The organism is Leptospira sp. GIMC2001 (assembly GCF_028462125.1).
Taxonomy (GTDB): Bacteria; Spirochaetota; Leptospiria; order Leptospirales; family Leptospiraceae.
On sequence record NZ_CP115467.1, the window covers coordinates 115343 to 230685 of the forward strand.

A 115343-nucleotide genomic window follows, 5' to 3' on the forward strand; every position below is an offset into this window, starting at 1 on the left:
AATATTCCCACCTTGGACTTGCAATATAGATGCCTGCTTTACGAAGGCAAGGGATTCTTTAGTATTTAAACTTTGTACTTCTATATATGGCAGAATATTTTCTTGGATCATGGTAAAAATAAGAGTTGGCTCAACCTTGGAAGGAACCGGAATGCGAGTCATGACCGAATAGTATTCAACAATTGCATGCTGGGAAGTGATCATATTCAGATTTTTAGATTGGGACAAAAGTTGAAAACTTTCTTCGAAATGCGGATGCTTTTTCCAAAAGGCTGCAACAAAAATGGAAGTATCCAAAAAGACAGTCTTCATAAAAAAGTTTCGATCCGATCACTGCGAACTTCTTTTAAAACCGATTGTATATCCAGTTCTCCGTCAAAATTAAGAATCATAAATCCGTTTTTATTTTCAACTTGGAGAGAAGGCAATATCCTCTTGCGAATTCGAATATCCATTCCGTCACGAATGATTTCAAGCTCAGTGTCTGGTATCAATTCGAGTTCATCTCTCAATTCTTTCGGGATCACCATTCTTCCAGATTTATCAATTGACGCAATCATTCTACCATTTTAGAATGGAAATTACCATTCGTCAATGGAGAATCAAAAATTTTTCTTAAAAATTCATCGGAAAAATCAAAAACAATCGATAAAACTCTAGTTTTAAAAACCCCCTGTTTTGGGGGTTGAATGCATGAATATTCATTTGACTCGACAATCTCAAAACATATAAATTTCAGACATGATTAGTCAAGAAATTGTAGAATTGATGAAAGCAAATACAATATTTGCTCTAGGCACCGCTAACGGAAAAAACGAACCGTTTTATACAAGATGCTTCCTTGCAAACCCAGAAATCGGCGATTCAAAAATTCAAATCCATATTCCTGAGGTTATGTCCAAGCGTCCCATGCAAGATTTGAAAGAGAATCCTATGGTTGCACTGACACTTGCCGATATGACGAATTTTTTTGCCAGACAAGTAAAGGGAAGATTTCTGGAAGCTCGTCCTTCCAGTTCAGCTGAGATAGCTCAGATCAATCATTTTCAAGATAAAATAAAGGAACTTATGGGGAATTTTTTCGGCCCAGATTTAGCAGATGGTTGGAAGCGCTATATTGTTGATCCATCGGTTTGTATAACAATGGAAGTTCAAGATGTATTCGAACAGACTCCAAAAAAAGGAACAGGAGAAAAGCTAATATGAAATTACCAAAAGAAATTCAATCCGCTCTCAATGGAGTGATTCCCTCAACAATGGCAACATGTAGTAAAGATGGAATTCCCAATGTGGGATTTATATCGCAAGTATTCTATGTTAACGAAGAACAAGTTGCAATTTCTCATCAATTTTTTTCCAAGACGAGTCAGAATCTACAAGAGAATCCTAAAGCTCATATACAAGTAGTGGAACCAGGAGACGGTACTCCATGGTTTTTAGATGTTAGCTTTTCACATAAGGAAACAAGCGGAGACCTCTTCGATCAGATGGATATGCAATTGGAAGCGATTGCTTCAATGTGCGGAATGGAAGATATTTTCCATTTGGAAGCCGCATATGTGTTCGATGTGATTTCCGTTCGTAAAGGGGAAGAGGCCCAGATTCACTGAAAATGAACAATCTCGAATCTCTGGGAAGTGCTAAGGAAAATAAAGAAGAGATTATTGCTGTTCAAGAAAAAATCGATGTACTGAACGGAGAGTTGAAAAGAAAGAATTTGGAATTCTCTGTGATTCAAATTCTTTCTAATGAGATCATTACAAGCTTGGACTTAGATCGTATCTTCCAAGTTGCGATGCAGAGCTTGGATGAATACTTTGGGTTCTCACATTCCTTGATTCTATTGAATGATTCAGAAAAGAGTATTTTAACTGTATCAGCGAGTCACGGTTATTGTGGACAAGGAATTGGAGCAACCGTCCCGATTGGGCAGGGTGTGATTGGTGTTGTTGCAAAACGAAGAAAGTTGATGCGTTCCAGTGGCATGGGGTATCGCAAGGTTTATGTTCAATCTGTCCAAAAGAATATGAATTTGGATCAAGTATCCATTCCACTTCCTGGTTTACAGAATGTTGGGAGTCAACTTGCGATTCCACTCGTAGTGAAGGATAACTTGATCGGTGTTTACGCAATTGAAAGTGAAGAGTTTAACGCTTTTGATTCTATCGACGAACAGATATTAATGATAGTTGGTAACCAAATTGGTTCAGCTATTAGCAATGCAAGAGCTTACCGAGAGATTGAAGATCTAAAAAATAATTTAGAAGAAAAAGTTCATGATCGAACCAAAAAATTAGAAGAACAAACTAAAGAAACCGAAAAGCAAAAACAAGAAATTCAAGCACTCAATCGATTGGTTAAGAGTTTGAATGAAGATATAAACTTGGATTCAATTATGGAAAAGGTTTTTCGATTTTTGAACCAGAGATACAAAATCCAATACTTTTCCATATTGGGAATCTCTGAAGATGGAAAATCTTTGGATACTTTAGCTTCAAAGCTTCCTGAATTTATCTCTCCTTACACGTCTAACAAAATCGCCAGCATGAAATACCCAATCACGCTTGAACATGGAGCACAACGTCATGTACTGCATCTTCGCAAACCCTTCTTAATTAAAAATGCAGAAAATAAAAAATGGAGGAAATTTCTTACAAAAGAAGAAATTTATATAATTGAAAATTCTCAAATATTTAACGTTCTTTTTGTACCATTGATTGTTAATAATACCAATGTTGGAGTTCTAAATCTTAGCAATTCGGAAGATAAAATGAATTTATCTCAATCTGACATTGACCAAATATCTATATTAGGTGAGAATCTTGCTGGGATTGTAATGAATTCTAAATTATTCTCTGAAGTAGAACAAGAAAAAGCAAAAGCAGACCATCTATTATTGAATATTCTTCCGCATTCGATTGCCACTGAACTAAAAGAAACCAATCAAGTAAAACCGCAATATATAACATCATCTTCTGTAATATTTACTGATTTTGTAGGATTTACAGAGATATCTGAGAAGCTTTCGCCTGAAGATCTCATCAAGGAATTGGATGGATGCTTTTCGCAATTCGACGAGATCTCCAAACGTAACAATCTAGAAAAATTGAAAACGATCGGAGATGCTTATATGTGTGCTGGCGGACTCCCAATCTCGAATCAAACTCATCCGATAGATGCTTGTTTGGCGGCACTTGAGTTCAGATCATTTATGAATCAAATGGGTGATATCAAAAAAGCCCTCGGTCTTCCATTTTGGGAGCTTCGAATTGGAATTCACACTGGACCCGTAACTGCCGGTGTAATTGGAACCAATAAATTCACTTATGATATCTGGGGAGACACTGTGAACACTGCAAGCCGAATGGAATCTTCTGGGGAACCAGGCAAGGTGAATATTTCTGGAACAACTTTTAATTTAGTCAAAAACTTATTTCTCTGTGATCATAGAGGAAAGATTCAAGCTAAAGGTAAGGGTGAAGTAGATATGTATTTTTTGGAAAGAATTAAGTCAGAATTCTCAGCAGACAAGGATGGACTAGTTCCGAATGAAGAATTCTTTCAAGCGATAAAACAATTGTGATCAATATACATATTTATTCTCCTACAACTTCTGCAAAATAGAAAGATCATTCAAAATGCAACCTAACCGTAAATTATTCAAGCATATCTTATCTTCTATCATTCTTTCTGTGATCATATTTGCTTGCCTTGCAATCCTATCCTGCTCCCAAGCCAAAGAAAAAGAATCAATCGTTGTAGATGGATACTTAGATTTACGGAATCACGATTTCGCACATAGCAAACCAATATCTTTACGAGGAGATTGGAGTTTTTATCCGGGTGAGTTCTTAGGCCCCGATTCTGCAAAGGACACACGCCAATCCATGGATAAAGTTAATTGGGAATACATGGGTGTACCTGGAACGTGGACGATACCTAAAGAGAAATACTCTAAATTCCCAAGCAATTACAAGGCAACTTATCGATTGCTGATAGATTTTCCCGAGGAAGAGAAACTCAATTCTAAAATCGCAATTCAAATGCCAACAGTTCTTTCTGCATACCGACTTTATTGGAATGGGAAATTTCTTGCAGAAGAAGGAAGTGTCGATGAGCCGGGTAGCCCATACATAAATTCTCCTGTAACTCGTATTCTCGAGTTACCGATTGTTGAAAGTAATAAAAACGAACTTCTTATTCATGTTTCTAATGAACTCATTTCCAATGCTGGAATTCGTTTTCCTATTCTTTTGGCTAATAAAGAGCGCATCGAGCAAGACGGATTTTTTTCTTATGTTTTAGTAACATTTTTATTTGGCGCCCTCACAATTATCGGATTATATCATATCGGATATTATTTTGCGAGAAGATCGGATTTAGCCCCTTTTTATTTTGGAACATTTGCAATCTCCATCGGTATATGGTTAGCACAAGCTACTGAAAGATTGATTCCGAAATTAATTCCTAGTTTATCATGGGGAGTTTCGACTCGATTGGAATATGGATCTTTTTATGCAGGAATATTTCTATTCCCTTTATTTATTTCATCTGTTTTTCCCAAGAAAAATTTCCCTCTTTTTAGAAAAGTAATTGTTCTTCCATCCATTGCCTTATTTGTTTCTGTATTTTTTCTACCTTTCCCCATATTCTTGGATACTCTTCCTTATGCTCAAGGCTTTGCTGGACTATCGGTTATTTATTGTTTTATGGTAATAGTCCAAGCGTTTTGGAAAAAGGAACTTGGCGGCAGTTCCATGTTTTTGTCTTTCTTGATTCTTGCTTTTACTGTGATTCATGATCTTTTTGTTTCTGCGTTTGCATTGGATTCAAGTTATGTTGCTCCTTTTGGTTTCTTGGCATTCATTTTGGCTCAGTCGTTTATTCTTGCCTTGTTCCACTCTCAGACTTACAATCGCTTGGAAGAACTGAGAGATCATTTAGAGCAAACAGTCGCAGACAGAACGGCGACTCTTCATGCACTCAATGATCTAACAAGAAAAATCAATACTACAAAAGAAATTGATTCCATCGTTCATCTTACTTCGGCTTATATGATGAGTGAACTTGGTATGAATCGAATGTTTCTTGCTCTAGTAGATGCTGAAAAAAATGAAGTTATAACACATGGCGGTATAATCGGTGAGGCTAAAGAGGAAGACCAAAAGTTTTTTAAAGAACTCAGTGCAAAAATCAATCCAGAACTCGGAACAATCTATAGAACGATTCAGAAGAAGAAAACTGTACAAATTGTTCTAGCCAGAACAAAAGATGCTTTCTATGGAATGGATCAAAAGGTAATCGAATACTTTAAACCAAAAGTGATAATAGAAATTCCGGTTGTTCTTGACAACGAAGTTCTCGGTGTGATGGTCATTGATCCGGGAGAAAGGGTTAACAAGAATAAATTGAGCGAACTAGAAAGCGTGGTCTCGCAGATTGCAGGATCCATCCAAAGTGCAAGATTGATTCAGACAATCCACAAACAAAAAGATGATAGTGAAACCTTGGCGATTCTTGCCCGCGAAACCAACCGAGGAGCATCCATTGAAGAGCTTCTTGAACCAGTAGCTTTTACTTTAAATGCACGACTTGGAAAAATAAATTTAGCACTCTATACAGCCAATGATGATGCAAGCTTACTTGAGTTAAAGGGAGGATTCAATAATGGAGAATTGGATTCAATTCAGAATTATTCCGATTTTATTCAAAAAATATCTTCCGATCCACTCAAAGGAGGAATTCATGCTCAGATCTTTCAGCGTGGGAAAACTTTTCATTCCCCTCGTGTTAACCAAAAGGCATTAGAACATTCAGAAATAGATAGAAAATTGTACGAAATCTGGAAATATGATTGGTTTATGATCGTCCCTCTCATGCTGAAAGGAAGATGTACGGGACTGCTCTCGGTTTCAGGTAATAAAACTGATTCGATTCCCAGAAACAATCTGCCCTTTATAGAAAAATGTGCTGACCTTATCGCGGGAGCTGTACAGAACTTGCAATTGGTTGAGCAAGTAAGACTCGAACAAAGACAATCGGAAAAAGAACGAGATAATAATGAAATACTGGCAAAGCTTTCCAAAGAAGTGGTAGAAGGCGTTGGTTTCAATCAAATTCTATCGACCATATCTTCCTATTTAGAAGATCTTATTGGCAAACACAATATTGGATTTTATCTCTGCGATGAGGACGCTAAGAATTTGATATTTACGGCATCAACAAGAGATGGTCGGATAGTAAGCTTTGAAGAAATTCCTGAAAGCGTGCGCATCGTTCCCCTCATTAAAGAAAGCGGTAGTATGTATAGATGTCATTCGAAGAATAGACAGGTCTATTTTCCCAAAATACCTAAAGAATTAATTGAAACGTCCACAGTTGATAGAGTGATCCAGCAATATTTCAATTTAGATTGGGTTCTTGTAGTTCCGATTTCAAAAGGTAACACAGTGATAGGTGTTATTGCACTTTCAGCTTTTGGAGATTTGAATTTGTCGAAATCCGATAGAAATAGAATTCAACAAATTGTTGGCCAAATTGGTGGAGCCATTCAAAGTAAAATGTTATTGTCTGCTGTGGAAAAAGAAAGAAATACAGCAAAAAGGCTTCAAGAAGAAGCAGAATCCGCTCAACAAGAAACGGAAATTCTAGCTGAACTTGCAAGACAAGCAAATGAAACAATCAATCTTAAGAATCTCTGCTCAACTTTTTTTGATCATCTAGAGAGACATTATGCAATAAAAAAACAGGCTCTTTTCATTGTAGATACTAACAATTACACACTTGAACCTGTAGATGGACGTGGAACGGAAGATCCAGAGGTATTGCAAAAATGGCTGAATACCTTTCGCATCAACTTGAAGCAAGACTCTGGAACTCTCGCGTCCACTTACAAAAGACAAAAATCTTTTTATCTCAAAAAAATTCCCAAATATTTAGAAAGTAAAGATCTCGAAATTGTAAATACATTGAAACCGAGTTCCATCCTCCAGGTGCCGCTCGTTGTTCAAGACCAAACTGTTGCGATTATGATTGCAGACTCCGAAAAAAAGCTCACAAATAAAGATCTCACATCGATTGAACGTTTATGCAGCCAGATCGCTGGAGCTGTAAAAGTGGTAACTCTTCTCCAGTCCACACAAATTGCCAGAGAAGAAGCCGTTGTTGCCAAGGAAGAAGCGGAGGTCGCTCGAGAAGAGTCGGATCATTTGTTGGAGAATGTTCTACCGAAATCCATTGCCAAAGAGTTAAAAGAAAATGGAAGCGTTGAACCAGTATTATACGAATCTGTATCTGTTCTATTTACGGATTTTGTAGGATTCACAACTGCCGCATCAACAATGAGTCCAGCTGAACTCATCCAAGAATTGGATGGATGCTTTTCACAATTTGATGAAGTTGTAAGTCGAAACAATCTAGAAAAATTGAAAACCATAGGCGATGCTTATATGTGTGCTGGAGGTTTGCCCATTCCCAGCGAACACCATGCAATTGATACTGTTCTTGCGGCTTTGGAATTTAGAGCATTTATGCAGCAGATGGCTGAAGTAAAAGAGCATTTGGGATTTCCCTTTTGGCAGATCCGCATCGGAATTCACACGGGGCCGGTAACTGCTGGAGTAATTGGAAATAATAAATTTGCCTATGACATCTGGGGAGACACGGTAAATATAGCTAGTCGTATGGAATCTTCCGGCGAACCCGGCAAGGTGAACATTTCAAGTGATACTTATGAGATCATTAAAGATATGTTTGATTGTGAATATCGTGGTAAGGTAAAGGCCAAGGGTAAGGGTGAGCTTGATATGTATTTTGTCCATAGAATCAAAGAAGAATTCTCAGCTGATGTGGATGGGCTTTTACCCAATGCAATGTTTGAAATGGCACGGACAGCCGCCGCATAAACCACCTGTTTAGGGGGTGGTCTCCGTCAAAAACAAATATGCAACTCAATCCAAGAGCCGTAGATTTGGACTCTAATAGACATTTTGTAAATTGTTAGAGCAAATGCGAGTTATCCTGTGCATCGCGGAACAGGAAACCTTCCGTGATTAAGGTTGTGAATTACGCTATTCGATAATTATCTAATGAGTAATAGGGTTTTAATTAAATGAAAAATAAATTAACATATTTTCCTTTATTTTATATAGTAATTTATATATCTTTATTTTTTTTTGATGGCTCAGTAATCCATTCTGAAGATAATCAACTAAAAACTTATAACACTGTTAAAGTTATTCCTTTTGCTGAAAAGGGAGTTCTAGATCTTAGAGATTGGGATTTTGAGCGAGATGGAAATATTGAACTCAAGGGTGAATGGAATTTTTATTGGAATGAATTTCGAAATCCAATCAGTGATCTAAATGATAATGGATCAAAACGATATATAAATGTTCCAGGAAAATGGAACGATTACAAAATTTCTGATGATGAAATACTCTCAGGAGAAGGGCATGCGACTTATACTTTAAAAGTCTTGATGCCTGAGAATTCTCCAGAACTTGGATTCAAAATTACAGATGGCCAAGGATCTGCTTATGAATTGTTCATGAACGATTCATTGGTTGCAAAAAATGGAATCATCGGAGATTCATATACAGAGGAAAAAGCTGAGTATCTCCCTCAGTATGGAAAAATATCACCTAACGCAGAATTATTTATTTCAATGCTGATCTCCAATCATATTCATCGCAACGGAGGATTTCAGACAGCTTTAGAAATCGATACTCTTGGGAGAATTCTTTCCAAGCGAGAATATAATAGACTGATCGAAATATTTTTACTTGGTGTGCTTCTAATAATTTCGTTGTACCATTTTTCCTTATTCTTTTATAGACGAAAAGATAAATCTGCTTTGTGGTTTGGGCTTTTGTGTATGGTTATGGCACTTCGGCTGATGATGACTGGAGAACGTCTGTTTATCGAGGCTTTTCCTTGGATGCCTTTTGTTATAAATTTAAAACTAGAATATATTGGGTACTACGCACTTGTTACTCCATTTGTAATGTTTTTATATGGATTATTCCCTCAAGAACTCACAACGATCGCACGCAGATTTTTCGTTTATATTCCTATCGCATTCATTGGTTTGGTGATATTGTCGCCAGTTTCCATTTTTACAGAATCATTGTTCTATTTTCAAATTCTTACAATTCTGGGAATGTTGTACATAATGAATATTCTCATCAGGGCTGTAATCAAAAAAAGAAAAGGATCAAGATTGATCATGCTCGGATTTATTATTTACTTTTGCACAGCGATCAATGATTTATTATTCTATAATTTTTATATTGGAATTGGGAATTTAATTCCTATCGGATTATTCTTTTTTATCTTTGCCCAAGCCGCAGCGCTTGCGCATAGAATAGCGGATGCTTTCAATAGCAGCGAAGAACTCTCGGATAATTTGGAACTCAAAGTTGAGAAAAGAACTATAGATTTAGAGAACGCAAAATCTGAAATTTTCAAAATGAGTGAATTTACGAATCGAATCAATTCACTTAACAATCTTGATGATATTCTATCTGAATTGACAAACTATATGTATTCAAATTATGAAATTGCTGGCTCATGGCTTGCTTTGACCAATGAGAGTAAAGAATATCTCAGAACGATAAACTTTTTCTCATTTCATACACTTGATCCAAAAGTCAGTGAATTTTTGAAAGATCGTATCATTCCCTTAAACGAAGAAAGTGGATTCATCTATCAGGTATATAAGTCACAGAAGCCTTTTTTCTTAAAAAAAATTCCGAATTTTGATCATAAATTTAATAGGGAAATTTTGGATTCTGTAGGAATGAATTCTTTTATAATTATTCCTTTGATTAGGAATAATGAGTGTATTGGGATATTGAATTTTACTAATTTTACTCAGGAAATGCGAATACGAAAATCTGATGTTAGAAAAATTTCATATATTTGCTCACAGGTTGCTGGATCAATAGATAATAATAATTTAATTGAGCAAGTTAAAAGGGAAAGGGAATCCGCATTAAAGTCCAAGCAGATATCGGAAAAGCAAAAAAGATTTACAGAAAGTTTGAATCAGTTGATCAAGAGTTTAAATGAAGATCTAGACCTGAATACTATAATGATTAAGGTCTCAGAATATATTAAGAAAAATTATAATTTTCACTATTACGGATTGTCTATTATAGGTGCTTCCGGAGATAACTTGCTTCACGCACATTCTGAAATACCTGAATTTGTAACACATCAAGAAAAAGAAATTATAAAAAATACAATAATCAAACTCAATCAAGATCAAGGTACTCATGCTCTGGCATTCAATTATAAGAAACCAATTTTTGCCCAAAGGATTAGAGCATCGGCACTGTCCCAAGAAGAGCAAATACTCTATCAACTACTGAAATTTGAATCATTGGTTGTAATTCCTTTGACTTTGCAGAATCATCCAATAGGATTTCTTGATTTGTACAACGTTGGTAAAATCAGTTTAACGAAAGAAGAGATTACATACTTATCTATCTTAGGTGAGCAATTAGCTGGAATAATTTATAGTTCAAAACTTTATAAACAAGTTGAACAAGAAAAGGAACGATCTGATAATTTACTTGAAAACATTCTTCCAAAGTCTATAGCTGAAGAATTAAAATCGGAACTTTCTGTCAAACCCCAACTCATTGAATCGGCTACTGTGCTTTTTACAGATTTTGTTGGTTTTACTAAAATTGCAGAAAGCCTTTCACCTGAAGATTTAGTGAGAGAGCTAGATGGCTGCTTCAGTCAATTTGATGAAATCTGTAAGCACAACAATCTTGAAAAATTGAAAACCATCGGTGATGCATATATGTGTGCCGGTGGATTGCCCGTTCCTAATCATTCTCATCCGATAGAAGTTTGTCTCGCTGCATTAGAATTTCGTTCTTTTATGCTACAGATGGGGGAGATAAAGAAAGCATTGAATCTACCTTTTTGGGAACTACGTATTGGAATTCATACTGGCTCTGTTACAGCAGGTGTTATAGGAACAAATAAGTTTGCCTATGATATCTGGGGAGATACTGTGAATACAGCGAGTCGCATGGAGTCTTCGGGAGATCCAGGAAGAATCAATATTTCCGGTGCGACTTATGAACTAGTAAAAGATTTTTTTGAATGTGAGTATAGAGGTAAGATTCAAGCCAAAGGCAAGGGCGAAGTAGATATGTATTTTCTTCTTCGCATAAAACCTGAGTATTCAGTTGATTCAGATGGACTTGTTCCCAATGGTAAGCTACGTTCCAATTCTGAAAATTCCAATGGGCATATTGCAATTCATTCACATTGAGAAAACCCCCTATTTAGGGGGATAGAAATGAATTATTAATTTTGACAATTTGCTCGCTGGATCATGAAATTAAGTTATGGCAATAAATTATTCTCCGGCTCAAGCTCGGAAATTATTAAAAGAACAGACATATTATTCAATTATTTTCATAATATTATTTTTCTTTAATTCAAATCTGTTTTCTCATACTTTATTCATGAAAGATTTAAACATAATCTATGGAATTGTCTATAAGCAAGATAGTGATCATGTTTATCTGAATTCTAGCAATGGTTCCAAAAAAATCCCAAAAGACAATATAGCTAAAATATTAGTCCAAGATATCAAAGACGAAGATAAATTAAAAAAAATTCTCATAAAAGTTCGCAAAGAATTTCCTCAGTCATCAAAATCTGAAAAAACAGTTCAAAAAATTCCTGAGCCTTCGACGACATACAAAGATATAGAAATTGAAAGTGCAAAGAATATACTCGCAGAAATTGAGGTCGAAGAAAAGCAAATAATTCATGAAAATTCAATATTTAGATCTTTGGTTCTACCAGGGTGGGGGCATTTTTACAATAAAAATGATAACTGGGGTTATTTTTTTAGTAGCGCATTTATGCTTTCACTCGGTGCAACAGTTCACGGTTCGATGGAAGTTAACAGAGCTGAATCCAATTATCAATCGACCGTCAATGAAGTTTCAACAACAGCGATCTTAATAAATCCTAATTTTAGAAGGGATACTAGTCTTGTTCACTATATTTATGCTATTCAAAGAGTGGAAAGTAGCTCACAAGGAATCAGTAGAGCACAAATAAATCAGAGAAATACGATGATATCCGTTTTAGGAATTTATATGATTCAAGTTGCACATAATTATTTTACATCTAAACCCAACTATGCTGATGAGTTAGATGGTCAAGATTTGTCTGGTTTCTTTTTTGATTATTCCCAAATTAGAGAACCATTCAGTCAGTCAATAGTGAGAGAATCCAAGGTTGAGTATAGATGGACATTTTAAAAATACGAGAATATACTATATTGCAATTTAGAAATCTATTTATTATAAAAATATTAATAGTATCTATCTTTTTTACCAATTGCCAAAATACCATTGGAAAAGAAGATCTTGATCCGGATAATCCATTAGGACTTTTATTGCAACTCTATCCATTTATAGTTACAATTCCAAACACCAAGGAAATAAAGTTTCTGTTTATCCCGGAAACTAAATCCTATGGAATAATTAACGGTACAAAAATCAACATCACTGTCCCGTTTCAAACAGGATTAACAAATTTAAAGACGAATTTATTTCATGACGGTCGTTCGATTCAGTATGAAGGAATTGATTTCAATCCCGAACTTACTTCATTGGATTTTACAACAAAGATATATCTAAATGTCATCGCACGAGATGAATCAAATAAGAATTATGAAATTCAAGTTAGTGAAGGACTTGCTGATTCAAAGGAATTGTTAAACTTTCAATTTGACGAACTCGATGTTCGGGGAATTATTTCCACGAATACTGTTTTTTTAAATGTACCGTTTGGAACTGATTTATCCAATTTAGCTCCGACTTTCTCTCATTCTGGCGCAAAGGTTTATGCCGTTAGTGGAGGAATTCAAGGAGAAGAACAAATCCCTCGTGAAACAAGAAAAAATTTTAACAATTCACAAGCGTATAGGATTGTTGCTTCCGACGGATCAACGCAAGATTACACTATATCAGTAAATCTGAGTAGTGAAGATTCTAATAATATTGAACAAGTCTTAATTAATGGGAATAAAGGAACTACAATCGGAGATATTATTTATTTCATTTTTCCAAGCAATCAAGATATTTCTTCAATTCCCATTATTATTTCTCATAAAGGAAAATTAGCAAGAATCAATGGAAACCCGCATAAGAATGGCGAATCTCTATACAATTTAAATATCAACCTAATTTTGGAAATAGAAGCGTTCAATGGATCCGTTCGAAGATATTCAATTAGAAGTGGAATTTCCGTTGCGCCTGGTACTTTTTCTCCAAGCTTTACTAACAATCAGAATGGAACTATATCAGATAACAATACAGGTTTAATTTGGATGCGTTGTATACTAAGCAATGTTCCTGGTGTCCCAAGGACAGGAACATGGTGTGTGGATACTGCAATTGGAAACTATTCTTATTGTAATTCCAACACAAATGATTGTAATGGAGGAACGAGTACGGGAAGTTACGGTGATTTTGTAGGTGGATCGAATTCATCTTCTAATACTGCTTGGCGAGCATGTAACTTAGCTAATACGACTCCTGATGGCGGATATGGAGGCAGAACAAATTGGAGATTGCCGAGATTGAACGAGCTTCAATCTATAATTGATTATGCAGGAGAATTGAATGCCAGTGGATTTGCTGGTAAGCCTTACAGAACTTTTTTCCCGATGGGTAGTGGTGGAGGTCAGTACAATTTCTTTCAATGGACTGCCTCAACTTTTTCGGTAGGAAATACTTTATCATATAAAGTCTGGGGAACAACAGGAGCAGTGGAGACAGAATCTAAGACAACTGTGAATGCTGTTCGTTGCGTATCTAGTCCTTGAGGTGAATTGAAGAATTATTATGAATGAAACGACGACTAAAGATAACTTGAAAATTGGAATCGTTGAAAATGACGATTATTTTTTGACTGAACTAAATGAGAGATTGGAAAAACTTTCCAATATTCGGAATATTCAATCTTGGACTTCTTCAGAGCAGTTTTTGATGGATTTAGACAATCTAGATTTAGACATTCTCTTCCTTGACATCATGCTTCCAGGTATGAGTGGTATTGAACTCGTTGGTAAATTAACTGAAAAATCTTCAAAAACCAAAGTCATTATGCTTACCAATATGAATTCTGATGAAATGATATTTGATTCCATAAAGAATGGTGCATTAGGTTATATTCTGAAATCTGATATCGGAAGAATTCGCGAAATTGTCGAAGTCGTTCAAGAAGGTGGTGCAACAATAACTCCAACGATAGCTCTAAGAGTTTTTTCAAGCTTTCGCAAAATTCAATCCAATGAATCTCAAGGATTGACTGATCGAGAAACACAAATACTCCAACTTCTCGTAAAAGGAAAAAAAATTGCATCAATTTCTCAATTTTTATTATTGAGCGAACATACTGTGAACGGTTATGTCAAATCAATCTATAAAAAATTGAGTGTTCACAATCGAGTGGAATTGACTTTAAAAGCTCAGAAACTTTCTCTTCTATGAAAAAGCTAGCTTTACTTATAAGCTCTTTCTTATTTTTGTTCTTAGTCTATTGTTCATCATCTAAAACTTCTGAGCTTTCCACGGAAAGTGATAGCCTTGGCAAAAATGATCATACAAGATATCATATTGATTTATCAGTCTTTAAAAATTCAGAAATCTATTCAATTGATGGACCTTGGGAATTTTACTGGATGGAGTTATTGCAACCAACAAAGCTTAAGAGTGATTCTGATTATGAGATTCCTGCAAAGAACAAATTCCAGCAAAAATCTCCAGATTTATTACTTAACGAATTTAGACCTTGGACAAAATCAAAATTAAACAACGCAGGACTTCCCGCTTTTGGGTATGCTACCTATCGAACAATTCTTAGAATTCCTAAGTCTGGAATGCAATTAGGAATTTTTTATCCGCATCTCTTTAGCGCTTCAAGGATCTGGGTAAATGGAGTTGAACTTGCGCATAAAGGAAAAGTTTCCGAACAATTGGATCTAATTCAGTCTAGCCGAAAGAATACAGAAGTTTATTTTACTGTTCCGTCTCATGAATTGGAAATCATTCTTCACGTGGCAAATTCACATTTTTATCAAGGCGGACCAAGAGGGAAGCTACTCATCGGATCAGAAAAGTCAATCAAAAATCATATCGTTAAAAATATAATTTTGGATGTTATAGTTTTTGGACTTATCTTAGGTTCTATGCTCTATCATCTTTTTATTTATTTTTTAAATAAGGATAACAAACCATTCTTATTTTTTTCTATAGTCTGTTTATCATTTCTTTTAAGATTGCCATTTCATAATATGAAGTTATACGGAATATTCTTTGATGAGATACCTTGGAGTACCCAGGCTTTATTCCTGCATTGTTTGAATATCATTTCAATGCTTGCTGTCGTTTATTTTTTGAATAGTTTATTTCCAAGATCAATCAAATCCTATTTTTTTATTATACATTGGATTGGCGCAATCGTTGCTTTTGCACTTGGACTCATCAATGAAAGGCTATTGTCTTTGGTTAATTTTTATTATGTTTTGATATTTCTACCTTTATATCTAGTTCAGTCTAGCTATTTGATATTCTTTAAAATCACAGAGAGAAAATCATTCTTTCTTATGGCAATCGGAGTCTTAGGTTTAAGCGTATTTTGTTTTTTGGCTCTTATTCTTAATTATTTTGGAATTGATAGTGGGGCATATCTCATTTCTGGATTTTTGATATATATTTTATTCCAAGCTCTGGCACTGAGCCGTTTCTTTACGATTGCATTGGAAAATCGTACTCAGTTAAAATTGCAGTTAACCCAAGAAAATCAAAGGGCTTTGACCAAGCAAAGAGAAGAATTACAGATTCTCATGCACGATAGTCTGGGTGGCGAATTAACTGATATCCATGTATTCTTGGAAAGAAATATCAATACGAACACGGAAAAATATGATAAGATAGTTTTAAATAATCTATTTAACAAAACAACTTCGATAATTCAATCATTTCGCAATCAATTGTTATATATTGAAGACCTCAATGTAGCCTATGAAAATCTTTTCGCTGGGTTGAATCTCACCATACTTAGGAGATATTCAGATGCAGGTCGTGAGGTGGATTTCAATCTTCCGGATATTTTGCTTGAGAAAGATTTTCAAGATAAAATTTACAATAATCAGAAAGATATGCTAATAAATTTATTCTATCTTTTTACAGAAATTTGCACAAATGATCTTAAGTATGGGATTGGTGAATCCTATTGGGATATTGATTATAAGAATGCTTGCTTATATATTCAACAGAAAAATCAAATAAAGTCTTTACATCATGAGATGGAATTGATTCCAAAAGCAGGATTAGCGCGGGTAGAAAAGATGGAAGGAACATTGCATGCGGTTGTTGATAAGGACAAATACATTTTAAATATTTCAATTCCTGTGACCCCTAGTATTCCAAATTGATTTCGATTTTATAATTGTTCAAGATTCTTTGAATTTTTTCTTTATATTGCTCCCATTCATTTTCTTTCTGATAGGATTCGATTAAAGGAATTATATCTGGGATTATTTTTTGGATGGAAAGATTCAGTTTTGTGAAATCCACTAAATAAGATTCAATTCTATTTATCCGTGAATGCAGAGTGTATTTGTTTTTTAGACATTCAAGAAATCCATTTCTCACTGCATCTATTTTATAATATTCATCAACGAGACGAAGTGTTGCGTCTCGTATCGTAACTGTCGAACATAAGTTCCAATAAATAATTGAAGAGAGGATTTGAGCTTGCTGACTATCAAATGAAATTTCAAAACTGCTCAGAAGAATATTTCTCAAACCATTGATTCGATCATTTTCAGAAAGTTCATACTCAATTTCACCATAGCGATTTTGTTTCCCTTTGTTTATATTGTTGAGGAGTTTTAATCTTTCGTCTTTGTTCATTGATTTTTGTTAACCTATAAAAATGAATTCAATTTATTTCAGAATAGATTTCTTATATTTCACAATTGTTTTTTTCTGGAAATTCTATTTTTGGTATTATTTGTTATGGGAGTTTCATTTTTTGTTTCGATTCCTTCACTCTTCATAAGAAATATACCAAACTCTCGCAATACATCAATTACTGGGATGGACTTTTTGCCTAACTCAGTTAAAGAATATTCAGTTTTTGGTGGAACGACTGCATAAACTTTTCTGTGCAGTAGTCCGACTTGCTCAAGCTCTCGGAGAGTGATTGAAAGCATTCGATCAGATATATGAGGTAGAGTTTTCTTGATTTCTGAATATCGTAGAGTTTTTTCTCTTACTCGCCAAAGAACTGGCATTTTCCATGCTCCGCCAATCCAATCCAAAACAAATTCAACAGGGTTGTAATAAGTCTTCCCTTTGTATAGAAAATCAGGCATATTTATTTCCTTTATATATCATTCTTGATAAACTGATTAGTAAATATCATAAATGTTATTAACTATTGCATCTAGTAGGTATATACTAAAACATACTGTATCAATTAAAAATTTGGTATCAATTTTCTATTAACTACTATATTAGTTTATAGAAATAGGAGAAGTAAAATTTGAAGATCGCGATCATTGGAACAGGAAACGTAGGTGGTGCTTTAGCAACAATCTGGTCACAAAAAGGACATGATATCAATTTGGGGGTTAGAGATATAAATTCTTTTAAAGGAAAAGAGCTTTTAAAAAATTTGAATACATCCGTCTATTCAATTTCTGAGGCTGTACAATTATCAGATGTAATCGTGATTTCAACTCCTGCAGTATCAACCATAGAAGTTACTAAGTCTTTAGGTAATACAAAAAGTAAAATCATAATCGACACAATGAATACTATTATGGGCAAAGGTGCAATAGGCTACAACAATACAACGTCCGCAATTTTAGATCATACTGAGACGAATGATGTAGTAAAATGTTTTAATACTACCGGTGCAAACAACCTAGCTGATCCCAAATATGGTAATCAAAATTTGGATGCCTTTGTATGTGGAGATTCAGCTAAGGGCAAAGAGATTGCAATTCAATTAGCCGATGATGCAGGTTTTGCAGAATGTTATGATGTTGGAGGCAATGATAAGTTTGATTTGATGGAACAGTTTGCATTTTTCTGGATCAATCTAGCTATGTTCCAAAAACAAGGAAGAAATATTGGGTTTAAAATATTAAAAAGATAAAATATTTAATTTTCTGATGTTGAGTATTGGTGCTTTGGAATAGAAATAAAAAAATATTTCCCAAGAAAAATAATTGAATTGTTTTGAGAGTTGTTTCTCTTATCACTTTATGAATAGAAATTCCCTCTCGATTTTTGGCCTCGCCATGATTACATTAATGGCAATAAATCCGATTTTGGCGCAGCCCAAAACAGTCGATTTTCAATTAAAAGCACCTGAAGTTATTGAAATTGGTGCTGGAAGCAATTTTGACTTTGGTATCGATGTTAAGCTGCCAAAAGGTTTCCATATTTATTTGAAACATTTATCAACTTTAAACTTTAATATTGTTACTGAATTCAAAGTAGATAATAAGACGGGATTTCTTATTGCTCTGAAATCTGAACCTAAAGGATCTAAAAAAGGAGAAAGCATAATTCTTCCAGGTCAAGGAAATGATAAAGTTGCAGGAAGTTATAAGCTGAGTCTATCAGAAATCAAAGGTCGAGCTAAGTCAGACGAAATGTACAAGGTTCCGATCTCAATCAAAACACAATTATGTGATACGAAAAAAGACGTTTGTCTTCGACCACAAGAACAAAATATAATCTTGAATGTAAAAATTGTAAAAGATAAAGTCGCTTTAAAATCAAGATCCTTGGCAAAAGATAAAATCAATTGGCTTGATGACGATAATGAAGCTATGAAACTTGCAAAATCACGAGGACAAAAAATCTTAGTTTTATACACAGCAGATTGGTGTGGACCATGCGTGAATTTAAGTAAAGAAATTCTGTCCAAGCAAGAAGTCGGTGATTATCTTAATAAAAATTATGTTACTTTTAGATATAAAGATGGGGAATCCGATGACTCCTATAATTCTAAATATGATATAGAATATTTTCCAACAATGTATCTTGCAGATCAGAATATGAAACCAATCAAAAATGCAGATCCAAGTTGGGAGAGCCCAAAAAAATTCATCAATTCGATCACGAAATATGCTGTGCCATACAATAGCAATCAGGTATCTTCCTCAACAACGGCACCTAGTTCACCTAGCAGACCTAGTCTGAATTTATCAATTACGGGTGAAGAATCTGGACAGCTTACTTTGGCTCCGTCGGGAAATTGGGAATATATTGTCGGGAATTCAACGAAGTATAGCTTTACTGAGAATAGGCGAGATGAGCATTATATCATAATGCTGAACAATTCTAGTAACGAATGGTTAGCGGTTCCCGTTGAAGGAAAAGGAAAAGTGCTAGTCTATCGAGAAGATGTATGGAAAGACTATGGGATTGTCTCAAAGTAATGAATTATTTTCTTCCAAGTTACATTTGTAATTTTTTATTTATAAAATGTTGGATACTTAAGATTCCATCAATTCGCGTATTGCGGTGAGACTCGTAATCTCACCCTTTACTACACGGTCTTCTAAAGATTTTGCCTTTTCTTTTCGGTTGGGTTTCGCATAGAAATTATCTTGTATTGCTTCTGTGAGAAATTCACGAAACCAATATCGAGTTTGTTCTTTGCGATTTCTGGTGTAGTACCCATTTTCTTTTGTTAGTTGAATATACTCTTCAATATGATTCCATACTTGATCAATTCCTGTCGCTTCTGTCGAAGAACAGGTGAGAACTTTTGGAATCCAGTTTGATGCAGTCGGTGGAAATAGATGGAGTGCCGCAGAATACTCTGATTTCGCACCTGTCGCTTTATGGAAATTATCCCCATCAGCCTTATTGATTGCAATCATATCTGCCATCTCCATAATTCCGCGCTTGATTCCTTGCAATTCGTCTCCTGCACCAGCGAGCATAAGAAGAAGAAAAAAATCGACCATTGAATGAACCGCTGTTTCCGATTGGCCGACACCAACTGTTTCGATTAGTATTGTATCAAAACCCGCAGCTTCACACAATAGTGTAGTCTCACGAGTTTTTCTTGCTACGCCACCAAGTGATCCGCCTGCTGGAGAAGGTCGGATATAAGCATGAGGATTCTTGGATAGATTCTCCATTCGAGTCTTATCACCAAGAATGCTTCCATGGGATCTCTGAGATGTGGGATCGATTGCTAGAACTGCTAGTTTTTTATTTTTGGAAATAATATATTCCCCAAATGCTTCGATAAAGGTTGATTTACCAACACCTGGAACTCCAGTTATTCCGATTCGGATGGAATTGCCAGTATAAGGTAATAATTTTTCAATTATTTCCGAAGCTATAAGATGATGTTCATGATTGTTGGATTCAACTAAAGTTATTCCTTTACTAAGCATTAATAAATCTTGTTTCAAAATACCTTGAACATATTCATCAACTTTCAAAACATTCTTTTTATTTTTGGATACGTTGGTCTTAAGATTTGGATTGAGTGAGCTTACTTGTTCTACACCTTTGGATATCTTCAGCGCCGATTCTTTCATTGATCAAATTATTTCTTGGTCTACTTGCTGATTGGGTTTCGATTCTTTGACTTTTAGAACAAAATATCCTGTAAATAACAATAGGTATCCGAGCAAAAAAACATCCATCGACAAGCTGTTTGTTGAATCTTCTAAAGAGATTGTAAATATATAAATTAAACTTAATGTAACCGAAAGGATTGCAAGGGCAATAAAGCTTATATATCGAAATTTTGTTTTCTTTCGAATCAATCGAGTTGGATCTATTTCAGTTGCTTTTCTATCGAATGATCTTCCATAATGGAATAGGAAATAAGTTATTGTGACTAGTACTAGTATTGAAGCTAGATTCTCCAAGGCAAGCGAAGTATTGTCTATGAATTCATTCCAGCTATCAGCATAGTGAAGAGCAAGTAGAGTAGTCGTTACAAAGAATACAAAACTCATCAATTTGAACAGATTGGATAATAAATTTAGAAGGATTGGGTTTGCAGTTTTTGCAATCCGAACTTCTTTTTTGTAAGACACACTTCCATCTTCCGATTGAATCAATTGCTCACTTGTAACAACATCCATTTCCAAAGAGTGGATGTTTTCAAAATCATGTTTTAGTGCTGATTTGAAATATTTATGGGTGAGAATTCCACAATATACAACGATGACGGGTGCAAAAATCATTGTCATCCCATAACTTAAAAAAGTATTGAACAATCCGTGCGCTACAGAGACAAAACCTAATCCTCGAATAAACATAGTCGCTTGACTAGCACCATCAAATTTATGTTTTGCGAGCCAGTATCCTGATATCGCTCCCCAGAAAATATGTCCAGGAACAGAGAGTCCCGCCCGAATGATTCCCGTTTCGAAACCATGATCGAAAACATAAAAAATATTCTCAAATACAGCAAACCCACCGCCGGCACAAGCTCCGTAAACCAAACCATCCGTTAGTTCATCAAAATGCGTATTATTGTAAGAATAATACCTAGTGACTAACCATTTCCCTAGTTCTTCCGTGAAACCTACAATACAAATCATGTATAGAGCATAGAGCGGAGCAAAACCAGCAAACATTTCTTCAGGAATATAAGTTTGAAGTAAGCCGATTGGAAAAACCAAAGCAGCACCCCAGAAAAAAGTTTTGAGCACAATGCCAACAGGCTCTTTTCTATGCTTGTCCATTCCGTAGTAGATGGTTACATAGATTAAGCCAGGCAAGACAGCTAGTGCCAATAGAACAAAAGGGTTACTCAGCATTTTATTAATATCCTTGTCGAATCAAAGAATTGATGATCTAACTAAGCTAAGCTGCTCTTCGAGTTGAAAGCAGAATTTCAAGAATCTGCTTAGCCGCAAGAGATATTACAGTCCCTGGTCCAAAAACTCCTGCAACACCTGCATTGTAGAGAAACTCATAGTCTTGATGGGGAATCACTCCTCCAACAATCACTAGCACATCGTCTGCACCCAACTTTTTTAATTCTTCGATTACTTGTGGAACTAAAGTTTTATGGCCTGCAGCGAGGGAAGAGACACCTAAGATATGCACATCATTCTCTACTGCTTGTTTGGCGACTTCAGCTGGAGTTTGAAACAATGGACCTATATCAACATCGAATCCAAGGTCAGCAAAACTTGTGGAAATAACTTTTGCCCCGCGGTCATGTCCGTCTTGTCCCATTTTCGCAACCATGATTCTTGGTCGCCTTCCTTCTAACTTAGCAAATTCATCAGCAAGGTTTCTTGCATCTAGAAAACTTGAGTCTTCAGAGATCTCCGAAGAGTAAACACCAGATATAGATCGAATCACAGCCTTATACCTCCCGAATACTTTTTCCATTGCATAAGAAATCTCGCCTAGAGTTGCACGCTTTCTTGCGGCATCAACGGCAAGTTCCAAAAGATTTCCTTTGCCTGTTTCTGACGCACTTGTGATCGCATTGAGTGCAGCTTCTACAGCTTGTGGATCTCTTTCTTTTTTGAGTTTTGCCAATCGTTCAAGCTGTGCATTTCGTACAGCAGTATTATCAATATCGAGAATATCAATTGGATCTTCTTTGGCGAGTCGGTATTTGTTTACACCAACAATAACATCTTTACCAGAATCGATTCTTGCTTGCTTTCTTGCTGCAGCTTCTTCGATTCGCATTTTCGGAATGCCAGTTTCGATTGCTTTTGCCATTCCACCTAATTTTTCTACTTCTTCGATAAGCTCCCAGGCTTTGTGGGCGATATCGTGAGTCAGTTTTTCTACATAGTAGGAACCAGCCCAAGGATCAACCACCTTACAGATATTTGTTTCTTCTTGAAGATAGATCTGAGTATTTCTTGCAATCCTCGCACTAAAATCTGTAGGAAGAGCAATCGCTTCATCCAGTGCATTGGTATGTAGAGATTGAGTATGTCCAAGTGCAGCTGCCATTGCTTCAATGCAAGTTCTAGCAACATTATTGAATGGATCTTGTTCAGTAAGAGACCAACCTGAAGTTTGGCAGTGGGTTCGAAGTGCCATGGATTTTGCGTTTTTAGGATTGAATTTTTTTACAATTTTTGCCCAGAGTAGGCGTCCTGCTCGCATCTTTGCGATTTCCATAAAATGATTCATTCCAATTGCCCAGAAAAAAGAAAGTCTTGGAGCAAATGCATCCACATCTAAACCAGACTCAATTCCAGTTCTTAGATATTCAAGTCCGTCCGCAAGAGTATAAGCTAACTCAAGATCGGCGGTAGCTCCTGCTTCTTGCATATGATAACCGGATATGGAAATGGAATTGAATTTTGGCATAAACCGCGAGGTATATGAAAAAATATCAGCGATGATTTTCATAGAATGCTTTGGAGGATAGATATATGTATTTCTCACCATGAATTCTTTTAGAATATCATTTTGAATAGTGCCCGACAATTTTTCCGCAGGAACACCTTGCTCTTCTCCAGCTACGATAAAGAAGGCCATGATAGGAATCACTGCTCCATTCATTGTCATGGAAACAGACATTTGATCGAGAGGTATCTGATCAAAAAGTATTTTCATATCGAGAATGGAATCGATAGCGACTCCGGCTTTTCCAACGTCTCCTACAACTCGATCATGATCGGAGTCATATCCTCTATGAGTGGCAAGGTCAAAAGCAACTGATAATCCTTTCTGACCTGCAGCAAGATTTCTTCTATAGAAAGCGTTCGATTCTTCAGCAGTGGAAAATCCTGCATACTGTCGAACAGTCCAAGGTTGCATAACATACATGGTCGAGTATGGACCTCGAAGAAAGGGTGGAAGTCCTGCTGCATAATTTAGATGCTCTAAATCTTTTTTATCTTCGGATGAATACGATTTCTTGACATTGATTCCTTCAGGAGTAGCCCATTCAGATTCGTTAGCAGATTGGGGAGCGCTTGAATTCGCAGAAGTAAAGAAATTTTTTGAAAAAGGAATCTCTGAAAAATTAGGTCTCATATCGTTTACCCTGTCTAAATTTTCGAATTTGGCAAGTTAAAAACTATTTAAAACAAAGTTTCAGAGGTTGGCGGATTCTCCGAATCAATAATATTTCGAAAGCGAGCAATTCGCAATCGATTGGCAAAGACATCCCAAAGTCCTATCCACGAATGGGAACGAACTTCTATATGGTTTTGGTCTTTGGGGAAAAATAATTCCACCCGGTCAGGGAAGCGAAAAACTTTTGTAAAATAGGTAACGCGAATGTATTGGTCGGAAATTACTTCGTCAATATGAATATTTTCGGAGTTTTCAAAATAGGTATGCATTCTCTTGAAGGCTGTCGATGAATCATAATTATAAGTGATAGGCTCAATATGGTGAATATAATTGTATTCCCAACTACCACTTGAAACACAGTTAGGTGATGGAGCACAGCCATGCAATTGTCCTTCTTTATCAACTCCATAAAAAGGACTTAAAATACTCATGCAACAAATTATAAAAATACCGATTCCAGCTTCCATCGTTCAATCCCTTTTCTAGAAAAAATATAATCCAATATTCCAAATTTTGAATGTGAAAATTTCTTTCTCTATGTTTGTAGCTTTTCCCATTCCTCTAAAGAATTGTTGATTATAAGATTCAAATTTTCTATTTCTTTCGAAAATTCAAGAAGTTTACTTGGGTTCGAAGTATGTTCGATCATCTGTGATTCAATTTCCGATTTTTTTGTTTCAGAATTTGCGATCAGTTTTTCCAACTCTTTGATTTTTCTTTCCACTTTATAACTCAATTTGGGTTTATCTTTGACAGCCTGCGATTGCGCGCTGGTTTTAGAATCGGATTGAGATAGATTGGATGGATTTTTGCCATCGAAATTTTCTGAACTTGATTTTGCCAAATTACCAGAAGTCACTGATTTCGGATTGCCATGCGATCCATTTTTGTCCGACGCATCATCATTGTTTGATTCATCTTTCGAAATTGAGTTCAATGAACCCGAGCCAGAAGAAATACTGTCCTTAGATTTGGATTTTTTGCTTTCATCTAAATATTCAGAATAGGAAAGATGGGATTGAATCAACTCACCTTTTTCTCCAAAAACAAGAAGTGAATTGGCGATCCGATCCATAAAATATCTATCATGGGAAACCAGTATAACACATCCAGGAAAATCAATTAAAAATTCTTCCAATACACTCAATGTTTGAATATCCAAATCGTTAGTCGGCTCATCTAACAAAAGAAAGTTGGGGTTCTTCATGAGAATCTCAACCAAATACAATCGTCTTTTCTCACCACCGGATAATTTTTCGATTGGTGAATATTGAATCTCACCTGGAAAAAGGAATCGCTCAAGTAATTTAGAAGCGGTAATTTTGGTTCCGTCTTCGAGTGTTATGGAATCGCCAGATTTTTTCTTGATATAGTCAACGACCTTCATGGTCGGATCTAACTCAGCTGACATTTGATCAAAATATCCGAATATAGTATTGATCCCTGGTTTGATAGATCCGCTATCTGGTTCGATTCTTCCAGCTATAAGATTGAGGAAGGTCGATTTGCCCGAACCATTTGGCCCAACGATTCCAAGGCGTTCACTTTTCTTAAAATGATAGGTAAAAGAACTTAGAATACTTCTTTCAGCAAAGGCTTTTGTAAGATTTTTTACTTCAAGAATTGTCTTACCTTGACGTGATGCAATAGAACCCAATTCCAATTTTTTATCAACTGCGTATTTTTCGCGGTTATCAATTTCTTCATATCTTTGTATTCTTGCTTTTTGCTTGGTTCCGCGAGCTTTCGGTTGTCTTCTCAACCATTCAATTTCTTTTCGAAGAAAGCTTTTTGCTTTTTCTTCCAATCTTTCTTCTACTTCGCGGATTTCGTTTTTCTTTTCTAGATAATCACCATATTTACCATCGAAGACTCGGATTTTCTTGCGATCAATTTCAACGATTTTATCGACGACTCGGTCAAGAAAATACCTATCATGAGTAATGATAAGTATTGCCTTATCTGTTTCCAAGAGATAGTTTTCCAACCACAGAATCGTCTCGACATCCAAATGGTTTGTTGGCTCATCTAATACAAGTAAGTTGCTATCTTCGAGGATCAACTTGACAATTTCAACCTTTTTGCGCATTCCTCCAGAAAGCTCGCTCATCTTCTTGTCGAGATCGTCAATTCCTAACTCTTTCAACATAGATTGGAAATTGGTTTCCGTCTCCCATGCGTTCATTCTGTCCATTTCTGCCATGGCGTCATTGAATTTCGACTCAGCGGATTCGGAATGGTCATGCTCTAATGCTTCACATGCGATCTCATAATTGCGAATAGCAGCAAACAATCGGTTGTCAGTTTTTAGGATATGATCTTGAATGCTTTCCGTTGGCACATAAGGTGGATCTTGGAGTAGGGCAGCAATTTTTAGTTCTTTGTTTCGAACAATTTGCCCTTTATCAATTTCTTCTTTGCCGAGTAGGATACGAAGGAATGTAGATTTACCCGAACCATTGGTTCCTATAATCGCCATTTTCTCACCTTCGGAGATTCCGAGGTTTACGTCAGTGAATAGAGTTTTAGGGCCAATGGATTTTGTAACGGATTGCGCAGATAATAGGATCATTTATAAATTTTTTTTCTTAAGCTTTGTCGATTGATTCGAATTTTTTGTTTTTTGAGATTTGGATTGAGAACTAGATTTGGTTGATTGATCAGATGCCGTCTCCGATTTGTTAGTTGCTTGATTGGCTTGGTGAGAAGTTTGGTTACGGAGTGTATCATTGGATGCTATAAGGCTTGTGATCTGTTCCAAAATTCCCGATTTTTTTACAGCAGTTAGAATTCTGGATCCAATTCTCAGTGAATGTTGGACATCTTGAAGCTCGATTTTCATTTCAAGCTTTCGAACCTCAAGTAACATCCTTAGCTCTTCGAGATTCATATCCTTTGGGGCTTTCGGTAAGGGCATTAGAACTTTCCTAATAGGAATCTCAGGAAAAGAAAGGATACCAAAAGAAATGAAAAACCAGTAGCAAGCGATGCTTGTATTGGACTAAGCGCTCCAAATTTTTCATAACTGAGATAAATGCTCTGAGAAATGTAAGCAAGTCCTATGCAAATTGTAAAAAAAGCTAAGACAAACCAGATTCCTTTGATGATCAGTTTTGTTAGAAAAATTTCTGTATGCTTTTGCGCATACAAGAGTAGAGCATCCAGATAATCGATGACTTTTTCAAGTAATCTTTCTAGAGAACCCTTTATCCCTTTTGATTTTGTTTTATTAGCTGCTTTATTTGTTTCCGTTGCCATTGAGCTTGCGATTAATCACGGCGCATCAATGCAGAGAGGATAATTCCTACTCCAACACCGATTCCTAATCCCCATAGCACTGCCTTCTTCGGATGTTCTTCTACGTATTCTTCAACATGATCAACAAATTCCTTAGCACGAACAGATGCTTCACCACCAATGAGTCTTGCCATGTCCCGAACATCGTTTACGTTCTCAAGATATTTCTCTCTTGCTTTATCTTTTAATTCTTTTGCTTTATTTTTATAATTCTTTATTTCTTGTTCAAGACTAGTTGCTGTTTTTTCCATGATCCCTCCGATCTCGCCTAACGGAAATTAATCCGGTATGATGATATTGTCGTAATTGTCCGAGAATCTATATCCTATGCCCCAGATTGTTTCAATCCATTCTGGTTGTGCAGAATTTTTTTCTAATTTAGAACGTATTCTCTTGATATGACTATCAATCATTCTTTCAAATCCATCCCATTCTACACCCCAGACCGATTCCAAAATCATTTCGCGACTGAAGACTTTGCCTGGTGAACTCGCAAGCAATTGTAAAATATCAAATTCTTTACGTGAAATATTAATGATGTTCTCGTTCAAAGTTACGCGACGTCGAATCGGATCTATCTTAAGAGCTCCACGAATGATTTCGCCACCGGATCCAATATTGGGTTTGATTCCAATCTTCTTATCCCATCTGCGAAAGAATACATCAACTCTGGTTTTCAATTCACGAACGGAAAAAGGTTTGGTGATATAATCATCCGCTCCCAATTCCAATCCCATGATGCGGTCAATTTCTTCTGTTCTTGCAGATAGTATAAATATGGGAGTAGATTCATCTGTCTTTCGAATGCTTCGACAGACATCCATTCCATCGAGATCAGGAAGACTAAGATCCAAAATGATTAGATCGGGATGACTTACTTTATAATGCTTCAGTCCTTCTTCACCAGTCGACTGAATGACAGTTGTGTAATGAGAGGAATCAAGCGACTTTCGAATCAAGTTCCCGATATCCGGATCATCCTCGATTACCAAAATATTTTTCATAAAAATTCCTTGTAATTAACAAAAAGCCGCAAAATCCTATTCATGCAAGTAAAAAACAATGCACAAAAAAAAACCAAGATCTTGGTCAACTTTAATCATCCAAGGTACATCCTTAAAACCAGATACCGTATCAAGAGAACTTGGAGTAAGTCCAGACTATTCGCACGATAGCAATACAACCAGCTTACAAGATAAGCAAACAATGCCTATTTGGCAATTGAACTCAAGACTCAAGCCGGACGCTACTCTCTCAGAACATCTCTGGGATATACTTGAAAGAATTGCACCTGCTCGTAAACTTTTGAAAGAGTGGTCTCAGGAAATGGAGATCGTTCTTTATACATCTGTTGAATTTTCGGATGCTGATGTTGACGGAATCAAATTGGAGCCAAGGCTTATGTTGCTTTTGGGGGATTTAGGTATCCACTTGGAATTCCTCCCTTGGCTAGAAGAGAGTGCATAGTCGGTGGAATTCTTTTGCGAGTTCTCTCATCCGATTGCAAGAATACAATATTTTGTAGAGAAAACCTGCGAATAAAATGATTCACAGAAGGGGACAAGCCCGCAAGTATAAGAACTCTTTTTTTCTCTTTTAGATCCTTAGCTAAGGTCATAAGTTTCGTGAGAAAGCTTAATGGCAAATATTTAACTCCGAACAAATCTATTCTAATGTGATTCCTTGTCTGGAAATACAACATGGCAAAAACTGAAGAAGCTTCTACCTCTATTTTCTCATCTACCTCATTGAATAAACAAACTAGCTCGATTGCATTCGCAACCTCACGAAATCGAAAATAGCGTAGTTTGCTTCTTGCCATTGCATACATTTTATAACTATTTGATAATAAGTCAACCTATGAATCTATTACCTCGCGAAATTCAAATACTTAGATCCAAATTTCTTCGCTCAACGAGAGAATTTCTAGAGAAGGAAAATTTCATTGAAGTGGATACACCCTCATTCAAGAAAATCGTTGGAATGGAACCTTATCTTGATCCGTTCATAGTGCACTCAGAATCACATGAAGAGAATGGCTATCTAATCACAAGTCCTGAATATTCTCTAAAAATGGCACTGTCGAGTGGATTGGAACGCGTATACGAAATCGCTCATTGCTATCGTTCGGGAGAAAAGGGGAGTCCTATCCACACAGCCGAATTCTTAATGTTAGAATTTTATGCATCGAAAATGAATGAATTTGATATGATGGATTGCACGATTGCTTACATGTCGCATCTTCAGTCCCATTGGAAGAATTTTGGCTGGGATGAAATACCTGTTAGTCGCCTAACTAACATTCAGGTTTTTGAAGAAAGGACGGGACGTGGATGGCTAAGACGTGATCTTGAAGAGACCCTTCGTATCCATTCAATTCCTTTTCAAGAATCCGACAGATATGAAGATTTATATTTCCTGGTTTTTCTCAATTTGATTGAGCCACATTTACCGGCAGGTTTTGTTTTTCTATACGATTATCCTCCTGAATGTGCAGCGCTTGCAAAAGTGGAAAACGGAGTAGCTCGAAGATTTGAAATCTATTGGGATCAGATAGAAGTCGCTAACGCATTTAATGAGTTAGGTGACTCAACCGAACAAAGATTACGCTTAGAGAATGAGCAGAGATTGCGTGCTTCCCTCGGGAAAAAGGTTTTTGATTTGGATGAAGATTTTCTATCTTGCTTAGACTTGCATTTTCCTGAGGCGACTGGGATATCAATAGGATTAGATCGGCTTTTTATGAGAGCAATGAAATTGAACCATCTCAAAGATGTTAGTCCTTATCGTCTTTTTTTTGGTTGATATAAGTTAGGTAGTCTAGACTCTGTATTTTAATGACTAAATGTTCAGTCATTTTTTGGAGTCTCGATGAAATTATTTAAATACTTTGTAGATCGGCCTTTGTTTGTTCGAATCATGTTGGTTGGAATTGTTTTGATTTCCATTCAATCCATTACCAAAATGCAAAGAGATAGTTTCCCTCAAGTTGATTTGGGAACCATGATCATTACCACGAAATACTTGGGGGCTTCACCCAAGGATGTGGAAGAAAACGTAACGAGATTGATTGAGGATGAGCTCAAAGGAGTTGCAGGTATCAAAACCTTTAACTCAACATCGCAAGAAAACGTTTCTAGCATTGTAGTTGAAATCGATATTGATTTTCCCAACCAAGACGAAGTAAAAGATGAGATCCGCCGAGCAGTGGAGCGGGTCACTGATTTGCCTTCTGAAGTCAAAGAAAGACCTCAAGTTCGAGATCTGAAAGCTACAGAATTTCCTGTTCTCAGTATTGGAATTTCTGGTAAGGATCTTCCGTATGCGACGCTCCGAGAGACTGCGAAGCAAGTGGAGAAAGAAATTAAACGAATCTCCGGAGTATCGCAAGTAGACAAATATGCGTATCGTGACAAAGAGTTTCTAGTTTATACAGATCCACAGAAGCTTAAGAATTCCTATATTGGAATCGCTGATGTTCTGCAGTCGATTTCTTCAAGAAATATAAGGGCAACAAGCGGAAATTTAGAAGCGGGCAATTCACAGAGAAACATTCTTACGATCGCTGAGTTTAGATCCATGGAAGATATTCGAGAAACGATTATTCGATCAGAATTTGGTGGGGGAACGATTCGTGTAAAGAACGTTGCTGAAGTCGAAGAGGGATTTGAAGATGAATTGATGCGCACCTATTTCAATGGTAAGCAAGGAATCACTCTCACTGTCAAGAAGTCGTCGACCGAAGATTTGATTCGATTGGTAGATAAAATAAAAGAATACATTGATGCAAAGAAGCTGCAAATACCTGAGGGTGTTGAGCTATCCATAGTTTCTGATGCGTCACGTGTTGTTAGAAATAGGATTGAGGTAGTTGTCTCCAATGCCCTATTTGGATTTTTTCTGGTTGTCTGTATCATGATTTTTTTCATAGATATCCGGTCTTCCTTTCTCATTGCCCTTAGTATTCCATTTTCGTTCTTGGTTACTTTTATTTTGATGAATCGATTGGATCAGTCGATCAATGCCATCTCCTTGGTTGCAATGATCACGGCATTGGGTATGATCGTGGATCAGTCCGTTGTTGTTACAGAGAACTCTTTGTACTATGTGCAACGGGGGGGCGACAAAGCAAAAAATATTCTCAAAGGTACGATGGAAGTTGTAATGCCCATCTTTGCCAGTGTTTGTACTACTGTATTTGCGTTCATTCCGATGTTTGCTGTGACTGGCACCATGGGCAAGTTCATCAAGGCAATCCCTATAGTAGTGATTGCCTCACTCGTTGGTTCATTGCTCTATTCCTGGTTTTTTCTACCAAGCCTTGTCAATGAATATGGCAAAGCCCATTCGCATAAAGATGACAATTTCAGAAATCGACTGGAGCGAAGAATGAAGGGTTTCTACGAAACTACTTTAAGGGCAACGCTCAGAATAAAGTATCTAAGTCTCGGATTGATTTTTCTCTTTCTAGTCATGACATTTCGTTTTGTTGGCCCCCAAGTTCGAATGAATCTGTTCCCCCCTGCGGGCGCTGATACGATCAACATAACTTTGGAGATGCCGGATTACTATTCTTTCAATGCCTCAGAAAAGGTAATTAATCAGATAGAAGAATTGGTTCTCTCGCTGTCGGAAGAAGAACTCTATTATACTACGAGTAAGATTGGAACCAATAACTTAAACAAACTGGCTGTTCCCATTGGCGGTGAGAAGCAACTCGCAGCAATTGAAGTAGGACTCACACCGGTATCAAAAAGAGAAAGGGAGGCAACAGAAATTGCTACAGAACTTCGCAATCGTATAGGTGATTTGAATTTACCTTTAGTTGAATTGGATGTTCAAGTTGTGAAACCCGGACCACCCGTTGGTAAGTCGATAGAAATTCGTGTTTTGTCAGATCGTAAAGATTTGAGAGAAAAATATACCCAGAAAGTGATTGAGTATCTTGAGCAAGTGAAAGGTGTTTATGATGTTGCTTCCAATGCCAAAATTGGTCGAGAGGAATATAAGATAGATTTGAACTATGCTACTCTCGGTCAAATGGGTTTGACCGTCCAAGATGTTGCAACGACTCTTCGCATAGCTTTTGATGGTATTGTTGCAACTTCCATCGTTCGCGAAAATGAAGAGATTGGAATTCGAGCCAAGTTCCCCGACAAGTATAGATCATCCCCCAAAAATATTTTGGATCTTGAAGTTCGCAATAGAACGGGAGCCCTCATTCCGTTGCGCTCATTTTCTAGTATTTCGACGATACGAGCTGATTCCAAAATCTATCATATTGAAGGAGAGGTAACTACTTCCATCACAGCGAATAGTGAGCCTGATGTGATCCCCAAAGAAGTTGTGGATGCAACTCTTGCCAATTTTGCAAAAGAACTAAAAGAGATTCCTGAAGTGACTATGAGTTTTGGCGGTGAAGCAGAAAAATCTCAAGAATCTTTTCGTTCATTGGTGATTGCATTCTTCTTAGGATTTATCGCGATCTATCTCGCTATCGTTTTATTGTTTGAATCTTTTTCTCAACCGATTTTGGTATTGCTTGCTGTTCCGTTTGGACTTGTGGGAGTCTTATGGTCTTTCTTTTTGCACGGTCTTCCATTCTCATTCTTGGCCGCAATTGGAGTTATAGGACTGTCAGGAATTGTTGTAAATAATTCAATTATGATGTTGGAGTTTATCAATAAGTTTTTTCCAAAAGGTGAGACAATACGTCGAACGAAATATGCTCGGAGAAAAGATAAACTAAAAGTGATTCAAGGATCAGGAAGAAGGTTGCGACCCATTGTGATTACAACTGCAACCACTGTCCTTGGTCTTTTGCCAACGGGTTATGGAATTGGAGGCTCTGATCCATTTTTGGAACCTATGGTTCTTGCTCTGGCTTATGGAATTATCAGCTCAACTTTTATCACACTGTATGGAATTCCTGTACTTTTTCTCGTAAACCGAGATTTGATTTGGATTGTTGGAAAATTTAAGAGGCTTATCAAGAATAGTTTTGGTTTGATTTTGAAATCTTATAATCCTTCTACTAAATAGAATAGACAAAAGGAAGGATTGTAGTTCACTTGACATTGATTCTATTCGCCGGGGGTGCTATTGACTCTGAGTCATGGCTGAGAATATACCCTGATGACCTGAACTAGATAATACTAGCGGAGGCAGTGTGATGATAACCAAGCACCCACTCGTTCTAAACATAACCAATTCCGTAACTGTCAATTTCGTGGCAGATGCTTTGCTTGCTGTTGGAGCAGCTCCTGTGATGTCAGAAGATCCGACGGATGCAACTGAATTGGTTCCTATCGTAAATGGAATATGTATCAATATTGGTACTATCAACACCCACCAAAGATCTATCATTGATAAGGTTTTGAGCACGAATTCCAAATCCAAGATAACTCTTGATCCTGTGGGAGCCGGAGCTACGGCAACAAGAACCAAAGCTTGCTTGGATATTTTGGCTACAGGAAAAGTGAATCTGATTCGAGGCAATGCATCGGAAATATCAAGCCTAGCGGGTAAGAATCATTCAACTCGAGGCGTAGATAGTACAGAAAGTACTCTGTCTGTAAAAGATTCTGCATTTTACCTCGCAACAGAATACAAATGTATAGTGGTTGTTAGTGGAGAAGTTGATCTATTGACTGATGGTAAGAATATGTCTAGGACTTACAACGGATCAGCTTTGATGCCTAAGATAACTGGAACAGGATGCGTTTTATCTGCTTTCCTTACCGCAGTGATTTCGGATCATGAAGTATCTCTTGCGGATCTTACACAGGCTGTCGCATATTATGGTTATATGGGTGAGATTGCTGAATCACTTGCAAAAGGAACTGGAACATTCAAAGAAAGATTCTTGGATGCTCTATATCAGATTAAAGTTTCTGAAGTCCAAGAAAATCTTAGAATCGAAATGTTATGAAAAGAAATTTTCCAATAGCTTTGAGCATAGCTGGATTCGACGGTAGTGGTGGAGCTGGGATGCAAGCCGATACCAAAACATTTTCTGCGTTAGGTGTATATGCATGCAATGTTCTAACAAGCCTGCCTATCCAAAATACGACAGGTGTAAAAGGTTTATATGATCTTCCTATTCAAGCGATCGAAGAACAAATCGACTCTATGTTTGAAGACCTAGACATTGAAGCGGTAAAAATCGGAATGCTACACAAGGTAGAAATCATTGAACTTGTTGCACGGAAAATGCAGCAGTACAAACCAAAATTTGTTGTGGTTGACCCAGTTATGGTAGCTAAGTCAGGTCATCGCCTTTTGGAAGAGTCAGCAGTTGATGCTTTAAAATCTCTGATCCTTCCAATCGCAACAGTCCTTACTCCTAATATTCCAGAGGCAATTGATTTGGTTGGACACGACATAAAATCTAAATCGGATATGGAATTTGCCGCAATGGAAATTCTGAAAATGGGATCGAAGGCTGTTGTTGTAAAAGGCGGGCACGCTGAAGGAAATGAAAGTGAAGATTGCATTGTAATGCAAAGTGAGTCCCCCGTTTGGATTTCTGCTAAAAGAATTGTTTCTAACAATACGCATGGTACAGGTTGTACTTTTTCAGCTGCGATAGCGGCTCAACTAGCAAAAGGTGAGAACATTTACAACGCTATAAAAAAAGCTAAATCATACCTAACTCAGGCGATATTAGCAAGTGCCGAATACAATATTGGCAAGGGCAAAGGTCCTGTTCATTTTTTCCATGCGTTCTGGTGATCTAGAAATTTAGCTACAACTCTTTGGAATTCTTCTTGTTGCTCTAAGTGAACAAAATGTCCGGATTCATTGAATAAGACTTCTTGAATTGAAGCATGATCTCGAGTCAGATGGTCTGATGAAATTGGAGGAACGATAGGGTCGTGCTGACTTCGAATCAAGAGTGTAGGAACTTTATAATCAGACATCAATGGTCTGATATCGGTTCGGTCCAACATATCGAGAATCATACTCATATGCTTGCCTGATAGATTCTTAAACATTGGAAAATAGTTGTGAAAATAGTCTTTCATTCCCGGAAGGTTTTCAAATCCTTTAGGATCCCTTACTCCGCGAAGAAATCCTTGCTCGAGAAATACTTCACTCATCTGAGTCGCTCTAAATCCCAGTTCGAATACCAATCCCATATGAAACCTGTGCATTAATACAGCTGTTTTAAAGAGGCCAACTACCGGTCCGTAAACAACCGGGGCAATGCATACAATTTTTGAGATGGACTTAGGATGTAGTGCACCCGCACCGAGTACTGCGAGTCCTCCCGTTGAATGACCAACCAGAATTGGTTTTTTCTTTCCTGCGATTTCAATAATTGCTTGGGACTGGGCTTCCAGAAAATCCATCATTTCTAGATCATGACAATCTTCTGAGAATGTTGCTGGGAAATGTCCAACTAAGTCTAGTACGACGACTTCGCCTCTCTCAATGAAAAAGTTTAGATTGCGATCCCAATATCTAGGTGCAGACGTCCATCCGCCAATAAGAATAAATAGAGGTCCTTTCTTCTTGGAAGGATGTCTAGTATATGATAGAGTAAAATGCTTCCAGTGGAAATATTTTCTATCTGATTCCGGATCGTAAAAATTTTCAGCCATACCAATTTCCTTAGTCTATAATATTTCTCGGGAGTAGGGAAAGAATGCTTGTTGTAGTTTCATAATTGATTGTATTGCTCCACAATGATAAATCATCCGCAGAAACATATTCGTTCTGAGAAGAACCAATAATCACAACTTCGTCTCCCAAAATTGCAGAATCAATATGAGTAATATCGATCATTGTCATATTCATACATATTCTTCCGAGAATTCTCGCTCGCTTGCCTGCAACTAACATATATCCATTATTTGATAATTTTCTATCCAGACCTTCATAATAACCGACAGGGACAACTCCAACTCTTGTAGGACTCGTAGTTTTGTATGTCGACCCGTAACCGATAAATGTTCCAGTCGGAACTTCCTGAATATGTTGTATTTGAGATTTCCAAACTAAAACAGGCTTGAGGACTGCTTCCGGCTTGCCCAATAATTTCATGGATAATTTGGTTTCCATACTTGGCCACAATCCATACAAAGCTATGCCAATCCTTACCATATCCATTCGAGCTTCATCGAATAACAAGGCGGATGCGGAAGCCGCACAATGCTTTATAAGGTTTGTATATCCAAAGGAATTTGCAATTTCGATATGTTCTTGAAAAGTTTTAAGTTGTTTCTGGGAATATGAATGCTCTGTAAAATCTTCGGTTGATGCAAAATGAGTAGCGATACCTTCTAAGGGTAATCCTTTTGAATGAGCTTCACTCAATATATTTCTGAGAGATTCTCCGCTATGTCCAAGTCTTCCCATTCCTGTATCCGTTTTGAGGTGGATGCGCGGTCTTATATCTAGATTGGAAAGAAATTCCCATTCAACAAGTCGAGATACGATAACCCAAAAGTTTGTATCACTCAGATCATTTGCACGATTTCTAATATTTGGGATATCTCCCATAATCAAAATAGGAATTGTTTTATGCTTTTGGCGTATTATTTGAGCTTCTTCAAGTGAATTGACTCCGAATAGATCGACGGATGCATCGAGACAAAGATCTATCATCTCATAAATCCCATGTCCGTAAGCATTCGATTTGAGAACAGCACAGAATTTCGTTTTTTGTTTGTTTGATTCGATTAGCTCACGAAAGATCCGAACATTGTGTACTAAAGCGGATCGCGAAAGTTCGATCTTAGCAGAAAGCATAATAACTATAGGACAGGATTTTCGATAGAGGGGTGGAAGGCAAGTTTATTATGCTGTGCACTAAACTTTGGAATAGATTGCCATTTCCAGGCATTATTCAATTATTGCATCATATGAATTGGAAATACATACAAGATCAGTATCCAGTCAACATGTCAACGATCTGGCTTAACAATGCTGGAACAACTCCATGTGGAACCATTCAGCAGTCAGCTGTTAAATCGTATTTGGAAGAGTATTCAAAACTCGGAATATTCTCTCCCAATTTTTCTTATACTAAAATTAAATCAGAAATCATTTCCATATTAGCTAAGTTACTGAATGTCCAAGAAAAGAATCTAGCATTGATCCATAATACATCGGAAGGACTTAATTTATATTCCTTGGGATTGAAGCTGAATTCTGGGGATAGTATACTCCTTTTAGAAAATGAATACCCGAGCAATTACTATCCTTGGGAGCATTGGCTATCTAAGAATGTAAATATTCTAAAGGTTCCCATGCAATACAGTCCAGATAAATACTTTGATTCAATAGAATCAATGATCGATTCCAACTCTTCAATTCGAATTCTGAGCTTATCACCGATACACTGGTGCACAGGAATTCCGCTCCCAATTCAAAAAATTGCCGATTTATGTAAATCAAAAGGCATCAAACTGGTATTAGATGGAGCACAGGGAATTGGTCATATTCCATTGAATCTAAGCGGCTTAAATGTTCATTTCATGGCGGCATCTTCTTGGAAGTGGTTACTTGGACCATTAGGGCTAGGAGTTTTGTACATCTCCGATGAGGCATTGGATACCATAGAACCAGTTTTCAAAGGCACTCAATCGGTGATTGATGATTCTCAATATCTTCCATACAAAGTTGATTATAAGAAAACTGCAGATCGATATGAGTATTCTACTTCATCTTTTTTGGATTGGGTATATTTCCATTCATCATTGAAGATGCTAGCAGAAATCGGATTCGACCAAGTCCAGAATCAAATTTATAGTTTGTCAAATTATTTCTTTACTAAACTTAAAGAAAATGGCTTTAAAACTACAAGGGATCAATGCACTCACATCCAGTCAGGTGTTGTAGGATTCGTTCCTAAGAATGGTGACGTTAAAGAAATACAAGCTAAACTATTTGCGGAGAATATCATTGTTGCAGAGAGACTTGGAAATATCCGAGTGAGTGCACATATTTATAATTCAATTGAACAACTTGATATGGTTTTGGATAAAATTCTGTGATCATTCGACTTTTTCCATGGATACTTCTTAGTGCATCAACGATATCTTTCTTCTTTCCTTATCTTTTTACTTGGTTCTCCGGATTGATGATTACAATCGGACTTGGTTTGATCATGGTTGGAATGGGACTCGAGTTGGCTCCTTCAGATTTCAGATTGGTTTTGAATACTCCAAAAATCGTGATCATTGGAGTCATCCTGCAATTTACCATCATGCCTTTGTTAGGCTTTTTGATTGCGTCAATACTTGAACTTCCTGACAATTTCTATGCAGGTTTGATTCTGGTTGCTTGTTGTCCAGGTGGAACAGCCTCAAATGTAGTCGTCTATCTTGCGCGTGGGAACCTTGCACTTTCAGTTGTTCTTACGTCCATATCAACTCTGTTAGCTGTGATTTTGACTCCAATGCTTACAAGTTTTTATTTGGGAACTAGAGTGGAAGTCGACTCAATGGGTTTGGTATTTTCAAGCATGCAAGTGATTTTATTGCCTGTAGGGGTAGGGCTGCTTTTGAACCGATACCTGCCGAATTGGGCAAGTCAAGGTCGAAAGTTTTCTGGAGTTATATCTGTTTTATTCATAACAATGATTGTTGCATCTGTTATTGGAGCGGGTCGAGATGCCATTATAAAAAGCGGACATTCTGTAATATTAGCTTGTATTATTCTGCATTCTTTAGGCTTTTTCTTAGGATTTACAATTGTTAAATTGATTCTGCGACTGAGCGAGTCGGATGCTCGAACTATTTCCATTGAGGTTGGAATGCAGAATTCAGGCCTCGGAGTTGTTCTAGCTAGGGAAAATTTCCCGACACCAGAAACTGCGATACCAAGCGCAATTTCGAGTCTGACGCATTCAATTATAGGCAGTATTCTCGCATCTTTCTGGAGAAAATCATCTGATTTAGATGTTGACGCTACAGAGCCTGCCTAAATACTGGCTTCAATTATGAGAGAGATCATCAAGCTAGCTTGCACCGGTTGTGAAACACCTGGAAAAAGCGCATATTTTCAAACTAAAAATAAGAAGACTAAGTCAGAGAAACTTGTGACGAAAAAGTATTGTAAATTTTGCAAGAAACACTTCGATCATAAGGAGTCCAAGGTCTAATCAATAAGATGCCTGCAAAACCCGCTCTAGACAAGAAAACGCAAGAAGAGCTTAAGACTGCTCTGATGGAGAAGAAAGTAGATCTTCTTCAAAAGCTCAATCAATGGGAAGACAATAGTTCTCCGTCTGGATTGAAAGAGATGGGTGACATCGCAGATATCGCTTCACAGTTGAACAGCGAGGCTCTGACTTCGGTTCTTACAGAAGTTGAGATCGATACTCTAAAGCAGATAGAATTTGCACTAGAGAAAATGGAGAACGGATCGTACGGAATCTGTGAAGGTACGAAGAAGAAAATACCTGTTGCCAGACTAAAAGCGATTCCCTGGACTCGATATACAGTTGAATATGCAGAACAACTCTCCAAGAATAGACCAAGATCTTCATTTGCAAGGTCAGACTCTCTTACACAATTTCCTATCCCTATGGATATGGACAATTTAGACTAGATTTATTTCCCTTTCATAAAATCCTAGGATAGTGATTTCCCATACTTTACTATCCGTAATCTTACTGATATTGACTATCGTGGGATATCGATATTCTTTTCCTTATCCGTTCAAAGAATATTTAACTCTATTTATTCCTCTATTTGCTTTTGGTTTTATACCCAATCTTTTGTGGCGTAGATGGGGACGAATTTTTACAATCATTGGAGCCCTTAGTTTAGTTCGATTCGGATCATATAGCAATGCTTTGGTGACATATCCAGATTGGACTACTTTGCATCCATTATTTTGGGGTGCGATTTCAGGAATTTTAGTAAGAGAAATTTTACTAAAAATTTATGGTCATGATAAATTCAAAGCTGGAATGTCGGACAAAGATCCTTATCTTCGGAGGATCGCTCTCAATTCGCCAGCGGGAGAAAAAGATAGCTATTGGAAAGAACCAGAAGTTTGGTTTGTATTCTTTGTATCGATTCTTGTTCTAGAGAGATTTCTGGAATACCATCCATGGAATTGGACAAATGGAATCACTCTCACAGAAGGATTTTACTTTAAAGGTCTCTCTTATCGTTCTGCATTTGGTTTGACTTGGATGCTATGGGATAGTATAATTCCTGTTACATGGTATATTTTTACAGAAGAGAGAACTTCGAAAAACAATGACAATCCAAGTAGAATCTGGTTGATTGGACTTTCTATAGTATTTGTAATCCAGGCAGTCATTATTCTTATTCAAACAAGTTTATCGCCTAATTTCATGATGCAGAATACGAATCTTTCTCTAATATCTGGACGAGTTGCTGGATTGTTTAGAGATTCTGGTTCTGCTTCTTGGATATTTCCTGTATTGGGTCTCTTCTTAGCTTGGAAAGTTCGCGAGAAAAAGGGTGTCTGGAGAGAACCAACAAGAGTAACAATACTTAGTTTGATTCTGGTCGTGGTTTTCTGTTCCGGATTCAAGCTTGGAAAGACTTTTTGGCTAACTTATAGTGGTGGATTGTATGTATTGATTGGGTTATATATAATCCAAAAAATTCAATATCCGAAACTATGGATTGCATATACTTTTCGCACAATCGCTATGCTTATGATTTTAGCAGCAACTTTCACCTTGGTATGGTTTGGTGAGAATCAGAAGCTCAGCCCATCTTTTCAGAAAACTAGTCTAGAACTCAAGCAATTGGTTCGTGGAGAATCCATACGCACGGTTGAGTCTTATAGGTACGATCTTACAAAAGCATCCGTTGATCTTTTTACTTCCCATCCTTATTTTGGAAGTGGATTTGGTTCAATGATTGTGCACTTGAAGGATCCAAAGTCCTTAGTTAAAGTGAAGCCAAAAGATCAGTTTGTCGATAGTCCTGCAAATTTCTACTTAGGTTGGCTCGGTGAGACGGGTATGCTGGGAATGATTTTGCTATGCTTCTATCTTGGTCTGAATTATTATATTCGCGATAATATCAAATATTCAATTCTGCTAATACTTCCACTTATGACTGGATACCAGATTGTCCATCCCGATGGAGGAGCTTTTCTTATGATGATGGTTCTCGCTACTAGAGTGTCGGACAATGCAAAAGTCAAACTAAAGGTTTATGCAGACAAGGCAAAAATGATCTGGGCAATAATTGCAATTGGAATCAGTTTGCATTATCTAGCATTGATGCTCATTGATAAGTAAAGAAAATTGCAATTTATAAATCGGTTATTTTAATCCAATCCCAAAAATTCGTCTGTCTCTTGGTTGATTTTCAAAGCAATTTCTTGAACGATTGCTGATTTTTCTGCGATACTTTTTTGCAAACGAACGATCTTCTGAACTTCATCTTTTAATTTTGCTGATAATTCCCCAATAAATCCAAGAGTTTCGTTGATTGCAACAATCTCTCCATATACTTCGCCTGATGAATTCTTGACAGCTTCCGCAGATTTGTCTAAAATTTCAGCCTTTTTGATCACGTCCCCGCCACGACTTTTTAGTTCTCCAATGGTTTGAACGACTTCAGCGATAGTTCCAGAGATGATATGAATCTGTGAGGATATGAATTGGAAAGCTTCTCCGCTCTCATCACTTGCTTTGTGAGCATACTTGTAGTCGTCTGTATTATCTCTGAGGAGCTTGGTTACTTCTTTTGCTTTCTGTGAGGTCAGGACTGCTAATTTCTTCATCTCGTCTGCAATTACTGCAAATCCTTTGCCTTCTGAATCAGAATGGCTTGCTTCAATCGCTGCATTGATAGCGAGAAGATTAGTTTCTTTCGTGATGTTATTAATAAAATCGACCAACTTTAAAGTATCATCCGCTTTCTCACTTATAGATTTTATGATCGCGTTGGTTTTTTGTACTTTCTCTCCGCCGGCTTGGCTCATCTCCACAAGATTTTTCATATTATCATTTCTAGAATCAATTTCATCAATTACGGAATTCACAATCTCAAACATAAAATGAATCTCTTCTGAAGTTTTACCCACGTCATCCATAAGAATCACTTCTTGATTCGCCAGTTGTGTTACAATCTGGAAGACATTGTCCATGTCTGTAGTTGTTTCATGGATTTTTGCATCCAATTCCAAAATTTCTTTCTCTATCTGATCTATTCGTTGCTGAACTGATTGTGTAGAATCTGTAACCATTTCCAAAAATCCGTAAAGATCCAATCCTTTCCCCATGAGAAGTAATACCGGATCAATTCTTTGGATGGATTTTTCTTCAAGCGGTCTGAGGGCTATATAGGTTACTAAACGAAGGACAATGCTAATACTGAGTCCAAAAAAACCAATAGCGATTAAGTATTTCTTTAGGGAAGGTATTTGTTGAATGAAAGCAAGATCAAGTAATACTAGTAATATTATAGTTGATGAACTAACTTCGAGTGAAATTCCCCACCAGAATTTTTTTTTATAAGAATTTATAACTTTTACAATTTCCATCTCGTTTAGATCTGTCTATATAGTAATATCGACTTATAAAAGTGCCATTTTGATACTTTTATTTAAGTTGGGAGATATTTGATGATTTTTACAAAACAAGAACTTTTAGACAATTACCCACTGCAAGAAAGAAAGAAATTAGAGAAGGCAAAGAGCCAGAATTCTGTTGTGTTCTGGATCAATGAACTTATCTCATCACAAGTTAGCGGTGCAGAAGATGTCCCCAGTTTAATTTCATTAACCAAAAATGTAACAGATCAATTGGAATCTTTATATGCGGATATGGAAGTCAAGAACTGGTCATCAGAAGTTGAATCACTCACTGACCAAGTGGTGTCACTTTACGAAGAAAAGGACGAACTTTTTTCTGCATTTCCTGGAGCACAATCAACTGGTGATATAATCGATATGATCAAACAGATGGAAGAGCAGCTTATTGAGCTCTACAAAGAAAAGGAATCAAACTAGGAGAATCCAAAGAATGACAAGTTTTATTGAAAATAGTTTTTTAAGTAAATTAGGAAGTGTAACAAAAGCAGATGCAGATGCACAAGGCTTCGGAATTGTTAAACTGGATGCAGACGGCAAGATCTTAATTTACAATAAATATGAATCCGAATTAGCTGGAGTTCCAGTTGAGAAGGCAGAGGGCAAGAATTTCTTTACTGACATTGCTGTTTGTACAAACAATCGGATCTTCTTTGGTAGATTTAAAGACGGAGTAGGTAAAGGAGAACTCAACCTTGTGTTCAACTATGTTTTTACCTATAAAATGAAGCCAACCAATGTTGTGATACACCTTTATCATGATAAGTCTTCCAAAACCAATTGGGTCTTCGTGAAATATCGATAGTCAATAAGTTCTAGACAATCGAATGGTATTCAGATAGATACTGTTTGATTCCGTTGAGCGAGGCAAAGAATCCACTTCTTGCCTCGTCCTCAGGGATGATTATTCCGAACTCGTCCTCGATTTTTATGCAGAGCTTTTGCATGCGCAGTGAATCCAATCCATAATCAAAGACCAAATGAAGATCCATATCAATTATGCCATCAACTTGCTTGATTGCAATTAGACAGGACCTCAACCGATCATCAATCAAAGAATCGTTTTGTTTTTTCATAGTCTTTTTTACCGTTGGGCAAATACGGCAACTCATCAAGGTATTTTATTCTAGTCGGAAGGAAATACTTCGGGATATGACTCCAATCTAAATCTTCGATACTATTGTTTTTATGGATCAAGGCAGAAATTTCTAAGTCGCCATTGCTTTCGGTAGGTACTACGATTACATCCAAAACTCCTTCCATTGATTGAATTTCTTTTTCAACTATATCTAGGTGGATTCTTTTCGCATGTATTTTGACGATTCGATCCTTTCGCCCTTTGTATAGAAATTTATCCCCATCCAATTCAATAATATCTTGTGTATGAAAATGACCACTATCATCCAATGCAATTGTTGGGTGAATGAATTTGGATTGAATCACCAAACAATCATCAATGGATTGAATTTTATGGCAGGCAAATTTTTCAATCCATTTAGATTCACTTGGTTCTCTAAAACCAATTCCGCCTGTTTCTGTTGATCCATAGATTTCTATAATATTTTTGAAATTATTCTCAATTAATTTTGTTAGAGTCTCATCACTCATTGCTGATCCAGATGATACAATCAAAGGTTGGTATTCAGAATTTGGATTCGATCCTTGATTTACGTTAGTCAGAGATTCTAATTCCATTAGAGATGACAGAATGGATGGGACTGTGATCCAAACTTCTGGTGAGAACTCTTTCAAAATTCGTCTCATGGATGATAGACTTTCCGAATCAAGTATTTTGCTTCTTAGCTCTAGAGGAAGAGCAAAGCCCCAGATAAATCCATAGACATGAAAAATAGGAATCGTAACTAGAAATTCTGAATTGAAAAAAGATCTATTATATTTTTTCTGCAAGAATGGAATCAAAAATTCTACTTCACTTCCAATCTCTCTGTCAGATTTACATATTAGCTTAGGTTCCCCTGTTGAACCAGACGTAGCAAAATATAGGTTGTAATCTCCGATTTCGCTAAGTGGAAGGAGATTTCCATTTGTAAAAATTCTTTCTAGTTCGGTTTTATTTGGTGGTTCTATATCTTGAATGGTAAGGATTTCTACATTCAATTGATGGATCCAGAATTGAACTAGATTTGGATCAATCAGAACCGGAGTCTCTTCACGGAGAATTGATAGATGGAAATATCCTTCTCGAAAAAAATCTCTATCAGATTTATAAAAAACTAAGTTAGAATTATCTAATTTACTTAATTCTAATTTTGAATTTTCCAATTTCTGCTTTTAGATCTCCAGAGATCATTTTCATAGCTGATGATACATTCGCAAGCTCTTCGGAACTGGCAGAGATAGTGAGTGTTTCATTCGATAGGCTAGACATCATTAGGTTCATCTGATCCGTTGATAGTTTCTGCTCTTGCGTTGCCGTTTGGATCTCTGTTGCAAGTTGCGCTATTCCATCAAGGTTGGAAGAAATATTCACTGAATGCTGTGCTTGTTCATTCATCATAGTAGAAACTTCGGAAGATGACTTATCCATTGTCTGTATGGTCGCCATAATTTTGGATAGGATTTTTACCGAATGGCTTACGTTGGTGGTTCCTTTCTCCACGGAAGTTTCAGTTGATGCAATCAATCTTTGTATTTCGGAAACACTCGCAACAGTTCTGTCTGCAAGCTTGGAAATTTCTTCTGCAACTACTGCAAATCCTTTTCCTGCGTCTCCAGCTCGTGCGGCTTCAATAGATGCATTCAATGCAAGTAAATTGGTTTGATCACTTATATCTGTGATGATATCAGCAATGCCAGAAATCTCTTCGGATACCATTCGAATCTCATCCATCGCTTTCGTCGTTTCTGAGATACTAGATTGTCCTTCTAGAGCGATCTCTGTTGATTCCCGAGCCTTTTCCCCTAATTTCTTTAGATTGACATTGATCTCTTCAATGGATTTGGTAAAGCTCTTGGCATTATCATCTATTCGTTTGATTCCATTCGTCTCTTTCTCAACAGCCTTTGCAACGTTTTCAAAAGAAGCGGAGAGTTCCTCGAGAGATGCAGAAGATTCTTCAGCTCCAGCAGCTTGTGTCTGGGATGTTTCTGCAAGATTAGTTGCAGATCGTTCTAATTCATCGGATGAAACAGAAACTTGGTCGGATAAATTACGTATGGTACTCATCATTGCTTCAAGTCTATCCATAAAGCTATTGATCCAAAAGCTTGCATCCGCCATCTCATCCTTTCCAACGACAGGCAATCGTATAGTTAGATCCCCTTCGCCTTCAGAAAGGTCTTGAATTCGCTCAGCAATTTCTCGAACAGGTTTCGAAATATTTCGAATCAAGTAGAGCATAAATAAAATGCTGCAAGTCATGAGTGAAACTGCTACAGCATTGTGGAATTGATTTTTTGAATCAAGCTCGTCAATTCGAGTCTCTAGTCCTTCTGCTAAAGTTGGTATAAGCATATCATAAAATGCGTATGCATGATTTCTTGTATCCTGAGTGAGTCGTAGCCAAGTGGCATTGTTCATATTCACTCTTCCCAAACGCGCGAAATCATCTATATAATCCGAAATTTTCTCAATATCAGAAATCATCGCAGCAAATATTGGTTCAATCGTGTATTTCAGTTCGGCATTTTCCCTAAGGGCAATGGCAAATTGTTTTTCCATATCCAATTTCAAGGATAACATTTTGCCTTGTAGAACGACAAATTTTATTCTAGAGTCGGGATCTAGGCTTCCTTGTCCAATCGAAAGTTCACCTAACAAGGATATCTGACTAAGAATTTCTATAAAGGCTGGAAACTTTTCTAAGGCGAGCGCCATAAGATAGTAAGTTCTAATATCAGGATCTAAAATAAGATTAGAATTATTGCCAACTTCAGAATTGAGTTTCTCGGCATTAAGAACAAATTTATTGTATAAATCTTGTCTGGAAACAATTGGTTCATTGATAGGTTTTTCTTCATAGTCTAACCAACTAAGTTTTAAATCATAAAAATCTTTTTTGATCCTCAGACTTGTCTCTGTATTCTCCGATTGTTTTTCTAATCGTTCTAATAGTGTATCAATTTTTTTGAATCTATCTGATACTGAATATTGCTCATTGCCTCTAGAGTATCCTGCAGCAATTAGAATGATTTCTCGATGAATGCTTTGTACTTCTCTTGTAACCATAGAATGAGAATGGATATATGTTGTTCCTAAGATTTCCATTTCTCCGATGTTGATATCTTTGCTTTTTTCAAGTCGGACAACATATATAAAGAATAGCGTAGGAATAAAGCTTGGAAGGATTGCGAGAATGAGTTTCTGCCAAATCTTGAGATTGCTTAAAAATTTTTTCATGATGATTATTGGTTACTTGCTATATATATTTTCGGTATCTTAATCAAGTTTTTAAAGCGTTGTTTGGATACCGCGTAATTCCAATAGAAAATCAGTTTCCAAGGAATACCAATGAATTTTATCAATGCACCAGAATTTTCTTTTTCGGATTTATCTCTCCAGTAAACCTTTCCACGAACGCCCGAAATGGATCGGCCTGCGATCCAAAAATCCAGTTCGATGTCATCAGTGAACATATTTGGTTGCATCAAAGGGATATAGAATCCTTTTCGAGAGATATAAAATACTACGGTCATCTCCGAGTAAGTTGCACAGGAAATCTGAAGTGATACAAAAATAGGCACTCTGAGTACTTTAGAACGAAAATACTCTGGGTTTAGTGTTCCAGAGAAAGCAAGTGTTACAGCAATAAAAAAAGGATAGAATATAAAGATGCTCAAAAATTCTGGAAAGTTAATTCCAAAAAATGTTTTGGTGATCATCTCAGGATGCAAAATGAAGTAGAGCAGAAAAAGTATACTCAGAACTAAAAAGAAAAGTGAACCAAATATTGTTCTCTTATTGGGTCTTTTGAGAATGCTAATCTGTTTTTGTGAGAATTGCTCCTGATCTAAGTCGATCCAATCTAGATACTGCTTGAATTGGTGGATGCTTCTGTAATCATCCCATTTTAAATCGATCAAATCCATTACTTGTTTCGGAAGTGTATTGCGCGATACCATGATTTCATATTCTAGAATGATAAATCCAAGGAATAGAATTGGCGGAAGTAAATAGAGATAATCAAAAGATTGAAAAACTCCTAAGTTATAGAATCCATGCAGTAAATAAACAATTATGAATCCTCGAAACAAATCTATCGATGGGAAATTCATTTTATTTGAATTTTCATACGTGATCACAAACGCACCGAGGATTCCACCAGTCAACATATGCAAGGGAAGAGCAGTTGTTGACCGAACCATCATAGGCCAGAAGTCAAGGTTATCAGTATAGAAAAGATTCTCCACTAAACCAAAAAATAAACCAAACAATATCCCATAAAAAATACCTTCGTCCAGGCTATGTTCGATTTTGTTCAGTTTGAAATATAGAAAAATAAAAGAGAATTTAGCTATCTCTTCGGGCAGTGAGGACAGAATGAACGCTTGTCCCCATCCATTGTCTACGAGGAACATAGTTTCTAGAAACATTTCAAAAAAAATGGCTAGACCAACAGCAGAAAGAGAAAAGAAAAAAGCTACCGCACGAAGTATAATACTGGGGGGTTGGAAAAAGATTTTGCTATAGAAATAATAAAATGAAAATGCTACCAGAACCCCTGGTAGCATTTTGAACAGGATCATTCTGTCTAGTTAGAAAGATGTCCTTGGTTTTTGCGAGTCAAAAAGTAGCCTGTAGAAAGTCCTGTTATCAGTAACCCAAGAGCGATCACAAGCCAATTGTCTTGAGCAGCTTTCGCTAAGAATCCAGCTAAGTTTGATTCATTCGGAAGAGGGAATACTTTAGATGGATCAGTTACATTTGTATACCATGTTCTCTTTAGTGAACCTTTGCTTTCTGCCCAAACATTGAAGTCAGCATAACCAGTTTGGTCTGCTTTTCTTATGTCTTTGCTTTCTAGAGGCCACTTCCATTTTCCTGGAACAATGATTGCCCATGGAAAACCTTTAGAGTCCATGAATACATCTTTTCCACTGTTGTCATAGTATCTACCTGGTAAGTGAATGTTTTTGTTCGTGTTTACCACATAGGCATATAGATCATACGGTGCAGATCCAAGTTGAGCTCTAGTTACAGGTTGGTCAAAAGTGATTTCAAAATGAACAACATCACCAAATTTTAAATTATTGGCATGTGCCGCATTATTGTTTGGAGTGCTGATTGTTTTGCTACTTTCTTCAAGAAGTGGAATCCCGTTTGCAAGATCACTTGCACTTAACACAACATTGTCGGAATTTTCTTGAATGCTTTTGTTGTTTCGGTTCTTGAAATGAACTGTTGAAAGAGTTGCACCAGTTGGCACATTCAATTTCAAGTTTAGAGTGTGACGATATCCGGCTCCTCTTGCAACGTGCTCAAAAGATCCTCGGATTCCTACAATTTTGCCTTGAGCGTTTTGATCTTCTTCAGTGTTGAAGAAAAGAACGTAATCGTTCAAGTCAGCATCCCCAGCAGTTGGGTATAAGTCTTCGAATGCAATTGTATTCACACCTGATCTAGGAAATCTTGTAAGAGTTGATCTGGATGGATCATCGGGATAATCGTCATTTGCATCGGCAATTCCGTCACCGTCAGAGTCTGTGAAGTGTGCAGGAGGATTGTGAGATCCACCAACTGTTACATCGCGATCAATTTGAACTACATCTTGTTGCGCGCCTGTCTCAGGATTGGTTCCTGTTGTTGGAATTGTGGTTGAAACGATTACGTCTCCCAAGTTGATATTGGCTTGAACAGTTTCCACATCGGTTGGAACTGTAATCGATCCAGAGGCAGTTCCAGTTTCGTCAGTAACTTGTTGGAATAGAATGTCTGGATTCTCATTGTCTGTTGGGTCAACAATCGTAACCACCGCTCCTTCAACTGGACCATCATCATCATTTACTTGAATCTCAATTGGAATTGTTGTAACAGTTTGGTAATTGAATTCATTTTCGCCAAGTTGGTCTTGGTTATCAGTATTTACAGCAGTTGAAGGAGGTGTTGAATCTTCTGTTGAGGTTTCTTCTTCCGTAGTCGGTATATGAATCACAACTGTTGTATCATCCACAGTTTCAACTGTAGCACCTTCTGGAACTTCAACACCAGGAGCTGCTTCAGATGTTGGTGAACCACCCGCTCCGAGTAAGGCAAGGAAAAGTGGGAATCCTTCTTTTTTATTTGAACAGGAAACTCCCAGGCTCAATGCCACTAGTATTATAATAATTTTATCCATCTTCGAACACTCCTTTGAATCAGTATTATAATAGACGAGAAAATACCAAAAAACTTAACACCTCTAAAAAAAAATAACATGCTCCGAAAAGGGCTCTAGGAAATTAATTATTTCGCTGATTCAATGCATTTAAAATACATTGAATATGAAGAGTTAATCTATGTTAAATCTTTAGCTTAAACTGAATTTTTTTCAAAAAAATCAATCCAATCTCCGTCTGGGATGGATTCTAAGCCCAAGATTTCTTTTGGAGAGACATAAATCCAAAAACCGTTGTCATTATCCCAAATTCTTTTGTATTCATTTGTCCCGATCTCTTCATATCTATCTAGTTCAGTAAGTAATTGATTTTCTATTTCAAAAATATCACCAACAATGGTAGAAAATTCAATACTTTTGGAAATGATCGGATAATCTTTTTTGGAATACATTCTGTAATTTCGAATCCGAACATTACCTGCAATAAGCTCGCAATTTTTCATTCGAAAGTGATTGGATCCGTTGCTTCTCAAAGTTCCATAAACAAAAATCTTAGTTTTGTTCGCCATCGATATTCCTAGAATCAAAAATTAAAAAATTCTAATGATTCAAGATTTTGGCTTATAAGATATATGTAAAACAGCATTTCCGAAAACAAAATTTTTGTATTTTACATCCACGAAACCAGATTCCTCAAGAATTTTTTGCAATTCATCTTGTCCTGGATAGCTGATAGAAGAAACGGGTAGGTAATCGAACATGGAATTCTTACCACCCCAGATTAAATAACCCATGATGGGAACAATTCTGAAAAAATAAAAATCTGCAAAGAATCGAATGATTGGATTACGCACTTTCCCCACATCCAAATTCAAATATACTCCTCCTGGTTTTAGAACTCGGTAGATTTCTTTGAGGCAAGCTCTAAGGTCAGTTACATTTCGCAGACCAAATCCAATGGTTACGGCATCTAAACTCTCATTCGTAAATTGATTGAGATTCATTGCATCGCCTACCATGGATTCCGATTTTGAAGAATCTTTTAATCTATTCGTTGCGACTTGCAACATCGATGGAGCAAAATCTACTGCATATAACTTTTCCAAATTTGGTAATTTGGAAATCCGATAAGCAATGTCTCCTGTTCCACAACATAGATCCAAAATAATTCTGCAATCTTGCTTATCTAAATACCGGACAAGCTCATTCTTCCAGACTTTATGCAAGAAACCACTGTTTAGATCATTGAATAAATCATACTTGGAGGCAATCTTTTCGAAATTTTCTTTGACGAAACTCGATTTAGATTCTTGATCTGGCATAGTAAATTTGGACATAGGACCTCGCTTAGTTTACTTAAATAGTTTTTGGGCTTTCCCAGAGAACTAAGTTTCTTAAACTATAAAAAAATGGCTGATATTTACTACATCATTTTAAATGCAGGGTGGATTGGAATCGTTTTGATATGCTTCTCGATATTAAATTTCGGAATATTTATTTCTGTTTATTTAAGAATTCGTAGATACGAAAAAATCTTCCATTCTCAGAATTGGGCAGAATCCGAACTACTAAAACCTGTTCTAGATCGCTTGAAGCAAACATATGAAAAAATTTCTGACCATAATAAATCCAACCATTTGCATAGATACAATATCAATGCAATAGATTCTGTTGATCAGGAATGGGAAGAAATTTCTCATGATTTGGTGATCTCTTCTACTTGGATTGGTAGCCTGGCAGGAATTGCAACTCTACTTGGTCTTCTAGGAACCGTGATTGGTATCCAAAGCTCTTTTGCCAAGATGCAATCACTCGGACAAGCTACCTTAGATGTATTTGCGTCTGGAGTGAGTATGGCGTTATCAACTACTATACTTGGCCTACTCGTTGCAATTCCATCGTATTTACTTTTGCAATGGATCAAGGCGAGATTGCTTCATTTAGAAAAGAAAGTTTACAATAGTCTTGGAGATTATCTGAAAAATTTATCATGAGAAAAAGATCCATCGCAGATGCTCTAAATTCTTCAGGTCCTGATCTCAATAGTCTCTTAGATGTTATATTTATACTTTTGATATTTACTATGTTAGCTGTTCAATTTGGAAAATTCCAAATTATGGAATTGGATCTGCCAAGCGTGAATCAGAAAGGGAATACAAATCTAGACGAGGATCGAACAATTATTTATGTTCAGAAAGACCGCTATCTATTGAATGAATTGCCGATATCCTTTGAAGATCTAAGAAAAAAGTCTCAAGCAAAAGAATGGCAAGACAAAAAAGTAATGATCGCATGTGAAAAAGATGTAACCTATCAAATTTTTGTAGATGTTTTAGAAATTGTCAAATACTCATCACCCAAAGAATTGGAACTTGGATTTAAGGAGAAATAATGTATACCACTCAACCTCAATTAGAAGATTTAGGCCCACTCAAAGTACTGAGAGTTAAAGGCGACCCAAGTGCTCCTACAATTATTATTTTTCACGGATATGGTGCTAGTGCATTTGATCTTTTTTCATTGCATCAAGTTCTGAATGTTCCGCAAGGAACCAATTGGATTTTTCCTGATGGTCATTTAAAGATCCCCTTAGGCCCTGGTTATTTTGGAAGTGCATGGTTTCCAATAGATATGGAAGCTCTGCAGAGAGCTGTAATGATGGGAACAGTTCGTGACCTAACGGAAGTTACGCATCCTGGACTCGATTTGGCAAGAAAGAACGCATTGGAAATGATTGAGGCTAGTGGAATAAAATTGGATAATATTGTGATTGGTGGATTTAGCCAAGGTGCGATGCTGAGTACAGAAATTACTCTTCAGAGCAATATTCGTCCAAAAGGCTTGGTCCTACTTTCTGGCACTTTATTGCATCGTAATATCTGGGCTGATCTAGCTAAATCTAAATCGAGTCTTAGTTTTTTTCAATCTCACGGAAAAGTAGATCCTGTTCTCGGATTCAAGGCTGCTAAAGAACTCAATAAATTATTGCGGGATGCCGGAATGGTGGGGGAATTCGTTGAGTTCAATGGCGGGCATGAGATTCCGACTGAAGTTATTGATGGACTCAATCGGTACTTAAAACAAATCTTGGGTTGATCTAGAAAATATTTTATCGTTATAGTTTAGAATTAGATGGATAATCAATCTATCCATTTGCAAAGTGATCTATAGAGTTCATTTTTGGTTATAGGCTTAGCTAGATAATCATCCATTCCCGCTTCTAAACATTTTGCTTTCTCATCTGTCATCGTTCCTGCGGATAATGCAATGATCGGAATATGTCCATTGGATTCTAATTTTCTGATTTGCCTTGTGGCTTCGTATCCATCCATAATTGGCATTTGAATATCCATAAGAATAATTTCTGGATTTTTAGAAATTGAATCAACTGCTTCTTTACCATTTGTTGCTTCCAATACGATCGAATTTGGGAAGAATTTATTGATTGCAGTTTTGGAAAACATAAGATTGATCTTGTTGTCTTCGACCAATAGAATTTTTATTTTACGGTCTTGCAATTTATCAACTTCATTTTTTTCTGAGTTTGATAGAATCCGATCATCTGTACTCAACAAATTACTGTTAACTGCTGTTTCATTAGTGTTCTTTACTTTTAAGATAAAATAGAATTTACTTCCTTGATTTTTTTTACTTTCTACCTGAATTGAAGAACCCATCAGATTTAAAAGCTTATTGGAAATGGAAAGCCCGAGTCCAGTTCCACCATATTTTCTAGTTGTTGAGTTGTCCTCTTGTGTAAAATATTCGAATATTCTTCTCTGATTCTCAAGATCGATTCCGATTCCCGTGTCTGTTATTGCAAATTCTATATTTATATAGTTGCTGTCTTGATTATGGTCAATCTTGCCCAAATGAAGTTTTATAGCTAAGACTACTTTTCCGACTTCTGTGAATTTTACTGCATTACTTGCAAGATTGAGTAAAACTTGCTTTAGACGAAATGAATCTACATCAACGAACTTGGGCAAATTCGGATCGATTTCTATCAGAAAGTCAATTTTTTTCTTAGTAATTTGGACTCGTATAATATTATAAACTTCATTGCATAGCTCTGTTAAATTTGTCCTGGACGGAGATATTTCAATTTTGCCAGCTTCAATTTTAGAAAAGTCAAGAACATCATTCACAATTTCGAGAAGTGATCTTGCAGATTGTATAATTATTTCCGAATATTGTTTCTGTAATGAATCAAGATTTGTATCAAAGAGAAGGTCGCTAAATCCAATAATTCCATTCAATGGAGTGCGGATTTCATGACTCATATTCGCTAAAAATTCCGATTTTGCATGATTGGCCTTCTCGGCAATAGATCGTGAATTCTTTGCATCTATTTCTGCGATTTTGATTTTATTAATATCGCTATTGGTTCCAGATAATCGTATTGCTTTTCCTTTTGAATTTCTGGTAATATAGCCCTTTGCCAGAATCCAGTGGTAATCTCCACTTTGTGTTCGCATACGAATTTCTAATTCGCAAGAATCTTGAATGCTGTAGAGTGCACCTAAGAACGAGTTCTTCAGAGTTGGAAAATCTGCTGGATGAACTAGTCTTCTCCACAATCTTAAATCTTTTGGAAAAGCGTTCTGATCAAAACCTAACATATCTAGAAATTGGTCGGAAAATTCAATTTTTCTAGTTAATAAATCTAAATCCCACCAACCAGATTGAGAACCTTTTAATACCAATTTGAGTTGTCTTTCTTTCTGTTCAAGAGCAAGTTGGCTTAATTTACGATCTGTTATATCTTGAAAAGTTCCATAAACGCGAACACATTGTCCATTAGAAAATTCAGGAATACCAATGGATCTAACCCAAACCTCCTTTCCCAAGTAAGTAACGATTTCTAGTTCCACATCGTACGATATATTATTCTTTACAGCCGAGTTGAAAACTTCGTAAATTCTTTCTCGGCTTTCACCTTCTTTGAAAAACTGTATTCCCTTAATTGGATGTGGAATATAATCTAATGGAACTTCATGAATTTTTTTTGTCATATCGCTCCAAGTTGCCTGGAAATTGATCGGATCTACTTCCCAGGTTCCAATACGAGCAGCTTCATTCGTTCGATCTAATAAATCATTTAGTCTGCTTTTCTCATTTGCAGCATTCTTGATATCTGTAATATCACTGATGATTCCACCACGATATATGATTTCACCATTAGAGTCTTTAACTGGGAATCCACGACCCCATAACCAACGTATCGAATGATCGGGCCTAATAATTCTATACTCCACATTGAATTTGCAATCTTGAATATTTTCTTCATTTTGGTAAGAATCTAAAACTGTGCGCTGATCATCAGGATGGATCGAAACAAGATAATCAAGTGGATTGTCGAACAAATCGTCAATCTTTCTCTGGAAAACTCTTTCGTATGCTTTATTGATAAATACGAGCTCTTCTTTTGGATTACTTAGCCAGAAAACTTCATTTGTATTCTGAGCTAGTAATTTGAACAATTCTAAATCCCCATTTAGGTTATCAAATCTGTTCAAATAACCGATTGTTTTCTGATTAACCCTCATGGTGACTTCCTTTAGAGAAATAAACGCATCCCTAAGTAATAAAGATTTTCAAAACCCATTTTAATCAATAAATTGTTGATTAAAATAAATTGATATCCCTCAATGTTGTAAATTCTCTAGCCAGTACGATTCGACGTTAATAAAGATCCAATTCCACCAGTTGCAAAAATAATTGGTATACCGATAAATACCCAGTAAATTGTATAACCACCTTCCTCTTGCCAGTAATAATAGGAAAAAATCCCCCACACAATTCCGACTATTACGCTCGCAATTGCACCATAAAAATTTGTTTTCTTCCAATAGAACCCACCCAATAAAGCAAAGCTGAGTGCTGCAACAGGGATATTGGCTAGGATCAATTTATTCAAAATATTATCGACGATGAGATTTGCCGATAGCCAAGAGAAAAATGCAAAAAATATTGTAATATAAATTGATCGGCTGATCCCAACTTTTGCATCAGAATGTTTAAGAAAATCACTGATTGCCATCGTAGTCATCGCACTCCATACACCAGCAAGTGTGGTTGATGCAGCCACAAATAAAACTCCATAGGCGAACCCTTTCCAACCTAACGGCAAAAAATGTTGGATTATCAGAGGGATGGACATTTGTGGATTCGAATTCTCAATACCAGTCAATGCAAATAAACCAGTAGCGATTACAGGGAATCCATAAAGTAGAAATACTATAACTGCCGCTATGACTACTGATAAGTAGGCAGTTTTCTCAGACTTTGCAGAGAATATTTTTTGTGAATACCAAGGTGCAGAGATATAAGTAAACATTGTCAGGACAATCAAACTTGCTATGTAAGCAAATGAGAGGTCTTCTTGGGATTTGGAAATCGGGAATCTATCTATAAAAGAAGAAAAACCACCCTCGGCATTTATCCAAACAAAAAAAGCGAGCGCAGGAATTAGAACAAGTACTGACATAAAACCAAAAATATCAGTACGAATAACAGAAACTAGACCACCTCGCAATGTGAAGGCAAGAACAATTAGAACAAATATTAAGCTAGATTCCCATTCCGTTAAGCAAGCAAGCATCGGTGAAAAAAGGAGAACCAATGATTTGATATAAGTCGCACTGAATCCAAGCATGGCAACTAACAGGCATGCGCTGGCAATTTTCCCAAATTTGGATCCATACTTCATGGTAAAAAAACCAGCCGTAGAGAATCCATTAAACTGTTTCCATTTCTTTGCAACTACAACTGCATAGAACAGCAAGCCAAATAAAAATACAGAAGGAAGCCAGAGACCCCATAAACCAGCAATTGCTCCAACCGAAGAAAACCCAAGTAAAGTAGATGTGTTGAATTCCGTCATTACCAATGTTGCAACCAGGGCAAATAAACCCGTACTACGATTGGCAAGTAGATAGGACAATTCTGATTGAACTTTTACGCTCTTCCACAGCCCAATTGTGAGCAAAAGAACAATGTAAATTGCGAAAATTGCAAGATCAATATTCATTCAAATGTATCATGACTCCCAATGTAAATCTGGTAGAAACGAGGGAGAAATGTTACAAGTATATAGATTTCAATACTGGCAGAGATAAAGAGTAAAGGGTACAAGATGCCATCCAAAACCAAAATTTCGTAAAGGAAATAAGGAAGAAAGTATTGGGAAGGAAGTATTGCAAGTAAAATAAAATTCAGAGCTGTTCCCCATTTAGGAATTAGTTTTGGTTTAACTTTAAATTGAATTTTTTTCCAAAACAAAAGAACAGGAACGGATGTTAGCTGAGAAATATCTCGTAAGAGAATCAAACCATAGTACCAGATTGGAACAAGATCTATAGCATAGAAATAGGTGAATAGACTTAAAACCAGAATTTTATCGCAGACTGGATCAAGAATAGACCCAAGTTCAGAAACCAAACCCATTCGTCTCGCAAACATTCCATCTAAAAAGTCTGTTAGAAAAATAAATCCAAATAAAATGTAACTTAGCAAGAGATTGCCCGAATGGAAAAGTAGGATTGCAGGAAGGGCAAAAATCACCCTGGATAGAGTAAGTATATTGGGTAGCCAGAAAATTTGTTTCCAATGCATATATTTTAGATTTTTCTCACTAACGATTCAGTCTATGTCTAATAGATTGTGGTTTCAACTAGAATATTGAATGGAAGGTATTAAATTGCAAAAACAGAAAAATAGGAATCGAAGTAAAATCAGCCTCTTTGCAGGAACTATTCTGGTATTTATTCTAATCGTTGGATCTGCATCTTTGTCAGCTCAGAAAATGGATCAGAGCCATTCTGCTTTTGATTCAGTACTAAAAAAATATATCAAGAATGGAAATGTAAAATACAAAGCTTTACTCAATGATCGGACTGGACTCGATTCTTATCTCAAGTCGATATCCAGCGTTACAGAAGCTGAATACAAAACCTTCAATGAAAATCAAAAAATTGCCTTCCTTATAAATGCATACAATGCCTATACTCTAGATCTGATTCTGAAGCATTACCCAGTAAAGAGCATCGGTGATATCGGAGGACCAGTTCGTCTGGTCAATCTCGCTCGAGGAACTCCTTGGAAGAAATTTACTTTCCCGCTGTTGGGCGCTGATCGAAATTTAGATTGGATAGAACATTCAAAATTGAGAGTGGAATTTACTGAACCAAGAATCCACTTTGCTATCAACTGTGCGAGTGTCGGCTGCCCACTACTACGCAACGAAAGTTATCGGGCAGATAAACTTGAATCCCAATTACAAGATTCTTTTGTAAAATTTTTATCCGAGACATCCAAAAACCGATTGGATAAATCCAAAAATACAATCTATTTATCCAAGATTTTCGATTGGTTCAAAGGAGATTTCGAAAAGAAATCGGGTTCCGTATTAGCATTTGTCAGGACAGGATTCCCAGAAAAAATTCCAGACCAAATAAAAATAGAATATACTGATTATGATTGGACATTGAACGAAGCGAAGTAAAGGAAATCGAATGGAATCGGCTTTTTTGGTTCGAAATCGATTTTTTCATTGATATAAAAGTTTCCTAAGAGATAAAGGGAGGAGATATTAAATAAAAGTATCTCACTTTAGGAGACAAAATGGCATTCGACATAGACATGATAAAATCCCGTTATAAGAAAATGGGAGATGCAATTGGTGCAGCGCGCAAAATCGTTGGGAAACCACTTACCTTAACCGAAAAGATTTTGTATTCGCATTTATGGGAAGGTCATCCAACGAAAGCATTAGCTCGTGGAAAAGACTACGTTGACTTTGCACCAGACAGAGTTGCTATGCAAGATGCTACGGCTCAGATGGCATTATTGCAATTCATGCAAGCAGGTAGACCAAAAGTTGCTGTTCCATCTACAGTTCACTGTGACCATTTAATCACTGCTAAAGAAGGATCAGATACGGATCTAACAAAAGCTTCCAGTGAGAACAAAGAAGTATATGACTTTTTATCCTCTGTTTCCAACAAATATGGAATCGGATTCTGGAAGCCTGGAGCTGGAATCATTCATCAAGTTGTTTTAGAAAACTATGCATTTCCTGGTGGTATGATGATCGGAACTGACTCTCATACTGTAAATGCTGGTGGACTTGGTATGGTCGCAATTGGAGTCGGTGGAGCTGACGCATGTGATGTTATGGCAGGACTTCCTTGGGAATTGAAATTCCCTAAACTAATCGGCATTCGCCTAACTGGTAAATTGAATGGATGGGCCTCTGCAAAAGATGTTATTCTCAAAGTAGCTGGAATCCTTACTGTAAAAGGTGGAACTGGTTGTATCGTGGAATACTTTGGTCCGGGAGCCGAAACTCTTTCTTGTACAGGAAAGGGTACAATCTGTAACATGGGTGCAGAAATTGGAGCGACGACTTCCACTTTCGCATATGACGACTCAATGGAGAGATATCTCCGTTCAACAGATCGTGCTGATGTAGCTGATGCAGCAAATGGAATTCGGGAGCATCTAACTGCAGATAAAGAAGTTTATGCGGAACCAGAAAAATATTTTGATCAAGTAATAGAAATCAATCTAAGCGAACTTGAGCCACATCTGAATGGCCCATTCACTCCTGACTTGGCAACTCCCTTATCCAAATTGAAAGAAGAAGCAGCCAAAAATGGTTGGCCTACAAAAATCGAAGTTGGACTTATTGGATCTTGTACCAACTCTTCTTATGAAGACATCGCAAGATCAGCTTCACTTGCAGAACAAGCTATCGCAAAAGGTCTTGTACCAAAAGCTGAATTCTCTATAACTCCTGGATCTGAACAAGTTCGTTACACAATTGAGAGAGATGGTTTTATCAAGACTTTCCATAAGATGGGAGCCAAAGTTTTCGCAAATGCTTGTGGTCCTTGCATCGGAATGTGGTCTCGAGTTGGAGCAGAGAAGAAAGAGAAAAACACAATCGTTCACTCTTTCAATAGAAATTTTCAGTCAAGAAATGATGGGAATCCCAATACTTATGCATTTGTAGGAAGCCCAGAGCTTGTCACTGCACTTGCAATTGCTGGAGACTTGAATTTCAATCCGATTACTGATAAACTCAAGAATGATAAAGGCGAAATGGTTTCTCTAGATCCGCCTATCGGTGATGAGCTTCCTAAGAAAGGATTTGCTGTCGAAGATGCTGGCTACCAAGCTCCTGCAGCAGATGGATCTAAGGTAGAAATCAAAGTTAACCCAAGTTTGGACAGATTGCAACTTCTTGATCCATTTACAGAATGGGATGGAAAAGATATCACAGGACTAAAGCTTTTAATCAAGGCAAAAGGGAAATGTACAACGGATCATATTTCTATGGCTGGTCCTTGGCTCAAATACCGTGGTCATCTCGATAATATTTCCAATAACTTATTGATCGGAGCAACTAACTTTTTCAATACGAAGATCAATGAAGTTAAGAACCAACTGACTGGAGCTTATGGGCCTGTACCAGATACTCAACGCGCATATAAAGCAAAAGGTATTGGATCTATAGTTGTAGGAGATGAGAACTACGGTGAAGGTTCTTCAAGAGAACATGCAGCTATGGAGCCAAGATTTTTGGGAGTTCGGGCTGTCTTGGTTAAATCGTTTGCTCGTATCCATGAAACCAACTTGAAGAAGCAGGGAATGCTTGGACTAACATTCGCTAATCCGGCTGACTATGATAAGATTCAAGAAGATGATACCATTGATATCATTGGATTGACAAGTTTTACGGAAGGCAAACCTCTAACTCTAGTTCTGAATCACAAAGATGGATCCAAAGAGGAGATCACTGTGAACCATACTTACAATGCTCAACAGATTGAATGGTTCAAAGCAGGATCGGCTCTGAATATAGTTAAGAAACAGCACGGAGTATAACAAACTCTTTGCCTTATCCAAAAGTAAACCAAGGTCTCGTGTTAAACGAGGCCTATTGGAAGGGCGTTTACGGAGACGGTTACGACGTAGATGGCGACTACAATGCTCGTCTTCATGCTAAGTACATTCATTCTCTATTCCAACTTATGGAATCAAAAATCCAGAGTTTAGGAGATTTTGGCTTCGGCAAAGCAAGTCTGCTTAGAGAATTTGTTAAGATATTTAAGCCTGCACGAGTTGTAGCCTTGGAGCCGTCACCCGAAAGAGTAGAGGATCTAAGAAAAAAATCTTGGGTTTCTACGACACATATCCAAATTTTCAACACCACCTTACAAGAATTTGATCCACCCTATCTTCGGCATGCACCGCTTGATTTAGCAATTTGCAATTCCGTATTGCAGTATATTCCTGATAAAGAACTTAAAGATGTTGTTGCAAAAATGGCTCAGCTTTCCAGATTTCTCTATTTTACTGTACCAACCAAGAATGATTATATCCGAATGAAAAAGGAAATCGCATTTGAGGATCCTTATGCATTTGTTCGCAACTTAAAATTCTATCGCAAGCTTATGTCTGAACACTATCACTATGTTTCTTACAATTTGCTTGAAAGTAAATTCTTTCCAGCTACTGTTTTCCATGAAGAATTTTTTAAATTTTGAATGATTCTGTTTATTAGAAATCCAAAACTAGCCATTCAGAACTTGACAGACGATGCTTTAAGAATCACAAAAATTCAAGCCTGCCTATTTACTTCGGAGTCTAAGAGCTATGAAAAAAATCCAACTATCAGCTTTGCTTTTCTTATTTCTAATGCCATTTGCATTGATTTCTAGATCAATCGACAAGAATTCCTGCACTTTCAATGGCAAAAAGCTCTATGGCAAGATACAAATTGTCACCTCATTTCCTGATGTAAAGGTTCAAGTTGTAACTTCTTTCCCAGATCTGAAAGTGGAGATGGTGAATTCTTTTCCATCTAAGTGCGGACAGTGGCAATCTGTGACATCTTTTCCTGACACAAAAGTCCAATTTGTTACTTCATTTCCAGATGTGAAGATACAATATGTAAATTCTTTTCCTGGGATGCCATAAATTAGCTTTTTTTTGAGATTTTTAGGAAAATATCTTCGCTGAATTGTTATAAGAATTGATGACTTTTCAGTTTTTACTTGATACATCATATTCCTATTCTCTTTTGGATTGGATGCAGGATAAAAAGATTGAGATGGCGGAGTTGTATGCGAATACCCATAAACGCATCTACGACTTCCTCTATAAATACTGCAATAATCCTGATCTTGCAATGGATCTTATGCAAGATACTTTTTTGAATTATTTCAAGAGTTACGGGGAACAAGACCTTGATCAAGAAAAATCGATTATGATCTTGTATACGATTGCGAGGAATCGCTCCATCAATTTTGGCAAGAAATTCTCAACACAGAGGGAGAAATCTGCACCAGTGGATGATTTCAAGTCTGAGCGTATTGGCTTCGAGAAAAAGCTAGAACTACTAGATCTCGAAAACAAATTGCTAAATTGTTTGGATGAACTTGCTGAGGACGAAAAGGAATGTATTTTACTAAGACATATAGAAGGACTCAACTTAACACAAATATCTGGAATCATGAATATTTCGGTATCAACAGCATCAAGGTTAGTGGTTAAGTCAACTGCCAATTTGCTTGAATTAGCACAAAAGAATAATATAACATTAGAATAACATGAAACGAGAAGATGACAGATTGAACGAAGAAGAAGTATCAAAAGCCTTAGAAGGGGCGACGAATACCGTTTCAATTCGTTTGCAAAGGTTAGTCGAGATTTTTTCTAACATGGATCGTCCTTCTCGTAGAACGGAATTTCCTGCGTTCGAAGATATCTGGATCAAATTAAAAGGTCCGGAACAAACAAATCTTGACTCTATGCAAACCAATTCAGCCAATCTAGAAATCGCGGAACCGTTCGATAAATTATCAGTCAAAAATTGCAAGTCAAGTAGATTGATGGTATCATCAGGATTTATAGGAGCCGTTGCTGCAGTTTTAATATTTATTTTTATCATGCGCTCAGAGACGGAGACATTACCAAGCTACAATACCAAAATATCTGCAGTAATTGGAGAAGCGTATATTCTCAACCATGATGGAACACCGAGATCGAATCTTAACAATCTTTCTCAACTACAGAATGGAGATCGGATTCAGACTGGTGCGCGATCTTCTGTTGATTTAATTTTAACGCCACATTCAAGCGTCCGCATACGCGAAAATTCCGAGATCAGTTTAGAAAAACTTATGAAGAAAGATGATTCGGAAAAAGTAACAATGTTCCTTGTGCGCGGAACCATTTTGGCATATATTCATAAAATGAAAAAGGATTCGGACTTCGTCATTCGTTCTGATATAGGCAAGGTGGAAGTTCGGGGAACGAAGTTCTTAACGAGTAAGACAGATGAAGGATTTACTGTAGCTGTTTCCGAAGGAAGAATTATCTATACTGCAGCCAATTCCTCCAATCCAATCCCTGTTGATCCGAATTTTCAAATATCTACAATCGATTCAACAACTAAGAAAAATATATTGAGCAAATCAAATGCTCGTGAATTGTCAGAACTGGATTATATCGAGCTAGAATCCATTCCTGAGACCGGAAGAAAGAATGCCATTGAATCAGAAGAGGATATTTTCCGGTTGTACTCGCTTTTAGAAGAAGTTACGGTTGATGGTGGCATCGTTCATAGAGGGGTTATCTATGCTATGGATGAAAATTTCATGTATATAAGAACAGTTGCCGGAGAAATTAAGATCCCTCAAGCGAAGATACAGGAAGTAGAAAAAATACGTTGATTTTTTTCAAAGCAAGACTACTTTTTACGGAATGCACGATAATACTAAAAAGAGTTTTCGTTTCCGCTATATTATAGATAAAGAATTTCAGTTCAAATTCCTTCTTCATTTTTCCATCCTTTTTATTTTTGGCGTTCTTGCTACCCTTGGCTTTCTCTATTGGCTAAACCAGAGTAAATATGAGGGTGGGGCAGTTTTTCGCTTACGCCAAGATCCCATTCAAGTCTACTATAAAGTCGAACCAGATCCTGGTGACCCAGCTTCTGAATTAAAATATGTTCCTCGCGATATCTATCTACCTGATTATGATCATAAATTGGATAGATATTCAATCCAATCTTCAGCAGTTGTCATACTTTCGACGATCTATCTATTTCTGATTTCTTTCTTTTCTATTTTCAAATCACATAAAATGGCTGGCCCAATTCACAACATTAAGCGAAACCTCAAACGACTTGCTGATGGTGAAGACATTCAATTCATTCGAACGAGGAAAGGGGATGAATTCCAAGAACTCGTTGATGAGCTCAATCGCGTAATTGCAAATCGTATAAACAAATCTAAATAGTTTATATGATTTTTGGAAGGAATTCTAATAATATAGAGGTAAAGCGCGAATTTATTTAGAAATAAATGAAAAGATTAAAATTTAACATTAAAATCCTGTGGGATATAATCATGGTCATTGTGGTTCTTGGGAATCTAACCTTGATTGCTTTTGACATGACTTATCTTTGGCTTCGACCTTTCTATTATAAGCATTTCCCTCAAGTCCTGAGCTATTATGACAAACCCATTCTTGGAATTGAGCCTCATCGAAGTACAGAAAAATACCTACGTTATATAGATACAATTGATTATCTAGAAAAGCTTCAATCAAGGGAATTTTACGATCAAGAATTTGCCGACCAACTAATTAAAGTTAAAAATCTAATTGCATCCATTCAATCAAAGGGTGATCAGCGACTATTAGAATTGAAATCTGAAATTACATCTGATCTCGAGACAGTAACGACCCCTGATCAAATAAGCACTGTAACTTTGGATAGAATAGAGGATTATCTAGATTTTCTTCCGCAGATTGATAATAAAAAAACCATTCAGGAATTGGCAGAGGCAAGTCAAAATTTAGATCTACTGATTCGGGTACAAAGCGAACGCGGAAGAATTGCAGAACATGAAGACTTACTATCTAAGATGGATTATCAGATTATTCATCTAGTCGAGACCAATCCATTCCAAGACTCCGGTCAGACAGAAAATCTTTCGACCATAAAAGACTTTTATAAATCAAGATATAGTCTAGCAAAAACTAGGGAGTTAGATCGAGAATATCGGGCAATTCTACTCAAATCATTGGGAGGACAGAAAAGTTTTCCTTCTACAGCCTTAAGTGCATCTTGGTACTGGCGCAACCCAGCCAAATCATTTCAAGAGAAATACAAAGAGTTCAATCAAACGATAAGACCTCTTTTTGAAATGAACTACTATAGATCACTTGCAAAAGACGGCGAACCAATCAATAATTTCATTTGGTTAGACGCTCCTTTTCTATTATTTTTCTTATTTGAATTTGCGTTCAGCTGGTATTGGTCTATTCGTAATAAGACTTTTATGGCTTGGTTTTTCTATCCAATATATCATTGGTACGATATTCTCGGGCTCATTCCTTTTGTTGAATTTAGAATATTTCGATTGATTAGGATTTATAAGATATTTCTAATTCTCAAAACTAATAAAATAGTTCCCGTTGGAAATGACATTATATCAAGAACCATTCGATACTATTCGAATATTCTAAAAGAAGAATTATCGGATATGGTTACGATCCAGATTCTTACTGAAGCTCAAGAAGAAATTCGTTCGGGAGCGTCATTGCAAATCGTAACCCATGCCTTGGATACTCATCGCGATCAGATCAAATCTGTTGTGATTCATAAATTACGAAATTCTATAGACAATCCAAGATTGAGTGATTTATTTTCCCAAATCCTAACAAATATAATTAACAAAGGAAATATTGGATCTCCTTTAGCAAATATTCTTCCTGAATCAATCAAACTGAAATTTTCAAAAGGTATGGGGGACATTGCTTATTCAACTTTCTCAATGCCAGTCAAAATACTATTGGAAGATGAACAGGGAGTTAAATCTATAGAAGCCTTAGTTGATTTTATCTTAGATGAATTCCTAGAGTCTTCCCACGATTTTGATGTCAATCAACTGAACACTGCAGTTACAATCGAGCTACTAGAAAATGTGAAGAAGACAGTAGCTCAGAAGAAATGGCTCGATTCAAACATATAAATATCGGTTAAACCTTTCTTACTAAAATTGATTTTGAACCATTCTTAAAAACTAATTATCTCAGCATTGTGTCCAATCTAATATAAATGAAAAGATATCTTCCATTTTTACAGCCCATACTATCCATTGAAGATCAATCCATTTTTGGTCACGAAGTTCTTGCAAGAGAAGAAACAGATAAGGGATTTATTTTACCCGATATTTTTCTTAGAGAATTATCTGGAAAATCGGAAGAGTTCCTACGAATCGAAACTGAAGTTCTTTCTCGTGCTTTTGCAAAATTAAAAACTACAGAATCTGGACATCTATTTATCAACATGAGCCCAGATGAACTGTTACGCCAGCTCGAAGACAGCAAAGGCGATGATCTTCCTCTTGCTAAGCTTACTAAAGATGCAGGAATTTCCAATGAGCGTATTTTTATCGAGATAACAGAAGTTGCAACACTTCGTGATCCTGAAGCAATAGGTACTGCTGTGGAATACTTTCGTGAGTTAGGTTTTCGCATAGCTATGGATGACGTTGGTTCGGAATCTTCCAATCTGGAAAGAATCGCCATAATCCAACCCCAAATAATCAAAGTGGATCTTCTTCTTCTCAAAAGATCTATGCATGATAGAAATTTTCACTCTGTTCTCGAATACCTATCTCATATTGCGAGCGGCTTAGGGTCGGATCTTCTATTTGAGGGTATTGAAAATTCGGAAGAACTCCGTCGTGCATTAGACTTTGGTGCACGCTTTGTGCAAGGATATCTTTTGGGAATGCCAAATAAAGAATTTGCAAGCCCCAAAATAGAAGCAGATACCCTGAAAATTCAACTGGATGCTTTTCACGAATTCAAGAGGAATCGTATCATGGAAGAGATTCGTTTCGAAGACGAAATCCGGAATCTCATTTCTCGCAAGGAACCCACCGTCAAGAATATCGGTGATATCGTCCATATTGACGCTCATTCCCTTTTCCAATTGTCACCTTTTATACGAAGAGTCTACGCTACTGATTGGGAAGGAACTCAAATTACTCCATACTATGAAAGATCAGGAGAAAATGGATTCACTCAAAATACAGTCCCCTTATCTAAAAATTGGTCGTACATGCCTTTTTTTTACAAACATGTAAAGAAGAGTTTTCACAATCCCAAGACTTGGAACGCAAGTGAGCCTTATTTCGATAAGGTGCTACGAAAAAATATTTTAGTATTTTCCAAAGTAACCCAGGATCATATTTCACTGTTTATCGACGTACAGCTTCCCGATCCAGCCGTTTGATTTTTCTTTCGTGTATTAATGTATATGTTGAAATGGATTGGATTCTATTTAACAGGGAATAAGTATTTCATACCAAGATGAGTTTGAATTTCAGGAGTCCACAAATCATCTAAGGTTCTGTTTGCTTCTCTTGCATTCATAGGAACACGAACAACACCTTCAAACATAAAATTCGAAGAAGTACTCAGGCTAAGACCTGGATTTGCATAAACTTGCTTAGATATAAATGACGGGCGGTTGGCATTTTCCGCTGTTTTGAATAATGCATTTTGAATAGGTCTTGCCCAATAGGCATTGGTTGCAGTTCCAAATTGCTGCAATTGAGAGAGTTCTAGGAAAATTTCAAGTTTGTAGTCTTTATCATTCAAACCAATGAACTTGCTAGGTAGTGCATAGGATAGTCGAATCTTAGGAATTGCAGCTTCAACAAAACTCTGTCCGAGACCATTGCCAGCAAGATGCATAGATAGGTCTAAGTTCAAACCAAAATTCCTTTTTCTATACAGAAAAGCTATTCCCTTTTGACCCGTAAATCCTGGGTTGGATTCCCATTGATTCGGGAAGCGAGAATCGTTATCACGAACTCTACTTGAAGTCATGGAACTCGAACCTTGGTAGCCATAGATCAGAGCAGTTTCCAATGGAAAAGCAAAAGGGACTGTAATCGCCTGCAAAAACATTGGATCCTGTCTAGGGATAGAATAGGATGTCTCCCAATTTTGGCTTCCCCAAGGAGCTTGAGAAAAAAAAGACATCAATGGCAATTCTTGTGAATTTAGGTAACTAAATGTAAGTATTTGAATAAGGACGATGATTCCAATTTTCGATTTCACAGAATTTAACTTACCTAGAGGAAACATCGTTTCTTTTTATCTAGATGGCAAGTAAAAAACGTTTGGAGAGTAAATTTGTTCAAACAAAATTGGTAAGCTAGGGAGATTGGAAATGGATACTCATATAGAAAATTTTGGAGAATGTAAATTCACAAGTCCTGCTGATTATGACTATTGGACCAAGGAAGGATCAATGGTTCTCATTCAGACGATTTTTGAGAATAAGCAAGCACTTGCTGATCACCTAAAAGATCCAATATTTTTCGAACAAGCAGGTCCCAGAGAAAAAATCTATTACAATCCATCTACAGTTACGGCTGGTATCGTGACTTGTGGAGGGCTCTGTCCAGGTATCAACGATGTGATACGGGCTTTAGTTATGGAACTCCATTATAGATACAAAGTAACACGGATATTAGGATTTCCTTTTGGATACGAAGGAATGGTCAAACAATCCGGTCATAGACCCATTGAATTGGTTCCAGATAAAGTCGCACAGATCATGACACAAGGTGGCTCTATACTTTCTTCATCGCGTGGCAACCAAAATGTTTCTGATATGGTTGATACTCTCTCGTTGTACGGGATACGAATGCTATTCTGTATCGGTGGTGACGGGACTTTGAGAGGAGCTCAAGCAATATCAGAAGAAATAAAGAAACGAAAAGAAGATATAGCCGTTGTTGGAATTCCGAAAACGATAGACAATGATATAAATTATGTACAAAAGACTTTTGGGTTTTCGACAGCTTTTTCAAAGGCTGTCGAAGCAGTAGATTGCGCTCATGTCGAAGCAAAAGGAGCGCCTAACGGAATTGGTTTGGTTAAATTAATGGGAAGGCATTCTGGATTTATTGCAGTAAATGCAGCTCTTGCATCTAAGAATGTTAATTTTGTTCTGATTCCGGAAAAGGATTTTGACTTGGAAGGAGAAGGAGCATTTCTTCCTGTTCTAAAAGAACGGATCAAAAGAAGAGGGCATTCCGTGATAATCGTAGCAGAAGGTGCCGGCCAGAAGTTTTTCGAAGAAAAAGGAGAGAAAGATCCATCTGGAAATAAAAAATTGAGTGATGTTGGAGTATTCATGAAAGATAAGATCAATGAATATTTCAAAAAAGAAAAAATGACTGTAAACTTGAAATACATTGATCCAAGTTATATCATTCGCTCAGTTCCTGCAAATGCAGACGACTCCGTATTCTGTGGGTTTCTTGCCCAGAATGCAGTTCATGCAGCTATGTGTGGTAAGACAAATATGGTAGTTGGAATCTGGAACAATGTCTTCACATATATTCCTATTCAAGTTGCTATTAGCGAGAGAAAAGTATTACAACCAGATCGAAGCACTTTGTGGAGAGCATTGCTCGCATCTACGGGTCAACCGAGCGAACTCAAATCTACAGAAAAATAATTTTAAACATAGATCAAAGAAATAGTTTTTTATTGGAATCTGAATAAAAAACTATTCTAAAAATACAAACTTATTTTTTCTTATTTGCGACTTTGTTCCGAAACTTGACAATATTGTCTTGGATTTCTTCTTCTTTTTTATTGATCTCGTCCAAGAATTTATCGTCGATCACCACTTCTGGCATTTCTGTAAATTTCTCAGGGCCGATATGATCAATTTCATATAGCAGATCTTCAATTTGGCTTTCTGCTTTAACAATCGTTTGTATATTTTCCACCAGCTTTTTATTGAGAAATAGAATTTCTTTGAACCTGAGAATGTAGTGGTTGAAGCGATTCTCCATAAGAGAAGTTTTCTTCTGCATTGCCATTACAGTTTCTCTCTCTTTGAAAACTTCCTTCTTCTCCATGAGAATCTGATTTTTGAAAGAATTGATGAGCCTTTCGGTTTCAGATTTATAATTCTCAAAACTCGTTTCATGAGTTCGAATCATATCGCTTATTTTTCTCTGGAATTCTTGATCTTTTAACCTATCTTGTTCTTGGCGTAGAGCCTCGCTCTCACCAAGTGCAATTCGTACTCTCTCGTCTACTCTTGCATCAATCAATGCTTGGTTGATTTTCTCAATTCTTAGAAGAGTAGCTATATAACTTTTTATCGAACCCATTACTGTAATTTGACGATGAAAAGTGTGTAATCATCATGTTGTTCTGCATCGCCTTGGAATTTATTCGTAATATCAAGAATTTTGTCTCTCATACCAATTGCAGAATCCAATTCCATGCTGAGAATATCTTCCATCAATCTTTCTTCCTCATACATTTCATCTTTGCTGTTCATCACTTCAGTGACACCGTCAGTATATAGAATCAGGTAATCCCCAGGTTCATAATCAACGGTATGTTCTGAGATTTCCGATTTGCCGATACCCAGAGGTGTTCCTTTACCTGAGAGTAATGATATTTCTTGTTGTTGCTTACGATAAAGAAATTGTCGGTTGTGGCCTGCAGATGAAAATGTTAGAGTCTTGGACACTGTGTTGATTCGTACAAGCATCACGGTTACAAAAAGTACAAATCCTGATTTATCTTGAATGATTTGGTTGGCCTTTGTAAGTGCAATCCGTGGCGAAGTCTCTCGAGCAGCTTCACTAGATATGATCGTTTTAGATAGTTCCATAAATAGAGCTGCTGGAGTCCCTTTACCGGAAACATCAGCAATCATCACAGATATCTCAGTTGGGCTATGGATTATCATATCATAGAAATCCCCACCGATATCTCTAGATGCTTTATAAAAAGTAGCAAAATCCAAATTCCCATAGCTATCCGGAATATGGGGTAATGAGTTTCGTTGGATCTGAGCTGCAACTTGAAGGTCACGTTGGATATATTTTAATTTTTCGCTTTGGTCTTTTACACGCAAGGCTGTGAAAGCTTCTGCAATCTGGTTGGAGATAGTAGAAAGTATTCTAATATCCGAATCTTCGAATGAAGACATATCATTTTTGTCAGCGATGAGAAGAACTCCAACTGTGTCTCGATTTCTCTTGATTGGGATGATAAGAAAATTCTGTTTGAAATATCCCATTTTCGAAAGTTCTTCTGCAGTGGAGCTAGAATGAGTCTTCAATGTGACCGTCTGCCCAACGGTTCGAACAGATTCCAAAATTTTATCCAATGGGCCTTCGCCTTTTTTTAGATCCTCAATGGATTCTGGAAATCCTCTAGATAGAATATAATCGTATCCTTTGTTCTCTGAGCCTTGAAAGAGAATCGCAACCTTATTCACTTTCATAACTCCCGATATCGATTTTACTGAAGATGCAAGAAACTGATCTATATCGATAACATTTGATAAAGATTGAGAGATTTGAAACAAACAATCTAACTCATTGGCTCGAGCTTGGAGTTCATCAATGAGTTTTCTATTCCGAATAGAAATTGCTGCAAGATCACTTAAGTATTTTAAAATTTTTATATCTTTATCAGTATAATCTCGAAAGTCTATAGAATTTACAGCTTCCAGTACACCTTGTACTTCTCCATTTGCAACCATGGGAACGCAGATTAGATTTCTTGTTATAAAGCCAACTTCATGATCAATATTTTTATAAACTCGGGTATCATTGGCGGCATCATTGACTATTTCTGGTTGTAGAGTTTCTAAAACCATTCCAGCAATTCCTTTACCTCGAGGAACTTGCATCTTAGAAAGGATTTCCCTTTTTTCACCAACTGTAATGTCGAATACCAAACAGTCCGTTTCTTTATCATAAAGCAGAAGCGAGCAACCTTCGCTATCTAAAACTTTTTTCGTTGTATCCATGATGGCAGGCAGTAACGATTCCAAATCGTCAGACGAATTGATTCGAGCTGTGATATCGGAGATTAGTTTTAGAGTTAATTTCTTATCTGACATTGTTCTTGTTGGTTACTCTATCAAGCTACCGACTCCTGTATCTGTAAATATTTCCATGAGCACAGAATGTGCAACCCTTCCATCAATGATATGAGTTCGTCTGACTCCATTGTTTATAGCATCAAGACAGCATTCAACTTTGGGAATCATTCCGCCTGTGATATCACCTGAATCAATATAATCTTGGACTCGTTTCTTATTCAGCCCGGTCACAAGTTTTCCGTTTACTAATATTCCTTCTGTATCTGTAAGTAAAATTAATTTCTCAGCATTGAGTGCTCCGGCTATTGCACCAGCCATCGTGTCAGCATTAATATTCATAGAATGTCCTTCTGCTGAATATGCAATCGGAGAAATCACGGGAATAAAATTTTCCTTTCTAAGATTCTCAATCAAAGAGGTATCGACCTGAGTAACCTTTCCAACAAAACCTAAATCAAGTTCTACTCCATCAACAATCATAGGCAATTTTTCAGCTAGAGCAAGCTTTCCATCTTTACCACTGATTCCAACTGCCTTGCCACCTTTTCCATTGATTAAGGAAACAATTTGTTTATTCACTCTTCCGGTCAGAACCATTTCGACTACATCCATTGTCTCTTGCGTTGTAACTCTATTCCCGCGGATGAATTCTGATTGGATATTGAGTGCCTTGAGTAGAGAATTTATTTCTGGTCCGCCTCCATGAACGACAACGGGATGAATTCCTAAATATTTTAATAGTACAATGTCTTGAGCAAAGGAAGCTTTCAGTTCTTCCTTAATCATTGCGGCTCCACCATATTTTATGACGATAGTCTTCCCGTTGAATTTGGTGATATAGGGAAGGGCTTCGAGTATATGGTTTACTTTTTCAATCTGGCTTTCCATTATGACCTTGATACAACGGTTGTAGTATTTTCCAAAACGTTTTTTATGCAAAAATTCAAAGTCGCTGCAATTCAACTCACTAGCACAGAAGATATTGAACAGAATTTATTAAGAGCTTTTGAGATATGTAAAGATGCAGCTCAAGCAGGAGCAATCGTAATTGGATTGCCCGAAAATTTTGCATTCTTTGGACGCGAATCAGTCAAATCCGAAAATTACGAAATAATTTATAGGCAAAGTATAGAATTTTTAGAAAAAACCTCTCGAGAATTGGAAATATTTTTGCTCGGAGGTGGATATCCTTCTAAATCATCCGATGCCAAAAAATATTATAACACTGCATCAATATTTTCACCGAAAGGCGAGATGCTTTATACTTACCATAAAATGCATCTTTTCGATTCGAATCCTGGTGACGGAGTGGAATACAAAGAATCCAATACCGTTCAAGCGGGTGAACAATTGCCCATGCCTGTCCAATTAGGAGATCTTGGAAAATTTTCCTCTCTAGTTTGTTATGATCTGCGATTTCCCGAACTATTTCGACATCTATCAAAACTTGGAACAGAAGTGATTTTTCTTCCTGCAGCTTTTACCAAACTCACTGGAGAGGCTCATTGGGAAGTTTTGTTGAGATCAAGGGCTATCGAAAATTTATGTTATGTGGTAGCTCCAGCGCAGACGGGAGTCCATGACAGTTCCGGCAAGAGAAAAACATATGGTCATTCCATGATCATAGATCCTTGGGGCAAGATTGTAGAAAGTATTGGTGATGAAATTGGTTATGCGATGGCAGAGATTGATATAACCAAAATCTACGAGGCTCGGAGCAAAATTCCTGCCCTAAGCCATCGTAGATTGGGTTGAGAGATTACTTAGTAACTAAGTTAAGTTCTAATTCGATTGTATCAGAGATTAGATCGTCAGGCATACCTTTGTAAACGATATTCCAATTCTGTCTGTTGATCTTTACAGAACCTGTTGCCGAAACTGGTTTCTTATCTTCGAATTGAATAGAAGCTGGGAATTGGATTCCTTTTGTGATTCCTTTCAATGTTAGATTTCCTCTTACATCATAACCACTGTCAGTTGTTGTAACTGATGCGATTTCGAATAAGCCTTCAGGATATTTTCCAACTTCAAAAAAGTCAGTGTCTTTCAAATGACCTTCTAATTTAGCTTTCCATTCACCTTCGAGGTCATTATCAGTGATCGTTGGCATATCAATAATAAATTTACCGGCTGTTATTTTGTCTCCGTCCGCATAAAATTCACCAGACTTTACTTTTACAGTTCCAATATGTGAGCCAGTGATTTTGGATCCTTTCCAATTGATCACAGAACTTGCAGTATCAAGAGCATATGCAGTTCCAGATGAACTTGCAACTGGGTACTTTTCGCCCTGTAAATCAGCCGGTGCATTTCCTTTACAAGCAGCAAACGCGAAAACCAAAGCTAGAGAGGTAATGGATAGAAATTTTTTCATAAATAAATTCTCCTTTGTGAATTATTAGTTTAGACTTAAACTATTTAATATTGTTCTATTGTCTAGTATATTTTCAGAAATTGGTTCAAAAAATGGAAATTCAGTCTATTTGCTGAGAAAAGGATGACCACAAACGGGAATTCCGCCAGGAATCTGACCAGAATGATTGTCCTGTTCATGTTCTAATGCCCAAGATTTCCATTTTCCTTCTAAGCTATTCGAGCCATTGGGAAGGCTATGAAGATCTGCAACTATTATAGGTTGTGACTTAGTCAAAGAAATGTTTTTATTGGATTCCCCAAATACCAAAGTGCTCGCAGCTCCCGATGGAATCGAAGTTAGGCGAGTGGTTCCAGTCGTGCCAGTAACTGCCACAGATTGATTTCCACTTACTCGAACCATAGAGCTTGCTCGAATTTGGCTTGGAGTCGTTGCTAGAGTTGTAAAACTTGATGTTTTCAAAGCATCGAGAGTAGTTCCAAGCGGGAAAGCATTGGATACAGCTGTTATATCCCAAGGACTGGCAGCTCCGCCCGAACGTGAAATATTAGACATATTGCTTCCTTGAATGACCTGTCCCCAAAAAGAATTCAATAGTATCTGAAAGTTGTCCGTATTTGTTCCACTCAAGACAGCGGACGGATCAGCATTTGCTTTGAAAAGAGAAATTAGGTTTAACGCATTCGATGCCCGGACTCCATTGTTTCCTTTTACAGTTTTTTGAAAAAATGATTTTCTTTCTTGCTCCGTCAAACCAGAGTTATCGTATATATATCTCATGAAAGCATAAGCATATGAGTATTGTTTGAGCACATAGCTGCTGTCGTTGGGCGGGCCTGTTGTCCACTCCAATAGTGATACACCATTTCCACCACCTGAACATGGCGAATTGGAATCACCTCGTAAGCACCGAATCCTAGATGTTTGCGGGCCAAAACCTCCGATATCACTTGCGACTTCGCTCGTTCCTTCATTGATCCAAACATCATCTTGTGATCCCGCATTTTGCATCAGAGGGAATCGAATCAAATGTTGGTATTCATGAGCAAGAGTAGAACCAAAAGCAAGTGGGTCTCGGTTGAGAATATCGATCAGTTGCCTGCCATCCATATAAAGAATTTCTCTCTGATTAGATCTAACTGTTGATCTTGGATTATCTGGAAAAAGATCTGCAGCGTCAAAAAATCCTGCAACAAAAGGGCCTCCATCAATTGATCCGTCTCGGATATCTAGAACAAAGACATCTATTTTCCCATCTCCATTTTGGTCAGAAGGTGAACCAAAAGTTTCAACCAATGCGGGATGTATCTTAATGTCAAAATCTTGGATCACATTATTGAAATCCAAAGAAGTCTCAAGGCCAGATTCCACATACAAGTTCATGTGTTTGCCTGAACCCACTAGATTTGCTTTGATACATTCCGATCGATTGCTTTCAATATTTCGTGCCCAAATATCTGATCCTGATGTACAATTGGGTGTAAGGCTCCACACAATTAGAGCAAGTGGGATTAACAAATCATCGTCATCATCCTTAGGAGAAATTAATGAGTTGCCACAATGCAGAAGAAATATTAATATAAAAATAATTTCAATGAGATATCTACGTCTTATCATTTGTATTCAATACTTATTCTTATTAGGCGGTAGTGCCATTAACGCAGATTCCCAATCACTCAAGTTTAATGGTGATTGGACAACACATATTCATAAAACGGACTTAGGTGCATTTTCCTATCAGCTAAGAATTCTAGACAATCACAATTTTCAACTCTATCGGCTAAATCTTCATCCAGATATGCGATGGGAAGAGGCGCGCTATGAAGGGAAATGGAAATGGAATCAAGATAGTAGTCTTAGCTTGAAGCCCGAATCTTGCCGTATCTATACGAGTACAGATCTAATGCGCAGAAGAGCTCTACTCAGATCCTATGATTGTGATCATATTGAGATGATTTCAAGTTTGGGAGATATAGATACTAGCAGTTCAGAAGTTAAATTAATAATTTCTCCAAACGAATATGGCGCAGGTAATTCAACCCATTTCTTTCGGTCTCCAAAGTATTCTGGAGGAAAAACTGCGATCGTTTTTACGGATGGCGTTCGATTTTTGGCTTGGGGTATTGATTTAAAATATTCGAAAAAGGGTCAAAAGATTAGATTGGTATCTAAGGCAGATAAAAAAATATATTCTGCATCAATCTATTCAGTAGCTGAGACTGCGCTTGAGTTCAAATTGGACTCGCCGTTGATTCCTAGCCCCGGAGATTTTATCCTACTGCAATAGATATTTACTTGGTGGTAATTGTTTGAAAAATTTATTTACATTGACTCTAATCTCAAAGTTTGTTCTCCATATTTTTGTTTCGTTGATTCTTGGAATATTTTGCGTAGTATTTCTTCCGATGCAATTCGGTATTTCAATCTGGATTGCAACCTTGATCCCGATTCTCGCGATTCCAGCTTTTTCCTACATCATTATCCGAAAGATATTATCACCCATACAAAAATCCGCAGAGCTAATCGGTGAGATTGCCCAGGGTAATATCGCAATCATTGCAGAATCCGATCCCAATCAAGAAATCAATCTTATCAATTCAAGTATCAATGATCTCTCTGCTACCTTAAATGGAATTCTGGGAGGATACAAATCTTACATAGAACAACTTCTTGAGTTCGCAACAGATCTAAATTCGAATTCTATTGTATTATCCAGAACAAGTAACCTCACTGCGTCCTCTTCGGAGGAAATAACTGCTTCCATGGAAGAAGTGGATTCTTCCATGGAATTGATTAACACAACGATCGAAACTCAAGTCGGACGATTGACAAACTTAATTCGAGGCGTAAAGCTTTTGTCAGAAAGTCTAGATGTAGTATCACAAGAAATGTCAGATATTCGTTCGAACTCATCAAGAATTTCGAAACTTGCAGAGGAAGGCAACTCTCAACTAGCACAAGTTAGAGAGAGCATGGAGCAGGTATCACTCTCATCTCTTGAAATGAAAAAAATAACGGAAGTGATTCGCGGAATCTCTGACCGAATCAATCTTCTTGCACTAAACGCATCGATTGAGGCTGCTAGAGCTGGAGAAGAGGGCAAAGGTTTTGCTGTTGTTGCCCAAGAAGTGTCAAAGCTCGCTGATCAGACAGCTCAATCCATCAAATCTATCTCTGGACTTATCGAAAGAAGTGGTCACGAATTCAAAAAAGGTATCAGTGAGACATTATCATCTACAGAAAAATTTGAACAGATCACTCGTGGAATCACTCGCATGGATGATCAGATCAGTAAGATTGATGATAAGATTCGCGATGAGTCGGACAAAAGTACTCGAATATCAGAATTTGCTGATGAAGCTCAGCGCTTATCAGTAGAAGTTCAATCGGCAACCAAAGAGCAAAAAATCGCATTCTCGGAAATCAGTAAATCAACAATGGAAATCTCTAACACAAACCAAGACCAGGCAAGTATTGCAGAAGATACAGAACGAATTGCAGGTGATTTGAAAACTATGGCATCAAATATTCAACAGATTTTGGATTTTTTTAGAACTGAATGAAACCATTTATCCAAAAAATAATTCTTGGTTTTTTGCTATTACTTGTAGTTTATACAATTTTACTTTTTATTCCGATTTCTCCGAATCCAGGGAAAAAAGTATTATCAGCTGACTCAACAAGAATTGCTCACCGATGCGGACGTGCGATTTATCCGGAGAATACTATTTTTGCATGTAGAAAAATTACGGAACAGGGCTTGGTTGACTTTTTAGAAATGGACTTCCATTTGACTAAGGATGATGTCGCTGTTGTGATTCATGACGATACATTAGATCGCACAACTAATGGCAAAGGCAAGATTTCCGACTACAGTTATAGTGAATTGCAAACTTTTGATGCAGGTTACCATTTCTCGGCTGATAGCGGTGCCACATTTCCTTATAGAAATAAAAATGTAAAGATTGATAAATTAGAAAGCTATTTCCAGAATTTCCCGAATTATAAATTTTTGATAGAAGTTAAACCTAATTCGAATAAGGCGGCAGATATCCTACTAGATCTTATTCGAAAATACAATATGGGCGAACGAGTCCTCGTCGGATCATTTCATCAATCGGTCAAAGATTACTTACGCTCGAAAAATCCAAGCTTAGGTTTCTATGCATCCACAAAAGAAGTTATCATTTGGACATTATTAGAAAAAATTGGACTGAGTCATTTATACAATATTCCATCAGATGCTTTGGCTGTGCCCAAAAATATGAGCATTTTAAAAGTTAACGAATCATTTGTTCGATCGGCAAAAAAACAAAATTTGAAAATCTTAGTGTGGACAATCAACGATCAGACTGATATGGTAGAGCTCTTAAACATGGGAGTTGATGGTATTATGACAGATGACCCAAAACTCTTAGATTCTATTTATCATAATTTAAAAAATGGATCCCCGGCGAACTAATTTCGCATACGGTAATTCTTTTCTAAATTCCTTAAGCTCTTCATCTGGTATAGGCAAGGAATCAATGCTTACGTAGTTGAGATTTTGCAATGAATAGAGCGGCTTAATACTTACCACAGAAGTATCAGCTAACCAAAGATTAACTAAATCGGGGCAATTTATGATCTCGTTTATAGATGCAACTCCAGTATTCTCAATATTTAAATTCCGAAGTTTAGGAAAAAGAGCAAGCCAAGTTGGGTTTTGGATTTTCGTGTTCGCAAAATTCAGTTTAGTGAGAACGGGAGGATTCTGCCAATTCAGTATTCCTGCATCATCCAGATTGGTTTCGTTTGCAAGTATGGTTGCGAGTTTAGGAAATTTTGTTATGCTAAGAGACTTGAGCTCAGAGATCTGAGTTCCACGAATTGAGAGTATAGAAAGTTCGGGAAGAGATGGCAGCTTTTCTAGATCTTTATTGTTGAATTCTTTTGCGTGAAGCTCAAGAATCTGAATTTTATTTCGCTCGGGATTCATAATCAATAATTCAAGATCAAAATATTCGCCATAAAAACTCACATTTCTTGGCTCTATTGACTTACTGCATCCAACTATAAAAAAAGCATATGCAATTAGAACGAAGAACAAGATAGGCGAATTTGATTTCGGTTGACGATCAAACTTCGTACGAAATCCTAGCTCTAAGTTGAAAAAGATTCGAATTGGTGTCATTGCAGCTGCCGGGAAAGGAACAAGAGCCTATCCTAGAACTACCTTTATACCCAAACCCTTATTTGAAATCCAGGGAAAAACCATTCTACATCGAAATATTGAGCTTCTCACCGAGAAGTTTGGTGTTGAAAAAATCTATATCTTAGTCGGATACCTAAAAGAGCAGGTAGTTGCCGAGATAGAAAAAATTCGTTTTTTCTCAAGGAAAGGTCCAGAACTCATACCAAGTGAGTGGACTACTCAAGGACTTGGAGCCGACATCGCAAGCCTTCGAGACCGAATCAATGAACCGTTTGTTACGATACTTGGTGATGAATTCTATTATAAAACCACCCACGAAAACTTTCTCAAGACTCTGCAGAAATATCCAAAATTATCTGCATCAATTGGAGTGCAAAAAACTACACTCACATCTCGAATTCGAAAGAACTATTCAGTTGAATTGAATAGGGACAAGATCATAAACCTTGTAGAAAAACCTACTGATCCACCGAACAATTTATTAGGCCTAGGTTCTTATCTTTTTACTCCTGAGTATTTTTCTTTTTATGATAATACGAGTCCGTCTCCTAGATCAGGAATTATTGAGTTAACAGACGTTATAGACAAAATGGCGAAAGAGTCAAAAGGTTCCGTTTATGCGACCCAGATGAATTGCGAGTATTTTAATATCAATTCTATGCAAGACTATCATCATGCTGTGTATGAAATTCGCAATGATCAATTTGAAAAGTATTCCGTTTCCATAGTTGTCCCGACTCAGAATCATGAAAGATCCATATCGGATGTCTTAGTCGATTTCAAAGGCAAAGCAAAAGAAATACTAGTTATTGACAACGGCTCGACAGATGACTCTGTGAAATTGGCTGCGATCGAAAAAGCCAAAATTTTGAGTCTGCCATCAGATGTTGAGCAAGACTTGGGCTCGCAAGTTCGTTGGGGCATTGAACAAGCAAAAGGTGATATAGTAATTGTTGTCTCCCCAGATGGATCATTTCGATCAAAAGATTTTCCTAAATTATTAGAGTATCTAAAAGATTCTGATATGGTTGTTGGTACACGAACTACAAGGCAGATGATTGAACAAGGTTCGAATCTTCGTCCACTGGCACGTCTTATCAATTTATTTATGGGCAAATTGGTTGAAGTGTTCTGGTGGGGTCAAGAACCGAGATTTACAGATGCGGATTGTCATTATTTCGGAGTATGGAAAGAATCTTATAATAAGATCTCGAATGAACTCAACGAGAAATCAAGATTTTACGTAGTTGAGCTAATGATTCAGTTTGTTAATGCTCATATGCGCTGTATTGAAATTCCAGTTTCATATTACAAACCAGTTGAATCGAGCGACTATGCTCTAATGGAATCAATAAAAAATGCCTGGAAAATATTTAATATTATTTTACGAAAAAAATTAATGCCTAACAATGATTAAGGAGTCAAGATGAAAGTTTTAGTAACCGGTGGATGTGGATTTCTAGGATCCCATGTATGTGAATTGTTTAATAAAAAGGGATGGGATGTGGTTAGTTATGACAGCATGACTAAGTATGAGCTCAAGAGAACTGGTTATGGAACTGATGCAACAAGAGATTACAATTGGAATTATCTCAAGGGACTAGGCGTTACTATGGTCAAGGGAGACATCCGAAACCTAGAGCATTTAACAGATAGAACAGAAGGTTGTGACTATATCATCCATACTGCAGCTCAACCAGCAATGACAATTTCTTGGGAAGATCCAGAACTTGATTTCTCAACCAATGTCGTTGGAACGTATAACGTCTTAGAAGTTGCAAGACGAAGAAAGATCCCTGTTGTTAACACGTCATCCATTCATGTCTATGGCAATTCTATCAACGAAAGTCTGAAAGACGGTGAGACTTCATATATTCGCGAGCCAGTAGAGATCCCAGAAACACAACCCGTTATGGTTGGAGAGATTTCGCCACTTCACGCATCCAAGATGAGTGCAGAACATTATGTTCGAGCATTTGCAGATATGTATAAAGTAAAAGCTGCGTCTTTTCGGTTTACTGGAATCTACGGAGAAAGACAATTCGGCGGCGAAGACCACGGCTGGGTTGCAAACTTTGCTATACGCTCAATCTTTGGTTTACCGCTTCGAATCTTTGGAACAGGTAAGCAGACACGAGATATTTTGCATGCTCAAGATGGCGCGATGTCTTACCTAAATTTCTTTGAGAACCCAATTCCAGGTGTATATAATATAGGTGGTTCTAGCCCTCATAAGATTTCACTACTGGAGTGCATCCACCTAATTGGTGATATACTAGGCAAGAAGCAAGAAATTCTTTTTGAGCAAGAAAGACCTGGAGATATGAGATACTTTATCTGTGATATTACAGAAGCTAAGAAATTCGGATTCAATCCAAAGATTCTTCCTAGAGAAGGAGTATCAAAACTTCTCAAATGGATTGATGAGAATCGAGAAGTTTTCAATATACAAAAATGAAAAATAAATCCAATACTCTAATTGTCATTCCTGCATATAACGAAGAAAGTACGATTAGAGAAGTAGTAGAGGGAGCACTTGAGCACGCTGATGTTTGCGTTGTTGATGATGCTTCCAAAGATTCAACTCCTAAGATTTTGGCTGAATTTTCTAAGAAATATCCTGGGAAGTTTTTTACCAAGCGACATGAGAAAAATACTCATATTCCAGGTGGCGTTCAAGATGGAATGAAGATTGCACTTGAGCAGAACTATGACTGGGTAATTACGATGGATGCAGGTATGAGTCACGATCCTCGTGAATTGCCTTTGTTTTTGAATGCTGAATCTGAATACGAACTAGTGATCGGAAGAAGAGGTATTATCGAGGGAGTTCCCATCTATAGGAAAGTAATTTCTTGGCTTGCAGCAAGGGTTATGAATTATTGTTTGGAGCCTACTCTTTGGAAATTATTTGGCCCTGGGATTCGCGATTGCACATCAGGTTATAGAAGATATTCAAAAAGAATCTATTCCATAATAGCATCCACCGATCTAGAATCTGTTGCCTTTGACTTTCATATGGAAGCACTATCAATAGCGATTTCTAACAAAGCAAAATGGAAAGAAATTGACATTACTTATGTTTTCTCTAATTCTTCATTCAACAGCAAAGTTTTTAAATTAGCTATGAAGTTCGCAGGGAAATTGCTATTTAGAAAATTAGGATTTGGTAATAATAAACCTTGATGATAAAATGAAGAAAAGAATTATTTTACTATTAATAATTTTCATTGCTTCACTAAAAATATTAGATTGGGTTTTTATTGAGAAATTGTATTTTACTATTCCTAATGAAATGGAATGGGATACGAGTCCTTGGTACAATTTTTTAGATCATCGAAAGAAAATCAATTTCTCAGAAACAGAGAAGGGCGTTCTGCTCGCTGGTAGTTCAATCGCTCTCTATTCAACCTTACCTGAAGAGATCAATGAAGGACAGACTGATTTTAAAGCTGAATACTATTCCCATGTAGCCATGGCTCCGACAGACTTTTATTACTATCTAGACGATGTTATAGCCAAAAAACCAAAATATGTTGTATATATTTTCAATCCTGCTGATTTTCAACTAGAATATCTTAAGGAATCAGAGAAGGGTGACAGCACTGAGTTCCAATATCAAGAATGGCTAAACTACTTTTCTTGGAGGATCCCAGCTAGGCTATTCTATCCAAATGATTTTGTAGCAGATTATTGGTTAGATCTTAATAAAAATCAAATATATAGACTGATGAGCAAGGGCTTTCTTGCGATCAATCGCTACCGTGAATTTTTCTGGGATCCAGTCCTCACATATTTCGAAAGACATTTTAGATCTGGTCGGTCTTATCATTTATATACTGGCTCGATGCCTAAGGAAGGTATCTGGTCGCATGGCTGGACTCCCACTCAATTTTCCGTGTCTTGCGAAGTAAAACAACTAAAATGGAAAGATTCAATCTATATTCCACAAGAAAATTTAGATATTGTGATTACTTACGATGACCAAACCAGAACAGAGTTGAAGTATAAGAAAGCAGGTTGGTATCCAATAGAAATTTATTTTCCGGAATCAACCGTGATTGATAACAGATCAAATTTACATTTTACGGTTTCGAAACCATTCTCTTCGAAAATTGCAGAAAACAAACCGTACGGAAAAGAATATGATTATGGGATTCGATTGTCGCAAAACTTTTGTTCAAACGAATTAAAAACAGATTTTTCATATAAAAGACCATTATTTCTAGACGAAACAAGGTTCCGTTCAATGTCGATTCAAGAATATCGTCAAGATTATTTTGAGAGAATCTATAAAGATAAAGAGTCCAGGCCTGAGCTGCTCAGAATGAAAGTGCTCGCAGAACAGAAAGAAATGATTCGAGATCTCGAGTTTAAGCCTTGGTTGGAGATTGATAGGTTTAGACAAATTCAAGAACGCCTTGAAAGGGAAGGTATCATCTTTTTGTTGGTTTCCAGTCCTGAAAATCCTCCCGAACTTAAAAGATATAAAGATAGAAAATGGTATCTCGGAATGCTCGACTATCTTGGAACTGAATCAGGTGGTCATCTCTTTGACTTAAGTAATGTTTTTAGCGACGAGAGATATTTTTCTGATCCGCATCATCTCACCTATGAAGGTGCACAAAAGTTTTCATCCATTCTTCGAGAGATACTATTAAAAGAAATTCAGGAAGGTGAATCCAATGAATAGAACACTTAAGTATTTGCTAATATTTATATCTCTCTATGGAATCACATCTATTGCGATTTGGAAGCGTTACAATTTTAACCCAACTAGCATGGTCAATTTCGGTTACGAATTTGCTATTCAGAACAAAGCGGAAACACCTGCAGGCTCCATCGTATTCAAAGGCGAAAGGGGCGATCTTGGTGCAGGCTATGATGGACAGATATTTTACTATTTTTCAAGGCCCATTTCAAATTTCAATCTTGATTGGCCTAAAGGTTTTGATGAGAGCTATCGGGCTCCACGAATCGGATTTCCATTACTGATTTCTGTTTTCGGATTGTTCGGAAGTAAGTTCGCAATTTTTGGAATGTATTTTTGGATTTTGAGCCTGCATTTTCTCTCCTTTCTAGCTTTGAGAGAATTGGTTGGCAGCGAATTTCGGCTATGGACATTACTCTATTTGGTATCTCCGTTTGCATTGGGAAGCTATAGTGTCCTTGTGAGTGATTCTGTCATGGTATCACTAGTGGTTATAGGATACTACTTCCTTACTCGAGAAAAATATTGGCAATTTTCTCTGTTAGGTGGCCTCGCGATTATAACCAAAGAGCCTGCATTGTTTTTTTTATTTCCCATTGGTCTAAGAGCACTCTCCGAGAAAAATTTTAAAAAAATATTAGCTGTTGCATCAACTTTGTTAATTCCCATTCTATGGCATGCTTACCTACGTTATGCTTTTCCAAATTGGTCAGCAACAAGATTGAGCGATTTCATCTTACCACTCGAAGGAATCAAAAGCTATCTTTTAGAAATCGAATACGGTCTGTTAGCTGGCGAAGGGTTTCGTCCTCTAGCAAGATTATTAGGAAGATTCCCTCTAGTCCTTTTGTTTGTATCGGGTGTTGCCTTGCTTTTTCATCAAAACTTGAGACGAGCTTGGGAGATGAGAATCGCATTTGGACTGGTCATGCTTATGATTGGTATTGCCGGACATTATCACTTCTGGTCTGTCTATGAAAATATTTCGAGAATGTTCACACTCTCGATTCCGATTTTGATCTTATGGAAAAAGGAAGATAACGCTCTTCCTATTTATCCCTATGCGATTCTAACAATTGTAATTTTATTTTTGTTTATCATAAAATTACTTTTTATTTCTCAACCTTTACCCCATCTGATTTGGAATTGATCGTTGGGATCATATAGAGTTGTGGAATCTTAAAATTGCTCTGGATTCGTTTGTCCACTTCAGCTAATTCAGATTTTTGGATGGCAAACTCCATACCATCTTCTAAGATCCAGTGAACCATATCCGCCGGCTTTAATGATTGAATTCTTTTGAACATATCTTCGAGAGAATCAATTCTATTGCCATTCAAACTAACAACTCTTACTTGACGTATTTCATGATAGCCGTTGTTAGCATCATCAGGCAATATCTGTGAAAGGTAAACAATTCGCTTCTCATCCTTAACAGATTTTCGATATTTATGATAGTCGAGTAGATACAACATCTTCTTGTCCACTGTCGAACGCCAATTATGCCCCCATTCTTCCAAATAGAATTCGGAGAGTTCCAAGAAAACAAATCCTCCAGAAATCATATAACCTGGTTGTATATTTCGTGAGGAACCGTGAGGGATTTTGATTGCAATTTCTGGATATGGTTTTAGAGGGAAAGAAATCTTTTTTACTTTTTTATCACGAATGACTTCCATAGGAATTGATTTACCTAAATTGTATCCAAATTCCAAACCAGCATGAATCAAGTAGGTAAAAGGAATTTTTCCATATTTAGGATGGTCAAATCTTCCTTTTCCATCAATGTCAAAATTACCAATCTTATAGATTACATCTTCTGTTTTCAATATCCCATCAGCACTAGATCCAAGTAAAACTTCTGCTACAAGTATTCCTTTTCCTTCCTCGTGTATTCCATAATATTCGGATGTATTTACATCATTTAAAGGCCGGAAAAAAAATCCTTTATAAGGTAAACCTTCTCCTTCTGAGAGAAAATGCTGGATCAATGGTGAAGGTGTTATCTTACCTTGGCCTTGATTGGATTGAAATTCATGAAGAATTCCGACTATTTGATCAGATTTTTGGGAAACTACTATTTCTCCCATGCCAGCCATTTTCTCATTGGAGAGTAGTTCTAAATTAGGAAGCTCAATTCTACCTTGAGGATAGTGACCCATCGTGAGGTTGCCGACTTGTCCAGTCTTTGAGATTATCTCACCATTGGAATCTAGACTTAAGATTTTGACATTCTCACGAACTGCGTGTCCACCAAACAATGAAATTACTTTCATTCCACGGAACAAATTGCCAGGTTTGGAGATTTCAATCAAAGCTAGATCAGCTTCATAATCTATAGAAACTACATTCCCTTGCTTTGGAATGGGATCTGCATTTGTTCTCACCTCTATAAATGTCTGGTTCAGTAGATGAGATGCAGGCATAAGTATTTTTTGTTTACCAACATATATTCCTAAGGCTACTCGAGTTGATGGACTTTTGGTACGCCAAGGAGAAAGAAAATTAGGATCTTGATAAGTAACCCGAATTTGAATTAGATTCTCTTGGATGGGTTGGATCTCTTTTGAGTTAACTTTACTCGCATCCAAGTCTCGAGCAGGGATAATCAGTAATAGTAGAATGCTTGCAAATAGTGAAAAAATATTAATTAACATTATAGATCCTTTTGATTGATTTCTCCGCCTTGCGAGCTTCTGGTAAATTTATAATCAATGGGAATTCTATATCCATAAATTCCATTCTAAGAAATGGATCTTTAGATGAGGAGATTATATCTTTAAGATCCGATAGGCTATTGATTGGTTTACCATTGACTTTCTCTAAAATTAAATTTTGAAAATATTCAGCATTGGCGTTGACTGGATGATCTAGCTTTCTATAGAAAACAACATCCGCTTTCTTCGATTGGTTCCAGCCGTCTTCGATAAAATGATAAAAACGGTATAACAGTTGGCTTCCACCGGAAGTATTTGATGATCTACCCCAAGCTGAGACGAGGTTTCGATTCACTTCTTGAAACACTAAACCACCTATCATAACATAGTCGAAACTGTCATCATATGAATTTCTCATATATTCAAAATCCAACATTTTCTTAGCTGGAAATGATGTTTTTATTTTCTTACCATCGCGATAGACTTCGAATTCTATATTCTCTCCAGCAAATTTATTATCTACAATTTCTACGAAATCAATTCGAGTATCCCGATCTAAAATAACAGTGCCGTTTCGAGCGATAGGATTTCCATCAATCGAGAGTAATAGATCTCGTTCTTTAAGATAGCCATAAGCAGATCCATTGTATAGGACTTTTGAAACAAATACTCCATCAAGGTCACTGGGAATGGATCTAAATTTACGTAAACTATTGCTGAAAGAATTGACTGTGTGGATACCGAGTTCGACATATCCGTCGTATTTACCATCTTCAATATCTTTTAAGAAATGGTTTACGACGGTGGTTGGGATGATGTATCCAATATTCTCACCCTTGGAAGCAACTTGAAAAGCTACTCCGACAACTTTGCCATTTTGTATTGCGGGTCCACCCGAGTTGCCTGGATTGATTGCTGCGTCCACTTGGATAACTAGATGACTATCTACTTGGGAATGTGCATATACTGCTTGTTCCTTCCTAGAAACAATTCCTCGACTAACAGAAACTTTACTGCCACCGATAGGGAATCCAACCACCATCACGGGCGTATTGAGTTCTGGAATCTCTCCAAATTCTAAGCTTGAGGATTCCTCATAAAATTTTGGAGCAACAGCTTCTAAAATTGCCAGATCACAATCATGGGCAATAAAACTCAGTTTTGCTTCGTACCACTCTGTTTGGTTATACCTTTGTATCTGAATGAATTTTGCACTTGAAACAACATGCGCATTCGTTAGAATTCGATCCTTATCAATTATAAATCCAGTGCCACCGGATCCTGAAATCGGGCCTGGATTCCACGGTGCAAATGCATCTCCTGACTGCGAGAAGACTCGGATCTGCACGACAGATTTTCGAATTTTGTCAAAATCTTCTGGAGCCTCATCAGCAAAATTAACGGAAATTGGAATTAAGATGAAAATGAAGTAGACTAATTTTTTAAATTTGCGCATCTAGGACAATGCTAGACGAATTTAGAAATATGTCGATTCTTCTATAAAAATTCTATGTACCATTTCATCACGGTTCTATCAATTGCAGCTATGCTTCTATCTCTCTTGACAGGGATGATCTCGCTTGCCAAGAAGCCTAGGTCAATTATGAAAGCGAGCTTCTCTGTGTTTTCATTATTGGTCGCTTTTGCGAACGGTTTGTATCTATTCGAAGTCTTCTCAAGTGTAAGTTTTCCATTGCTCTTTTTCCGAATACGAGATTTTTTACTCATTGGAAGTTTGTTATATTTTGGATGGAATTTTCCTAATTATTTTCGAAATCTTCCTATTATTAGTAGAATTGTTTGGTTTATTTTTGGTGCAGTTTTCTTTTGCGGAATCTATTCCGTTTTTGTAGAATCTTTAAATGAGAAATTCCATGCAGTTCTTGTTATCGTTTCGTATACTCTTTTCGGATGGATTGCCTGGCGAAAAACTTGGACTAGTTTTCGAAACATCCAAAAATTTATGCTTTTTGGTTTAATTTTTCATTCGGTCAATATATTTTTAACAATTTTACTTTATGCAAATGTTTTGGCAATTGACGAAATAAATAAAAATAATATTTCACTAATTGGACTCGATTTAACTTTTCTTTCAACCTATCTTCTATTCCTCTATAATTTTACATTTTCGCATAATTATATATCTATTCCTTTCTCATCATTAATCGAGAAAGCAAAACTAATTTATGATAATGTTGAATTTGCAAATCCTCAAGGTGCAAAAATCATGAAGAAGTCCTTGTTGGATTTTTATAAAGAATCTAAATTAACAGAAATCATGGATGTATTTCATTTTCAGTTGCTGATCGATGAGACTATAGACAATGCCATTGAGCACGGTGGAAAGAGATCCGATGATGACATAACAGTTTCTATTTATGAATCTGATGACTACTACGACCTATATGTGATAGACCGAGGGAAAGGGTTTGATCCAAGATCGATACCCAATCCCTTAGAAAAAGATCGGAAAATGGTTCCTTCTGGACGAGGGATTCATATACTAAAAAAATTCTTTCTCGTCAGATGGAATTTTCTTGGTAACGAAATTTGCGTAAGAATCAGTAAGAGTCTTATTCAATGACCTTCGAAGCTACAGATTGAATATACTTTAACTTTAAAATCATCTTCAATTTTCTTGCTTCCACCGAGATCGGGAAGGTCAACAATCACTCCCGCTTCAAAAACTTCTCCGTCCAGTTTTTGCACCAACTGAATTGCAGCTCCAAGAGTTCCACCAGTTGCAACCAAATCGTCCATAATCAGAATCTTGTCGCCTTTAGAAATAGCATCTTTGTGGATTTCAATTTTATCAGTTCCATATTCTAGTTCATATTCTTGGGAAACTGTGAGACCTGGCAATTTCCCTTTTTTGCGAATCGGAACAAATCCAACTCCTAATTGAAAAGCAAGAGCCGCTCCAAAAATAAATCCACGTGCTTCAATTCCAGCAACCTTGGTGATTCCACTATTTTGGTAGCGGTTTACAAATGTTCCGATGGTAAGCGTTAAACCTTCTGGATCGATCAATAATGATGTGATATCTCTAAACATTATACCCGGTTTCGGATAATCAGGAATCGTTCGAATTTTAGACTTGATAATAGACATGTGACCAAAATGAGGAAAAACACCGCTGAGATCAAGAGGAAAATCCCTCTAGAAAACCTCGAATAGAGATCTTGACAAATTCTAAAATGAATGCCGTTTACTATCGTAAAATTGTTTGACTTATATTTAATTATAATTAGCTTTGTGCATTCTCAATAAATTGATCTACAAAAAGAAATTTTTTATTTCTCAATTTTATTACAGATTAGGCATAAAACAGAATATGATTAAAATGAAATATTTTATATACAAAATATGATATATATAAAATTCAAATATTTTGCTTTGGCAATTATTTTCCTACCGTTTCTCAATATTTACTCTGAAGAGAATGCAAAGTCAATCACCTATATTACGATATTCGAAGCCCTTTCTGATAGTGAGCAATCGATTCAGATTGAGAATACAATTCGGTCTGCAATTAAGAATAAATTGGAGGATCAAGGATTAACCACGAAAGCATTAGACCAAAAATGGTCTGCAATCAAAACTCAAAGTCTTGAAGAATCTGGGTTTATAGTTATTGGATTCTATCAAAAGAAAAACGGAAAATCAAATCTAAATATTTATTCCCAGATCATTGATTCAGAAACCAAAAAGGTTATAGACGCTTTCAATATTACGGATGAAGTTTATGACATCGTATCTGACAAAATTGATCCAGCTGATCTTTTGGAGACGGACAATAACCGAATCAACAAATTTGCATCAAAAATTGCAATACAGATTCGGATGAATCCAAAAAAGAAAACAAATCAATACAATGTTGATGAGTTCGTTCTCTCATCACAGACAATGAAAACAAAGAATCTTCCCATACAGAGTACGAGTGATTCAAGTCAAACAGATGTTTTCGATCTTATGGCGAACCAAGTAACAAAATCCGCTACAAAGATATCCAGAAAAACCAATGAAGCACCTAATATAGTAAATATTATAACTGCTGAGGAAATTGAAGACTATGGAAGAGTAAGCTTAAATGATATTTTGTACCAACTTCCGGGTTTTGCTGCGTCTCAAGATTATGATAGGAGAACTGTTTCGGCGAGAGGAACTTTTGAAGGGTGGAATAATAATCATTTATTGTTATTAGTTGATGGCGTCCAGTTCAATGATAGCTTATATGGCACAGCTTACACATCCGAAATAACTCCACTCAATATGATAAAGTCTGTAGAGGTTATTCGAGGGCCAGGCTCAGCGCTATATGGCTCAAATGCCACCAATGGTGTTGTATCAATCAATACTTGGAGCGGGAAAGATTTGAATGGAGATGTCAAAATTCGGGCTAGGGGTGGAAACGCTGAGACGCAAATCTACGATATTTTAACAGGCGGGGTATCAAAATACATTTCGTATGTAGCTAGTTACAATGCGTATAAAACGAACGGGAATAACCAAGTTAGTCCGGATGGATCTGGAAGGGTTGATGAATTTGGTTTTTTGCAAAAATTCTCTATCCCTGATAAACGAAAAACTGATTATATTTTTCTTAAGCTAGAAGGTGAAGACTTCCTTGAAGGTTTCAGTGCTCAGTATCACAAAAGTGGTTGGAAGTTTGATACAGGGCATGGATGGCTGTGGAGAGTTCCAGATCGTGAAGAGAATATGAATGAATCACGAGATATTGTAAATTTGAGATACTCAGGGAATATAACAAGCTACCTGTCACAAGAATATGTTCTGCAATACCAAGAGAGAAGTATTGATTGGAATATACGATTCGCCGAACGAGGAGCATACGAGGACTACTATCCAGATGGGAACTGGGAGATTCTCAAGACAGGAGCTCAAAATTATTTTTCAAGAGCTCAGTGGGTTCTGGACATAGGTCAAGGTGCAAGTTTTCTTTTTGGAATGGAAGCTGGAGTTTTTAAATACAAAGGGGATAGACTACATTTAAGTGATGTAAATTATGCTGACTCGATAAACGAGTTTCCACCCTATGAAGGCGGTGTATTAACTCCGCAAGGACCATGGTTGGAATGGATCCAGGGAAATAATGTTCCAAGCTATGCGGCTTATGCACAGCTCGTAAGTGGTAAATTCTTAAACAAAAGCTTAGAGCTTACGTTAGGTGTAAGGTATGACGAAACTAAGGCCAGATTCAAAGGAATCGACCAACCGTATTCAGAATTCATTGGATCCGATATCCCATACATTCCCAATGAAGAGAAAGTATTTAGAAGAACTAGTCCCCGTGCAGGGCTTGTTTATTTTGCAACAAGTCAATTGAGTTTTAAAGCGATGTCAAGTACAGCATTTCGTGCACCCTCCATTACCGAAATGTTTGGAGCAAATACTTTTACCTTAGCTTCCAATCCAAGAGAATTGCGTCCAGAGTTCATCTCGACATATGATCTTGGAATGGATTGGATATTCCTGAAATATTTCAACTATAGAGTCAACTGGTTCTGGACAAAATTTGAAAATCAAATTGCCTATAGTGTAGCCAATAACAATCTAAGCACAAATATTTATTCTCTTGTAACAAGAGGAATAGAAAATGAAATCATTTTTCAATTTCGTGAATATTCCGCTTTTCTAAATTACTCAATCAGTCAGAGAATGAACGAAAAAATCTTAGATGATACCATAAGGGAAAGTCCCAAGGAAATAACTTGGGCGCCGTCTCGAACGGGAAATATTGGTATTCGCTATTCCGCAAGTAAGTGGATGATTTCTTTATCGGCCCAAGCTCAAGGTCGTGTTAGACGAAGACTCAGTGACCAAACAGAAATCGATACAGAAACCAATGAACCAATTGATCCTTTATATAAATTCCAGTATCCTAAGAATAGACCCGATTCCATTGATCCTTGGATTCATGCTAGTTCCAAATTTGCATACTATTTCACAGAAAAAATCAGCTTAGGTATTTCAGTTTTCAATATGATCAACAAGGATCAATATTTATTAAAGAACAACCTGTACCCTTTTGATTATAGAAGGGAAAGAAGAAGATTCCTATTGGATTTCTCTGCGACATTCTGATTGTTCGATGTCGCAATCAAAAATTTGCTCTCAATCTGCCATAAACAAATTGATTGCAACCGATAGTTCTATAGCTTGGGGCTAAACAAGACATCAAATGTGGATTCCTGGTATCATAGAAATATTGAAACAATTTTGTAGTATGCTCAATAGCAAGTTCTCCTGCGATTTCGTGATATGTTCTACCAAAGCCAAATGGACTTTCTGCAATTCGTCCACCTCTAAGGCTGTAGTTACTATCTTTTTCCATACATCCATGCGTTGCTCCAAATATAGCGAGTCCCCAATCGTCTTCTGGACGTAGGTAACAATTCACCGATTCTTCCGGTGGAGCAACCGCTAAAGGCACAGCACCTGACTGGAGATTTGGAATCAAAGCAAAGAATTCTTTAAGATCTTCGATCGGAGCAAGAATATAACTATTTCTAGTAATTTCAACCCAATTAGAATGCGCATAGAAATCTTGAACTATATGAGATGCAAGTCCAATGGACGTGAGCCCTGTAGTAAGAACAGGTTGTCTTGCAGATTTTGTTTTGAGATCGTCAAGTAGAACACTGCACCTATAGAAATCAGAGCTATCACAATGGTATTCAGGTTTTTCTGGATGGAAAACATCTGCCTGGTAGTTCGCTTGATTGATCATTTCTGCACAATCCACTCGAATTTCGAAACCAGTTCGTTTAGAAAATAGCTTAAATGCTTCTGTATTTATAGTTTCATGCGTATAAGGTCCACGCAATCCAAAACCATTCAACACACCAGAGTCAAATGCGAGTAAACCTACAAATATCAACCAGACGGTATACCTAGACCTCAACCAAAAAAAACGCAGGAAATTCAATATATTTTACCTGTTAGTTTCGACTATTTTTGCTCTGAATAGGTTCACCTGAATACAAGCATTTCACAAAGTTATCGCAACCAGATTGTCCACTGCAACGAGTCAGCTCTGGATTGCCTTTTTTGCACAATACCATACAGGACTGACCAATGGCAGTGGAATGTTCTCTAATTTGTAAATTATCACTTTTTACAGAACAAGACTCCAGCTCTGCACAAAGATTAGAGCATTCATTGGAACTCAATCTAATTGAATTGGGACTTGGGATTTTGCTCGAATAGATTCTCTTTGCTACAACTAAGCTTGTTGAAAAGCTAACTAGAATTATAAGTAACCAGTTTCTAAATTTCATGGATTAATCCTTCCTTGTGTGATTCTCAAATATACGGATATAGAACGATAAAAGATCGGATCATCATAAGCAGGAAGTCTACTCCATTCTTTGGGAAGATCTCCAGACCATACTCTCCAAACATCAACAGTAAGATATCCATCAGGAATTTCTTCAACTTCAGACATTACCGCAATTGGTAAATCTGAACTTGGACATTTACCATCCATTGTAGAGATGTGATAGATATTGATATTTGGATTGTATATAGATAATTCCCATGCATCCCAAGGGTTTACAGATAGCACGCAGAGTGAGTGATATTTATCTTTATCGATGGTAGGTAGACGATCTGGAAGGGCTGGCAACAAAAATGTTTGGAAAAATAATAATGTGAGAACTGGCGCGATCGTACCAGATAACACCATTAACATTTTATGATTTTTTGATATAATATAATTTAGAATTCCGTAAGTAACAAATAGAAACGGAAGAATCAAAAAATATTTTCCTTCGCTATCGAAATAATTTCCAGCGATCAGTAAGAAAGTGGACAAAATAATTTGGAAAACAAGATGATATTTATTCCTGAGTAATATCTGAATAGATTTGAAATTCAATCCTAAGCTCAACCCAAGAAAGATCATGACAATAGATGGCAGAGTATAGTAAGGATCTTTTCGGTTAGGCAATAAATGTAGAATCAGAATGAACACGGCCGCAAGTACTAACCATTTTGCCAAAAACTGCTTTCGATTTCTCTCAGACTGCGTGAGAACTTTCCAACCACCAATGAGAAATACAACCGTCCAAGGCAAAGTATATCCCAACATACCGAGAAAGATTCTTCCTTCTGACTGATTTTCTGCAAAAAATTTACCTAGATTCTCTGTTCCCAAAAAGAATTTTACAAACATCATGCCCTGATCAGTGAACAAAACTATTGCAAGTAACCATGAAAATAAAGGTAAGGCTGCCATTGGTATCCAAATGAGCAAAAATTGTTTTATGCTCATTCCAGCTAACATTCTATATTTGCTACCTGATAGAATCATCACAGGTTTACCTTTTCTAATTCTAAACCGACTTAGACCCCAGTGGGTAGCGATAGCTATAATAAGATAAACTGTAATGATTGGGCCTTTCAACAAAGCACCAACGCCAACAGCTAACCCAGATATAACGATAAAAAAAGTGCGTCCTTCCTTTAGATATCTCGTATAAAAATATATTGATATAAGAATAAAAAGAAGCAGATAGATTTCCATCATGGCAAGTTTTGCAAACTTGAACAGGCCAAGAGATGTTAGATAGATCAGGGATGCGATAAAGGCTTGAGACTTAGGAATGTTCCAGTAGATCAAAACTCGAAAGAAAAGCAAAACAATCAATATTCCCAATAAAACCGAAGGAAGTCTCTCACCCAAAAACCCAACTCCAAAAATTGAGTCAGTAATCATCCCTGTCCAAAAAAGAAGTGGGGGTTTATATGGGTTTGCATAACCGCTCAAAATTGGATGGAGGAAAGAAGAATTCTCCAAACTTTCTCGAATTGTTTTGATATGCATGATTTCATCACCTTGGAGCAGCAAATCGTCGGACTGGATGCCAGGAAATAGCACAAGTGACGAAAAAACTGCCAAAATGAAATATAAAGTGAATAATCCTTGACTTCGGTTCATATAATATAAATCTATTTATTAACTAAATATTTATTCATTGAATAAAAATCAAGATAAAATATCGTGAAAAGTGTGGAAATTTGATGAACGGTTGTAATAATATGCAAAAGATGATAGAAATTAGCGAAAAAGATCCCATAAGTCCTAAAAAAAGATCGAAAAGGGAAGAAAATCGGGAAAAATCTAAGGAATTGATCCTAAGGGCTTCGCTTGAGTTGTTCGCAATGAAGGGGTTTGGTTCTACAACGATGGAGATGATCGCAGACCGCGCGGGAATTTCCAGGGGACTTCCTTATCTCTATTTTGAGAGCAAAGAACTACTGCTTCATGCAATCATTGAACGCCATTTTGATCGAGAAAAAGAAATTATCGAATCGTTACAAACTCAATTCGATAGCCCTGAACAATTTGTACACACGATCACCAAACATATGGCTACAAATTTTCACAAGGGCACAGATAGTGACGAATGTCTAGAAATGCGTTTGATTATGAGCATGATGCTTCTTCCTGAGACCAAATCCATTATTCAAAAGGGAGTTGTAAAATTCCAATCTCAAGTTCTAGGCAAGTATTTTACGAATGTTAAAGTGACTTTTGAGAAGATGGGGATTGTTGATTTCGAAGTGGAAATGGAATATCTTAGGATGGTATTTTTTGGTTATACCTTTGCTAGATTATGCCTCGGAGAGGAATTCCCACATGAATCGATTCAGAAGAGAATGTTTTCTCATTACTTAAGTCAAATCAACAATTGTCCATCAAGATCGAAGTCTTAGTAGTGATTGATCTGTAACGGTTGTTCGTATTGAATTGAATAGAATGTCTCTGTTCCAGACATCCATCTAGTCGAAGAATCAATTGCTCGTATAGGATTATCTAAGTCAGATAGGTACCTATGGTTCAATTGAAATTTCCATCCAGCTTTGTCAGCTGCCCAATCCTCAGAATCTGCATACGCATCATAGACCTGATAGAGATAAACTCCCAAGAGAATTACAATGGATGTATTGAATTCTAGAGTTTTTCCTTTCACTTTATTGAACGCATTCTGATCTGCTCCAATTCTATATACTCGAATATCTGATCCAATATTATTTCCAGAAAATTGAATAAGCGTTGATAAGGCAGTTGTATCCTTGTAGTTTGCATTTGCTGCTTTTAGTTCTAAATTCTTTAGATAAACATTTGTTAAAGAAAGAGCAAACAGGCCAGAATAAATATAGCCTTTCTTATTATTATCCATATGGAAATGCCCCCAGCCAGGAAGCAGCATACTTCTTTTAATAGGTTCCCATCTGTTTTTCGAAAAAGATCCATCAATTTCTTTATCTGTCTTGGCTTTATTCGGATCTGTTTTCTCAGAACCATCCACTGATGATTCTTTATCAGAATTCATATTCGCTAATTTGTTATCATTCGATTGAATTTTGAGTAATTCTTTCTCACGAATTTTTTTCTCTTGAGAATTACTCACCGGCTCATAAGCAGATATATAATTCTTTGCTACAATGGGATTTTTTTTGGGATTTTTGACGACCAAGTCCCAATCTCCTTGAGGCAGAGGTTCATCGAATACGACTTCCATGGTATTGTCATTTTTATAAATAATTTTTTTCGGTTTAAAAACTTTGCCATTCTGTTCAAATTGTATTTCTGTATCAGGTACGAAGTTTTTACCTTGAATTGCAATCTTCGTTTTTTCTCCTTTGATAGGAACGATCCCTGGCGTAACTTTAGGATCGATTTTTTCAATTTTTGCCGCCTTAACAACCATTATCTGGATTTCTTGCCAATCCGAAAAGCTCTCCAGTCTTCCAAATTTATTGACAACTCCAACTCTCTGTTCGTATTCACCGGCTGGAAGTTTAACTTTTGCAGAATTCGTCTTAGTTCTTAGGTCTTGAATATTTTGTTTATTCTTGTTACGGATCTGGACTCGGTATTCTTTTGCATACGATACTGCCGTCCATTCGATCTCTATCTCTTGTAACTTTATATCTTGAGAATTGAGATCAGCCAGTATCCCAAGCAAACTAATGCAAATTACGATTTGAATAAAATAATCATTTAGAAATTTATTCAACATAGTAGATTTTCGGAGAAGTGAACTCCAACTTTCCTTTTCCACGATTGAGAACGACTCTAAACTTTTGATCTTTGCTTATTGATTCTTGACCATTATTATGGATTGATACAACTCTCCAAACGAATTCACCTTCTTCTAATTTGTTCAACTCTCTAAACGTATAAAAGTTATCATTCGTTTCCAATTTTAGAATAAGCTGGCTGAGTCGATTTGCAGGTGCTAGTTCTAAACGGGACTGCTTTGCATTTGTAGTCTTCCAAATAAACCTTATCTCATCTTTTTGCGTCATATCGATTTCGGAATTCTGAATAGGCGACACAAGACTCGGCGGAACCAAAACAGCCTCCTCAATAACAGGTGTTACTGCCTCTTGGACTATTTCAAATTCTCGAATCTCTGAGGGTTCCGATTTTGAATTATTTCTAATGGCTGCGACACTCCAGCGGTATCGACCCACATCCAGATTCTCTTTCCATTGAATGGACGCACTTTTCGATTCACGTTCGGCAGATCCAGTCTTTGGATGCACCAAGGTAAATTGGTAGGAATCGGCAATTTTTGAGCCAGTCCAAGTGAAAGTTAATCCAGATTTTTGTACTTCGTCCAATGCAAATTTTGTTTTCGTTTCTGGTTGCATAAGTTGCGGAGTTACAAGTGTTTCTTCACGGACAATTTCAAATTTGTAAACTTTAGAGTAGACAATGTCGTCACCGATCGGGTCTTTCGTTCCAATTCGCCAATAATAACTCCCAACAGATAGTTCTTTACTGAAAGAATTTGCGCTAAGTGATTCTCTATTCACAATCGATGTAGAATTCATATCCTGAGAATTTGCAATTTCAAGAATATAGGTTGTATCAACTGTTGCTTTGCCCCAGATAAAGGAGACTCGAGAGTTATTGCTAGCAGTAGAAATTTTGGATCCGTTTGCTGGTGAGTTCAATGCTACCGGAGCATTCTGATATATTGTGAATCTTCGAGTTTCTGTTGTCTCAGTTCCTAGGCGTACTGCGAAATAATGTGACCCAACAGGAACATCAACTTTTGCTTGGTTATCCGATGTAGAAATAACTTTCCAAGGAGATTTTAAATCAGGATATGAAGAAATGATCAGATTGCTTGGAAGTTTTGAATTGCTATTTTTTGTATTATTTCTTATCCATTGAAAGTTAACTTGGGTCTTAGAGTCACGGATCACTTTTCTTTCGAGATTTGTCGGAAGCTGTAGCTGAATGGACTGAGTTGCTACAGAGAGATTTTCTCCACCTATTTTAGCAATTTCATTCTTTGAGACAGAAATTTCTTCACCCTTAGTTGAACTGACACTTGCTGTTCCGGATTCTAATTTCAACTGCATATCAGATCCATCTTTGGAGCCACTGAGATTTACATCACCTTCGGAATTAATGGTTTTGTCGCCCACTTTGATTTTGAGAGCCGTTGCGTTATTGCCATCTGCAACGGATACATCGCTACCTGATTGTTTGGTGGACAAAGTTCCATAAGCAAAATCCAATTCCGTCTGGCCATCATTGATATTCAATAGGATCATCGAATTTTCGTCTAAGGTGATTTTGGTTCCATCATTGAGCGTGATCTCTGCCTCAGATAGTTGAGAAGTTCGAATAGAATCCTTATTCCGAAGTTCAGTACTTTGCTCTAGGTTCTCCCAAACGACTTGTCCAGTATATTTTCTTTGAGCTACTTTTTGTTTGAAGGTTATTGTTCCGATTACTTTTTCATTCGAGGCCTGTGAAAGCCTGCTCATATCAGAATACAACAAACCAGTGATCCCAATAGTACTAAAAAATAAGAAAATTAGGAAAAGTATATCTCCTAAACTGAATCCTCTCATTTATGAGTCCTGGTAAACACTCCATCCCAGTCCGACTGTGGAGGGTTATCGATATAGTCTTGACATCTTTCTTTTAGAAGATTGATTGCTTTGTCTTTTCCAGAATCATTCTTAGGAAATTTAGCTAACAGAGATTTGTCTAAACTCTTGATTGCTTTTGCAAAGTCTCTTTTTAGATAGAGATTGAAACCTTTCTCATATAAATCTGTAGCTTCTCTAATATTATCAGCTACATTTTTTTGCGTATCAATCAATTCAAAAATTTTGACCGGTTCATTTTTACCTTTTACTCGAACAAGGTCAATCATCCTTGTAAACATTTGATCACGGACAGCGGTTGCAGTAGATTCGGATATTAGAATATTGACGCCATAGTCTTTGCCAGCCGCTTCCAATCTAGCAGCTAAGTTTACAGTGTCGCCCATCATTGTATAGGAAGCTAGGGCGTCAGTTCCCATAAAGCCCACTTTGGCAAGCCCTGAATTCAATCCAATCCTCGCATCCATATTCTGAGCTTCTTGTGAATAGAGATTGTTCTTTTTCCAATACTTACGTAAATCACTAAGCTTCTTAACCATTTCAATCGACGCTAAGCAAGCTGAATATTCATGATTTTGAATATCTATTGGTGCATTAAAAATTCCTACGATCGCATCACCAATGTATTTATCCAGAACACCATCATGCTTCTTTAGAATAATAGTCATCGCACTCAAATATTCATTCAAAAGATTCGCAAGTTCTTCCGATCGAAGTTGTTCAGAGATAGTAGAAAACCCTGCAACATCTGAGAAGAAACTCGTGATTTCTTTCTCAGATCCACGTTTAAGAGCTGCCATATCTTTCATTGCTTCGGCAACCACTACAGGATCGATCATATTTCCTAGAATGGATTTTACTTTCTCTTTTTCTTCTAGACCAAGTCCCATTTCTACGAATGAATCAGTCAAAAGTCCAATCTCATCGCGAGATGCTGGTTGAATATCTACGCGGAAATCTCCCGCTTCAATTTGTTTAGTTGCTCCCACCAAACGCTTGATAGGTTCACTTATTGTTCGAGAAAAGAAAAATACAACTAAAATAGAAAGATTTAATACAATAATAAGAATATAAATATTGATTCTTTGAATTTTATAAACTGCTGCAAACGCAAGATCAACTTCAACCGTAGAAACAATTCCCAATCCGCTGATGGAAATTTTTTTAAATGATCCCAAGAACTCTTTTCCATTTTCTTCAAATTGGGATAATCCATTATCATTTTTGCTTTCGAGAAGCGTTTTGACTATGGGACTTGATTTAAAACTCTTTCCACTCAAAACAACTTCTGTGTCGGGATGGGCGAGAACTGAACCTTCTGAATCCACAAGGAAAGAAGTATTGATCCCTTCCATTTCGAAGGCTTTTTGGAACTCTAATGAATCCATATAGAGGACTACCATTCGAGAATCTTGTGATGATCCAAAAGGCATTGCGATCCCAAGTAAAGGTTTGAGAATTGTTGGACTTAAGTTTTTTATAACAAGACTATTGGTGAAGGCTGGCTGGAAGGCTTCACCAATAATTCCTCGAATATTCGAAATCGAGTTTTTCTCAATTTGGCGCTGAATCAAAGATTCTTCATTGAACATTTCTTTTTCTGGAACCCAAGAGTTGCCAGATTTCTTAGAAATTGCGAGGTAGAGAAAAGATGGATTGTCTCTAAAGAACAAAACTTGGAACAGAGTCTTCAACTCATTATCAATTTTTTGTTCTTGTAGAAGAGCTTGAGTATTGACTTTGGATGCGATTGTCAAGATCTCGCGTTCCACTTTCTGGCCAATTAAGTTAACAATCTGTAGGTTGTTCTCTTGAATTCTTTTCTCGCTATCATCCTTGAAAAAGGTAGATGCGATAAAAATCATAAGTGAGAGAGATGCAACAATAATTAAAGTTGTTATCCCAATCAATTTTACTTTGATTGAGAATTTAGAAAGCCGAAAATTGTCCTTCATATTTTAGGTTCCGCCGAATTCTGTTTCTTGTACTATTCCTTTTTTCAATTGGCGTATACGGGATTTTAGTGTGTCTTTTTGAGATTGTTGGAAGTCTTTTTCTTTTTGGAATACACGTTTTAGTGAGATTGCTTCATTTTTTCTTTCTAATAGATCGAGAATTTCTTCATCTAGTTCTTTTGAATACATAGCTCGTATCATTTTATCGGCTCTTGCTGGTATATCCAATGTAACGAGTTCATGAATAGAAATATCCGGAATCGATCGTATTGCCCATGTTTGCACAGAAAGACTAGCAACACGTTCCATTCTCACTGCGTCTTCTTTTTCTGTGCGAGGAGTAAGATTTTTATAAAAACGGATTCTACGATTCAGAAAGGGAACCAGCTTTTCCTTTGGGATAGGATTCGCTTTAATCATGTTCCATTCTTTTTGGAAGCCATGCAAAACGCGGTCTCCAAAGAAAACGCCACCTAACTCTAATAGATGAACGACGCTAGGCTCAAAAAGATTCAATCGCAAACGAAAAGTATCCATATCGCCTGCAACTAGATTAACAGGCGCTATCTTATCTAAATGATTCAAAATATTCGTAATTTTTTGGATGAAGCCTGGCTTCATCTGGTCTTGAGTTGAAGCGAGAAGATAGAAATTGAAATCCGATTCAGAATCGTAGTCTCCTCTTTCACGTGATCCATAGAATAAAACCTCAAAGGGTAGATTTGATTCGATTTCTTCTAATTTTTCTTGAATTTCTAAATAATCACGGGGAGTGGGTTTGTTGTCAGTGCTTATCGTCATGGTAGCCTATTGAAAGAAAAGTCTCATTCTGGATAGATTATCCAAGATTGCAGTAAAAGCTTTGTCTCTCTCTTCATTTCCTGGAAAATTGAGAGCTTTTACATTGGTTAAGTCATGATAAATAATTTCGATGGCTGGCTTATTAGAACTTTTCTTAATCGAAGAGATATAATCCAAATTTATAACCTCTGTATCACCAAGTTTTAACCACATTATGAGTCTGTCATCCTTTCGTTTTTACTAATATACCCATGCTCAATAGACCAACAAGTGCTTTTCTATTAAGTCATGATAAGCTTCTGCAAGACCATCTTGCTCTACAACGCCTTTTTTTAACTCCGTTTCAGATTCAAAAACCACCAAAAATCCATTGTAGAACCATTCCCAACGGACACAAACAAGATCACCCGTACAGGAGAAAAGGGAGACAGTTGCAGAATTTGGCTGATCCTTTACTTTGAGATAGTAGTATTTTTTCCATTTGGCTTTTTCGATTTCTCGATCCGAAACCTCATAGGGAAATTTAGAGCGGTTTTCTGTATTGGTCGAAGAAATTGTGAGTCGAGTCAGGTTGATTCCTGGCATTCCGAATCGGATTTTGTATCGATTGCCTTTCTCATGCAAATTCCCCACTTCCTCCATGACATAATTCGCAGGAGGTCTAAAAGCCAAATCATAAGTCAATCGAAGTAAGGCAGGTGTTTCTAGATTGCCTGCCGATGGTATTGAATCACCATTCTGAGGTTTCGAAACTTCCGGAGCTGCACAGAATAGAGCAAACAAAGATAAGCCGATGATTGCGAGCTGGATTTTTATCATGATATTTTACTGTATTTCTCCATCGGATATTTCATAAAGCTCTCCTTTATAGTTTCGGTAAACCAAACTGTTTTCTTTCGATCCTACAAAATATTCTGGAATTAATGGAACTTTTCCTCCTCCACCAGTTAGATCTGCAACATATAAAGGAACAGTGATTCCACTCATCCGCCCTCGCAGACCTCGATACAATTCTAAGCCCTCTCGTATAGGAACACGAAAATGAGAAATGCCAAAAACTTCATCACATTGATGTAGGTAATATGGTTTGACTCCCATAGAAACCAATCGGTAATTCAGTTCTTCTAGAACTGATAAATCATCATTGATTCCCTTTAATAGAACGGATTGATTCATGACCGATACAGAACCGATCCGTACTAAGCGTTCGATTGCTTTACTTGCATCGGTGGTGCATTCCCTGGGATGATTGAAATGAGTTACTAAGTATAATGGAAAATATTTATCAAATATTTTGCATAGCTCATCTGTGATTCGCATAGGCATTGTTACAGGATGGCGAGAATGAATTCGAATTTGATTAATATGTTCTATAGATTTAAGTTCGGATAGAATAAAATCCAAATGAGAGTCTGATAGGCTGAGAGGATCTCCCCCCGATAATATTACTTCTCGAATAGACGTAGTTTTGCGAAAGTATTCTATTGCTTCATTCCATTGGCTTCGGTTGGGTGTCTCGAAAGGTTGCGATACTTTTCTTTTACGAGTACAGAATCTACAGAAAACGGCACAATTATGCGAGAGATACCAGATGGCTCGATCGGGATATCGATGCGTTACACCTTTGACTGGCATATGGATTTCTTCTGCAAGTGGATCATCAATCTCATTCGGATAGCGAATGAGTTCCGATTTTGTCGGTATAGCTTGCTTTTTTATTGGGCAATTGGGATCATCTGGATCCATAAGTGAAGCATAATAAGGAGAAATTCCTAAATCAAAATGGGCACTTGCAGCTTGGATTGCTTCGATTTCGTGATCAAAAACTTTTGTATACGCTTGCAAATCTTCTGCTGATCGAATGCGATTCTGCATTTGCCACTTCCAATCTGTCCATTGCTCGGATTTTCTATCGGTCACGTCTCCAGTTTACTGATCTATGGATTATCCACAAGCAAAATGAGTTTCAAAACACCCTTGACGGTCTGCCTTGAACGAATTTCCTGGAAATACCAAGAGAAATTATTATGGCATTAGGCATCACAGAAGTTAAGAAAGGCATGGTTTTGAAAGTAGAGGGGGATCTCTACAGTGTTGTAAAAACCGAATTCGTAAATCCCGGTAAAGGTTCTGCATTCATCCGAACCAAATTGAAAAACGTACTACGTGGAACTTCGATTGAAAGAACATTCAAAGCCGCAGAGAAATTGGAAGGCGTTGAGATAGAAAAACGCGCAATGACATTTTGTTACACAGATGGCGATGATATCATTTTCATGGACGTAAATGATTTTGAACAGATTCCTGTCTCAAAAGACTATGTTGAAGATGTTCTGCCGTTCATGAAAGAAGACACAAAAGTAGATGTTTCGTTTTATGAAGGCAAGCCCATCGGTGTTGAACCTCCTAATTTTGCTATATTGGAAATCACTTATGCTGAAGAAGGTCTGAAGGGTGATACCAGTGGAACGGCTCTCAAACGAGTTACTTTGGAGACCGGAGGCGAGATCAACGTTCCTATATTCGTTAAGCAAGGTGACGTCATCAAAGTTGATCTAAGAGATCTTAGCTATGTTGAGAGGGTAAATAAGTAGAATCACCTAAGCATCCGGCAGAACTTGCAACACTCTGTGAATTGGCAAAAAGTTATTATTCACGGGGTTGGTTGCCGGCGACTGCTGGCAATCTTTCTATTCGAGACCAAAACAATAGATCAATTATTTGGATTACAACATCGGGACTCAATAAAGGAAGAATTGAACCAACAGATTTCATTCCGATTGATTTAGAAACTGATCTTCCTATTTTTCTTGGTTCTAACCAGAAGCCAAGCGCCGAGACTTCGATTCATCTTACCATCTACAAGAACATTCCTCAAGTGAATTGCATACTTCATGTGCACACTGTTGAATCTATGCGCTGTCACCTAAATCTTAACAAAAATCAGCCAATAGGATTTTGGAAATTGCCTCCTATCGAATTGATCAAAGCTTTTGGAATTTGGGATGAGAATCCAGAGGTTTACTTGCCAATAATCTATAATCATAGTATGGTGGAGAATATTGCGTCAGATTTGAATCAGTATTTCTTATCTGATAATTGGAAAAACATGAAACAGGCAATTCCCGCTATCTTGGTAGAAAATCATGGTCCAACTATCTGGGGTGAGTCTATAGAGGCGGCTAACAAGCACTTGGAAGCCTTGGATTATATTTTCAAAGTTTCTATTTATTATGACAAGTGAATTATTTGAACTAACCAATCGTTCCAAACTTGCGAAAAGTTCTGGAATAGTTTTAGAAAAAGATCCCCTTACGATCTTTCAAGCCATAGAAAATCAATCTACAAAAAACAATCTAAACAGTTTCAATATTTTTACGCCATCTGAAGAAAAACTCAAAATCTTAAAAATGGATCTGAGCCGATTTCGCGAAGCAGCAAAAACACTTTTGGAATTTCGCCTAGTTGCTCAAGTATTCGAAATCTATTATGAGTCAAGTAATGATAGTCTGCAATTGATGACTTACTATATTACAGAAACGGAAACACTTAAGAATCCTAGACTGAGTTACGAATTGTTATTGGATCGGTCGGCTCAGTCGATTGTAAATTATTTCCAAGCAAGACCCGTTTCATCTGATCAAGAAATTAAGACCTTTGCATACAATTTGAACTCTGGTTCTATGTCAACTGATGCAAGCCTAATTCATTCTCTTTTCACCAATGATAACTTTGTTGTAATGCCAAGCAAAGATCATATTCGCGAATATACGAATGATCTAAGATTGAAGCTTTCAAGTTTCAATAATTTGATAGGAAGTCTTGATACTAGATTTTTCTATATTCGAGAAGAGAATGCAAATTCAAGTTTTGAAATATTTAGATCGATTTTTGAGACGAGGATCATTCCTAATATAAGATCCAAAAGTCCAGAAATTGATCAGAGCATTCTATCTCAAGAAGATGACAACAATGTACTAAGGAAAAGTCTCGATTATTCAGGAGACTGGGAACATATCAGAAAATTATGTGAAATTTGTTTAGCTTCTCCGAAACTTTTTACGCCGACCGAGAAAATCTTCATTGATTCTATACTAAAACTGTCAATTGAAGCGGAAGGTTTTTACAAAAAAAATCAAAAGTCATTAAAAGATAAATTATTTTTGCAAATTGTAAAGAAACTAGATACGGGAACTGACTTGGATTCAATTTTTCTTCAAGTCAATTTAGAAGATCCTGAATCAATCCCCAAAACTGTTTTGGATGCATTGCGACTAGATAGAGAAATTCTTTCGGCAGATTGGTATACTAGCAAGTACAAGATGTCTATTTTTGTAAAAAAGAAACCGACGACGCTTAAGTTGATTAATCAACTTATCTATGACCACCATAGATACAATTCAGAAATCATTTTGTTTCTAAAAGCTCTATTGGATGTCAATGAAAAGGATGTTTTCGAAGTTTTTCAAGATTCCCAGTTTGTTAAAATATATGGAAAGAATTTACAAGAAACCTATTTACGCTATATACCTTTCTTTTATAAATTTTTTGCTTGGATCGGAATTAAATCGATTATAAATGCTGGATACAGTAAGGCAAAATCTTTGATCCGATACTCACAAATGGAGAGGCAATTCCAGCATGAGAAAAGACATGAGAAACGCGTCAATGACATGAGAGAAGCTCGTGCGCTAGAACTTGCCAAATTAGAAAAAGAACAGATGAAATTGTTTCTAACGCAAGCATTGGAAGCTATGTATTTTTTTCAAAAAACAATACCGACTGCGGAAGAAATAGGGAACTTCTATCCTTTGCTAAACCCTGAGAATTTAGAGAAAATATGCTCAGAGTTCGAGTTTGGAGTGGTCGAAAATGGCGGATTCCATTCGAAAAATTTAATATTCTTTCCGAATACCGAACAGTGGATGGATCAAAATCGTGAAATTCGTTATCTAATCGATGATATTCTAGAAGGTCGCATCAATGCCACGACAGATGTTGTACAAAGATGTAGTCTATTGAAAGAAAGACTCTCTTAGTACTAATTGTTCTTGATTTATTTCTGTTCCCAATACTAACTTTTTTACTTTGAAGCTAAGGATCGGATTGCATAGAACTTCTTTAATTCTATTCTTCCTTGATAATAAAATTTGTATTGGTTCTCGGTTATTGAGAGAATCTAAATAACTATTCAATGAACCAACCGTCCGAAATCGAATATTATTTATAGCTAATATCTCATCACCTATATAGATATCCAATTGGGGATCCATCTTTGATTCAAATAATTTATTAACAATCAATCCGATTCCATTTTCTCGAAAGCTGAATCCCAGATCTATAGATTCTTTCTCTTCCAATTTATAAACTCCAATATAATGCAGATAATCATAAACTGGAATCCTTCTGGGTTGTGTTATATACGCGTCAAATTCTGTTCTGAGATCCAAGCCTGTTACTTTTTTGGCAATATCAAAAAATTCAATCTTCGTGAAACCTCGTTTCTTAGATTCAAAAAATTCTGAATACAATTCTTTCATAATGTCAGTGAATGTCTTTTTACCAGATGTTTCTTTCAATATTCGAATGTACATACATAGAACTAATATTGCACCTTTGGTATAATAAGAAACCACAGTATTGTTCGAATTCGCGTTTCTTTTATAGAATTTGTTCCAAGCAGTAAATGACGACTCTTCCAAGCTCATATAATCTTCAGCCGAGTTATCTTCCAATTGCGTGATATCTTCCATAAGTTTGTTAAGATATTCATCAATGGTTAGAATATGTGATTTCAATAAGAAAAATGCATCAAAGAAACTAGTGATTCCTTCTGCAATCCATAACTCACGAGTTAGATTCACATTATTGTAGTCAAAAGGTCCAAGAGCAATCGGTCTTATCCTTTTTATATTCCATAAATGAAAATATTCATGCGCAAGAAGCTCTAACAATTTTAAGTATTCTTTTGGATCATCTATTTTACTTGGATCAAATATATTTACAGAACAAGAAGCGTGTTCTAAACCGCCATAACCGGAATCAACTAATAACAGCATGAATAGATAGTATTCATTTGGATTGACTCCCATATATTCAATTTCAATTTCAATTATTTTCTTAAGATCAATTAGAAGCTGTTCTGTTTTATTTTTGCTTATGCTTCCTTCGATAACGATATCATGACGAGATCCATTTATATCTATCGCGATTGGATTGTTATTTGTAAGGAGAAAAGGTGAGTCGTACAATTCATCGTAATTATTTGCAAGAAATTGGTTCTGATTGATTCTTTCTAAAGAAGATAACACTCGAGCAAATTTGCCATTCAATTCAAAAGAAATTGATATAGCAGAATTTTCAAAACCAACTGGGCATAGATATAAACCCGAAGAATTGATAAATCCAAAGTCCTCATCAAGATGATTGGTTCTTACTGATAGATCTTCGAATGCATAAATCAAATATTCTATTACAATTTCGCCTGAACCAAACACAACCCATTCCGATAAATTGGTCTGTTCCCAATTTTTATTCGCACTAAATTTATGAAGATGCCTCGAGTAATCACGAATCATATAGGATCCGGGCGTCCAACTAGGAAGAGAAAAAACTGTTCTTTCTAAATCATTCTGCATTCTCAATCGAACAAAATAGAAATGTCGAGTTGTATCTAGTTTGGTAATCGTAAATTCAATTTGAGATAGAGGCATCATAGACTTACAACCAGGCTAATAAAAAAAAGTAAAATGTCATTCCTTTTCCCTTGACTTTCGCTATCGCCAAAAACAATTTGTAGATAGCAAAAAAGGAGGTGGTCAAATTGAGTAATAGTTTAAAACAAAAGACTGGCGAGGTGGCTGAGCGGTAAGCAATAACGCTCTACTACGTGTTAGTGAGCCGCTTGGCTTGCTGCAATCCAAACAGACCACCGACTTCCTTCGGCTCCAAGAGCTGGTCACTCAACTGGGCAGTGAATACTGCAGACGCTGAAGGAAGTTTCCCATTTGAATTTTTTTTCTTTTTTTTCCCAATTTGTAACTTAATGGCGATGCCAAGCGAAACTACCCGTGAGTGATTTAGATAACAAAGAACTTAGGTGGAGTCGATGGATGCTTGATGCCAAGTCTGGCAACGAAGACTCTTACAAAAAATTATTGAGTGAATTGGCGAATGAATTGGAAGCAATACTAAATAAAAAAATCTATTCTTCAGATGATAGGGAAGATCTACTGCAAGAAATCTTACTCTCCATACACAAAGCGCGCCATAGTTATGATACGAGCCGCAAATTTCGTCCATGGTTCAATGCTATAGTTCATCATAAAATTATTGACTATATTCGATTTTATACAAAATCACAGATCATTGATTACGTCGCCGATGAATTGGAATATTTACCTAAACCGGAAGAATTTGATCATAGCGAGCAATTACAAGCAATTCGAGATGCGATTCGAATTCTACCTTCCAAGCAGAAAATAGTAATTGAACTACTCAAAATTCAAGGAAAATCCATTAAAGAGACAGCAATCATAACAGGTATGAGTATATCGGCAGTTAAAGTAACATCGCATCGCGGGATCATCAATCTTAAAAAGGCTCTAAATCGAAATGAATAGAAACGAATTTATTCAAGCTCTTGCAATAGAGTTACGAAATCCAGAAAAGCAGTTATCCAAAACACCCATTGTCTTGTTTTTTTGTTTTGGTTTCTTTGCGATGGGACTAGAAATTTATTTGAAACCAATACAGGGACTTGAATTCAATTCTAAGACATTATTCCCGATTACAAGTTTTATCGCAGCATCGTTTCTTTTGTTTTTTTATACAAGACCAGGTGACAATATACAGTTTGGTTTATTGTTCGTAGCAGCGATTCTTGTAACACGGTTTGCTTATTTAGGATATTTTCTAGATGTACATTTGTTAATGAGTCCAAAATTTTGGAGCTTAAATCATATTTTTTGTCCTACTCATATTCTCTACTACTCAGTACCAAGTTTTATATTAATTACGGCATGGCTTAAATATAGATGCTCAACTAATCCCTATTCTGCGATATTTATAGGAGGAGTCGCCTCAGCTGGTCTATCTGAAATAATCCTGAATCTCTTTTGTGCTGCCTCATCGGCACAACATTTAATGATTTGGCATTTTATACCTTGGATCATTCCAATAGCAATGGGTTTAGTATTCGCAAGACGGCTTACGGCTTGGTAATCTTTAAGTCAATTTGTTTCTGAAATCAAAGTAGAATCAATTAATCGATACCTAGATTGATTGATTGATTGATTGATTGATTGATTGATTGATTGATTGATTGATTGATTGATTGATTGATTGATTGATTAGTTAATTAATAGATAAATAAATAGATAGATAGATAGATAGATCCATGCATATATATTTATACATCAATAGATCAATCTGGGATTTTCTGATCAAGCTTATAAATTAGTTCAATAATCCTACCATGTTGGTTCCAAGGAAGAAAATGATTCCAATTTGGATCTGTCTCCACGATTAAGTTATCGTTATTATGATCTAACATTGACTTGCCGAATCGTACATTATCGATCGGAACAAGTGAATCTTCTCCACCATGCAAAAAAGCTACTGGAACTTTTATTTTATTCCAGAGTGGAAGCATAGAAGTAAGTTCATTTTTTAATTCAATAATTTCTTTATTGGAAGTAATTAAATCTATCGGTAGCAGAAATTGAATGATTTTGTACTCAGCTAGACTATTAAACCATTCTTTCTTTTCTAGATCGGGAGAAATGGACGCAGCAACAAAAACCAATCCATCTACTAAATTCGGATGATCCATTGCAAGTCTAGCGGCAACTGGGCCTCCGAAAGAATGTCCTACAAGAATAACTTTTTTACGATCACGAAAACTAGCGATCAATGCTGCTATCCGATCCGCCTGTTCTTTAAGACTTAGTATTGCAATTCCACGATCCGATCCTCCATAGCCAGGACGATCTACAGATATCAAATTAAAATCTTGGTTTATCTCTGGATTGTTTAAAATATTTAGATAGTCACTCCAACCGCCTGGTGATCCATGAATGAATACTACATATTTTCTTGAGTTTGGATGATACTGAGAAATTGCATTTACAGTTATAAATCTAAGATTTGCAACCTTACTTGAATCAATCTGAGATTGAATTTTCAAAATGCTTTGATTTGCAATTAGACCTTGTGCTTTAAATTTAGATTGGAAATCTTCTGAAGATTCATGGCTGCAAGATGTAAATCTACAATTGTTTACAATACTAAATATTGAAATAATTAAGAATATTCGAAATATTTTATATACTTCAACATATTTATATATTCTATTTTTGATGTATTTAAAATTCCTAAACATCTTTAATATTATTTATATATTTATTTTTCAATCCATGAACAAGAAACATTTCCATGGGTCCTTTATTTTTTGCATCAATTTTGCCTCGACTCTCACATTCGAAGTATTCATGAACTAAATCATAGGTGGTCTTAGATACATTGACCTTTCCTATAACTCCGCTTGACTCAAGACGACTTGCAGTATTAACCGTGTCGCCCCAGATATCATAAGCGAATTTGTCCTTACCCACAACACCAGCAACAACGTCTCCAGAGTGGATTCCTAAACGAAACTCCCAGCAAGGACGATTGTTTTTCTTCCGATCAATACGGAATTCTTCCATAAATTTAACCAGATCTAATGCGCATAGCACCGCATAGATGGCATGTGCTTGCAGTTTATTTGGAAGCCCTGCAACTGCCATATAAGAATCTCCAATTGTTTTGATTTTTTCGATTTTATGTTTCTTTACAATGCGATCAAAATTTGTAAAAATATAATCCAATTCGCTGATAAGCTCAGACGGACTCATGGATTCAGCAATTTTTGTAAATCCAACCATATCACAGAATAGTACAGATACTGAAGTATGGCTTGCAGGTTTGACAAAATTGTATTTTTTTAGTTCGTCTGCAATTGACTCTGGCAAAATATTTAAAAGCAAAGATTCCGATTTTTTTCTCTCAACATTAAGATTCTGAACTAAAATAAAAATCAAAATCCCATTTAAGATCAAAACAAATGAATAGTTCAAGTAAACATCGATATATCTTTCTTCCCTTGATGAATATTGAATCATCAGCTCAGGATGAAAATATTCGATGTAGAACAAACCTGAAATTACGGCAAGAAACACAAGATAAACTGCAACAATCTGATGATTCTCCAAAAGTATAGTTGCAATTACTAAAGCCGGGATTATGTAATAGTGAGCTCCTCCTGTTGATCCAGAATTCGTGAACCAATTTATTGACAAATAGGTTAAAAGAGTTATAGAAAACGGCCAAAAAAGTTTTTTAGTGAGATTTTTGAATCTAGAGAGGTAGTAGAGCATTAGAAAAATTAAGCCTGATCCAAAAGTGATCGCAAAAATTGTCCATGAATTCGGTAAATGAAAGACAAAAAAAGAACCTAAAATATTCAACACAGCATTTACAAAAGTTATGGAATTGAAAAGTCGAAATTCCAAGCTCGTAAACTTTGGATCTCCTGCAAAGCGTTCAAAAATTTTCATAAAACCTACCTAATAATTCTTCAGAAATGTAACATTCCTTTTCTTCAGACGAACCAAAAAGCAAGGATGTTCTATGTTTAGAAAAAACAATTTTTTATTCGCTTTTTCAATTCTAGTTATAGTCTTTCCACTCTTGGGAAATGAACCAACTGTAATTGAGATCACGCAATCTCCATGCAAATTTGATCAATTGGAAAAAGATACAAGTAAATATACTACATCCAAATCGCAAGATTGTGAATTAATCAATCAAACATCCATAAAACTACGAAAAAATAAATTTAAAACTTTGAAACTGACTTCAGGACATTATATTTTCCGAGTGACAAACGATGGAATTCCATATGAAGTTGGTTTCTATCTACGAGGAACCGGTTTAAGTTGGCTCACCTTACCTAGTGTGAGTGGCGGAGATTTAATGAATGGACAAACTAAAGAATACAAATTGTATTTAGAACCAGGAAAGTACAAGATCAGTTGCCCACTCAATCCAACTCCTGACTATGACTTGATTGTCGAAAAGTAAACTATCACATGAATATAACTAAAACTCTAACTCATGAATTTGCAGAGATCATTCAACTACTCAATCAATTTGAAGATCATGATTATAGTAAACTTCAATCAATCATAGGTGGAAGCAGTATCGGACAACATGTACGGCATATCTTTGAATTCTCAGAATGTTTATTATATGGGCAAAGTAAGAAATTATCTGATGAGACAATTGTATTCTCGTACGATGATAGAAAACGCAACTACCTAATTGAGCAATCTACCTCATTTGCAATTAGTAATTTCAAAACTATGATCGACTTATTAGAATCTGAAGAATACGATCTAAATATGGAATTGAATCTGCAACATAGAATTGGTGGCAATACAAATCTCAATCTCATTACAACCTTTGGAAGAGAATTGCTATACATCCTAGATCACACAATTCATCACCTAGCGATCATTCGAATCGCAGTTGAGAAACTTTATCCTTGGATTGATTTGCCGAAGGAGTTTGGATTTACGGAATCTACAATTCGTGCAAAAACTTTTATCCAAGAAAAACAGACTCAAATATGAATGATTGGTATACCTTCTGGTTGATTTTTGTTGGAACATTCGTTTCAGAGGATTTAACAGCAATTTCTGCAGGGGTTATGGCTGGACAAGAAATCTTGAACTTACCTTCTGCTATTCTCTTTTCTACAATTGGAATCTATTTCGGAGATTTAGGATTATTTTTTATTGGTAAATTTCTATTTAAATTCACACTAAAATTCAAAAGAATTAAATCTATAATCCAAATAAAAATCAAAGAAAAATATATTGAATATATAAATTTAAATTTCAAGAAAATCATATTCATTAGCAGATTTCTACCAGGAACCAGATTACCGATTTATTTACTAGCTGGTTCAGTATCAAATCGCAAAACAACTATGCAGTTTATAATTATCAGTTTGATTGCATGTTCTATATGGACACCGATTTTGGTTGGATTGGCTTTTTTATATGGCAAGCAAATAGAAAAGTACCTGACTTCCTCCTATAACCTATTCTATCAAATTTTAGCAGTTGGAAGTCTATTTTTGATTTATAAATTTATTTCGATGATCGCAAATGCATCCTACAGAAATAGAATTAAGCTATGGTTTCTGCGATTTTTCCATTTTGAATTTTGGCCTGCTTGGCTGATTTATACACCACTCGTCATCTACATGATAGGATTGGTGATCAAATACAAAGCTGTGCGAATCATTTCTTCGGCAAACCCAGGCTTTCCGCAAGGCGGAGGTATAGCAAATGAATCTAAATCTAGCATACTCGAGAAAATTCCGAATGAATATATTGCAAAATTCTTTCTAGTTGATAATAATTACAATCTATCGAATGACTCTATTCGTAAATCTATGTTAGACTGTG

Annotated in this window: 105 protein-coding genes, 1 pseudogene and 1 riboswitch (2 of these 107 running past the window's edge); of the genes and pseudogenes, 56 read left to right on the forward strand and 50 right to left on the reverse strand. The window is 36.7% G+C overall.

Features of this window, described 5'->3' with window-relative positions:
• A protein-coding gene (locus tag O4O04_RS00550) for a type II toxin-antitoxin system VapC family toxin (protein ID WP_272531626.1) crosses the window boundary here: on the reverse strand, positions 1-312 show its 5' portion. It extends 120 nt beyond the left edge of the window; 312 of the gene's 432 nt are visible here — the first part of the coding sequence; it begins with the start codon at positions 310-312; its stop codon lies beyond the left edge, outside the window.
• Positions 309-560 (reverse strand): AbrB/MazE/SpoVT family DNA-binding domain-containing protein, encoded by a 252-nt coding sequence (locus tag O4O04_RS00555; protein WP_272531627.1) that lies wholly within the window; start codon positions 558-560, stop codon positions 309-311. The genes O4O04_RS00550 and O4O04_RS00555 overlap by 4 nt, the downstream gene beginning before the upstream one ends.
• 208 nt (positions 561-768) lie before the next feature.
• On the opposite strand from O4O04_RS00555, the gene O4O04_RS00560 reads away from it, so the two are divergent.
• The 9 genes from O4O04_RS00560 (at position 769) to O4O04_RS00600 (ending at position 16483) form a co-directional block, all read left to right on the forward strand.
• Entirely contained in the window at positions 769-1206 is a 438-nt protein-coding gene (locus O4O04_RS00560; protein ID WP_272531628.1) for a hypothetical protein, read from the forward strand.
• Positions 1203-1610 carry a pyridoxamine 5'-phosphate oxidase family protein gene (locus O4O04_RS00565; RefSeq protein ID WP_272531629.1) on the forward strand — a complete coding sequence of 136 codons (408 nt, stop codon included), beginning with the start codon at positions 1203-1205 and terminating at the stop codon, positions 1608-1610. The genes O4O04_RS00560 and O4O04_RS00565 overlap by 4 nt, the downstream gene beginning before the upstream one ends.
• A 2-nt stretch (positions 1611-1612) precedes the next feature.
• A complete protein-coding gene (locus tag O4O04_RS00570) occupies positions 1613-3583 on the forward strand; it encodes an adenylate/guanylate cyclase domain-containing protein (RefSeq protein WP_272531630.1) in 1971 nt (656 codons plus the stop codon).
• A 55-nt stretch (positions 3584-3638) separates the two neighbouring features.
• Positions 3639-7904, forward strand: coding sequence for an adenylate/guanylate cyclase domain-containing protein (locus O4O04_RS00575; protein ID WP_272531631.1), 4266 nt, complete (start codon positions 3639-3641; stop codon positions 7902-7904).
• Positions 7905-8110: 206 nt separating this feature from the next.
• On the forward strand, positions 8111-11293 hold the full coding sequence (locus O4O04_RS00580) for an adenylate/guanylate cyclase domain-containing protein (RefSeq protein WP_272531632.1): 3183 nt from the start codon (positions 8111-8113) through the stop codon (positions 11291-11293).
• Between the two features lie 76 nt (positions 11294-11369).
• Positions 11370-12299, forward strand: coding sequence for a hypothetical protein (locus O4O04_RS00585; RefSeq protein ID WP_272531634.1), 930 nt, complete (start codon positions 11370-11372; stop codon positions 12297-12299).
• Complete coding sequence (locus tag O4O04_RS00590) at positions 12287-13870, forward strand: Lcl domain-containing protein (RefSeq protein WP_272531635.1); 1584 nt, start codon at positions 12287-12289, stop codon at positions 13868-13870. The genes O4O04_RS00585 and O4O04_RS00590 overlap by 13 nt, the downstream gene beginning before the upstream one ends.
• Positions 13871-13889: 19 nt before the next feature.
• Positions 13890-14537, forward strand: coding sequence for a response regulator transcription factor (locus O4O04_RS00595; RefSeq protein WP_272531637.1), 648 nt, complete (start codon positions 13890-13892; stop codon positions 14535-14537).
• A complete protein-coding gene (locus tag O4O04_RS00600; protein WP_272531638.1) occupies positions 14534-16483 on the forward strand; it encodes a 7TM-DISM domain-containing protein in 1950 nt (649 codons plus the stop codon). Before O4O04_RS00595 ends, O4O04_RS00600 begins: the two co-directional genes overlap by 4 nt.
• Here O4O04_RS00600 and O4O04_RS00605 read toward each other — a convergent pair.
• Both O4O04_RS00605 and O4O04_RS00610 read right to left on the reverse strand, forming a co-directional pair.
• Positions 16467-16964, reverse strand: coding sequence for a hypothetical protein (locus O4O04_RS00605; RefSeq protein ID WP_272531639.1), 498 nt, complete (start codon positions 16962-16964; stop codon positions 16467-16469). The genes O4O04_RS00600 and O4O04_RS00605 overlap by 17 nt on opposite strands.
• A 59-nt stretch (positions 16965-17023) precedes the next feature.
• On the reverse strand, positions 17024-17428 hold the full coding sequence (locus tag O4O04_RS00610; protein WP_272531641.1) for a winged helix-turn-helix transcriptional regulator: 405 nt from the start codon (positions 17426-17428) through the stop codon (positions 17024-17026).
• 170 nt (positions 17429-17598) lie between these two features.
• Between O4O04_RS00610 and O4O04_RS00615 the strand changes: the two genes are divergently transcribed.
• On the forward strand, positions 17599-18216 hold the full coding sequence (locus O4O04_RS00615; protein WP_272531642.1) for an NADPH-dependent F420 reductase: 618 nt from the start codon (positions 17599-17601) through the stop codon (positions 18214-18216).
• A gap of 157 nt (positions 18217-18373) precedes the next feature.
• Positions 18374-19510, forward strand: coding sequence for a thioredoxin family protein (locus O4O04_RS00620; protein WP_272531643.1), 1137 nt, complete (start codon positions 18374-18376; stop codon positions 19508-19510).
• 57 nt (positions 19511-19567) lie between these two features.
• Here the strand turns inward: O4O04_RS00620 and meaB are convergent, their stop codons facing one another.
• From meaB to O4O04_RS00665, 9 genes are all read right to left on the reverse strand, one after another.
• Positions 19568-20629 carry a methylmalonyl Co-A mutase-associated GTPase MeaB gene (gene meaB, locus O4O04_RS00625; RefSeq protein ID WP_272531645.1) on the reverse strand — a complete coding sequence of 354 codons (1062 nt, stop codon included), beginning with the start codon at positions 20627-20629 and terminating at the stop codon, positions 19568-19570.
• A 3-nt stretch (positions 20630-20632) separates the two neighbouring features.
• Positions 20633-21865, reverse strand: a complete 1233-nt coding sequence (locus O4O04_RS00630; RefSeq protein WP_272531646.1) for a PrsW family intramembrane metalloprotease — start codon at positions 21863-21865, stop codon at positions 20633-20635.
• 46 nt (positions 21866-21911) lie between these two features.
• Positions 21912-24065, reverse strand: coding sequence for a methylmalonyl-CoA mutase (gene scpA, locus O4O04_RS00635; protein ID WP_272531647.1), 2154 nt, complete (start codon positions 24063-24065; stop codon positions 21912-21914).
• A gap of 47 nt (positions 24066-24112) precedes the next feature.
• Positions 24113-24574 (reverse strand): DUF1499 domain-containing protein, encoded by a 462-nt coding sequence (locus O4O04_RS00640; protein WP_272531648.1) that lies wholly within the window; start codon positions 24572-24574, stop codon positions 24113-24115.
• A 68-nt stretch (positions 24575-24642) separates the two neighbouring features.
• Positions 24643-26679 (reverse strand): ABC-F family ATP-binding cassette domain-containing protein, encoded by a 2037-nt coding sequence (locus tag O4O04_RS00645; protein ID WP_272531650.1) that lies wholly within the window; start codon positions 26677-26679, stop codon positions 24643-24645.
• Positions 26680-27024, reverse strand: a complete 345-nt coding sequence (locus O4O04_RS00650; RefSeq protein ID WP_272531651.1) for a hypothetical protein — start codon at positions 27022-27024, stop codon at positions 26680-26682.
• Positions 27024-27365: a hypothetical protein gene (locus O4O04_RS00655; protein WP_272531652.1), complete on the reverse strand. Its 342-nt coding sequence runs from the start codon at positions 27363-27365 to the stop codon at positions 27024-27026. Before O4O04_RS00655 ends, O4O04_RS00650 begins: the two co-directional genes overlap by 1 nt.
• An 11-nt stretch (positions 27366-27376) precedes the next feature.
• Positions 27377-27655: a hypothetical protein gene (locus O4O04_RS00660; protein WP_272531653.1), complete on the reverse strand. Its 279-nt coding sequence runs from the start codon at positions 27653-27655 to the stop codon at positions 27377-27379.
• A 27-nt stretch (positions 27656-27682) separates the two neighbouring features.
• Entirely contained in the window at positions 27683-28408 is a 726-nt protein-coding gene (locus O4O04_RS00665; RefSeq protein WP_272531654.1) for a response regulator transcription factor, read from the reverse strand.
• 58 nt (positions 28409-28466) lie between these two features.
• Between O4O04_RS00665 and O4O04_RS00670 the strand changes: the two genes are divergently transcribed.
• A complete protein-coding gene (locus O4O04_RS00670; RefSeq protein ID WP_272531655.1) occupies positions 28467-28871 on the forward strand; it encodes a DUF4279 domain-containing protein in 405 nt (134 codons plus the stop codon).
• Here O4O04_RS00670 and O4O04_RS00675 read toward each other — a convergent pair.
• Positions 28804-29226, reverse strand: coding sequence for an STAS domain-containing protein (locus tag O4O04_RS00675; RefSeq protein ID WP_272531657.1), 423 nt, complete (start codon positions 29224-29226; stop codon positions 28804-28806). The two genes, O4O04_RS00670 and O4O04_RS00675, sit on opposite strands and share 68 nt — an antisense overlap.
• Positions 29227-29264: 38 nt before the next feature.
• On the opposite strand from O4O04_RS00675, the gene O4O04_RS00680 reads away from it, so the two are divergent.
• The 4 genes from O4O04_RS00680 (at position 29265) to thiD (ending at position 35138) form a co-directional block, all read left to right on the forward strand.
• Complete coding sequence (locus O4O04_RS00680) at positions 29265-30209, forward strand: amino acid--tRNA ligase-related protein (RefSeq protein WP_272531658.1); 945 nt, start codon at positions 29265-29267, stop codon at positions 30207-30209.
• 66 nt (positions 30210-30275) lie between these two features.
• Positions 30276-33446: an efflux RND transporter permease subunit gene (locus O4O04_RS00685; RefSeq protein ID WP_272531659.1), complete on the forward strand. Its 3171-nt coding sequence runs from the start codon at positions 30276-30278 to the stop codon at positions 33444-33446.
• A gap of 40 nt (positions 33447-33486) precedes the next feature.
• Positions 33487-33589, forward strand: a riboswitch (TPP riboswitch).
• Positions 33577-34335, forward strand: coding sequence for a hydroxyethylthiazole kinase (thiM, locus tag O4O04_RS00690; protein ID WP_272531660.1), 759 nt, complete (start codon positions 33577-33579; stop codon positions 34333-34335). Its footprint overlaps the riboswitch before it by 13 nt.
• Complete coding sequence (thiD, locus tag O4O04_RS00695; RefSeq protein ID WP_272531661.1) at positions 34332-35138, forward strand: bifunctional hydroxymethylpyrimidine kinase/phosphomethylpyrimidine kinase; 807 nt, start codon at positions 34332-34334, stop codon at positions 35136-35138. Before thiM ends, thiD begins: the two co-directional genes overlap by 4 nt.
• On the opposite strand, the gene O4O04_RS00700 is transcribed toward thiD, so the two are convergent.
• Together O4O04_RS00700 and alr are read right to left on the reverse strand one after the other, a co-directional pair.
• Entirely contained in the window at positions 35114-36010 is an 897-nt protein-coding gene (locus tag O4O04_RS00700; RefSeq protein ID WP_272531662.1) for an alpha/beta fold hydrolase, read from the reverse strand. The two genes, thiD and O4O04_RS00700, sit on opposite strands and share 25 nt — an antisense overlap.
• A 10-nt stretch (positions 36011-36020) precedes the next feature.
• Positions 36021-37160 (reverse strand): alanine racemase, encoded by a 1140-nt coding sequence (gene alr / locus O4O04_RS00705; RefSeq protein WP_272531663.1) that lies wholly within the window; start codon positions 37158-37160, stop codon positions 36021-36023.
• Between the two features lie 50 nt (positions 37161-37210).
• Here alr and O4O04_RS00710 point away from each other — a divergent pair, with 50 nt between their 5' ends.
• Genes O4O04_RS00710 through O4O04_RS00730 form a run of 5 tightly spaced genes read left to right on the forward strand, consistent with a single transcriptional unit; the run spans position 37211 to position 41646 of the window.
• On the forward strand, positions 37211-38407 hold the full coding sequence (locus tag O4O04_RS00710; protein WP_272531664.1) for an aminotransferase class V-fold PLP-dependent enzyme: 1197 nt from the start codon (positions 37211-37213) through the stop codon (positions 38405-38407).
• Complete coding sequence (locus O4O04_RS00715) at positions 38404-39339, forward strand: bile acid:sodium symporter family protein (RefSeq protein WP_272531665.1); 936 nt, start codon at positions 38404-38406, stop codon at positions 39337-39339. The genes O4O04_RS00710 and O4O04_RS00715 overlap by 4 nt, the downstream gene beginning before the upstream one ends.
• A 15-nt stretch (positions 39340-39354) precedes the next feature.
• Positions 39355-39516: a 50S ribosomal protein L33 gene (gene rpmG, locus O4O04_RS00720; protein WP_272531666.1), complete on the forward strand. Its 162-nt coding sequence runs from the start codon at positions 39355-39357 to the stop codon at positions 39514-39516.
• An 8-nt stretch (positions 39517-39524) separates the two neighbouring features.
• A complete protein-coding gene (locus O4O04_RS00725) occupies positions 39525-39965 on the forward strand; it encodes a TraR/DksA family transcriptional regulator (RefSeq protein ID WP_272531667.1) in 441 nt (146 codons plus the stop codon).
• 31 nt (positions 39966-39996) lie between these two features.
• Complete coding sequence (locus tag O4O04_RS00730) at positions 39997-41646, forward strand: hypothetical protein (protein WP_272531668.1); 1650 nt, start codon at positions 39997-39999, stop codon at positions 41644-41646.
• A gap of 29 nt (positions 41647-41675) precedes the next feature.
• Here O4O04_RS00730 and O4O04_RS00735 read toward each other — a convergent pair whose 3' ends face one another.
• Positions 41676-42896: a methyl-accepting chemotaxis protein gene (locus O4O04_RS00735; RefSeq protein WP_272531669.1), complete on the reverse strand. Its 1221-nt coding sequence runs from the start codon at positions 42894-42896 to the stop codon at positions 41676-41678.
• Positions 42897-42977: 81 nt separating this feature from the next.
• Between O4O04_RS00735 and O4O04_RS00740 the strand changes: the two genes are divergently transcribed.
• Together O4O04_RS00740 and O4O04_RS00745 are read left to right on the forward strand one after the other, a co-directional pair.
• Positions 42978-43364, forward strand: a complete 387-nt coding sequence (locus O4O04_RS00740) for a hypothetical protein (RefSeq protein ID WP_272531671.1) — start codon at positions 42978-42980, stop codon at positions 43362-43364.
• A 13-nt stretch (positions 43365-43377) separates the two neighbouring features.
• Positions 43378-43749, forward strand: coding sequence for a photoactive yellow protein (locus tag O4O04_RS00745; RefSeq protein ID WP_272531672.1), 372 nt, complete (start codon positions 43378-43380; stop codon positions 43747-43749).
• A gap of 10 nt (positions 43750-43759) precedes the next feature.
• On the opposite strand, the gene O4O04_RS00750 is transcribed toward O4O04_RS00745, so the two are convergent.
• From O4O04_RS00750 to O4O04_RS00780, 7 genes are all read right to left on the reverse strand, one after another.
• Positions 43760-44020, reverse strand: coding sequence for an acyl carrier protein (locus tag O4O04_RS00750; RefSeq protein ID WP_272531673.1), 261 nt, complete (start codon positions 44018-44020; stop codon positions 43760-43762).
• Positions 43992-45227 (reverse strand): AMP-binding protein, encoded by a 1236-nt coding sequence (locus tag O4O04_RS00755; RefSeq protein WP_272531675.1) that lies wholly within the window; start codon positions 45225-45227, stop codon positions 43992-43994. The genes O4O04_RS00750 and O4O04_RS00755 overlap by 29 nt, the downstream gene beginning before the upstream one ends.
• Positions 45199-47304 (reverse strand): methyl-accepting chemotaxis protein, encoded by a 2106-nt coding sequence (locus tag O4O04_RS00760; RefSeq protein ID WP_272531677.1) that lies wholly within the window; start codon positions 47302-47304, stop codon positions 45199-45201. Before O4O04_RS00760 ends, O4O04_RS00755 begins: the two co-directional genes overlap by 29 nt.
• A 5-nt stretch (positions 47305-47309) precedes the next feature.
• Positions 47310-48650, reverse strand: coding sequence for a PrsW family glutamic-type intramembrane protease (locus tag O4O04_RS00765; RefSeq protein ID WP_272531679.1), 1341 nt, complete (start codon positions 48648-48650; stop codon positions 47310-47312).
• 5 nt (positions 48651-48655) lie between these two features.
• A complete protein-coding gene (locus tag O4O04_RS00770; RefSeq protein ID WP_272531331.1) occupies positions 48656-50239 on the reverse strand; it encodes an LruC domain-containing protein in 1584 nt (527 codons plus the stop codon).
• Positions 50240-50415: 176 nt separating this feature from the next.
• Positions 50416-50787 (reverse strand): gamma-glutamylcyclotransferase family protein, encoded by a 372-nt coding sequence (locus tag O4O04_RS00775; protein WP_272531333.1) that lies wholly within the window; start codon positions 50785-50787, stop codon positions 50416-50418.
• A gap of 39 nt (positions 50788-50826) precedes the next feature.
• Complete coding sequence (locus tag O4O04_RS00780; protein WP_272531334.1) at positions 50827-51555, reverse strand: ubiquinone/menaquinone biosynthesis methyltransferase; 729 nt, start codon at positions 51553-51555, stop codon at positions 50827-50829.
• Between the two features lie 72 nt (positions 51556-51627).
• Between O4O04_RS00780 and O4O04_RS00785 the strand changes: the two genes are divergently transcribed.
• Genes O4O04_RS00785 through O4O04_RS00795 form a run of 3 tightly spaced genes read left to right on the forward strand, consistent with a single transcriptional unit; the run spans position 51628 to position 53314 of the window.
• Positions 51628-52212 (forward strand): MotA/TolQ/ExbB proton channel family protein, encoded by a 585-nt coding sequence (locus tag O4O04_RS00785; RefSeq protein WP_272531335.1) that lies wholly within the window; start codon positions 51628-51630, stop codon positions 52210-52212.
• Positions 52209-52610 (forward strand): ExbD/TolR family protein, encoded by a 402-nt coding sequence (locus tag O4O04_RS00790; RefSeq protein WP_272531336.1) that lies wholly within the window; start codon positions 52209-52211, stop codon positions 52608-52610. Before O4O04_RS00785 ends, O4O04_RS00790 begins: the two co-directional genes overlap by 4 nt.
• Positions 52610-53314, forward strand: a complete 705-nt coding sequence (locus O4O04_RS00795) for an alpha/beta hydrolase (RefSeq protein ID WP_272531337.1) — start codon at positions 52610-52612, stop codon at positions 53312-53314. The genes O4O04_RS00790 and O4O04_RS00795 overlap by 1 nt, the downstream gene beginning before the upstream one ends.
• A 44-nt stretch (positions 53315-53358) precedes the next feature.
• On the opposite strand, the gene O4O04_RS00800 is transcribed toward O4O04_RS00795, so the two are convergent.
• The 3 genes from O4O04_RS00800 to O4O04_RS00810 all read right to left on the reverse strand — a co-directional run bounded on the left by O4O04_RS00800 (position 53359) and on the right by O4O04_RS00810 (position 57835).
• The gene (locus O4O04_RS00800) at positions 53359-55767 is read right to left on the reverse strand and encodes a PAS domain-containing hybrid sensor histidine kinase/response regulator (protein ID WP_272531338.1); all 2409 of its coding nucleotides are present in this window, start codon (positions 55765-55767) and stop codon (positions 53359-53361) included.
• A 116-nt stretch (positions 55768-55883) separates the two neighbouring features.
• A complete protein-coding gene (locus tag O4O04_RS00805; RefSeq protein ID WP_272531339.1) occupies positions 55884-57251 on the reverse strand; it encodes a sodium:solute symporter family protein in 1368 nt (455 codons plus the stop codon).
• Positions 57248-57835, reverse strand: coding sequence for a CDP-alcohol phosphatidyltransferase family protein (locus O4O04_RS00810; RefSeq protein WP_272531341.1), 588 nt, complete (start codon positions 57833-57835; stop codon positions 57248-57250). Before O4O04_RS00810 ends, O4O04_RS00805 begins: the two co-directional genes overlap by 4 nt.
• 85 nt (positions 57836-57920) lie before the next feature.
• On the opposite strand from O4O04_RS00810, the gene O4O04_RS00815 reads away from it, so the two are divergent.
• The 9 genes from O4O04_RS00815 to O4O04_RS00855 all read left to right on the forward strand — a co-directional run bounded on the left by O4O04_RS00815 (position 57921) and on the right by O4O04_RS00855 (position 67541).
• Complete coding sequence (locus O4O04_RS00815; RefSeq protein WP_272531342.1) at positions 57921-58724, forward strand: DUF547 domain-containing protein; 804 nt, start codon at positions 57921-57923, stop codon at positions 58722-58724.
• A 119-nt stretch (positions 58725-58843) separates the two neighbouring features.
• Positions 58844-61111 carry an aconitate hydratase gene (locus O4O04_RS00820; protein ID WP_272531344.1) on the forward strand — a complete coding sequence of 756 codons (2268 nt, stop codon included), beginning with the start codon at positions 58844-58846 and terminating at the stop codon, positions 61109-61111.
• 8 nt (positions 61112-61119) lie between these two features.
• The gene (locus O4O04_RS00825; RefSeq protein ID WP_272531345.1) at positions 61120-61773 is read left to right on the forward strand and encodes a class I SAM-dependent methyltransferase; all 654 of its coding nucleotides are present in this window, start codon (positions 61120-61122) and stop codon (positions 61771-61773) included.
• A 151-nt stretch (positions 61774-61924) separates the two neighbouring features.
• Positions 61925-62206 (forward strand): 7(1) septoil knot domain-containing protein, encoded by a 282-nt coding sequence (locus tag O4O04_RS00830; protein WP_272531681.1) that lies wholly within the window; start codon positions 61925-61927, stop codon positions 62204-62206.
• Positions 62207-62318: 112 nt separating this feature from the next.
• Positions 62319-62837, forward strand: a complete 519-nt coding sequence (locus tag O4O04_RS00835) for an RNA polymerase sigma factor (RefSeq protein ID WP_272531683.1) — start codon at positions 62319-62321, stop codon at positions 62835-62837.
• A 1-nt stretch (position 62838) separates the two neighbouring features.
• Entirely contained in the window at positions 62839-63963 is a 1125-nt protein-coding gene (locus O4O04_RS00840) for a FecR family protein (protein ID WP_272531347.1), read from the forward strand.
• Positions 63964-63994: 31 nt separating this feature from the next.
• A complete protein-coding gene (locus O4O04_RS00845) occupies positions 63995-64531 on the forward strand; it encodes a hypothetical protein (protein ID WP_272531348.1) in 537 nt (178 codons plus the stop codon).
• A gap of 65 nt (positions 64532-64596) precedes the next feature.
• The gene (locus O4O04_RS00850; protein WP_272531349.1) at positions 64597-66270 is read left to right on the forward strand and encodes a hypothetical protein; all 1674 of its coding nucleotides are present in this window, start codon (positions 64597-64599) and stop codon (positions 66268-66270) included.
• Between the two features lie 86 nt (positions 66271-66356).
• Positions 66357-67541 (forward strand): EAL domain-containing protein, encoded by a 1185-nt coding sequence (locus O4O04_RS00855; protein ID WP_272531350.1) that lies wholly within the window; start codon positions 66357-66359, stop codon positions 67539-67541.
• Positions 67542-67585: 44 nt separating this feature from the next.
• Here O4O04_RS00855 and O4O04_RS00860 read toward each other — a convergent pair whose 3' ends face one another.
• Positions 67586-68374, reverse strand: coding sequence for a hypothetical protein (locus tag O4O04_RS00860; protein WP_272531351.1), 789 nt, complete (start codon positions 68372-68374; stop codon positions 67586-67588).
• A 112-nt stretch (positions 68375-68486) separates the two neighbouring features.
• Here O4O04_RS00860 and O4O04_RS00865 point away from each other — a divergent pair, with 112 nt between their 5' ends.
• Entirely contained in the window at positions 68487-69785 is a 1299-nt protein-coding gene (locus O4O04_RS00865) for an ATP-dependent 6-phosphofructokinase (protein WP_272531353.1), read from the forward strand.
• A gap of 70 nt (positions 69786-69855) precedes the next feature.
• Here the strand turns inward: O4O04_RS00865 and O4O04_RS00870 are convergent, their stop codons facing one another.
• The 3 genes from O4O04_RS00870 to argB are packed head-to-tail and all read right to left on the reverse strand — an operon-like array spanning position 69856 to position 73076.
• Positions 69856-70452 (reverse strand): hypothetical protein, encoded by a 597-nt coding sequence (locus tag O4O04_RS00870; protein WP_272531354.1) that lies wholly within the window; start codon positions 70450-70452, stop codon positions 69856-69858.
• Positions 70452-72206, reverse strand: a complete 1755-nt coding sequence (locus tag O4O04_RS00875; protein WP_272531355.1) for a SpoIIE family protein phosphatase — start codon at positions 72204-72206, stop codon at positions 70452-70454. Before O4O04_RS00875 ends, O4O04_RS00870 begins: the two co-directional genes overlap by 1 nt.
• Positions 72207-72218: 12 nt before the next feature.
• Positions 72219-73076, reverse strand: a complete 858-nt coding sequence (gene argB, locus O4O04_RS00880) for an acetylglutamate kinase (RefSeq protein WP_272531357.1) — start codon at positions 73074-73076, stop codon at positions 72219-72221.
• On the opposite strand from argB, the gene O4O04_RS00885 reads away from it, so the two are divergent.
• Positions 73047-73943 carry a carbon-nitrogen hydrolase family protein gene (locus O4O04_RS00885; RefSeq protein ID WP_336297476.1) on the forward strand — a complete coding sequence of 299 codons (897 nt, stop codon included), beginning with the start codon at positions 73047-73049 and terminating at the stop codon, positions 73941-73943. The two genes, argB and O4O04_RS00885, sit on opposite strands and share 30 nt — an antisense overlap.
• A gap of 4 nt (positions 73944-73947) precedes the next feature.
• Here the strand turns inward: O4O04_RS00885 and O4O04_RS00890 are convergent, their stop codons facing one another.
• Both O4O04_RS00890 and O4O04_RS00895 read right to left on the reverse strand, forming a co-directional pair.
• Complete coding sequence (locus O4O04_RS00890) at positions 73948-74562, reverse strand: YceI family protein (RefSeq protein WP_272531358.1); 615 nt, start codon at positions 74560-74562, stop codon at positions 73948-73950.
• A 105-nt stretch (positions 74563-74667) separates the two neighbouring features.
• Complete coding sequence (locus O4O04_RS00895; RefSeq protein WP_272531360.1) at positions 74668-76179, reverse strand: peptidase MA family protein; 1512 nt, start codon at positions 76177-76179, stop codon at positions 74668-74670.
• Between O4O04_RS00895 and O4O04_RS00900 the strand changes: the two genes are divergently transcribed.
• From O4O04_RS00900 to O4O04_RS00910, 3 genes are read left to right on the forward strand one after another with little or no spacing between them, the layout of a single operon-like run.
• On the forward strand, positions 76157-76849 hold the full coding sequence (locus O4O04_RS00900; RefSeq protein WP_272531361.1) for a hypothetical protein: 693 nt from the start codon (positions 76157-76159) through the stop codon (positions 76847-76849). The genes O4O04_RS00895 and O4O04_RS00900 overlap by 23 nt on opposite strands.
• A gap of 22 nt (positions 76850-76871) precedes the next feature.
• The gene (locus tag O4O04_RS00905) at positions 76872-78125 is read left to right on the forward strand and encodes a methyl-accepting chemotaxis protein (RefSeq protein WP_272531362.1); all 1254 of its coding nucleotides are present in this window, start codon (positions 76872-76874) and stop codon (positions 78123-78125) included.
• Positions 78122-79024, forward strand: a complete 903-nt coding sequence (locus O4O04_RS00910; RefSeq protein ID WP_272531363.1) for a glycerophosphodiester phosphodiesterase family protein — start codon at positions 78122-78124, stop codon at positions 79022-79024. Before O4O04_RS00905 ends, O4O04_RS00910 begins: the two co-directional genes overlap by 4 nt.
• On the opposite strand, the gene O4O04_RS00915 is transcribed toward O4O04_RS00910, so the two are convergent.
• Complete coding sequence (locus O4O04_RS00915; RefSeq protein ID WP_272531364.1) at positions 78998-79735, reverse strand: leucine-rich repeat domain-containing protein; 738 nt, start codon at positions 79733-79735, stop codon at positions 78998-79000. The genes O4O04_RS00910 and O4O04_RS00915 overlap by 27 nt on opposite strands.
• Between O4O04_RS00915 and O4O04_RS00920 the strand changes: the two genes are divergently transcribed.
• The 5 genes from O4O04_RS00920 to O4O04_RS00940 are packed head-to-tail and all read left to right on the forward strand — an operon-like array spanning position 79710 to position 85617.
• Positions 79710-81173, forward strand: a complete 1464-nt coding sequence (locus tag O4O04_RS00920) for a sugar phosphate nucleotidyltransferase (protein ID WP_272531365.1) — start codon at positions 79710-79712, stop codon at positions 81171-81173. The genes O4O04_RS00915 and O4O04_RS00920 overlap by 26 nt on opposite strands.
• Before the next feature lie 9 nt (positions 81174-81182).
• Positions 81183-82214, forward strand: coding sequence for an NAD-dependent epimerase/dehydratase family protein (locus tag O4O04_RS00925; RefSeq protein ID WP_272531367.1), 1032 nt, complete (start codon positions 81183-81185; stop codon positions 82212-82214).
• On the forward strand, positions 82211-82942 hold the full coding sequence (locus tag O4O04_RS00930; RefSeq protein WP_272531369.1) for a glycosyltransferase family 2 protein: 732 nt from the start codon (positions 82211-82213) through the stop codon (positions 82940-82942). The genes O4O04_RS00925 and O4O04_RS00930 overlap by 4 nt, the downstream gene beginning before the upstream one ends.
• A 7-nt stretch (positions 82943-82949) precedes the next feature.
• Entirely contained in the window at positions 82950-84449 is a 1500-nt protein-coding gene (locus O4O04_RS00935) for a hypothetical protein (RefSeq protein WP_272531370.1), read from the forward strand.
• A complete protein-coding gene (locus O4O04_RS00940; protein WP_272531371.1) occupies positions 84442-85617 on the forward strand; it encodes an AZOBR_p60025 family cell surface glycopolymer formation protein in 1176 nt (391 codons plus the stop codon). Before O4O04_RS00935 ends, O4O04_RS00940 begins: the two co-directional genes overlap by 8 nt.
• Here O4O04_RS00940 and O4O04_RS00945 read toward each other — a convergent pair.
• Both O4O04_RS00945 and O4O04_RS00950 read right to left on the reverse strand, forming a co-directional pair.
• Positions 85580-87124, reverse strand: a complete 1545-nt coding sequence (locus tag O4O04_RS00945; protein WP_272531372.1) for a PDZ domain-containing protein — start codon at positions 87122-87124, stop codon at positions 85580-85582. The genes O4O04_RS00940 and O4O04_RS00945 overlap by 38 nt on opposite strands.
• A pseudogene (locus O4O04_RS00950) lies at positions 87114-88553 on the reverse strand (trypsin-like peptidase domain-containing protein); the annotation flags it as partial. The pseudogene O4O04_RS00950 and the gene O4O04_RS00945, both read right to left, overlap by 11 nt.
• A gap of 81 nt (positions 88554-88634) precedes the next feature.
• Here O4O04_RS00950 and O4O04_RS00955 point away from each other — a divergent pair.
• Positions 88635-89708, forward strand: coding sequence for an ATP-binding protein (locus O4O04_RS00955; protein WP_272531374.1), 1074 nt, complete (start codon positions 88635-88637; stop codon positions 89706-89708).
• Here the strand turns inward: O4O04_RS00955 and O4O04_RS00960 are convergent.
• On the reverse strand, positions 89702-90235 hold the full coding sequence (locus tag O4O04_RS00960; protein WP_272531375.1) for an adenine phosphoribosyltransferase: 534 nt from the start codon (positions 90233-90235) through the stop codon (positions 89702-89704). The genes O4O04_RS00955 and O4O04_RS00960 overlap by 7 nt on opposite strands.
• Before the next feature lie 255 nt (positions 90236-90490).
• On the opposite strand from O4O04_RS00960, the gene O4O04_RS00965 reads away from it, so the two are divergent.
• On the forward strand, positions 90491-93229 hold the full coding sequence (locus tag O4O04_RS00965; protein WP_272531376.1) for a TonB-dependent receptor plug domain-containing protein: 2739 nt from the start codon (positions 90491-90493) through the stop codon (positions 93227-93229).
• Between the two features lie 16 nt (positions 93230-93245).
• Here O4O04_RS00965 and O4O04_RS00970 read toward each other — a convergent pair whose 3' ends face one another.
• From O4O04_RS00970 to O4O04_RS00980, 3 genes are all read right to left on the reverse strand, one after another.
• Positions 93246-94025: a hypothetical protein gene (locus O4O04_RS00970; protein WP_272531377.1), complete on the reverse strand. Its 780-nt coding sequence runs from the start codon at positions 94023-94025 to the stop codon at positions 93246-93248.
• Between the two features lie 61 nt (positions 94026-94086).
• The gene (locus O4O04_RS00975) at positions 94087-94425 is read right to left on the reverse strand and encodes a hypothetical protein (protein WP_272531378.1); all 339 of its coding nucleotides are present in this window, start codon (positions 94423-94425) and stop codon (positions 94087-94089) included.
• On the reverse strand, positions 94422-95972 hold the full coding sequence (locus O4O04_RS00980; protein ID WP_272531379.1) for an ArnT family glycosyltransferase: 1551 nt from the start codon (positions 95970-95972) through the stop codon (positions 94422-94424). Before O4O04_RS00980 ends, O4O04_RS00975 begins: the two co-directional genes overlap by 4 nt.
• Positions 95973-96169: 197 nt before the next feature.
• Here O4O04_RS00980 and O4O04_RS00985 point away from each other — a divergent pair, with 197 nt between their 5' ends.
• Positions 96170-96865, forward strand: coding sequence for a TetR/AcrR family transcriptional regulator (locus O4O04_RS00985; RefSeq protein ID WP_272531380.1), 696 nt, complete (start codon positions 96170-96172; stop codon positions 96863-96865).
• Here the strand turns inward: O4O04_RS00985 and O4O04_RS00990 are convergent.
• Genes O4O04_RS00990 through O4O04_RS01020 form a run of 7 tightly spaced genes read right to left on the reverse strand, consistent with a single transcriptional unit; the run spans position 96862 to position 104745 of the window.
• Positions 96862-98175 carry a hypothetical protein gene (locus O4O04_RS00990; RefSeq protein ID WP_272531381.1) on the reverse strand — a complete coding sequence of 438 codons (1314 nt, stop codon included), beginning with the start codon at positions 98173-98175 and terminating at the stop codon, positions 96862-96864. The genes O4O04_RS00985 and O4O04_RS00990 overlap by 4 nt on opposite strands.
• Positions 98165-100030, reverse strand: coding sequence for a FecR domain-containing protein (locus O4O04_RS00995; protein ID WP_272531382.1), 1866 nt, complete (start codon positions 100028-100030; stop codon positions 98165-98167). The genes O4O04_RS00990 and O4O04_RS00995 overlap by 11 nt, the downstream gene beginning before the upstream one ends.
• Positions 100027-102024, reverse strand: a complete 1998-nt coding sequence (locus O4O04_RS01000) for an adenylate/guanylate cyclase domain-containing protein (RefSeq protein WP_272531383.1) — start codon at positions 102022-102024, stop codon at positions 100027-100029. Before O4O04_RS01000 ends, O4O04_RS00995 begins: the two co-directional genes overlap by 4 nt.
• Positions 102025-102027: 3 nt before the next feature.
• Complete coding sequence (locus O4O04_RS01005; protein ID WP_272531384.1) at positions 102028-102825, reverse strand: hypothetical protein; 798 nt, start codon at positions 102823-102825, stop codon at positions 102028-102030.
• 6 nt (positions 102826-102831) lie between these two features.
• Positions 102832-103038, reverse strand: a complete 207-nt coding sequence (locus O4O04_RS01010) for a hypothetical protein (RefSeq protein WP_272531385.1) — start codon at positions 103036-103038, stop codon at positions 102832-102834.
• Positions 103039-103080: 42 nt separating this feature from the next.
• Positions 103081-103644 (reverse strand): hypothetical protein, encoded by a 564-nt coding sequence (locus O4O04_RS01015; RefSeq protein ID WP_272531386.1) that lies wholly within the window; start codon positions 103642-103644, stop codon positions 103081-103083.
• 6 nt (positions 103645-103650) lie between these two features.
• Positions 103651-104745 carry a KamA family radical SAM protein gene (locus tag O4O04_RS01020; protein WP_442915886.1) on the reverse strand — a complete coding sequence of 365 codons (1095 nt, stop codon included), beginning with the start codon at positions 104743-104745 and terminating at the stop codon, positions 103651-103653.
• 107 nt (positions 104746-104852) lie between these two features.
• On the opposite strand from O4O04_RS01020, the gene efp reads away from it, so the two are divergent.
• The 3 genes from efp to O4O04_RS01035 are packed head-to-tail and all read left to right on the forward strand — an operon-like array spanning position 104853 to position 107864.
• Entirely contained in the window at positions 104853-105419 is a 567-nt protein-coding gene (gene efp / locus O4O04_RS01025; RefSeq protein ID WP_272531387.1) for an elongation factor P, read from the forward strand.
• Positions 105420-105460: 41 nt separating this feature from the next.
• The gene (mtnB, locus tag O4O04_RS01030; protein WP_272531388.1) at positions 105461-106069 is read left to right on the forward strand and encodes a methylthioribulose 1-phosphate dehydratase; all 609 of its coding nucleotides are present in this window, start codon (positions 105461-105463) and stop codon (positions 106067-106069) included.
• Positions 106059-107864, forward strand: a complete 1806-nt coding sequence (locus tag O4O04_RS01035) for a hypothetical protein (RefSeq protein WP_272531389.1) — start codon at positions 106059-106061, stop codon at positions 107862-107864. Before mtnB ends, O4O04_RS01035 begins: the two co-directional genes overlap by 11 nt.
• Here O4O04_RS01035 and O4O04_RS01040 read toward each other — a convergent pair.
• Positions 107841-109541, reverse strand: coding sequence for a M61 family metallopeptidase (locus tag O4O04_RS01040; RefSeq protein ID WP_272531390.1), 1701 nt, complete (start codon positions 109539-109541; stop codon positions 107841-107843). The genes O4O04_RS01035 and O4O04_RS01040 overlap by 24 nt on opposite strands.
• 396 nt (positions 109542-109937) lie before the next feature.
• Here O4O04_RS01040 and O4O04_RS01045 point away from each other — a divergent pair, with 396 nt between their 5' ends.
• Positions 109938-110447, forward strand: a complete 510-nt coding sequence (locus O4O04_RS01045) for a sigma-70 family RNA polymerase sigma factor (RefSeq protein ID WP_272531391.1) — start codon at positions 109938-109940, stop codon at positions 110445-110447.
• On the forward strand, positions 110440-111048 hold the full coding sequence (locus tag O4O04_RS01050) for an NrsF family protein (RefSeq protein ID WP_272531393.1): 609 nt from the start codon (positions 110440-110442) through the stop codon (positions 111046-111048). Before O4O04_RS01045 ends, O4O04_RS01050 begins: the two co-directional genes overlap by 8 nt.
• Before the next feature lie 202 nt (positions 111049-111250).
• Here the strand turns inward: O4O04_RS01050 and O4O04_RS01055 are convergent, their stop codons facing one another.
• Together O4O04_RS01055 and O4O04_RS01060 are read right to left on the reverse strand one after the other, a co-directional pair.
• Positions 111251-112207 carry an alpha/beta fold hydrolase gene (locus O4O04_RS01055; protein ID WP_272531395.1) on the reverse strand — a complete coding sequence of 319 codons (957 nt, stop codon included), beginning with the start codon at positions 112205-112207 and terminating at the stop codon, positions 111251-111253.
• The gene (locus O4O04_RS01060; RefSeq protein ID WP_272531396.1) at positions 112200-113423 is read right to left on the reverse strand and encodes an adenylate/guanylate cyclase domain-containing protein; all 1224 of its coding nucleotides are present in this window, start codon (positions 113421-113423) and stop codon (positions 112200-112202) included. Before O4O04_RS01060 ends, O4O04_RS01055 begins: the two co-directional genes overlap by 8 nt.
• Before the next feature lie 73 nt (positions 113424-113496).
• Between O4O04_RS01060 and O4O04_RS01065 the strand changes: the two genes are divergently transcribed.
• The 3 genes in view from O4O04_RS01065 to O4O04_RS01075 are tightly spaced (at most 8 nt apart) and all read left to right on the forward strand, a layout consistent with a single transcriptional unit that may run on beyond the window.
• Positions 113497-113949 (forward strand): hypothetical protein, encoded by a 453-nt coding sequence (locus O4O04_RS01065; RefSeq protein WP_272531397.1) that lies wholly within the window; start codon positions 113497-113499, stop codon positions 113947-113949.
• An 8-nt stretch (positions 113950-113957) separates the two neighbouring features.
• Positions 113958-114500, forward strand: coding sequence for a DinB family protein (locus O4O04_RS01070; protein ID WP_272531398.1), 543 nt, complete (start codon positions 113958-113960; stop codon positions 114498-114500).
• A protein-coding gene (locus O4O04_RS01075) for an SNARE-like domain protein (protein ID WP_272531399.1) crosses the window boundary here: on the forward strand, positions 114497-115343 show its 5' portion. 770 nt of this gene lie beyond the right edge of the window; the window shows 847 of its 1617 coding nt (coding positions 1-847); the start codon lies at positions 114497-114499; the stop codon falls past the right edge of the window. The genes O4O04_RS01070 and O4O04_RS01075 overlap by 4 nt, the downstream gene beginning before the upstream one ends.

Excerpts from the sequence above, each read along its gene's own strand:
- O4O04_RS00785 (WP_272531335.1), top strand. The coding sequence starts at position 51,628 with ATGGCTGATATTTACTACATCATTTTAAATGCAGGGTGGATTGGAATC.
- O4O04_RS00875 (WP_272531355.1), bottom strand. The coding sequence starts at position 72,206 with ATGTCAGATAAGAAATTAACTCTAAAACTAATCTCCGATATCACAGCT.
- O4O04_RS00810 (WP_272531341.1), bottom strand. The coding sequence starts at position 57,835 with ATGCATTGGAAACAAATTTTCTGGCTACCCAATATACTTACTCTATCC.
- O4O04_RS00580 (WP_272531632.1), top strand. The coding sequence starts at position 8,111 with ATGAAAAATAAATTAACATATTTTCCTTTATTTTATATAGTAATTTAT.
- O4O04_RS00680 (WP_272531658.1), top strand. The coding sequence starts at position 29,265 with ATGAATCTATTACCTCGCGAAATTCAAATACTTAGATCCAAATTTCTT.
- O4O04_RS00745 (WP_272531672.1), top strand. The coding sequence starts at position 43,378 with ATGACAAGTTTTATTGAAAATAGTTTTTTAAGTAAATTAGGAAGTGTA.
- O4O04_RS00655 (WP_272531652.1), bottom strand. The coding sequence starts at position 27,365 with ATGGCAACGGAAACAAATAAAGCAGCTAATAAAACAAAATCAAAAGGG.
- O4O04_RS00830 (WP_272531681.1), top strand. The coding sequence starts at position 61,925 with ATGCCATTTGCATTGATTTCTAGATCAATCGACAAGAATTCCTGCACT.
- O4O04_RS01070 (WP_272531398.1), top strand. The coding sequence starts at position 113,958 with ATGAATATAACTAAAACTCTAACTCATGAATTTGCAGAGATCATTCAA.
- O4O04_RS00770 (WP_272531331.1), bottom strand. The coding sequence starts at position 50,239 with ATGGATAAAATTATTATAATACTAGTGGCATTGAGCCTGGGAGTTTCC.
- alr (WP_272531663.1), bottom strand. The coding sequence starts at position 37,160 with ATGCTTTCTGCTAAGATCGAACTTTCGCGATCCGCTTTAGTACACAAT.
- O4O04_RS00935 (WP_272531370.1), top strand. The coding sequence starts at position 82,950 with ATGAAGAAAAGAATTATTTTACTATTAATAATTTTCATTGCTTCACTA.
- O4O04_RS00800 (WP_272531338.1), bottom strand. The coding sequence starts at position 55,767 with ATGAGGGTTAATCAGAAAACAATCGGTTATTTGAACAGATTTGATAAC.
- O4O04_RS00660 (WP_272531653.1), bottom strand. The coding sequence starts at position 27,655 with ATGGAAAAAACAGCAACTAGTCTTGAACAAGAAATAAAGAATTATAAA.
- O4O04_RS01055 (WP_272531395.1), bottom strand. The coding sequence starts at position 112,207 with ATGTTTAGGAATTTTAAATACATCAAAAATAGAATATATAAATATGTT.
- rpmG (WP_272531666.1), top strand. The coding sequence starts at position 39,355 with ATGAGAGAGATCATCAAGCTAGCTTGCACCGGTTGTGAAACACCTGGA.
- O4O04_RS00890 (WP_272531358.1), bottom strand. The coding sequence starts at position 74,562 with ATGAAAAAATTTCTATCCATTACCTCTCTAGCTTTGGTTTTCGCGTTT.
- O4O04_RS00990 (WP_272531381.1), bottom strand. The coding sequence starts at position 98,175 with ATGTTGAATAAATTTCTAAATGATTATTTTATTCAAATCGTAATTTGC.
- O4O04_RS01000 (WP_272531383.1), bottom strand. The coding sequence starts at position 102,024 with ATGAAGGACAATTTTCGGCTTTCTAAATTCTCAATCAAAGTAAAATTG.
- O4O04_RS00845 (WP_272531348.1), top strand. The coding sequence starts at position 63,995 with ATGCACGATAATACTAAAAAGAGTTTTCGTTTCCGCTATATTATAGAT.
- O4O04_RS01010 (WP_272531385.1), bottom strand. The coding sequence starts at position 103,038 with ATGTGGTTAAAACTTGGTGATACAGAGGTTATAAATTTGGATTATATC.
- O4O04_RS00945 (WP_272531372.1), bottom strand. The coding sequence starts at position 87,124 with ATGTTAATTAATATTTTTTCACTATTTGCAAGCATTCTACTATTACTG.
- O4O04_RS00710 (WP_272531664.1), top strand. The coding sequence starts at position 37,211 with ATGCTGTGCACTAAACTTTGGAATAGATTGCCATTTCCAGGCATTATT.
- O4O04_RS00600 (WP_272531638.1), top strand. The coding sequence starts at position 14,534 with ATGAAAAAGCTAGCTTTACTTATAAGCTCTTTCTTATTTTTGTTCTTA.
- O4O04_RS00650 (WP_272531651.1), bottom strand. The coding sequence starts at position 27,024 with ATGCCCTTACCGAAAGCCCCAAAGGATATGAATCTCGAAGAGCTAAGG.
- O4O04_RS00640 (WP_272531648.1), bottom strand. The coding sequence starts at position 24,574 with ATGGAAGCTGGAATCGGTATTTTTATAATTTGTTGCATGAGTATTTTA.
- O4O04_RS00795 (WP_272531337.1), top strand. The coding sequence starts at position 52,610 with ATGTATACCACTCAACCTCAATTAGAAGATTTAGGCCCACTCAAAGTA.
- efp (WP_272531387.1), top strand. The coding sequence starts at position 104,853 with ATGGCATTAGGCATCACAGAAGTTAAGAAAGGCATGGTTTTGAAAGTA.
- O4O04_RS00835 (WP_272531683.1), top strand. The coding sequence starts at position 62,319 with ATGCAGGATAAAAAGATTGAGATGGCGGAGTTGTATGCGAATACCCAT.
- O4O04_RS01040 (WP_272531390.1), bottom strand. The coding sequence starts at position 109,541 with ATGATGCCTCTATCTCAAATTGAATTTACGATTACCAAACTAGATACA.
- O4O04_RS00955 (WP_272531374.1), top strand. The coding sequence starts at position 88,635 with ATGTACCATTTCATCACGGTTCTATCAATTGCAGCTATGCTTCTATCT.
- O4O04_RS00620 (WP_272531643.1), top strand. The coding sequence starts at position 18,374 with ATGGCAATAAATCCGATTTTGGCGCAGCCCAAAACAGTCGATTTTCAA.
- O4O04_RS00840 (WP_272531347.1), top strand. The coding sequence starts at position 62,839 with ATGAAACGAGAAGATGACAGATTGAACGAAGAAGAAGTATCAAAAGCC.
- O4O04_RS01005 (WP_272531384.1), bottom strand. The coding sequence starts at position 102,825 with ATGACGATAAGCACTGACAACAAACCCACTCCCCGTGATTATTTAGAA.
- O4O04_RS00590 (WP_272531635.1), top strand. The coding sequence starts at position 12,287 with ATGGACATTTTAAAAATACGAGAATATACTATATTGCAATTTAGAAAT.
- O4O04_RS00915 (WP_272531364.1), bottom strand. The coding sequence starts at position 79,735 with ATGACACCAATTCGAATCTTTTTCAACTTAGAGCTAGGATTTCGTACG.
- O4O04_RS00870 (WP_272531354.1), bottom strand. The coding sequence starts at position 70,452 with ATGGGTTCGATAAAAAGTTATATAGCTACTCTTCTAAGAATTGAGAAA.
- O4O04_RS00790 (WP_272531336.1), top strand. The coding sequence starts at position 52,209 with ATGAGAAAAAGATCCATCGCAGATGCTCTAAATTCTTCAGGTCCTGAT.
- O4O04_RS00575 (WP_272531631.1), top strand. The coding sequence starts at position 3,639 with ATGCAACCTAACCGTAAATTATTCAAGCATATCTTATCTTCTATCATT.
- O4O04_RS00685 (WP_272531659.1), top strand. The coding sequence starts at position 30,276 with ATGAAATTATTTAAATACTTTGTAGATCGGCCTTTGTTTGTTCGAATC.
- O4O04_RS00980 (WP_272531379.1), bottom strand. The coding sequence starts at position 95,972 with ATGCATATCAAAACAATTCGAGAAAGTTTGGAGAATTCTTCTTTCCTC.
- O4O04_RS00735 (WP_272531669.1), bottom strand. The coding sequence starts at position 42,896 with ATGGAAATTGTAAAAGTTATAAATTCTTATAAAAAAAAATTCTGGTGG.
- O4O04_RS00975 (WP_272531378.1), bottom strand. The coding sequence starts at position 94,425 with ATGAAATTTAGAAACTGGTTACTTATAATTCTAGTTAGCTTTTCAACA.
- O4O04_RS01035 (WP_272531389.1), top strand. The coding sequence starts at position 106,059 with ATGACAAGTGAATTATTTGAACTAACCAATCGTTCCAAACTTGCGAAA.
- O4O04_RS00645 (WP_272531650.1), bottom strand. The coding sequence starts at position 26,679 with ATGATCCTATTATCTGCGCAATCCGTTACAAAATCCATTGGCCCTAAA.
- O4O04_RS00930 (WP_272531369.1), top strand. The coding sequence starts at position 82,211 with ATGAAAAATAAATCCAATACTCTAATTGTCATTCCTGCATATAACGAA.
- O4O04_RS00700 (WP_272531662.1), bottom strand. The coding sequence starts at position 36,010 with ATGGCTGAAAATTTTTACGATCCGGAATCAGATAGAAAATATTTCCAC.
- O4O04_RS00885 (WP_336297476.1), top strand. The coding sequence starts at position 73,047 with ATGGTTTACTTTTTCAATCTGGCTTTCCATTATGACCTTGATACAACG.
- O4O04_RS00750 (WP_272531673.1), bottom strand. The coding sequence starts at position 44,020 with ATGAAAAAACAAAACGATTCTTTGATTGATGATCGGTTGAGGTCCTGT.
- O4O04_RS01015 (WP_272531386.1), bottom strand. The coding sequence starts at position 103,644 with ATGATAAAAATCCAGCTCGCAATCATCGGCTTATCTTTGTTTGCTCTA.
- O4O04_RS00760 (WP_272531677.1), bottom strand. The coding sequence starts at position 47,304 with ATGAAAAAATTTTTAAGCAATCTCAAGATTTGGCAGAAACTCATTCTC.
- O4O04_RS01045 (WP_272531391.1), top strand. The coding sequence starts at position 109,938 with ATGCTTGATGCCAAGTCTGGCAACGAAGACTCTTACAAAAAATTATTG.
- O4O04_RS00965 (WP_272531376.1), top strand. The coding sequence starts at position 90,491 with ATGATATATATAAAATTCAAATATTTTGCTTTGGCAATTATTTTCCTA.
- O4O04_RS01050 (WP_272531393.1), top strand. The coding sequence starts at position 110,440 with ATGAATAGAAACGAATTTATTCAAGCTCTTGCAATAGAGTTACGAAAT.
- O4O04_RS01060 (WP_272531396.1), bottom strand. The coding sequence starts at position 113,423 with ATGAAAATTTTTGAACGCTTTGCAGGAGATCCAAAGTTTACGAGCTTG.
- O4O04_RS00960 (WP_272531375.1), bottom strand. The coding sequence starts at position 90,235 with ATGTCTATTATCAAGTCTAAAATTCGAACGATTCCTGATTATCCGAAA.
- O4O04_RS00670 (WP_272531655.1), top strand. The coding sequence starts at position 28,467 with ATGCACAAAAAAAAACCAAGATCTTGGTCAACTTTAATCATCCAAGGT.
- O4O04_RS00850 (WP_272531349.1), top strand. The coding sequence starts at position 64,597 with ATGAAAAGATTAAAATTTAACATTAAAATCCTGTGGGATATAATCATG.
- O4O04_RS00985 (WP_272531380.1), top strand. The coding sequence starts at position 96,170 with ATGAACGGTTGTAATAATATGCAAAAGATGATAGAAATTAGCGAAAAA.
- O4O04_RS00665 (WP_272531654.1), bottom strand. The coding sequence starts at position 28,408 with ATGAAAAATATTTTGGTAATCGAGGATGATCCGGATATCGGGAACTTG.
- O4O04_RS00820 (WP_272531344.1), top strand. The coding sequence starts at position 58,844 with ATGGCATTCGACATAGACATGATAAAATCCCGTTATAAGAAAATGGGA.
- O4O04_RS01065 (WP_272531397.1), top strand. The coding sequence starts at position 113,497 with ATGTTTAGAAAAAACAATTTTTTATTCGCTTTTTCAATTCTAGTTATA.
- O4O04_RS00865 (WP_272531353.1), top strand. The coding sequence starts at position 68,487 with ATGGATACTCATATAGAAAATTTTGGAGAATGTAAATTCACAAGTCCT.
- O4O04_RS00560 (WP_272531628.1), top strand. The coding sequence starts at position 769 with ATGAAAGCAAATACAATATTTGCTCTAGGCACCGCTAACGGAAAAAAC.
- O4O04_RS00765 (WP_272531679.1), bottom strand. The coding sequence starts at position 48,650 with ATGATCCTGTTCAAAATGCTACCAGGGGTTCTGGTAGCATTTTCATTT.
- O4O04_RS00725 (WP_272531667.1), top strand. The coding sequence starts at position 39,525 with ATGCCTGCAAAACCCGCTCTAGACAAGAAAACGCAAGAAGAGCTTAAG.
- argB (WP_272531357.1), bottom strand. The coding sequence starts at position 73,076 with ATGGAAAGCCAGATTGAAAAAGTAAACCATATACTCGAAGCCCTTCCC.
- O4O04_RS00780 (WP_272531334.1), bottom strand. The coding sequence starts at position 51,555 with ATGTCCAAATTTACTATGCCAGATCAAGAATCTAAATCGAGTTTCGTC.
- meaB (WP_272531645.1), bottom strand. The coding sequence starts at position 20,629 with ATGAAAGAATCGGCGCTGAAGATATCCAAAGGTGTAGAACAAGTAAGC.
- scpA (WP_272531647.1), bottom strand. The coding sequence starts at position 24,065 with ATGAGACCTAATTTTTCAGAGATTCCTTTTTCAAAAAATTTCTTTACT.
- O4O04_RS00900 (WP_272531361.1), top strand. The coding sequence starts at position 76,157 with ATGAGATATCTACGTCTTATCATTTGTATTCAATACTTATTCTTATTA.
- O4O04_RS00595 (WP_272531637.1), top strand. The coding sequence starts at position 13,890 with ATGAATGAAACGACGACTAAAGATAACTTGAAAATTGGAATCGTTGAA.
- O4O04_RS00805 (WP_272531339.1), bottom strand. The coding sequence starts at position 57,251 with ATGAATATTGATCTTGCAATTTTCGCAATTTACATTGTTCTTTTGCTC.
- O4O04_RS00565 (WP_272531629.1), top strand. The coding sequence starts at position 1,203 with ATGAAATTACCAAAAGAAATTCAATCCGCTCTCAATGGAGTGATTCCC.
- O4O04_RS00585 (WP_272531634.1), top strand. The coding sequence starts at position 11,370 with ATGGCAATAAATTATTCTCCGGCTCAAGCTCGGAAATTATTAAAAGAA.
- O4O04_RS00675 (WP_272531657.1), bottom strand. The coding sequence starts at position 29,226 with ATGGCAAGAAGCAAACTACGCTATTTTCGATTTCGTGAGGTTGCGAAT.
- O4O04_RS00855 (WP_272531350.1), top strand. The coding sequence starts at position 66,357 with ATGAAAAGATATCTTCCATTTTTACAGCCCATACTATCCATTGAAGAT.
- O4O04_RS00740 (WP_272531671.1), top strand. The coding sequence starts at position 42,978 with ATGATTTTTACAAAACAAGAACTTTTAGACAATTACCCACTGCAAGAA.
- O4O04_RS00895 (WP_272531360.1), bottom strand. The coding sequence starts at position 76,179 with ATGATAAGACGTAGATATCTCATTGAAATTATTTTTATATTAATATTT.
- thiD (WP_272531661.1), top strand. The coding sequence starts at position 34,332 with ATGAAAAGAAATTTTCCAATAGCTTTGAGCATAGCTGGATTCGACGGT.
- O4O04_RS00940 (WP_272531371.1), top strand. The coding sequence starts at position 84,442 with ATGAATAGAACACTTAAGTATTTGCTAATATTTATATCTCTCTATGGA.
- O4O04_RS00555 (WP_272531627.1), bottom strand. The coding sequence starts at position 560 with ATGATTGCGTCAATTGATAAATCTGGAAGAATGGTGATCCCGAAAGAA.
- thiM (WP_272531660.1), top strand. The coding sequence starts at position 33,577 with ATGATAACCAAGCACCCACTCGTTCTAAACATAACCAATTCCGTAACT.
- O4O04_RS00605 (WP_272531639.1), bottom strand. The coding sequence starts at position 16,964 with ATGAACAAAGACGAAAGATTAAAACTCCTCAACAATATAAACAAAGGG.
- O4O04_RS00775 (WP_272531333.1), bottom strand. The coding sequence starts at position 50,787 with ATGGCGAACAAAACTAAGATTTTTGTTTATGGAACTTTGAGAAGCAAC.
- O4O04_RS00610 (WP_272531641.1), bottom strand. The coding sequence starts at position 17,428 with ATGCCTGATTTTCTATACAAAGGGAAGACTTATTACAACCCTGTTGAA.
- O4O04_RS00925 (WP_272531367.1), top strand. The coding sequence starts at position 81,183 with ATGAAAGTTTTAGTAACCGGTGGATGTGGATTTCTAGGATCCCATGTA.
- O4O04_RS00910 (WP_272531363.1), top strand. The coding sequence starts at position 78,122 with ATGAAACCATTTATCCAAAAAATAATTCTTGGTTTTTTGCTATTACTT.
- O4O04_RS00630 (WP_272531646.1), bottom strand. The coding sequence starts at position 21,865 with ATGCTGAGTAACCCTTTTGTTCTATTGGCACTAGCTGTCTTGCCTGGC.
- O4O04_RS00570 (WP_272531630.1), top strand. The coding sequence starts at position 1,613 with ATGAACAATCTCGAATCTCTGGGAAGTGCTAAGGAAAATAAAGAAGAG.
- O4O04_RS00995 (WP_272531382.1), bottom strand. The coding sequence starts at position 100,030 with ATGAGAGGATTCAGTTTAGGAGATATACTTTTCCTAATTTTCTTATTT.